General features: G+C 70.7%; 108 protein-coding genes, 1 pseudogene and 1 riboswitch (2 of these 110 cut by a window edge). Of the genes and pseudogenes, 55 read left to right on the top strand and 54 right to left on the bottom strand.

What is annotated here, in order from left to right:
- The 5 genes from ACH34T_RS07010 to ACH34T_RS06990 form a co-directional block, all read left to right on the top strand.
- On the top strand, window positions 1-640 hold the 3' portion of the coding sequence (locus ACH34T_RS07010) for an NAD(P)/FAD-dependent oxidoreductase (protein WP_395991149.1). The gene continues 338 nt to the left of window position 1, outside the view; the window shows 640 of its 978 coding nt (coding positions 339-978); the start codon falls outside the window, past its left edge; its stop codon occupies window positions 638-640.
- On the top strand, window positions 637-1,926 hold the full coding sequence (locus ACH34T_RS07005; RefSeq protein WP_395991148.1) for a Cmx/CmrA family chloramphenicol efflux MFS transporter: 1,290 nt from the start codon (window positions 637-639) through the stop codon (window positions 1,924-1,926). The genes ACH34T_RS07010 and ACH34T_RS07005 overlap by 4 nt, the downstream gene beginning before the upstream one ends.
- An 11-nt stretch (window positions 1,927-1,937) precedes the next feature.
- Entirely contained in the window at window positions 1,938-2,477 is a 540-nt protein-coding gene (locus ACH34T_RS07000) for a DinB family protein (protein ID WP_395991147.1), read from the top strand.
- Between the two features lie 347 nt (window positions 2,478-2,824).
- Entirely contained in the window at window positions 2,825-3,736 is a 912-nt protein-coding gene (locus tag ACH34T_RS06995; protein ID WP_395991146.1) for a helix-turn-helix domain-containing protein, read from the top strand.
- Window positions 3,737-3,926: 190 nt separating this feature from the next.
- Complete coding sequence (locus ACH34T_RS06990) at window positions 3,927-4,745, top strand: SAM-dependent methyltransferase (RefSeq protein ID WP_395991145.1); 819 nt, start codon at window positions 3,927-3,929, stop codon at window positions 4,743-4,745.
- A 55-nt stretch (window positions 4,746-4,800) separates the two neighbouring features.
- Here ACH34T_RS06990 and ACH34T_RS06985 read toward each other — a convergent pair whose 3' ends face one another.
- On the bottom strand, window positions 4,801-4,965 hold the full coding sequence (locus tag ACH34T_RS06985) for a hypothetical protein (RefSeq protein ID WP_395991144.1): 165 nt from the start codon (window positions 4,963-4,965) through the stop codon (window positions 4,801-4,803).
- 391 nt (window positions 4,966-5,356) lie between these two features.
- On the opposite strand from ACH34T_RS06985, the gene ACH34T_RS06980 reads away from it, so the two are divergent.
- The 5 genes from ACH34T_RS06980 (at window position 5,357) to ACH34T_RS06960 (ending at window position 9,098) form a co-directional block, all read left to right on the top strand.
- Entirely contained in the window at window positions 5,357-6,184 is an 828-nt protein-coding gene (locus tag ACH34T_RS06980) for an SAM-dependent methyltransferase (protein ID WP_395991143.1), read from the top strand.
- Window positions 6,181-6,399: a hypothetical protein gene (locus tag ACH34T_RS06975; protein WP_395991142.1), complete on the top strand. Its 219-nt coding sequence runs from the start codon at window positions 6,181-6,183 to the stop codon at window positions 6,397-6,399. Before ACH34T_RS06980 ends, ACH34T_RS06975 begins: the two co-directional genes overlap by 4 nt.
- 78 nt (window positions 6,400-6,477) lie before the next feature.
- Window positions 6,478-7,329 (top strand): helix-turn-helix domain-containing protein, encoded by an 852-nt coding sequence (locus tag ACH34T_RS06970; protein WP_395991141.1) that lies wholly within the window; start codon window positions 6,478-6,480, stop codon window positions 7,327-7,329.
- Window positions 7,330-7,405: 76 nt separating this feature from the next.
- Entirely contained in the window at window positions 7,406-7,603 is a 198-nt protein-coding gene (locus tag ACH34T_RS06965) for a DUF397 domain-containing protein (protein WP_131963459.1), read from the top strand.
- A gap of 475 nt (window positions 7,604-8,078) precedes the next feature.
- On the top strand, window positions 8,079-9,098 hold the full coding sequence (locus ACH34T_RS06960; RefSeq protein ID WP_395991140.1) for an ATP-binding protein: 1,020 nt from the start codon (window positions 8,079-8,081) through the stop codon (window positions 9,096-9,098).
- Window positions 9,099-9,184: 86 nt separating this feature from the next.
- Here the strand turns inward: ACH34T_RS06960 and metE are convergent, their stop codons facing one another.
- Together metE and ACH34T_RS06950 are read right to left on the bottom strand one after the other, a co-directional pair.
- Complete coding sequence (gene metE, locus ACH34T_RS06955; RefSeq protein WP_395991139.1) at window positions 9,185-11,431, bottom strand: 5-methyltetrahydropteroyltriglutamate--homocysteine S-methyltransferase; 2,247 nt, start codon at window positions 11,429-11,431, stop codon at window positions 9,185-9,187.
- A gap of 126 nt (window positions 11,432-11,557) precedes the next feature.
- A riboswitch (cobalamin riboswitch) is annotated at window positions 11,558-11,766 on the bottom strand.
- A gap of 85 nt (window positions 11,767-11,851) precedes the next feature.
- A complete protein-coding gene (locus ACH34T_RS06950; RefSeq protein WP_395991138.1) occupies window positions 11,852-12,280 on the bottom strand; it encodes a nuclear transport factor 2 family protein in 429 nt (142 codons plus the stop codon).
- A gap of 77 nt (window positions 12,281-12,357) precedes the next feature.
- Here ACH34T_RS06950 and ACH34T_RS06945 point away from each other — a divergent pair, with 77 nt between their 5' ends.
- Window positions 12,358-12,948 carry a TetR/AcrR family transcriptional regulator gene (locus ACH34T_RS06945; RefSeq protein WP_395991137.1) on the top strand — a complete coding sequence of 197 codons (591 nt, stop codon included), beginning with the start codon at window positions 12,358-12,360 and terminating at the stop codon, window positions 12,946-12,948.
- Here ACH34T_RS06945 and ACH34T_RS06940 read toward each other — a convergent pair.
- From ACH34T_RS06940 to ACH34T_RS06910, 7 genes are all read right to left on the bottom strand, one after another.
- Window positions 12,945-13,679, bottom strand: coding sequence for an ABC transporter ATP-binding protein (locus ACH34T_RS06940; RefSeq protein WP_395991136.1), 735 nt, complete (start codon window positions 13,677-13,679; stop codon window positions 12,945-12,947). The genes ACH34T_RS06945 and ACH34T_RS06940 overlap by 4 nt on opposite strands.
- Window positions 13,676-14,710 carry an efflux RND transporter periplasmic adaptor subunit gene (locus ACH34T_RS06935; protein ID WP_395991135.1) on the bottom strand — a complete coding sequence of 345 codons (1,035 nt, stop codon included), beginning with the start codon at window positions 14,708-14,710 and terminating at the stop codon, window positions 13,676-13,678. The genes ACH34T_RS06940 and ACH34T_RS06935 overlap by 4 nt, the downstream gene beginning before the upstream one ends.
- Window positions 14,711-14,719: 9 nt before the next feature.
- On the bottom strand, window positions 14,720-15,943 hold the full coding sequence (locus tag ACH34T_RS06930; RefSeq protein WP_395991134.1) for an ABC transporter permease: 1,224 nt from the start codon (window positions 15,941-15,943) through the stop codon (window positions 14,720-14,722).
- Window positions 15,944-16,236: 293 nt separating this feature from the next.
- Entirely contained in the window at window positions 16,237-16,422 is a 186-nt protein-coding gene (locus ACH34T_RS06925) for a DUF397 domain-containing protein (RefSeq protein ID WP_395991386.1), read from the bottom strand.
- 39 nt (window positions 16,423-16,461) lie between these two features.
- Complete coding sequence (locus ACH34T_RS06920) at window positions 16,462-16,656, bottom strand: DUF397 domain-containing protein (RefSeq protein WP_395991133.1); 195 nt, start codon at window positions 16,654-16,656, stop codon at window positions 16,462-16,464.
- 30 nt (window positions 16,657-16,686) lie between these two features.
- Window positions 16,687-16,872, bottom strand: coding sequence for a DUF397 domain-containing protein (locus tag ACH34T_RS06915; protein WP_395991132.1), 186 nt, complete (start codon window positions 16,870-16,872; stop codon window positions 16,687-16,689).
- Complete coding sequence (locus ACH34T_RS06910; protein ID WP_395991131.1) at window positions 16,863-17,738, bottom strand: helix-turn-helix domain-containing protein; 876 nt, start codon at window positions 17,736-17,738, stop codon at window positions 16,863-16,865. The genes ACH34T_RS06915 and ACH34T_RS06910 overlap by 10 nt, the downstream gene beginning before the upstream one ends.
- An 84-nt stretch (window positions 17,739-17,822) precedes the next feature.
- Here ACH34T_RS06910 and ACH34T_RS06905 point away from each other — a divergent pair, with 84 nt between their 5' ends.
- The 3 genes from ACH34T_RS06905 to ACH34T_RS06895 are packed head-to-tail and all read left to right on the top strand — an operon-like array spanning window position 17,823 to window position 18,943.
- Complete coding sequence (locus tag ACH34T_RS06905; RefSeq protein ID WP_395991130.1) at window positions 17,823-18,221, top strand: ATP-binding protein; 399 nt, start codon at window positions 17,823-17,825, stop codon at window positions 18,219-18,221.
- Window positions 18,200-18,577, top strand: coding sequence for a hypothetical protein (locus tag ACH34T_RS06900; RefSeq protein ID WP_395991129.1), 378 nt, complete (start codon window positions 18,200-18,202; stop codon window positions 18,575-18,577). Before ACH34T_RS06905 ends, ACH34T_RS06900 begins: the two co-directional genes overlap by 22 nt.
- A gap of 6 nt (window positions 18,578-18,583) precedes the next feature.
- Window positions 18,584-18,943 carry a hypothetical protein gene (locus tag ACH34T_RS06895; protein ID WP_395991128.1) on the top strand — a complete coding sequence of 120 codons (360 nt, stop codon included), beginning with the start codon at window positions 18,584-18,586 and terminating at the stop codon, window positions 18,941-18,943.
- 36 nt (window positions 18,944-18,979) lie between these two features.
- Here the strand turns inward: ACH34T_RS06895 and ACH34T_RS06890 are convergent, their stop codons facing one another.
- From ACH34T_RS06890 to ACH34T_RS06880, 3 genes are read right to left on the bottom strand one after another with little or no spacing between them, the layout of a single operon-like run.
- Entirely contained in the window at window positions 18,980-19,240 is a 261-nt protein-coding gene (locus ACH34T_RS06890; protein ID WP_395991127.1) for a hypothetical protein, read from the bottom strand.
- Window positions 19,230-20,105, bottom strand: coding sequence for a hypothetical protein (locus ACH34T_RS06885; protein ID WP_395991126.1), 876 nt, complete (start codon window positions 20,103-20,105; stop codon window positions 19,230-19,232). Before ACH34T_RS06885 ends, ACH34T_RS06890 begins: the two co-directional genes overlap by 11 nt.
- 13 nt (window positions 20,106-20,118) lie before the next feature.
- A complete protein-coding gene (locus ACH34T_RS06880) occupies window positions 20,119-21,048 on the bottom strand; it encodes an SRPBCC family protein (RefSeq protein WP_395991125.1) in 930 nt (309 codons plus the stop codon).
- A gap of 223 nt (window positions 21,049-21,271) precedes the next feature.
- Between ACH34T_RS06880 and ACH34T_RS06875 the strand changes: the two genes are divergently transcribed.
- Together ACH34T_RS06875 and ACH34T_RS06870 are read left to right on the top strand one after the other, a co-directional pair.
- Window positions 21,272-21,757, top strand: coding sequence for a hypothetical protein (locus ACH34T_RS06875; protein ID WP_395991124.1), 486 nt, complete (start codon window positions 21,272-21,274; stop codon window positions 21,755-21,757).
- A 12-nt stretch (window positions 21,758-21,769) separates the two neighbouring features.
- A pseudogene (locus ACH34T_RS06870) lies at window positions 21,770-21,904 on the top strand (hypothetical protein); the annotation flags it as partial.
- Between the two features lie 11 nt (window positions 21,905-21,915).
- Here the strand turns inward: ACH34T_RS06870 and ACH34T_RS06865 are convergent.
- Together ACH34T_RS06865 and ACH34T_RS06860 are read right to left on the bottom strand one after the other, a co-directional pair.
- A complete protein-coding gene (locus ACH34T_RS06865) occupies window positions 21,916-22,749 on the bottom strand; it encodes a phosphoribosylaminoimidazolesuccinocarboxamide synthase (protein ID WP_395991123.1) in 834 nt (277 codons plus the stop codon).
- A 67-nt stretch (window positions 22,750-22,816) separates the two neighbouring features.
- Window positions 22,817-24,280, bottom strand: coding sequence for an aminotransferase class I/II-fold pyridoxal phosphate-dependent enzyme (locus ACH34T_RS06860; protein ID WP_395991122.1), 1,464 nt, complete (start codon window positions 24,278-24,280; stop codon window positions 22,817-22,819).
- Window positions 24,281-24,411: 131 nt separating this feature from the next.
- Here ACH34T_RS06860 and ACH34T_RS06855 point away from each other — a divergent pair, with 131 nt between their 5' ends.
- Together ACH34T_RS06855 and ACH34T_RS06850 are read left to right on the top strand one after the other, a co-directional pair.
- The gene (locus ACH34T_RS06855; RefSeq protein WP_395991121.1) at window positions 24,412-24,768 is read left to right on the top strand and encodes a DUF3140 domain-containing protein; all 357 of its coding nucleotides are present in this window, start codon (window positions 24,412-24,414) and stop codon (window positions 24,766-24,768) included.
- 11 nt (window positions 24,769-24,779) lie between these two features.
- Entirely contained in the window at window positions 24,780-24,971 is a 192-nt protein-coding gene (locus ACH34T_RS06850; protein ID WP_395991120.1) for a hypothetical protein, read from the top strand.
- Between the two features lie 72 nt (window positions 24,972-25,043).
- On the opposite strand, the gene ACH34T_RS06845 is transcribed toward ACH34T_RS06850, so the two are convergent.
- Window positions 25,044-25,808, bottom strand: coding sequence for a hypothetical protein (locus tag ACH34T_RS06845; protein WP_395991119.1), 765 nt, complete (start codon window positions 25,806-25,808; stop codon window positions 25,044-25,046).
- Between ACH34T_RS06845 and ACH34T_RS06840 the strand changes: the two genes are divergently transcribed.
- Window positions 25,802-26,788, top strand: coding sequence for a LuxR C-terminal-related transcriptional regulator (locus ACH34T_RS06840; protein ID WP_395991118.1), 987 nt, complete (start codon window positions 25,802-25,804; stop codon window positions 26,786-26,788). The genes ACH34T_RS06845 and ACH34T_RS06840 overlap by 7 nt on opposite strands.
- Before the next feature lie 6 nt (window positions 26,789-26,794).
- Here the strand turns inward: ACH34T_RS06840 and ACH34T_RS06835 are convergent, their stop codons facing one another.
- From ACH34T_RS06835 to ACH34T_RS06810, 6 genes are all read right to left on the bottom strand, one after another.
- On the bottom strand, window positions 26,795-27,682 hold the full coding sequence (locus ACH34T_RS06835) for an arylamine N-acetyltransferase (RefSeq protein ID WP_395991117.1): 888 nt from the start codon (window positions 27,680-27,682) through the stop codon (window positions 26,795-26,797).
- A 120-nt stretch (window positions 27,683-27,802) separates the two neighbouring features.
- Window positions 27,803-29,203, bottom strand: coding sequence for a sensor histidine kinase (locus ACH34T_RS06830; RefSeq protein WP_395991116.1), 1,401 nt, complete (start codon window positions 29,201-29,203; stop codon window positions 27,803-27,805).
- 93 nt (window positions 29,204-29,296) lie between these two features.
- Window positions 29,297-30,169: an alpha/beta fold hydrolase gene (locus ACH34T_RS06825; RefSeq protein ID WP_395991115.1), complete on the bottom strand. Its 873-nt coding sequence runs from the start codon at window positions 30,167-30,169 to the stop codon at window positions 29,297-29,299.
- 142 nt (window positions 30,170-30,311) lie between these two features.
- Window positions 30,312-31,124, bottom strand: coding sequence for an ABC transporter permease (locus ACH34T_RS06820; RefSeq protein ID WP_395991114.1), 813 nt, complete (start codon window positions 31,122-31,124; stop codon window positions 30,312-30,314).
- Window positions 31,121-32,065, bottom strand: coding sequence for an ATP-binding cassette domain-containing protein (locus tag ACH34T_RS06815; RefSeq protein ID WP_395991113.1), 945 nt, complete (start codon window positions 32,063-32,065; stop codon window positions 31,121-31,123). The genes ACH34T_RS06820 and ACH34T_RS06815 overlap by 4 nt, the downstream gene beginning before the upstream one ends.
- A 26-nt stretch (window positions 32,066-32,091) precedes the next feature.
- Entirely contained in the window at window positions 32,092-32,754 is a 663-nt protein-coding gene (locus ACH34T_RS06810) for a DUF4097 family beta strand repeat-containing protein (protein ID WP_395991112.1), read from the bottom strand.
- Between the two features lie 221 nt (window positions 32,755-32,975).
- Here ACH34T_RS06810 and ACH34T_RS06805 point away from each other — a divergent pair, with 221 nt between their 5' ends.
- The gene (locus tag ACH34T_RS06805; protein WP_395991111.1) at window positions 32,976-33,752 is read left to right on the top strand and encodes a helix-turn-helix domain-containing protein; all 777 of its coding nucleotides are present in this window, start codon (window positions 32,976-32,978) and stop codon (window positions 33,750-33,752) included.
- 133 nt (window positions 33,753-33,885) lie between these two features.
- Here ACH34T_RS06805 and ACH34T_RS06800 read toward each other — a convergent pair whose 3' ends face one another.
- Complete coding sequence (locus ACH34T_RS06800; RefSeq protein ID WP_395991110.1) at window positions 33,886-34,368, bottom strand: pyridoxamine 5'-phosphate oxidase family protein; 483 nt, start codon at window positions 34,366-34,368, stop codon at window positions 33,886-33,888.
- 247 nt (window positions 34,369-34,615) lie between these two features.
- On the opposite strand from ACH34T_RS06800, the gene ACH34T_RS06795 reads away from it, so the two are divergent.
- On the top strand, window positions 34,616-35,080 hold the full coding sequence (locus ACH34T_RS06795; RefSeq protein ID WP_395991109.1) for an ATP-binding protein: 465 nt from the start codon (window positions 34,616-34,618) through the stop codon (window positions 35,078-35,080).
- Here ACH34T_RS06795 and ACH34T_RS06790 read toward each other — a convergent pair.
- Entirely contained in the window at window positions 35,064-35,216 is a 153-nt protein-coding gene (locus ACH34T_RS06790) for a hypothetical protein (protein ID WP_395991108.1), read from the bottom strand. The two genes, ACH34T_RS06795 and ACH34T_RS06790, sit on opposite strands and share 17 nt — an antisense overlap.
- A 350-nt stretch (window positions 35,217-35,566) precedes the next feature.
- On the opposite strand from ACH34T_RS06790, the gene ACH34T_RS06785 reads away from it, so the two are divergent.
- From ACH34T_RS06785 to ACH34T_RS06775, 3 genes are all read left to right on the top strand, one after another.
- Entirely contained in the window at window positions 35,567-36,532 is a 966-nt protein-coding gene (locus ACH34T_RS06785; protein ID WP_395991107.1) for a GlxA family transcriptional regulator, read from the top strand.
- On the top strand, window positions 36,529-37,131 hold the full coding sequence (locus tag ACH34T_RS06780) for a DJ-1/PfpI family protein (RefSeq protein ID WP_395991106.1): 603 nt from the start codon (window positions 36,529-36,531) through the stop codon (window positions 37,129-37,131). The genes ACH34T_RS06785 and ACH34T_RS06780 overlap by 4 nt, the downstream gene beginning before the upstream one ends.
- A gap of 91 nt (window positions 37,132-37,222) precedes the next feature.
- A complete protein-coding gene (locus tag ACH34T_RS06775) occupies window positions 37,223-38,473 on the top strand; it encodes a hypothetical protein (RefSeq protein WP_395991105.1) in 1,251 nt (416 codons plus the stop codon).
- Here the strand turns inward: ACH34T_RS06775 and ACH34T_RS06770 are convergent.
- A complete protein-coding gene (locus ACH34T_RS06770; RefSeq protein WP_395991104.1) occupies window positions 38,470-39,447 on the bottom strand; it encodes an arginase family protein in 978 nt (325 codons plus the stop codon). The two genes, ACH34T_RS06775 and ACH34T_RS06770, sit on opposite strands and share 4 nt — an antisense overlap.
- Window positions 39,448-39,496: 49 nt before the next feature.
- The gene (def, locus tag ACH34T_RS06765) at window positions 39,497-40,039 is read right to left on the bottom strand and encodes a peptide deformylase (RefSeq protein ID WP_395991103.1); all 543 of its coding nucleotides are present in this window, start codon (window positions 40,037-40,039) and stop codon (window positions 39,497-39,499) included.
- 598 nt (window positions 40,040-40,637) lie between these two features.
- Here def and ACH34T_RS06760 point away from each other — a divergent pair.
- Window positions 40,638-40,886 (top strand): hypothetical protein, encoded by a 249-nt coding sequence (locus ACH34T_RS06760; protein WP_395991102.1) that lies wholly within the window; start codon window positions 40,638-40,640, stop codon window positions 40,884-40,886.
- A gap of 9 nt (window positions 40,887-40,895) precedes the next feature.
- Window positions 40,896-41,699: a hypothetical protein gene (locus ACH34T_RS06755; protein ID WP_395991101.1), complete on the top strand. Its 804-nt coding sequence runs from the start codon at window positions 40,896-40,898 to the stop codon at window positions 41,697-41,699.
- A 100-nt stretch (window positions 41,700-41,799) separates the two neighbouring features.
- Here the strand turns inward: ACH34T_RS06755 and ACH34T_RS06750 are convergent, their stop codons facing one another.
- Complete coding sequence (locus ACH34T_RS06750; RefSeq protein WP_395991100.1) at window positions 41,800-42,000, bottom strand: hypothetical protein; 201 nt, start codon at window positions 41,998-42,000, stop codon at window positions 41,800-41,802.
- A gap of 104 nt (window positions 42,001-42,104) precedes the next feature.
- Between ACH34T_RS06750 and ACH34T_RS06745 the strand changes: the two genes are divergently transcribed.
- From ACH34T_RS06745 to gdhA, 5 genes are all read left to right on the top strand, one after another.
- Window positions 42,105-42,428 (top strand): hypothetical protein, encoded by a 324-nt coding sequence (locus tag ACH34T_RS06745; RefSeq protein WP_395991099.1) that lies wholly within the window; start codon window positions 42,105-42,107, stop codon window positions 42,426-42,428.
- A gap of 130 nt (window positions 42,429-42,558) precedes the next feature.
- The gene (locus ACH34T_RS06740) at window positions 42,559-42,915 is read left to right on the top strand and encodes a DUF488 domain-containing protein (RefSeq protein WP_395991098.1); all 357 of its coding nucleotides are present in this window, start codon (window positions 42,559-42,561) and stop codon (window positions 42,913-42,915) included.
- Window positions 42,916-43,215: 300 nt separating this feature from the next.
- Window positions 43,216-43,875: a DUF4360 domain-containing protein gene (locus ACH34T_RS06735; protein WP_395991097.1), complete on the top strand. Its 660-nt coding sequence runs from the start codon at window positions 43,216-43,218 to the stop codon at window positions 43,873-43,875.
- A 14-nt stretch (window positions 43,876-43,889) separates the two neighbouring features.
- A complete protein-coding gene (locus ACH34T_RS06730) occupies window positions 43,890-44,540 on the top strand; it encodes a DUF4360 domain-containing protein (protein WP_395991096.1) in 651 nt (216 codons plus the stop codon).
- A 204-nt stretch (window positions 44,541-44,744) separates the two neighbouring features.
- Window positions 44,745-46,121: an NADP-specific glutamate dehydrogenase gene (gdhA, locus tag ACH34T_RS06725; protein WP_395991095.1), complete on the top strand. Its 1,377-nt coding sequence runs from the start codon at window positions 44,745-44,747 to the stop codon at window positions 46,119-46,121.
- A gap of 76 nt (window positions 46,122-46,197) precedes the next feature.
- On the opposite strand, the gene ACH34T_RS06720 is transcribed toward gdhA, so the two are convergent.
- On the bottom strand, window positions 46,198-46,596 hold the full coding sequence (locus ACH34T_RS06720; RefSeq protein ID WP_395991094.1) for a RidA family protein: 399 nt from the start codon (window positions 46,594-46,596) through the stop codon (window positions 46,198-46,200).
- Window positions 46,597-46,677: 81 nt separating this feature from the next.
- Window positions 46,678-47,046, bottom strand: coding sequence for an RICIN domain-containing protein (locus ACH34T_RS06715; protein WP_395991385.1), 369 nt, complete (start codon window positions 47,044-47,046; stop codon window positions 46,678-46,680).
- A 21-nt stretch (window positions 47,047-47,067) separates the two neighbouring features.
- On the opposite strand from ACH34T_RS06715, the gene ACH34T_RS06710 reads away from it, so the two are divergent.
- Complete coding sequence (locus tag ACH34T_RS06710) at window positions 47,068-47,490, top strand: response regulator transcription factor (RefSeq protein WP_395991093.1); 423 nt, start codon at window positions 47,068-47,070, stop codon at window positions 47,488-47,490.
- Between the two features lie 145 nt (window positions 47,491-47,635).
- On the top strand, window positions 47,636-48,001 hold the full coding sequence (locus ACH34T_RS06705; RefSeq protein WP_395991092.1) for an MmcQ/YjbR family DNA-binding protein: 366 nt from the start codon (window positions 47,636-47,638) through the stop codon (window positions 47,999-48,001).
- Window positions 48,002-48,017: 16 nt separating this feature from the next.
- On the opposite strand, the gene ACH34T_RS06700 is transcribed toward ACH34T_RS06705, so the two are convergent.
- Window positions 48,018-50,924, bottom strand: coding sequence for a GH92 family glycosyl hydrolase (locus ACH34T_RS06700; protein ID WP_395991091.1), 2,907 nt, complete (start codon window positions 50,922-50,924; stop codon window positions 48,018-48,020).
- 149 nt (window positions 50,925-51,073) lie between these two features.
- A complete protein-coding gene (locus ACH34T_RS06695; RefSeq protein WP_395991090.1) occupies window positions 51,074-52,369 on the bottom strand; it encodes an APC family permease in 1,296 nt (431 codons plus the stop codon).
- A gap of 71 nt (window positions 52,370-52,440) precedes the next feature.
- Here ACH34T_RS06695 and ACH34T_RS06690 point away from each other — a divergent pair, with 71 nt between their 5' ends.
- On the top strand, window positions 52,441-53,436 hold the full coding sequence (locus tag ACH34T_RS06690; protein ID WP_395991089.1) for a GlxA family transcriptional regulator: 996 nt from the start codon (window positions 52,441-52,443) through the stop codon (window positions 53,434-53,436).
- Between the two features lie 145 nt (window positions 53,437-53,581).
- Here the strand turns inward: ACH34T_RS06690 and ACH34T_RS06685 are convergent, their stop codons facing one another.
- Complete coding sequence (locus tag ACH34T_RS06685; RefSeq protein WP_395991088.1) at window positions 53,582-54,556, bottom strand: LysR family transcriptional regulator; 975 nt, start codon at window positions 54,554-54,556, stop codon at window positions 53,582-53,584.
- A gap of 267 nt (window positions 54,557-54,823) precedes the next feature.
- Here ACH34T_RS06685 and ACH34T_RS06680 point away from each other — a divergent pair, with 267 nt between their 5' ends.
- Both ACH34T_RS06680 and ACH34T_RS06675 read left to right on the top strand, forming a co-directional pair.
- Window positions 54,824-58,519, top strand: coding sequence for a M28 family peptidase (locus ACH34T_RS06680; RefSeq protein ID WP_395991087.1), 3,696 nt, complete (start codon window positions 54,824-54,826; stop codon window positions 58,517-58,519).
- 191 nt (window positions 58,520-58,710) lie between these two features.
- Complete coding sequence (locus ACH34T_RS06675; protein WP_395991086.1) at window positions 58,711-60,015, top strand: trypsin-like serine peptidase; 1,305 nt, start codon at window positions 58,711-58,713, stop codon at window positions 60,013-60,015.
- Window positions 60,016-60,182: 167 nt separating this feature from the next.
- Here the strand turns inward: ACH34T_RS06675 and ACH34T_RS06670 are convergent, their stop codons facing one another.
- Window positions 60,183-62,897 (bottom strand): ATP-binding protein, encoded by a 2,715-nt coding sequence (locus ACH34T_RS06670; protein ID WP_395991085.1) that lies wholly within the window; start codon window positions 62,895-62,897, stop codon window positions 60,183-60,185.
- A gap of 183 nt (window positions 62,898-63,080) precedes the next feature.
- On the opposite strand from ACH34T_RS06670, the gene ACH34T_RS06665 reads away from it, so the two are divergent.
- A complete protein-coding gene (locus ACH34T_RS06665; protein ID WP_395991084.1) occupies window positions 63,081-64,715 on the top strand; it encodes a GMC family oxidoreductase in 1,635 nt (544 codons plus the stop codon).
- Window positions 64,716-64,733: 18 nt separating this feature from the next.
- Here ACH34T_RS06665 and ACH34T_RS06660 read toward each other — a convergent pair whose 3' ends face one another.
- From ACH34T_RS06660 to ACH34T_RS06640, 5 genes are all read right to left on the bottom strand, one after another.
- Window positions 64,734-65,849 (bottom strand): CapA family protein, encoded by a 1,116-nt coding sequence (locus tag ACH34T_RS06660; RefSeq protein WP_395991083.1) that lies wholly within the window; start codon window positions 65,847-65,849, stop codon window positions 64,734-64,736.
- A 236-nt stretch (window positions 65,850-66,085) separates the two neighbouring features.
- The gene (locus tag ACH34T_RS06655; protein WP_395991082.1) at window positions 66,086-66,529 is read right to left on the bottom strand and encodes a protein-tyrosine phosphatase family protein; all 444 of its coding nucleotides are present in this window, start codon (window positions 66,527-66,529) and stop codon (window positions 66,086-66,088) included.
- Window positions 66,529-67,104, bottom strand: coding sequence for a CGNR zinc finger domain-containing protein (locus tag ACH34T_RS06650; protein WP_395991081.1), 576 nt, complete (start codon window positions 67,102-67,104; stop codon window positions 66,529-66,531). Before ACH34T_RS06650 ends, ACH34T_RS06655 begins: the two co-directional genes overlap by 1 nt.
- A 40-nt stretch (window positions 67,105-67,144) precedes the next feature.
- Window positions 67,145-69,697 carry an ATP-dependent Clp protease ATP-binding subunit gene (locus tag ACH34T_RS06645; protein ID WP_395991080.1) on the bottom strand — a complete coding sequence of 851 codons (2,553 nt, stop codon included), beginning with the start codon at window positions 69,695-69,697 and terminating at the stop codon, window positions 67,145-67,147.
- Between the two features lie 45 nt (window positions 69,698-69,742).
- Window positions 69,743-70,666 (bottom strand): SDR family NAD(P)-dependent oxidoreductase, encoded by a 924-nt coding sequence (locus tag ACH34T_RS06640; protein WP_395991079.1) that lies wholly within the window; start codon window positions 70,664-70,666, stop codon window positions 69,743-69,745.
- Between the two features lie 87 nt (window positions 70,667-70,753).
- Here ACH34T_RS06640 and ACH34T_RS06635 point away from each other — a divergent pair, with 87 nt between their 5' ends.
- Together ACH34T_RS06635 and ACH34T_RS06630 are read left to right on the top strand one after the other, a co-directional pair.
- Window positions 70,754-71,344: a TetR/AcrR family transcriptional regulator gene (locus ACH34T_RS06635; protein ID WP_395991078.1), complete on the top strand. Its 591-nt coding sequence runs from the start codon at window positions 70,754-70,756 to the stop codon at window positions 71,342-71,344.
- A gap of 41 nt (window positions 71,345-71,385) precedes the next feature.
- Entirely contained in the window at window positions 71,386-71,934 is a 549-nt protein-coding gene (locus tag ACH34T_RS06630) for a dihydrofolate reductase family protein (RefSeq protein ID WP_395991077.1), read from the top strand.
- 18 nt (window positions 71,935-71,952) lie between these two features.
- Here ACH34T_RS06630 and ACH34T_RS06625 read toward each other — a convergent pair whose 3' ends face one another.
- The 4 genes from ACH34T_RS06625 to ACH34T_RS06610 form a co-directional block, all read right to left on the bottom strand.
- Window positions 71,953-72,345: a VOC family protein gene (locus ACH34T_RS06625; protein WP_395991076.1), complete on the bottom strand. Its 393-nt coding sequence runs from the start codon at window positions 72,343-72,345 to the stop codon at window positions 71,953-71,955.
- Between the two features lie 32 nt (window positions 72,346-72,377).
- Window positions 72,378-72,986 carry a YdcF family protein gene (locus ACH34T_RS06620; protein WP_395991075.1) on the bottom strand — a complete coding sequence of 203 codons (609 nt, stop codon included), beginning with the start codon at window positions 72,984-72,986 and terminating at the stop codon, window positions 72,378-72,380.
- Between the two features lie 9 nt (window positions 72,987-72,995).
- The gene (locus ACH34T_RS06615) at window positions 72,996-73,532 is read right to left on the bottom strand and encodes a potassium channel family protein (RefSeq protein ID WP_395991074.1); all 537 of its coding nucleotides are present in this window, start codon (window positions 73,530-73,532) and stop codon (window positions 72,996-72,998) included.
- Between the two features lie 256 nt (window positions 73,533-73,788).
- Window positions 73,789-74,958: an erythromycin esterase family protein gene (locus ACH34T_RS06610; RefSeq protein ID WP_395991073.1), complete on the bottom strand. Its 1,170-nt coding sequence runs from the start codon at window positions 74,956-74,958 to the stop codon at window positions 73,789-73,791.
- A gap of 90 nt (window positions 74,959-75,048) precedes the next feature.
- Here ACH34T_RS06610 and ACH34T_RS06605 point away from each other — a divergent pair, with 90 nt between their 5' ends.
- From ACH34T_RS06605 to ACH34T_RS06575, 7 genes are all read left to right on the top strand, one after another.
- The gene (locus ACH34T_RS06605) at window positions 75,049-75,729 is read left to right on the top strand and encodes a TioE family transcriptional regulator (RefSeq protein ID WP_395991072.1); all 681 of its coding nucleotides are present in this window, start codon (window positions 75,049-75,051) and stop codon (window positions 75,727-75,729) included.
- Window positions 75,730-75,922: 193 nt separating this feature from the next.
- A complete protein-coding gene (locus ACH34T_RS06600; RefSeq protein WP_395991071.1) occupies window positions 75,923-77,359 on the top strand; it encodes a bis-aminopropyl spermidine synthase family protein in 1,437 nt (478 codons plus the stop codon).
- An 83-nt stretch (window positions 77,360-77,442) separates the two neighbouring features.
- Complete coding sequence (locus ACH34T_RS06595) at window positions 77,443-78,666, top strand: sensor histidine kinase (RefSeq protein WP_395991070.1); 1,224 nt, start codon at window positions 77,443-77,445, stop codon at window positions 78,664-78,666.
- Window positions 78,663-79,412, top strand: coding sequence for a response regulator (locus tag ACH34T_RS06590; RefSeq protein WP_395991069.1), 750 nt, complete (start codon window positions 78,663-78,665; stop codon window positions 79,410-79,412). Before ACH34T_RS06595 ends, ACH34T_RS06590 begins: the two co-directional genes overlap by 4 nt.
- Window positions 79,413-79,492: 80 nt before the next feature.
- Window positions 79,493-80,761 carry a DUF418 domain-containing protein gene (locus ACH34T_RS06585; RefSeq protein WP_395991068.1) on the top strand — a complete coding sequence of 423 codons (1,269 nt, stop codon included), beginning with the start codon at window positions 79,493-79,495 and terminating at the stop codon, window positions 80,759-80,761.
- Window position 80,762: 1 nt separating this feature from the next.
- The gene (locus tag ACH34T_RS06580; RefSeq protein ID WP_395991067.1) at window positions 80,763-83,645 is read left to right on the top strand and encodes a hypothetical protein; all 2,883 of its coding nucleotides are present in this window, start codon (window positions 80,763-80,765) and stop codon (window positions 83,643-83,645) included.
- Window positions 83,642-86,743 (top strand): glycosyl hydrolase, encoded by a 3,102-nt coding sequence (locus tag ACH34T_RS06575; RefSeq protein WP_395991066.1) that lies wholly within the window; start codon window positions 83,642-83,644, stop codon window positions 86,741-86,743. Before ACH34T_RS06580 ends, ACH34T_RS06575 begins: the two co-directional genes overlap by 4 nt.
- Here the strand turns inward: ACH34T_RS06575 and ACH34T_RS06570 are convergent.
- The 11 genes from ACH34T_RS06570 to ACH34T_RS06520 all read right to left on the bottom strand — a co-directional run bounded on the left by ACH34T_RS06570 (window position 86,683) and on the right by ACH34T_RS06520 (window position 100,567).
- The gene (locus ACH34T_RS06570; protein WP_395991065.1) at window positions 86,683-87,408 is read right to left on the bottom strand and encodes a carboxymuconolactone decarboxylase family protein; all 726 of its coding nucleotides are present in this window, start codon (window positions 87,406-87,408) and stop codon (window positions 86,683-86,685) included. The two genes, ACH34T_RS06575 and ACH34T_RS06570, sit on opposite strands and share 61 nt — an antisense overlap.
- A gap of 2 nt (window positions 87,409-87,410) precedes the next feature.
- Window positions 87,411-88,874, bottom strand: a complete 1,464-nt coding sequence (locus ACH34T_RS06565; protein ID WP_395991064.1) for a flavin-containing monooxygenase — start codon at window positions 88,872-88,874, stop codon at window positions 87,411-87,413.
- The gene (locus tag ACH34T_RS06560) at window positions 88,871-90,142 is read right to left on the bottom strand and encodes a M20/M25/M40 family metallo-hydrolase (RefSeq protein ID WP_395991063.1); all 1,272 of its coding nucleotides are present in this window, start codon (window positions 90,140-90,142) and stop codon (window positions 88,871-88,873) included. The genes ACH34T_RS06565 and ACH34T_RS06560 overlap by 4 nt, the downstream gene beginning before the upstream one ends.
- Complete coding sequence (locus tag ACH34T_RS06555; RefSeq protein WP_395991062.1) at window positions 90,135-91,358, bottom strand: M20 family metallopeptidase; 1,224 nt, start codon at window positions 91,356-91,358, stop codon at window positions 90,135-90,137. The genes ACH34T_RS06560 and ACH34T_RS06555 overlap by 8 nt, the downstream gene beginning before the upstream one ends.
- A gap of 22 nt (window positions 91,359-91,380) precedes the next feature.
- Window positions 91,381-92,538 (bottom strand): GDSL-type esterase/lipase family protein, encoded by a 1,158-nt coding sequence (locus tag ACH34T_RS06550; RefSeq protein ID WP_395991061.1) that lies wholly within the window; start codon window positions 92,536-92,538, stop codon window positions 91,381-91,383.
- Between the two features lie 4 nt (window positions 92,539-92,542).
- Window positions 92,543-93,712, bottom strand: a complete 1,170-nt coding sequence (locus tag ACH34T_RS06545) for a CaiB/BaiF CoA transferase family protein (protein WP_395991060.1) — start codon at window positions 93,710-93,712, stop codon at window positions 92,543-92,545.
- The gene (locus ACH34T_RS06540) at window positions 93,709-95,343 is read right to left on the bottom strand and encodes a urocanate hydratase (RefSeq protein WP_395991059.1); all 1,635 of its coding nucleotides are present in this window, start codon (window positions 95,341-95,343) and stop codon (window positions 93,709-93,711) included. Before ACH34T_RS06540 ends, ACH34T_RS06545 begins: the two co-directional genes overlap by 4 nt.
- A 43-nt stretch (window positions 95,344-95,386) precedes the next feature.
- A complete protein-coding gene (locus ACH34T_RS06535) occupies window positions 95,387-95,974 on the bottom strand; it encodes a PadR family transcriptional regulator (protein WP_395991058.1) in 588 nt (195 codons plus the stop codon).
- Between the two features lie 74 nt (window positions 95,975-96,048).
- Complete coding sequence (locus tag ACH34T_RS06530) at window positions 96,049-97,692, bottom strand: thiamine pyrophosphate-binding protein (protein WP_395991057.1); 1,644 nt, start codon at window positions 97,690-97,692, stop codon at window positions 96,049-96,051.
- Complete coding sequence (locus ACH34T_RS06525) at window positions 97,689-99,140, bottom strand: aldehyde dehydrogenase family protein (protein ID WP_395991056.1); 1,452 nt, start codon at window positions 99,138-99,140, stop codon at window positions 97,689-97,691. The genes ACH34T_RS06530 and ACH34T_RS06525 overlap by 4 nt, the downstream gene beginning before the upstream one ends.
- Window positions 99,141-99,292: 152 nt before the next feature.
- On the bottom strand, window positions 99,293-100,567 hold the full coding sequence (locus tag ACH34T_RS06520) for a PucR family transcriptional regulator (protein ID WP_395991055.1): 1,275 nt from the start codon (window positions 100,565-100,567) through the stop codon (window positions 99,293-99,295).
- 244 nt (window positions 100,568-100,811) lie between these two features.
- Between ACH34T_RS06520 and ACH34T_RS06515 the strand changes: the two genes are divergently transcribed.
- The 9 genes from ACH34T_RS06515 to ACH34T_RS06475 all read left to right on the top strand — a co-directional run bounded on the left by ACH34T_RS06515 (window position 100,812) and on the right by ACH34T_RS06475 (window position 111,435).
- Window positions 100,812-101,711: an ABC transporter permease gene (locus ACH34T_RS06515; protein ID WP_395991054.1), complete on the top strand. Its 900-nt coding sequence runs from the start codon at window positions 100,812-100,814 to the stop codon at window positions 101,709-101,711.
- On the top strand, window positions 101,708-102,613 hold the full coding sequence (locus ACH34T_RS06510; protein WP_395991053.1) for an ABC transporter permease: 906 nt from the start codon (window positions 101,708-101,710) through the stop codon (window positions 102,611-102,613). Before ACH34T_RS06515 ends, ACH34T_RS06510 begins: the two co-directional genes overlap by 4 nt.
- Window positions 102,610-103,800, top strand: a complete 1,191-nt coding sequence (locus ACH34T_RS06505; RefSeq protein ID WP_395991052.1) for an ABC transporter ATP-binding protein — start codon at window positions 102,610-102,612, stop codon at window positions 103,798-103,800. The genes ACH34T_RS06510 and ACH34T_RS06505 overlap by 4 nt, the downstream gene beginning before the upstream one ends.
- An 89-nt stretch (window positions 103,801-103,889) precedes the next feature.
- Complete coding sequence (locus tag ACH34T_RS06500) at window positions 103,890-104,678, top strand: enoyl-CoA hydratase/isomerase family protein (RefSeq protein ID WP_395991051.1); 789 nt, start codon at window positions 103,890-103,892, stop codon at window positions 104,676-104,678.
- Window positions 104,678-106,813 carry an acetate--CoA ligase family protein gene (locus tag ACH34T_RS06495; protein WP_395991050.1) on the top strand — a complete coding sequence of 712 codons (2,136 nt, stop codon included), beginning with the start codon at window positions 104,678-104,680 and terminating at the stop codon, window positions 106,811-106,813. Before ACH34T_RS06500 ends, ACH34T_RS06495 begins: the two co-directional genes overlap by 1 nt.
- Window positions 106,813-107,973, top strand: coding sequence for an acyl-CoA dehydrogenase family protein (locus tag ACH34T_RS06490; RefSeq protein ID WP_395991049.1), 1,161 nt, complete (start codon window positions 106,813-106,815; stop codon window positions 107,971-107,973). Before ACH34T_RS06495 ends, ACH34T_RS06490 begins: the two co-directional genes overlap by 1 nt.
- Window positions 107,974-108,016: 43 nt before the next feature.
- Window positions 108,017-109,114, top strand: coding sequence for an ABC transporter substrate-binding protein (locus ACH34T_RS06485; protein WP_395991048.1), 1,098 nt, complete (start codon window positions 108,017-108,019; stop codon window positions 109,112-109,114).
- 40 nt (window positions 109,115-109,154) lie between these two features.
- Window positions 109,155-109,949: an SDR family oxidoreductase gene (locus ACH34T_RS06480; RefSeq protein WP_395991384.1), complete on the top strand. Its 795-nt coding sequence runs from the start codon at window positions 109,155-109,157 to the stop codon at window positions 109,947-109,949.
- A 316-nt stretch (window positions 109,950-110,265) separates the two neighbouring features.
- A complete protein-coding gene (locus tag ACH34T_RS06475; protein ID WP_395991047.1) occupies window positions 110,266-111,435 on the top strand; it encodes a methyltransferase domain-containing protein in 1,170 nt (389 codons plus the stop codon).
- Between the two features lie 63 nt (window positions 111,436-111,498).
- Here ACH34T_RS06475 and ACH34T_RS06470 read toward each other — a convergent pair whose 3' ends face one another.
- A protein-coding gene (locus ACH34T_RS06470; protein WP_395991046.1) for a MerR family transcriptional regulator crosses the window boundary here: on the bottom strand, window positions 111,499-112,081 show its 3' portion. The gene runs 62 nt beyond the window's last position; only the last 583 of its 645 coding nucleotides appear in the window; its start codon lies beyond the right edge, outside the window — the gene reads right to left on this strand; it ends in the stop codon at window positions 111,499-111,501.

The raw sequence follows: 112,081 nt of genomic DNA, 5'->3' as shown, positions 1-112,081 counted from the left end.
GGCCCGCCGCATCCTGGTCGCGACGGGGCTGCGCGACGAACTCCCCGACATCCCGGGCGTGCGCGAACGGTGGGGCAAGGACCTGCTGCACTGCCCGTACTGCCACGCCTACGAGGTCCGCGACCGGCCGCTCGCCGTCCTCGGGACCCATCCGGGCGCCGTCCACCAGGCCCTGCTCCTGCGCGACTGGAGCGACGACGTCGCCTTCTTCCCGCACACCCTCGACCTGACGGCGCAGGACCGCGAAAAGCTGGACGCCCGCGGCCTCCGCACCATCGAAGGCGAGATCAAACAGCTGGCCGTCGCCGACGACCGGCTGCGCGGCGTCGAGCTCGCCGACGGCCGCACGATCCCCCGCGACGCCGCCTTCCTCTTCCCCCGCATGGTCCCGCAGGACGAACTGCTGACCGGCCTCGGCTGCGCCAAGGACGACGACGGCTGGATCGCCACCGACCGCACCGGCCGGACGAGCGTCGACGGCGTCTGGGCCGCGGGCAACGTCATCGACCCTCGCGCGCAGGTCATCGCCGCCGCGGGCATGGGCTCGGCCGCCGCCTTCGCCCTGAACACGGACCTGCTGGACGAGGACGTCACCCAAGCCGTCGAACACCACCGCACCACCACCGCGGAGCGGGCGTGACGGACGATGAGCTGCATAAACGGCACGGCGACAAGCGTGGAAACGGCACAGCGATGAGCGTGGAAACAGCCCGTCGGCGCAAGCCGGATTCGCGCGGGCGGCGGCTCCCGCTCGGCGTCTACCTGCTGGCGTTCAGCCTCTTCGCGATGGGCAGCGCGGAGTTCCTGCTCGCCGGGGTGCTGCCCGCGGTCGCCGACGATCTCCAGATCAGCCTGTCCTCCGCCGGTGCGCTGATCTCCGCGTTCGCCATCGGCGTGGTCATCGGCGGGCCGCCGTTCGCCGTCCTGACGCTGCGCTGGCCGCGCCGCACCACGCTCGTGACCACGCAGGCCGTCTTCGCCGCCGCGGTGGCGGCAGGCCTGCTGACCGACGCGTACGCGGTGCTGCTGGCCAGCCGTTTCGTCTGCGGTCTCGCCTACGCGGGGTACTGGGCGGTCGCCGCGGTCACGGCGATCGGGCTCGTCCCGTCCGACCGGACAGCGCGCGCCTCGGGGGTCGTCGTCAGCGGTCTGAGCCTGGCGATGGTCGCGGGCGGCCCGGCGGGGGCGCTGCTCAGCCACTTCACCGGATGGCGGGGCGGGTTCTGGGGCGTGGTCGTCCTGACCGCGGCCGGCGCGATCCTGAGCCTGCTCGCGATGCCCGCGACGAGCGCGGGCGAGGAGCCCAGCGTGCGCCGCGAGCTTCGCACCATGCGGCGGCCGCAGCTCTGGGCCGTCTACGGCGTCGTCATCCTGAGCACCGCCGCCTACATGGTCTCGTTCAATTATCTGGCGCCATTCCTGACCGATGTCACCGGAGTTCCCGGCGTCTGGGTTCCCGCGATCCTCGCGCTGTTCGGTGTGGGCGCCTTCATCGGCCTGTCCATCGGCGGCAGGGTCGCCGACAGACGGCCCTTTCACGCCCTCCTCACTGGAGCAATCGGGATTCTGGCGACTTCCATCCTTCTTGCGCTGCTCGCCGGGCACACGCTGGCCGTGGTTCCTCTCGTCCTGCTTCTCGGGATCGCGGGATTCGTACTCAACCCGGCCATTTACGCGCGGGTCTTCACCATCGCGTCAATGGCGCCGACGCTCGCCGGTGCGACGACCGTGTCCGCGTTCCAGCTCGGTATCAGCCTTGTCCCGGTGCTGGCCGGGACGGCTTTCAGCGCCGGCGCCGGAATCACGTCCGTCACCTGGATCGGCGCCGTCCTGGCAGCGGCGATCGTGCCCGCCGCCCTCCTCGACCGGACGATCTCCCGCCGCCATTCGATCGGCACCGGCGACAGCCGACCGCCTTCGCACTAGGCTGACCGGCCATGGCGAACGTGGACGAGCAAGGACGGCCCGAACCCCCCTTCGCGGGAGACGAAGCCAGCACGCTCCTAGGTTTCCTGGATTACCAGCGCGCGACCTTAGAGTGGAAATGCTCCGGCCTGGAAGCCGACGGCCTGCGAGCGACCGTCGCCGTTTCGTCGATGACGCTGGGCGGGCTCCTCAAGCATCTGGCCTTCATCGAGGACTGGTGGTGCGCCCGGTGGCTGCACGGCCGCGACCTGCAAACGGTCTGGACGGCGGCCGACTGGGACGCCGACCCCGACTGGATCTGGCACACGGCCGGCGAAGAATCCCCGGAACGGCTCCGCGCACTTTGGAGCGAGAGCGTTTCCCGATCCCGTTCCCTCGTCGCCGAGGCGCTCGCCGACGGCGGCCTGGAAAGGCCGGCCGTCCGCAGCTGGCCCGACGGCAATACGCCCAGCCTCCGCTGGATCCTGGTCCATCTGATCGAGGAGTACGCGCGCCACAACGGCCACGCCGACCTGCTCCGCGAGTCGGTAGACGGCCAGACCGGCGAGTGAAACTCCACCGAACCGGAAAAGGAACCGGCCCGATCTTTGGCCACGGAGTGAAGTCATGTCGTTCCTGACAGTCACGACCGCAACCTTTCCAAGAAAGTATGGCCTGGCCATCTGGTCAGGACGCCCCGAGGAGCGGATGATGAGAAGCATCAGGCCGGGCCGTGGCCCCCGTGCGGCCCGGCCTCCGCATTCCCAGAAACCGGCCACCTCGGCCCCCTCGGCGACATGCCGAGCTTCGGGGCCGTCACCGAAGACGAAGACGCCCGTAACCGCGGCGCGGCAGTATTAGTCTGGGACATCACAGTCCGCGATTGACCTGTTCCGTTGGGTGGTGCGTGGAAGTGGAAGTGAACGCACTTCGACCGGAGGGCGTGCCGGAGCCGAGCCGGCGCGTGCACGATCACGGCGACAGCGGCCCCACCGTGCTGCGCATGCTGCTCGGCGGGCAGCTGCGGCGGCTGCGCGAGGCCATGGGCATCTCGCCCAAGGACGCCGGCGAGGCCATCCGCGCCTCCGCCTCCAAGATCAGCCGGCTGGAGCTCGGCCGGGTCGGGTTCAAGAAGCGCGACGTCGCCGACCTGCTCACCCTGTACGGCGTGATCGCGGAGGAGGAGCGCGAGACGCTGCTCGAACTGGCCGAGCGGGCGAACCGTCCAGGCTGGTGGCAGCGTTACAGCGACATCCTGCCGCCCTGGTTCGAGGTCTACATCGGGCTGGAGGAGGCGGCGTCGGGGCTGCGCGTCCACGAGACGCGGTTCGTCCCCGAACTGCTCCAGACCGAGGAGTACGCCCGCGCCGCCATCGGGCTCGGCCACCCGATGGCGTCCGCGACGGAGATCGACCGCAGGGTCAAGGTGCTGATGCGGCGCCAGCAGATCCTGCGCCGCGCCGCGCCGCCGCAGCTGTGGGCGCTGGTGGACGAGGCGGTCCTGCGCCGTCCCATCGCCGACCGGGACGTCATGCGCGCCCAGCTCCTCGCCCTGCTCGACGCGATCCGCTCGAAGGAGATCACGCTCCAGATCGTGCCGCCGGCGCGCAGCGCGATGGCGGCGATGGCCGGGCCGTTCTCGCTGCTGCGGTTCGCCGAGCCGAGCCTGCCGGACGTGGTCTACATGGAGCAGCTGACCAGCGCGCTCTACCTGGACAAGGACGCCGACCTGCTGGTCTACAAGCGGCACCTGGACCGTCTGTCGGTCAACGCGTCCCCGCCGGCCGCCACCCGCGACCTGCTGACCGACCTCCTGGACGGGCAGCACTGACCTCTGGACGGGCAGCACCGACCTCTGGACGGGCGCACCGAGCCGTCCAGAAACGGCCGATGTCATCCATTTTCATCACGGCCGATCTGATTGCAGATTTCCGACGCGACGGCCAGAATGAATGGGCCTGCATCGTCATGCCATGGAAACGTGGCCCCCGAACCGCCGAAGCCCTTTGGGAGGCGAAGTCGTGACCGGCGACGCGTATGCCCCCGGCCAGGAGCCGGAGATCGAGATAGACACCAGCGTGGCCCACCCGGCACGGGTGTGGGATTACTGGCTAGGCGGAAAGGACCATTATCCCGCCGACGTGGAAGTGGGCGACCAGTTGGAGGAGACGATCCCCGAGGTGGTCCTCTGGGCGCGCGCCGACCGCGAGTTCCTCGGCCGCGTCGTCCGCCACGTCATCGCCGAGGCGGGCGTGCGGCAGTTCCTCGACATCGGCACCGGCATCCCCACCAGGGACAACACCCACCAGGTCGCGCAGCGGCTGGCCCCCGAGAGCCGGGTCGTGTACGTCGACAACGACCCGGTCGTGCTGGCGCACGCGCGGGCGCTGCTGAACAGTTCGTCCGAGGGCGCCACCGACTTCATCGACGCCAACCTCCACGACCCCGAGGCGATTCTGGACGGCGCTGCCCGCACTCTGGACTTCTCCAAACCCGTACTGGTCACGCTGCTGGGCATTCTCGAATTCAGCGTCACCGACGAGGCGTACACGATCGTGAGCCAGGTACTGGAGCCTTTCCCGTCCGGTTCCTACCTGGCGATCGCCTGCCCCAGCAACGAGACCAACACCGAGGCGATGGACGAGGTCGCCCGCAAATGGAACGACAGCGGCGCCACCCCGATCGTGATGCGCAGCGCCGCGGGCCTGAAGCTGTTCTTCGAGCACCTTGAACTGCTTGAGCCGGGCCTGGTCCCGCTGCCCAAATGGCGCCCCGACCCCGGCACCCTCTACGCCGACCGCGACATGGACTTCTACTGCGCCGTAGGCCGCAAGCCCTGACCACCACCGCCCCGCCCCCGGGCCGTTCCAGGTAACTGGCCCGGGGGCTCCACGGTCAGCGGACGCGTTCACACCCCGGTGGCCACGAAAGGGCCCGCGGCACGTCCCGAGCGTGGACGTGCGTGACCTCGGCGACCCGCTTCCCCAGGGCCTCGGCCGTCCGGAGGTCGCTCTCGCCGGAGATCACGTCCGGCCCCTGATCGTCGTTGGCCTGCGCCATGGCGCCCAGCCAGCCCGCCGAGCCAGCCGCCGAGCCAGCCGCCGAGCCGGTTGAGGTCCTCGGAACTCCCGGCGGAGGTGTTCCAGCCGCCGCACTCGGCCAGGCCGACCCAGATCATCCCGTGCCGGGCCGCGAAGAGCGCGACGTTCACCAGCGTGTGAAGCATGTCCCCGGCCATGTTCCCGCTGATGGTGAACCCGATCTTGTTCCGCCAGCGCATGCCGTCGCCCCAGATTTCGCCCGTGGCCTCGGCGAACGCGCGGAAGACCGCGCTGCTGCCGCCCCTGTACGTGGGGCTGCCGCCGGGACGCGGGAGCCGTGACGATCGCCGGGCGTGGGGAACATGTTTCATAATTCGTGCATCACAAGTCGCGGCGACGGAGGCCAAACGGTGAGCGACATCGAGCAGGTTCCCCCCGGGGTGGACGCCAGCGTCCCGAGCCCGGCCCGGATGTACGACTACTTCCTCGGCGGCACGGAGAACTTCGAGGTCGACCGCCTGGCCGCGGAGAAGGTCCGCGAGAGCGTGCCCGAGGCGGAGGACGCCGCCTGGGCGAACCGCGGCTTCCTCCAGCGCGCCGTCAGCTGGCTGGCCGGAAAGGGCGTCCGGCAGTTCATCGACATCGGCGCGGGCCTGCCGTCGCGGAACAACACCCACGACGCGGCGCAGGCGGTCGCGCCCGACGCGCGCGTCCTGTACATCGACAACGATCCGATCGTGCGCGTGCACGCGGAGAAGCTGCTGGCCGGATCGTCCGGGACGGCGTTCATCACGGGCGACTTCCGCGACCCGGACGGGATCCTCGGGCACCCCGAGACGCTCGCGACGATCGACTTCGACGAGCCGGTCGCGCTGCTGCTGGTGGCGCTGACGCATTTCGTCGCGGACGACGACGACCCGTGGGGCCTCATCCGGCGGTACATGGACAGGCTCGTGCCGGACAGCTATCTGGCGCTGTCCGCCGCGACGCACGACCGGCACACCGAGCGTTCGGTCCAGGGGATCAAGGAGGTCTACTCCAGGTCCTCGGCCGGGGTCCACACTCGGACGCGCGCGGAGATCGAGCGCTACTTCGACGGCCTGGAGATCGTCCCGCCGTACGACGGCGCGCCGGCGACGCTGGCGTACGCCGGCGAGTGGGCCGCCGACGACGTGGACGCCGCCGACAGTGATGGCTCACGATGGAGTTACTGCGCAGTGGCTAGGAAGACACAATGACAAAGCCGACCGTCGAAGAGCTGGGCGTCGATCCGGACGCCCTGGACTGGAAGCGCTCGGGGAACGACGAGGGCGGTATCGAGGTGGCCTTCGTCGGCGAGTGGACGCTGCTCCGCACCGCCGGCGGCGGCCTGATCTCGGTGTTCGACGAGAACGAGTGGGCGTGCTTCCTGGACGGGGTGAAGAAGGGCGAGTTCGACGACGCCGCCTCCTGACCGGTCTCCTCACCCGGCCGTATCTGTGATTCACAAATTCGGAAGGCGTATGCTGATGGCGTTCGTCTGTCAAGGGAGGTGGTTCCGCTGAGCGAGGCTTACGGGGCCACCATCGCCAAGCGGGGGCTGGCACGCCGCCTGCGGGAGCTGCGCGTCGAGGCGGGATACACGGCCAACCAGGTGTGCGACAGGCTGAACTGGGGCCGCGGCAAGGTCGGCCGGTTCGAGGCCAACAGCTGGGTGCGGCCCGAGCTCAGCGACATCCGCGACCTGGCGCGGATCTACGACGGCAGCGACCTCGACGAGCTGGAGGACCTCGCGGCCCGGGCGCGGCAGCGGGCCTGGTGGCGCGAGTACTCGGACGTGTTCGACAACGAGTTCCCCGGGTACGAGGGCGACGCGTCCAGCATCCGGGTCATCATGCCGCTGGTGCTGCCCGGCCTGCTCCAGACGCTGCCGTACATGCAGGCCCTGCTCGCGTCGGGGACGAAGTCGCCGGAGTGGCGCGAGCGGGCGCTGCGGGCGCGGCTGCGGCGCCAGCAGGTCCTGGACCGTGACGATGGCAACGCGCCGCAGCTCATCGCCCTGATCACGGAGGCGTCCCTGATGTACGAGTGGGGTGAAGCGGGCGACCGCCGCGCCCAGCTCCGGCACCTGCTGACCGCGTCCGCCCGCCCGAACGTCGAGCTGCGGCTGCTGCGCCTGTCGGACGGCCTGCACCCCGGCATGTCGACGCTGGTCAACATCTTCCGGTTCCCCGACGGCGAGCCGCCCGTGGTCTTCCTGGAGAACGACGCCGACATTCAGGAGATCGACACCCCCGGAAAAGTGGAGGCCTATGACCAGATCTTCGAGCAGATCCGCGCCGCGGCGTTGAGCACCGCCGACACCGCGGCGCACCTGGAGAAACTGATCGCGATGCTGGAGTAAGCCCACCCGGAAAAAGCGCGACCTGCCGGGTGACGGGACTGACCTGGAAGTAAGACTCACCTGGAGTAGAAGCGAGATGAACCTCTCTCAGGCACGGTGGTTCAAGGCCACCGCGAGCGCGAGCAGCAACGGGGGCTGTGTAGAGGTCGCCGACCTCGAAACGGCCACCGGGCTCCGCGACAGCAAGACACCGGAAGCGGGGGCGCACGTCGTCCCCCGGTCGGTGTTCGCCTCGTTCCTCGACGATGTGCGGGCCGGCCGGTACGACCGCTGACCGGGCTGTGAAGGGGGGCTCCCGGCGGCGCGGCGCCGATGCGCGGTAAGGCCCGCTGACCGGGCGATTTCCTTCGCGGGGGAAGCGATCCCCGCACCCGGCGGAACCGCGACCCGGCCGCTGTGAAGGCCGGGCCGCACACAAGATCCCCCAGGGCTGCACCCCTGGGGGATCTTCATGTGTGCGGCCCTCTCTCAGGCGCCGCCAACGCTACAGCGCCTGTGTCGGCGCGTCCCGGCACCGCCGGTACACGTTTCGATCACCGCGGGGAGACGTGTACTGGGGCGTCTCCGGTCGTGTCGGTGAACGTCTCATTTGCAGAAGGAGAACCTTTCTCGTGTAAGGGGTTTCGGCCGCCGAGGTGTGCGAAGCTTGGATCTGTGATTCACACATAGCGAGTCGCGAACCGATGAGGTTCATGTCGCGAATGTCTGGATTGTGGATATGGCTCCGCGAAACTCGGAGAGTGGGCGTCATGACGAAGGCCGCAGCGGCGTGCGGGATCCCGTGGAGGCTGGAGACCGGCGGCTGCGCCGTCATTCCCCTGCCGCCGGACGAGTCCATCGCCGCCGTGGCGCGGTCTCAGGTCAGGGGCCTGCTGCCCGCGCTCGGGCTGTCCGTCGAGGACGTCCACGACCTCGCCGTCATGGTCAGCGAGCTGGCGACCAACGTGTTCCAGCACGCCATGTCCGGCGACGGGCTCGCGGGCGCCGAACTGTGGGTGTACCAGCGGAGCGGTGAGCAGGGCCACGACGAACTGGTCGTCAAGGCCTTCGACACACTCCGCGAATGGCGCCGCCCCGCCGCCCCGCCGCAGCCCGCCACGACCAACGGCACGACCGCCCACGCGGCCGACAGCGCGGGCACCGGCCCGACCGGCGGCACGGCCGGCGGTGCGGGCGACGGCGCGACCAGCAGTGCAGGCGACGGCGCGACCGTCCGCGCGAATGACGGCGCGGCCGGCGGTGCGACCGGCAGCACGGCCGGCGGTGCGAGTGACGGCGCGCCCGGCGACGCGACCGGCGGGACGGCCGGTGGCGCGACCGGCGGTTCGGGCGGCGGGGTCGTCGCGGACGCGCGGGAGCATGGGCGCGGGCTGGAGATCATTGAGATCCTGGCGAACGGGCGGTGGGGGCACCATCCGTCCAGGTCCCGGTTGAGGTCTCCGGCCGTCCGCGGCAAGGCCACGTGGTTCGCGCTGCCCGTCACGCGCACTGTGCGGCGCCACAGCCATTTCCGTCCGGCCGGCGAGCCGGACGCGATGAGGGACCTTGAGGCGATGCTCGTCCAGCGCGGCGTCGACCGCCTCCAGCGCAGTGAGGAACTCGGCGTCACGATGCTCTCCGCCCCCGGCGACCTGACGGTGTGGTGCGAGACGGCGATGTTCCGCTGGTGCGCGCGCTCCGGCGAGACCGGGAAGCTGCCGGTCTCCGACATCACGGAAGTGTGCGAGCAGGTCGTCCAGCTCCACGAGGCACTGGACGACCGTATTTAGGAGGGGGCGCCGAATGGCCTGACCGCGCCTGAGAGCGGCGGTCAGGCCATCTGGCGCACACGCGTCAGCCGGGGACCGGGGTCAGGTCAGGCCAGGTCGGCGCGGACGCGGTGGGCCGCGGTGACCAGGTTCCGCAGGGACGCCTCCGTCTCCGGGTAGGCGCGGGTCTTGAGGCCGCAGTCCGGGTTGACCCAGAGCCGTCCGGGCTCGACGGCGCGCAGCGCGCGACGCAGGTTCTCCTCGATCTCGTCGGCGCCGGGGACGCGCGGCGAATGGATGTCGTACACGCCGGGCCCGATGCCGTTCTCGTACCCGGCGGCGCGCAGGTCCGCGACGAGCTCCATGTGCGAGCGGGCAGCCTCGACGCTGGTGACGTCGGCGTCCAGCGCCCCGATCGCGCCGATGATCTCGCCGAACTCGGAGTAGCACATGTGCGTGTGGATCTGCGTGGTGTCGGCGACGCCCGAGGTCGCGAGGCGGAACGCGCCGACGGCCCAGTCCATGTAGGCCGGACGGTCGGCGGCCCGCAGCGGCAGGAGCTCGCGCAGCGCGGGCTCGTCCACCTGGATGACGCGGATCCCGGCGGCCTCCAGGTCGGCGATCTCGTCCCGCAGGGCGAGCGCGAGCTGCCGGGCGGTGTCGCCGAGCGGCTGGTCGTCCCGGACGAACGACCAGGCCAGCATGGTGACGGGCCCGGTCAGCATGCCCTTGACCGGCTTGCTCGTCAGCGACTGCGCGTACGTCGCCCACTCCACCGTCATCGGCCGGGGCCGCGCCACGTCGCTGTGCAGGATCGGCGGCCGGACGTACCGCGACCCGTACGACTGCACCCATCCGTGCTGGGTCGCGGCGTACCCGTCGAGCTGTTCGGCGAAGTACTGCACCATGTCGTTGCGTTCGGGTTCGCCGTGGACGAGGACGTCCAGCCCGAGGTCTTCCTGGAGCGCGATGACGCGGGCGATCTCGTTCCTCATCGCTTGCTTGTAGGCGTCGGCGGTGACGCGTCCGGCGCGGTGGTCGGCGCGGGCCCGGCGGATCTCGGGGGTCTGCGGGAACGAGCCGATCGTCGTCGTCGCCAGCGCGGGCAGGCCGAGCTCGTCGCGCTGCGCGGCGAACCTGGCGGCGCGGTGGCCACGCCCCGCGCTGTCACCGAGAGAGTCCAGCCGGGCACGGACGCCGTGGTCGACACCGGCGGGCGGTGCCGGGGCCTCGGCCGGAGCGGGCACGTCCTCGGTCAGCGCCCGACCGACCGCGACGACCTCCGCGACCTTCTGCCGGGCGAACGCGAGCCGCCCCCGGAGGTCCGGATCCATCGATGCCTCGGCGTCCAGATCGATGGGGACGTGCAACAAGGAGCAGGACGTGCTCACCACGACCTGGTCGACGAGCCCGAGCAGTGACGCGCAGGTGGTCTTGGCGTGGCGCTGGTCGGCGCGCCATACGTTCCGTCCGTCGACCACTCCCGCCACGAGCGTCTTGCGCGGCAGCCCACCCATCGACGCGAGGACGTCGAGGTTGTCGGGCCCCGCCACGAAGTCGAGGCCGATCGCCTCAACGCGGCTCCCGGCCAGGGCGCGGAGCGCGTCCGCGCCGATCGTGCCGAAGTACGTGGCGACCATCAGCCGCGGCCTGCTCGTCAGGCGGCCAAGCCGCGCGTACGCGCGGGCGAGCGCGGCGATCTCGTCCTCGTTGCGGTCGGCGACGAGGGCGGGCTCGTCGAGCTGCACCCACGCGGCCCCCGACCCGGCCAGCCGCTCCAGGACCTCGGCGTACACGTCGATGAGGCCGTCGAGGAGGTCGAGCGGCCGGAACCCGTCTGGCGCGTCCGGGGCGGGCTTGGCTAGCAGGAAGTAGGTGAGCGGGCCGACCAGCACCGGGCGCGTCTCGATCCCGAGCGCTTTTGCCTCCCGGTATTCGACCAGCGGCTTGGCCGCGGAGCCGTCCGCCAGCCGGAACCGCGTGTCCGGACCCAGCTCGGGGACGATGTAGTGGTAGTTCGTGTCGAACCACTTCGTCATCTCCAGCGGCGGGACGTCCTGCACGCCGCGCGCCATCGCGAAGTACCGGTCGAGCCCCGTGAGGTGGCGGTACCGGTCGGGGACGGCGTCGACCAGCACGCTCGTGTCGAGCACCTGGTCGTAGAAGGAGAACGTGTTGGACGGGATCGCGTCCAGACCTGCGTCGCGCAGGCTCGTCCAGACGTTCGCGCGCAGCTCGGCGCCCGTCCTGGCGAGCGCGCCGGCGTCGGCGCGTCCGGCCCAGTAGTCCTCGGTGGCGACCTTCAGTTCCCGGTTGGCCCCGATTCGGGGATATCCGAGGATCGTCGTGTTCATGGCGGCTTCCCTCGCTGTGCCACAGGCGGCCGCGCGGGGAGGGGCACGCGACGGATCGCGCGGAGAAGCGCACGAAGGGACGCGCGCCGCCCGGCCTTCCCGCGAGGCCGCGCACCACCGCGCGCCGGGCGGCGCGCGGGCGGAGGCAGGTCTTCGGACTCGTGGGCATCGCTTCCCGGAAGAAGCGTCCTACTAACCGTCGCTTCCCAGGCCGTCAGGCCCAGTGCTTTTGACGGCGGTCGTTCCCACTCACCGCTGCGGGGCAGTCCCGGATTCGCACCGGGTTCCCTCTTACGACACTCGAAGCCGAGTGAACCGTCCGCGACCCGGAGTCTACCGGCGGGCCGGTCGGCTGCCGCACGTGTCGGGTGCTGCACGTGTCGGGGCCGCACCTTGGTCGCGACCTTTGTCGGCGGCCGGTCACGCTCGGATGGCGTCGATGAATTCGTCGAGTGCGCCGCGGCGGCGGGCCGAGGAAATGTGGTCGATGTAGTCCCGGGAGGCGATGATCTTTCCGTCCCGGACGCGGAGCACGAAGATGCAGGGGACCCGGAACGGTTCACCGCTTTCGGTCGTCCCCCGGTATTCGAATTCGGCGACGATCACTTCCGGGTCGGCGGTCTCGTGCACGGTGATGTTGGCGGGCTCCTGGCGGATGGGCGGGAGGCTCTTTCCGGCCGAGAAGTGTTTGCGCAGGTCGTCGCGGGTGCGCATCGGCTCGCTCTCGGACGGTGAGAAGGGATGCTCGACGCGGGTCTGGTCCGCGTACAGCTCGGGCAGCTCGTCCCAACGCCCTTCGGAGACCCCCCACACGAGTTTCAGGAACACTTCGCGGGGAGTGAGCGCCATGATGCCTCCTGCTGACACGGTAGGCTTCCGAAACGGACCGAAGTGGAGACTCCGAATATACGAAGTGGAGACTTCGGATGTCAATGGAACCCATGCGCGCCGACGCCCGCGACAACCGGGCCCGGATCCTGGAGGTGGCGGAGGAGGTCTTCGGCAGGGGCGGTTCAGCGGCCTCCACGGAAGAGGTCGCGCGGCTCGCCGGGGTCGGCATCGCGACCGTCTTCCGCCATTTCCCGACCAAGCGGGCCCTGCTGGAGGCCGTCCTGGTCAAACATTTCGACGGCCTGTGCGGGCGAGCGCAAAGCCTTGCCGAATCAGCCGATGCGGGTCAGGCGTTCTTCGATTTCTTCTCCCGGCTCGTGGACGACGCAGCGGGCAAACTCGCCATCGTCGAGGCGTTCACCGACGCCGGTGGCGACGCCGCGGGCAGGGCGGCGCAGGGGCCGCGTGACCTGCGCAAGGCGGTCGGCGTCCTGCTCGGACGCGCGCAGGACGCCGGGGCGGTCCGCGCGGACGTCGGCCTCGACGAGGTCTACGCGCTCCTCGTCGGCGTCTCACGGGCGTCCGCGCACCTTCGCCTCGACGAGCCGGTCCGCGCCCGCGCGCTCGGAATCATCTTCGACGGCCTCGCCCCCGGCGGCGACGAACGCACATCGCGCCTTCCTTAGGCAGGGGTGAGGGTGCTGTTCTCCAGGACGTAGACCGTGTCGGCGCGGCGGGCGAGGGTGTGGTCGTGGGTGACCAGGATGAGGGCGCGGTCGTCGGCGCGGGCCTGGTCGAAGAGGAGGTCCATGACCTGGCCCGCCGTGACCGGGTCGAGGGAGCCGGTGGGCTCGTCGGCGAGGATCAGGCGGGGGTCGCGGATGATGGCGCGGGCTATCGCGACGCGCTGCTGTTCGCCGCCCGAGAGGCTGGCCTGGGTGGCGTGCAGGCGTTCGCCCAGGCCGACGCGGCGGAGCGTCTCGTCGGCCAGTTCGTAGCGGCGGCGCAGGCGCCGGCCGCCCGCGTAAAGGAGCGGGGCCGCCACCTGCTGGCGGGCGGTGCGCCGTTGCAGGAGGTTGAGCTGCTGGAACACGAAGCCGATCGTCTCGCCGCGGAGCTGGGCGCGTTCGCGTTCGCGCAGGGTGGTGGTCTCCCGGCCGTACATCCGGACGGTCCCGGCGTCCGGGCTCTCCAGCAGGCCGAGGATGTTGAGGAGCGTGGACTTGCCCGCGCCGGAGAGCCCGACGATCGCGGCCGTCGCGCCGGGACGGACGGTCAGCGACACGTCCTCCAGGACGGTCAGCGGTTCCTTGCGGCGGCGCAGCCTGAACCGCTTGGTGATGCCGCTGACCTCCAGGACGGGCTCCTGCGCCTCCGCCACGCGGACGTCGCCGGACTCCGGAGTGACCGCGCTCACGAGCCGCCCACCGGGGCCTCGGGGCCGCCGCCGCCCTCCTGGGGCGGGGCGGGCACGTCGAACGCGGCGTTGTCCGGGGCCCGGTCGAGGATCTTGTCGCCGGGCTCCAGGCCGTCCACGATCTCGACGCGTTTGCCGTCGTTGATGCCGAGGCCGACGTCACGTACCTCGCGCTCGCCGTTGCCGCCGACCACCGTCACCTTGCCCTTGGACGCCTCACCGAGGACGGCCGACAGCGGGATCACGACCGCGTCGGTCACCGAGTCGGTGGTGATGGCCATCTTGCCTCGGATGCCGGCGAAGACCTTCTGGCGGCGGGGGATCCGGCAGGTCACCTCGACGTTGTCACCGCCGCCTCCACCGGATCCGCCCTGCGTGCCTTCGCCGGAAGGGTCCTCGGGCTGTCCGCTCGGGGCCGTGTTCGAGACCCCGGCGCCGTAGGCCAGCAGGCGGCAGGTGAACGGCGCCGGGCCGTGGTCGATCGCCATCTTGATCGACTCCGGCCGGTTGTAGAGCTTGTAGATCTCCTTGCTGGAGATGGTGGCGACGGCCTGGTACCGGCCGCGGTCGAGCTGCGCGACCGGGTCGGACGGGGCGAGCTCCTGCCCGACCCTCGCGGTCAGGTTGGAGATCCGGCCGGACGCGGGCGCGGTCACGGCGATCGCGGTGGGCTTGTCCTTCTCGTCTTCGCCGGGCTCGTCCTCGCCGGGCACTTTGACCGTCAGCAGGCGCTCGCCCTTGTTCACCCGCTGCCCGTTCTTGCGGTGGACGGTCGTGACGGTGCCGGATTTCGTGACGCGCACCGGAACCGGCGGGTCGGCCCGGACGACCGCGTCCACCGTGATGCGGCTGACGATCGTGCCCTTCCCCACGGTGATGACCTTGGGCGACAGGTCGACGGACGGGAGCGGGTCGGACGGCGCCGGAGGCTCGGCCGCGCCGTTGCCCGCCAGCCAGCCTGTGCCGCCGACGACACCGAGCACCGCCACGATGATCCCGGCCTTGGCCAGGCGGTTCCCCACTCGGGACATGATCGTCTCCTAGCTCCGGATCGCCTGGATGACCGAGCGGCGCATGGCGCGCATCGCCGGGATCAGGCCGGTGAAGAGGCCGACGCAGACCGCGACGCCCATGCCGAGCAGCGCCGCCCGCCACGGGAAGTCCATGGCCAGGTCGGCGTCGGCGAAGGGGCCCCGGTCCTTGAGGAAGCCGAACAGCGGCCCGCTGATCGCGTACACGCCGGTGATGCCGAGCAGCCCGCCCGCGCAGGAGACCATCAGCGCCTCCAGCAGTACGCCGAGGAAGAGGTCGGAGCCGGTGGCGCCGAAGCACCGCTGGACGCCCAGCTCGCTGCGGCGCTGCCGTACCGCCATCAGTCCGAGCACCAGCACCGGCAGCGAGCCGAGGAGCAGCAGGAACACCGCCACCGCCACCAGGACCTTGCCGAAGGTGCCGCTGACGGCCCCGGTGTCGCCCTCCTCGCGGTAGATCATCGGCTGGCCCAGGCCCCAGGACGTCGCGGCGTCCGCCCGCAACCGCTCCATGACCTGGCCCGCGTCGGCCTTGGGAACGCGGACGATGTACTGGGTCTGGTCCGCGCCGATGCTCCAGCGGGCCATCGCCCGGTACGGCATGTAGATCTCGGTCGGCGACCAGGGCGTGCCGCTGCTGAGGACACCGACTACCCTCGCCCGGACCCAGACCCGCGGCGCGCTGATCTCCACGACCGCGCCGACCGGCCGCGGCCCGAGTTGCTCGGCGAACTTCGCGCTGACCACGAGCTGGGGTTCGAACCGGGCGCTGTCGTTGGGGACCAGCCACCGGCCGGACGCCACCTGGATGCGGCGAATCCGGTCGAGACCGGGATTGGCGCCGACCGTCCGGATCTCGCCGCCGGTCTCCTCGTCGCCCTTGATCGGACGGGTGCCGCCGGGCAGGACCTGCCGGTAGGAGACGTCCATCGCCTCGCGGAGCGGACTCCCCAGAATCCGGTACCGGCGCAGGTCGGCCTCGATTCGGGCGATCGCCTCGTCCGACATCGCGGACGGACCGTTCTCGGTGGGGGCGTCCACGGTGAGCGTGACGGGGCGGCCGACCTCCTGCTCGAAGGTCTGGACCAGGGCCTGCCGCGCCATCCCGCCCAGCGCGATCGCCAGCGTGACCACGGCGACGAGCGCGGACACGCACATCAGCGACAAGGCCACCCGCACCTTGCTGGTACGGATCTCCGCGAGCGCGGAAAGCAGCATCCCCCAGACCGGCATCGCTACGGCCCTCGACGCGACATAGCCGAACTCCCCTCGAACGCGATGATCACGAACGGTACCGGGATTCCACTACGATCGCCGCGAACCGCCACATTTTCGCGCGGGTCGCCGTCCGCGCGCCGACTCGGATATACGTGACCATTGCCGATTACGTTCGGTCACTCGCCGCCCGGCGTTTTGTCGCTGCCCCGTTCCAGGATCGCCGGGACGACAGGACCACCGCGGCCCGGCGTCCTGTTCTGCGGCAGGGAGCCGCTTGCTGTATGTCGCTCTGGAAGCCGTGGCTGGACTTAAAGACTCTTGAGGGTCTCCGCGAAACGACGGAAGTCGTCGTGACTCACGGTGAGCTTAGGCCCATGGGGGTCTTTGCTGTCACGGACCGCAATGGTCTCAGGAATCCTGGCGACCTCTACGCAGTTGCCGCCGTTGGAGGTGCTGCGGCTTGCTTTCCGCCATACAGCGTGGCTTAGTTCCATCACTTCTATGCCCGCCTTTGTACGTACGCGTAAGTGTGGTTAGAAGTTTTTGAGGGTCTTGGTGAGGTGGCGGAAGTCGTTGTAGCTCATGGTGAGCGTAGGTCCGTGCGGGTCTTTGCTGTCGCGGACCACAATGGTCTCAAGAATGCTGGCGACCTCTACGCAGTCGCCTCCGTTCTCGGTGGTACGAGTGGCTTTCCGCCATACGACGCGGCTTGTTTCCATGACTTCCATCCCCGCCTTTGTATGTAGGCGTGAGCGTGGTTAGAGGTTCTTGAGGGTTTGGGTGAGGTGGCGGAAGTCGTTGTGGCTCATGGTGAGCTTGGGGCCGTTGGGGTCCTTGCTGTCGCGGATGGCGATCGAACGGCTCAGAGGAGCGAGTTCCACGCAGTTCCCGCCGTTCTCGGTGCTCTTGCTTGCCTTGCGCCACACAGCGTTACTCAAGTCCATTTCTCCTCCATCACTTTCTTGATGAGTTCCCGAGACATGCTCGCGGGCAATGCGCTGCTTCTCAAGCTATCAAGTGTGCGTACTATCTCCACTAGGTCCGCAGCGTCATCTGAAGTGATGCCGCGAACGGTGGTTTCCAAGTAGGCTACCTCGCTCCGATCCTTCATCGTCGCCAGAACGAACGATCCACCGTTCCCGGCTGGAGCTCCGTCATCGTTCACGACTATCTGGATGGTCACGTTCGGTAGTTCACTCATGGCCAGCAGATGCTCAAGCTGCTGGCGCATGACCTTTCGTGACGCCACATAGTGATGGAGGACGTGCTCACTCAGCAGCGCGATCAGGGTAACCGGTGCCGGGTCTCGCCTGAGGATCTCCTGTCGTGCGAGGCGAGCGACGACAGCCTCGTCGGTGCCCAGGAACGTGCGGGCATAGCCCTCTATCTGGAGGAGGCCAGGGATGACACTGTGCTCCCAGGTGACTAGCACGTCGGCTTCACCTTCCACCTCGGGCCAGTCGAACCACGTCGGGAAGCCCAGCGCGCCGTCGCCGTTCAGGTCGTCGTAGAGGTTGAGTAGGACGCCGCCCGCCTTGAGCTCCGGGTCCATGATCTCGACGAATTCGCGTCTGCACCGTTTCTTCCCGCTTTCGATCTGCGAGACGAAAGACGCGGTCTTGCCGGTGCGCTGCCCGACGCGCGCCTGACTTAACCCGGCGCGGTCCCGGTAGCGCTTGAACTGCCGACCGAACGCCGCCAGGGCGGGGGACATCGCTGCAGGTCGTCGGGCGGTCGCCATGATCATCGCTCCTAACCCGTCGGAACCTCTTGTAACCGACGACTGAAGATCATCATCCAGATGTTGCATCTTTCGGGATGTTAGCAGTGACTCTGTGTTCATGGGTGGCTTACTGAGAGATACGAGGAATCGACACGTTCAGGAGTGGTGGTGATGGCAGCAGGAGCTCTTGCGCCGGAGAGGCCGGCGCTTGTTCTGGAGCCGACGGATCAGGCGCCCGGCATGGCGCGCCGTTATCTCGGCGAGCGGTTTCGTGAACTCGGGCACGACGACGACACTGCCGGACGGCTCGTGGTTACAGAACTGGTTACGAATGCGTACAAGCACGTCGGATTCGGGCACATCGTGGTTCGGGTTTTCCCGGACAAGCGTGACGATCTGACCGTCATCGAGGTGTGGGACGAGGGCGGGGAGCTGCCCGTCGTCCGGGAGGAGGACCACGACGCCATGTGCGGGCGGGGGCTGCTGATGGTGGTGCGGCTCGTCCACGACTGGGGTGTCCGGCCGCTCAACGAGGAGGGGAAGATCGTATGGGTACGTTGCGCCCGTTGAACGTCCGGGCGGAGCGGTGGGTGCTCAGGTGGCGCACCTGGTCGGGGCGGGGCACGGCGATTCTGTACCTCGATCTGCTCGCCGAGGCCGTCGTGTCCAAGGGCTACCGGTGCATCAAGGTCTACCAGGCCGACGAGTTCCCGACTCGTCCGCCGCTGCTGTGGGTCTTCGCGTTCAGCCCGGACAAACACGTCAAGATCGCGGTGAGCGCGCGGGCCACGTCCGGCGGTGCCTGGGGGTACTTCGAGGCCGGGCGTGGCAGGCGCGGCTACCTCTCGCTCTGCGGTGACGTCGAGCACGCCACCGAGCAGGTGGACGCGCTCCTCAGGCACCGCATGTTCCCCGCCACCTGGTAGCCGGTCATGTCGATCCAGGTGGATGTAGACGTCGAGCGGGCGCTTGACGAGTTGCGCCGTTCCTTCCCCGCGCAATGCTTTTGGTACGGCGAGTACAGCGGGTCGCTGTGGGCGCTGCTGCCGGACCGGCTCGTGGAGGCGAAGACCGCCGCCGAGCTGGCGCGGCGGGTGCATGACGCTCTCGGTCGTCCACGCGTTGAGGTGGTGCGTCCTCCTTGCCCGTCCGGCCGCCGGTTGGACGGGACCTGGGCCGCGCCGGTCGTTCGTCGCGAGGCCCGTCGGCCTGGGAGGAGGCTCGGCCGTCTCGTCGCCGGGTGCCTGCGGCTGACGGGCATGGCCGCGTGGTCGCGCAGGCCGGTGTGGTGACCGGGCTTCAGGTCGGCTACCTGGGCGGGGACGTTCTCAGGGGGCGGCGTCCGGGTCCAGTTTCGCCGCGATGGCGTAGTGGACCTCTATGTCGCGGTAGGTGGTGTTCTCCTGCACCTTGTCCGGGAGGTTGGTGCGGTCGCTGCCGGACGTGGAGTCGTCGTCGACGTCTTTCCTGAAGACCACTGAGCTTTCAGGGGCGATGTCGAAGCGGAGTTCGTCGGCCTTCACTTTGGCCGTGAAGAGGATGTCGGCCGTTTCGCGGAGGCTTGCGTCTGGGAGCCCGTCATGACTCATTGTCGTTCGGCTCCTTTTCGGACGAGCGGGGGTGTTGGGAGATCATCCGGAGCAGCGCCCGCCCGAGGTCGCGCACGGATTCCTCAGTACCGTGCAGAGCCGTCTGGACGGCCGTGATGTCCTGGTCGTCGTCCGCCTCTCCTGCCGCCGTGCCCGCCCCACGGGCCGCTTCACCAGCGCCTTCGCCGACATCTTCGGCTACGTTTTCGGCTGCGCGTCCGGTGCCCTTCCCGACGTCTTGGACGGCTCCGCCCGCGCCTTCGCCGACGTCTTCGACTGCGCTGCCCGCGCCTTTTCCGACGTCTTGGACTGCGCTGCCCGCGCCCTTTCCGACGTCCTGGACGGCTCCGCCTGTGCCTTCGCCGACGCTTTCGACGGCGACGCCTGCGCCGCGGCCCACGTCTTGGACGGCGCCCTTCGCGCCTCTGCCGACTTCACCTACAGCGGTGCCTGTTCCAGAGCCGATTTCGCGGGCCGCCGACTCTACGCCGCGTCCGATGTGCTGGAGGATTTCCGGGTTGCGGTCGAGCGTGGTCAGGACGCGGTCGACGATGACGGCCACGTTGTCGAGCCTGACTTCGAGGTGCGCCTGCGCTTCGACGCCCTTGATGTCCAGCTTGACCTTGCCGAGGAACACGTCCGCGCCGACGTTCAGCCTGAGCAGGTCGAGGACCTGGGCGACGAGCGAGACGTGCGCGTCCAGGTTCTCGACCTCAAGGGAGATCTCGTCCACCTTGAGCAGCGGAACGTCGAGATAGACGTCCGGGCCTTCGCTGGGCCGCGGCCTCTTTTCGGGAGTCACGGGCCTGCCGGTCGGGCTTTCCTGCCCGTCGTCGGATGCGTTTCGTTCGCGTTCTTGGGCCATACCCGCCCCTCTTTCAGGATTGGCGTTCGGGGGTCGGGGTCCTGTCGTGCTGGTGGTCGTCCTGGCCTTCGGGCTCCTTCTCCTCCTTGAGGGCCTCTTCGTGGGTCTTGACCACTTCGCCGTCGCGGATCTCACCGCGCCAGCCCTCGACTTCGTCCTGCCTCAGGAGCGTCTGCGTCATCATGTGGCGCTTGATGTTCTTGAAGTCGAGGCGGAGGCGGCGTCCCTGGGCGCGCCACAGGTTCGCGGTCTTCTCGAAGAATCCGTCCGGGTGGTATTCGGCCACCAGCAGGATCCGCGTCATGGTGGGCGCCAGCTCGTGGAAGGTGACGGCGCCGTCGACATATCCGTGGGGGCCCTTGGACGTCCAGACGATCCGCTCGTCGGGCACCTGCTCGGTGATCGTGGATTCCCAGCTGCGGTGGGACCAGAGGATCTTCGCCCGCCAGTTGACCTTCTCGTCGGACTCCTGCTCGACGCTCTCTACCTTCTTGGTGAAGCTCGGAAAGTCGGTGAACCGCGTCCACTGGTCGTAGGCGACGCGCCTCGGCAGGCCGACGTCGAACTGCTCGACGATATTGGTGGCCTTCGCCTTTCCGGCCCCGGCCCCGGCGTCGCCGCCGGACTTGCCGCCGCCTGCGCCCACGGCCTCCTTCGCCTTTTGCTTCGCTCCGGTCGCGCCCGCGCTGAGGCCCGCTTTCAGCGGGGACGCGCCTTTGGCGAGCTTCTCCGCACCGGCGGCCGCCGCCTTCCGGCCCGCTCCTTCGCCTTCCGCGGCGTCGTTCAACCGCCGGGTCATCCCCTCGATCCTGCCGCTGGCCTTCTCCAACGTCCGCACCATCAGCGTCTGGACGAACTCCCGGCCCGCATCCTTGAGCCCCTCGACGGGACGGCTCCGGCCGGTCCTGTCGTCGCCGCGTCCTCCGGTGCCTGTCTCCGGCATGGTCACCACTTCGCTTCGTCACTGCCTCTGTCTTGGACGGCATAGCCGAGAAAACCGCGACAAAACGAAGAAAACGCCGCTGAGCAGCGAAAACGAAAGATCTACCCTCCGGGTGGAGGGTCAGGACGCGGCTCCGCACGACCAGTCCCGCGATGGTGCGAGCGCAGCGCAGGCCGAGTTGGTGGCGTGCGTGGAACATCTGTGCCGTGGCTAGGCTTGGCTGATGAGCTTGCTGGCTCCGATCTTCGGGTTGCTGGGCGTCATCGTGGGTGGCTTCTTGAACGCTGCGGTAACGGCGTGGAGCGAACGCCGCAAGACCAGGTTCGTGGCCGTGGCTGCGGCCTGCCTTGTCCGAGATGAGCTCTTGGTGACCGATGATCGGGTCAACGCGGCACTTGAGCTCGGCCGGTGGGGACCAGTCCTGGATCCCGGACTCCCGTACGCCAGTGGGCTGTGGGCTGTGGAACATCGGCAAGGTCAGCGCAGTCCGAGTGTCTGGCTTGACGGCCGAAAGGACCTGGTTCCCCATCTCCGGCGCGATTGGCAGGTCGTGTCGAGGCCGTATCGGCTGATCGACGGGCTCTCGCTGCGCTTCTGGGTGGACGACCCGAACCGCGGCCTCGGCGAGGCCGAGCGGGAGGCGTTCAGCGAACTGAGGGCCGCGCTCGCGGAGGCCGTGGCGATCCTTGATCGGTTCCGCGAGAGCTGATCGACCGGCCTCCCGCCCGCGCTGATCATGACGGCGGAGTTCGACGTCCTGCGGGACGACGGCGCGGCGTACGGGCCTGGGGTCGGCGCGCGAATGGCAGGCGGGTGTCGCCTCGTTCCTTTCGCGAACCTACGCCGGGCGGGGTGAATAGCCGGGGGTCAGGGGGTCCAGGGGTGGCCGGTCAGGCGTTCGTAGACCTCTGTGTAGCGGGCGCGGGTGGCGTCGACGACGTCCTGCGGGATGGCGGGGCCGGGAGGGGTGCGGTCCCAGTCGAGGGCACTGCTCCAGTCGCGGACGTACTGCTTGTCGAGCGAGTGCTGCGGGCCGCCGGGACGCCACTCGTCGGCGGGCCAGAAGCGGGACGAGTCGGACGTCAGAACCTCGTCGCCCAAGGTGAGGGTGCCGTCGGCGGCGCGTCCGAACTCCAGCTTCGTGTCCGCGATGATGATGCCGCGCTCGGCGGCCAGGGACGCGCCGCGTTTGTAGATCTCCAGGGTGGCGTCCTTGAGGCGGGCGGCGGTGTCGTCGCCGATCTCGGTGACGACGTCGGCGTAGGTGATGAACTCGTCGTGCCCGACCGTGGCCTTGGTGGTGGGCGTGAAGATCGGCTCGGGGAGCTTCGAGCCCTCGACCAGGCCGTCCGGTAGCGGGACGCCGGAGACGGCGCCGCTCTTCTCGTACTCCTTGAGGCCCAGCCCGGCGAGGTAGCCGCGGGCGATCCACTCGACGGGGAGCATGGTCAGGCGGCGGCAGCGGACGGCGCGTCCCGCCCACTCGTCCGGCACGTCCGTCGCCGAGATGATGTGGTTGGGGATGATGTCGGCCAGCTGCTCGAACCACCAGAGGGAGAGCTGCGTAAGGATCTTCCCCTTGTCGGGGATCAGCGTCGGCAGGACGACGTCGTACACGCTCACCCGGTCGGACGCGACGAGGACCAGTTCGTCCCCGTCCGCGTAGACGTCCCTGACCTTGCCCGAGTGGACCAACTCCATGACGCTCCTCAACTCGTCGTCCGCCGAAAGGAGTCTGGCATAGGGGGTGTGGGGCGATGCGGGCCGGTCAGTGCTCGATGAGGACCCGGACGGTCTTGGCGGACGAGTCGGCCGCGTCCGGGATGACCATCCCCGCGTCGACGCCGCTGCGCAGGTAGTCCATGACCGGAGCGGTGATGCGCTCGCCGGGCAGGACGACGGGGATGCCCGGCGGGTAGGGAGTGAGCATCTCCGCGCAGACCCGTCCCACGGCCTCGTCGGCGGACACCTGCTCGGCCGGGCCGAAGAAGGCGTCGCGGGGCAGGACGGCGAGTTCGAGCCGCAACTCGTCCGGCGGCGGGACGTGGACCTCCGGCGCGGGTTCGATGTGTTCGCGCAGGTCACGGAGGGCGGTGAGCAGGGGCGCGACGGTGTCTTCGCTGTCCGCGAAGGTGAGTTGGGCGCTGATCCGGCGGTGGTCGGCGAGATGCAGGTTGATGCGGTGGTGCTCGCGGAGCCAGTCGGCGGCCCAGTAGCCGGTGGTGCCGAGTTCGGTGATGTCGACGACCACGGGCAGCGGGTCGAGGCTGTGAGCGCGGCCGCGGCTGCGGCCGGTGAACTCGGCCGGGCCTTGGACGGTGAAGCCGGGGATGTCGTCGATCCGTTCGCGGACGCGGGCGGCGAGGTCGAGCGCGTTCTGCAGCAGTTCGTGGCCGTGCTCGACCATCTGGCGGCGCCATCCGTCGAGGCCCGCGTAGAGCAGCACGGACGGGCTGGTGGTTCCCAGTAGATCCTCGCGGGCCTTGAGGACGGACGGGTCCACCAGATCTCCTTGCTGATGGAAGACCGAGCCCTGCTCCAGCCCGGCGCCCATCTTGTGGACGCTGGTCACGCAGACGTCGGCGCCCGCGTCCATCGCCCAGGTCGGCAGGTCCGGATGGAACGGCAGGTGCGCGCCCCACGCCTCGTCCACGATCAGCGGCCTGCCGCGCTCGTGGCAGGCGCGGGCGATCGCGGCGAGGTCGGCGCACGTCCCGTACGGGGTGGGGCTCGTGACCAGGGCGCCGCGCGCGTCTGGGTGCTCGTCGAGCGCCGCCGCGAACGCCTCCGGGGACGGCGGGTGCGCCAGCGCGCGGGACGCGTCCCACTGCGGCTCCACCCAGACCGGACGGACACCGGACAGGATCAGGCCCGACACGACCGACTTGTGCGCGTCCCGTCCCACCAGGAGCTTCTCGCCGGGCCCGGCGACGGACAGCATCGCGCTCTTCACCGACAGGCTGCTCCCACACGTGGAGAAGAACGTCTGCTCGGCGTGGACGGCGTCCGCCATCAACTCCTGGGCGCGCTCCAGGACCCCGTTGCTGGACGTGCGGTCGTCCAGGCCGGAGATCGCGAGGACGTCCGAGCGGAACACCGCGTCGCCGAGCACGTCCCGGACGCGCGGGTCCGCGCCCCGGCCCTGCTTGTGGCCTGGCGGGGTGAACGGGACCTGGCCTTCCCGGTGGTACGCGGCGAGGGCGTCGAGCACGGGGGCCTGCGAATGGTCCATGTCGGCCGCCTTCCCGAGCCGTCCGCGATCTAACAGAGCGCCGCGTTCCGGCGGGGGGCGTGGGAGGGCGGGTGAATGGGGCGGCGGGTGTCGGGTAGGGCGGGTTTGAACGTGCGACAGGGAGTTTGTCGATGAACGATCGCATACCGGCCGACGCCGAGCTGGCCTGGGAGGACTTCCACCGGGTCGTCAACATGACCTCCGATGAACTGCGTACATGGCTGCTCACGGACGCCTCCGGCGAGGAGGCGTTCCCGGCCGGTCCGAGTCCGGGGGTCTCCCAGCTCGGCGCCCGCGTCGTCGACGTGCTGCGCAAGCGGAAGGTGGACCTGACCGAGAGCGACGCCGCCGTGATGCAACAGGTCGTGGACTACGTGGAGGACCGGCTGGAGAACCGTCCGCCCAACGCGGAACGGGACGAGGAGTGGCGGCACGCGCTCATGACGGTGGGGCATGACCCGCTGCGTCCCGAACCGTCCAGCGCATAGGAGGGGTGAAGATGCCGAACCCGCAACAGCCCGAGATCCGGCGGTCGGAGCGGACCTCCGTGACGAACGAGCCCTCGCCGGAGGCCACCGACCCGAAGCGGACGAGGGCGAAGGGCCACGCGCACGGCACCGACAAGGGGAACAAGGGAGGCGGAGAAGGCGGCGGGACGCCACCCGACCAGCAACCGCCGCACCCTGATTAGGAGCAGTGGCATCGAGACCGTCCCGGGCGCGCATGGCCCGGGGCGGTCCCTTAGGTCGGGCAAGGGGTGCGGTTACGGGACTTCGGTTTGCGGGGTGTAGCCGTCGTCCTCGCCGCCCGGGGTCTCGGCCTCGGCGATCGGCGGGTCCGTGGGGCCGGGGGTGTGCTCGTCCCCGAAGTCGTGGTCGTCCTCCTGGGGCGCGTTCTCGTCGGCGCGACGGTCGGCGAGCGGCCTGTCCTCGTCATTCTTGCGTTCGCTCATCACCCCTCCAGGCCGTTGCCGTACCCGGACGGCGGGCTTCAACCGTCGGGTTTCGGTGAGCAGGGTGCTGAGTAGGGTTAAAGGATGCTTTGCCGCCTGGCCGTCGCGGCGCGGGACGCCGCCGACGCCGGGCTGCCGGAGCGGGCGATCGAGCTGGCGGGCCGCGCGGAGGCCGACCTGCCCGACCCGGTGGCGCGGGCGGAGCTGACGCTCATCCGCGCGTCGCTCGCCGACGAGCAGGACCGGGGACGGGACGCCTACCGCCTGTTCGCCGAGACGGCGGCGTCCGTCGCGGAACTCGACTCGCGGACGTCCGGCTACCTGTACTTCCAGGCCGCGTCCGCCGCCGCCAACGCCGGGGACTACGCCGCGCTGGACGACATCGCCGCCGAAGGCGCCCGGCTCGGCGTCCCGAACGCCGATCAACTGCGCGCCCTGGGACGCGTGTTCGCCGGGCAGAACCCGCTCGCGGAAGGCGGCGACCTCGCCGCGGGCGTCGCGGCGCTCCGCGAGCTGATGATCGGCATGAACGGCTGCTACGGGCCGCGCGACCGCGTCCGCGCCGGGATGTGGCACCTGCTGGTCGGGGATGTGGACGGCGCCGCCGAGGTCGCCGCTCCCGGACGGACCTGCTCCTCGGCCGCCACCGGGACGCCCTCACCGGCGCGACGGAGGGCCTGCGGATCGCCGCCGACACCGGCCAGCGGCGCATCCGCGTCTACCTGGAGACCGTCCTGGCGCAGCTCGCCGCGATCCAGGGCGACGAGGCGCGCTGCGCGGAACTCACCGAGGAGGCCCTGGTCCGCGGCGTCCTGCCCAGCAGGGTGCACGCGGTGGCCGCGCGCGGACTCCTCGACCTCGGGCTCGGCCGGTACGAGTCCGCCCTGGAACGTCTCGCGGACCTCGTCGCCGGACCCACCCGGCAGGGCGCGATCGCCGCGCTGCCCGATCTCGTGGAGGCGGCCGTCCGCTCGGACCGTCCCGAGCGCGCACGGGACGCCGCCGACTGGTACGCGGCGTGGGCCGCGCAGGTGCGGCAGCCGTGGGCGGAGGCGATCGCGCTCCGCTGCACCGCGCTCCTGGCCAGCGACGCTGACAGCGGTGGGGGCGTGTTCGAGCGGGCGTTGGAACTGCATCGCGAGGGCGGGACGCCGTTCGAGCGGGCGCGCACTGAACTGCTGTACGGGGAGTGGCTGCGCAGGTCACGGCGCCGGAACGGCCGGAACGACGCCCGGGCCCGGCTCCACTCGGCCCTGGAGGCGTTCGAGCGGCTCGGCGCGGAACCGTGGGCCGCCCGCGTCCGGACGGAGTTGCGCGCGGCGGGCGAGAGCGGCCGCGGCCGCGGGGCCGATGACCAGGCCCGCGACGACCTTGCGGCGCGGCTCACCCCGCAGGAGCTCCAGGTCGTCCGGCTCGCGGCGGTGGGCCTCAGCAACCGGGAGATCGGCGCGCAGCTGTTCCTCAGCCCCCGGACGGTCGGCTACCACCTCTACAAGGCGTATCCCAAGCTCGGCGTCGCCGCCCGCGGCGAACTCCCCCGCCTCGACCTTTCCTAGTTGCGACTAGTTTTGCGATGCGGCGCGGTCGCGTTCGAAGTCGATGAGGCGGGAGGCTTCCGCGTCTTCCAGGACGATTCCGAAGTCGTCCGCCAGCGTCTCGGGGAGCTGTTCCGGGGTGAGCGTCCGGGGCTCGGTGGATCCGTCCGGGCGGGTGACGGTCAGCTTCGTCCCGTCCAGGACGCGGAGCGCGTCGGGCGTGAACTTCTGCGTGAACGGACGAGTCGCGAACGGCGAGTGCGGATTCGCCCAGACGAAGTAGTTGCCCACCTCGTAGTCGACGCGGAACTGCTCGTTCATCGCGAACGTGTGGCGCTGGATCCAGCCGCCCTCTCCGCGCTGGTGGAGTTCCCAGCCGACCGTGCTGGGCGTCCAGGCGGTGACGGTCCGGCCCTTCTGGAGGCGGAAGCCCCAGCCGTCCTGGTCGGCCTCCTCGCCGTCGCGGATCCGCAGCGGTTCCAGCGGTCCGGCGCCGAAGCCGACGTCGCAGAGCCAGGCGGGCTCGTCCCGCGGCTGGCCGGGCGGGCGGACGTGCAGCAGCGCGTGCGTGGCGGGCAGCAACTTGCGGGCGCCGAGCGTCACCCGTCCGGTCAGCGCGACGATCTCGTAGCCGAGCCGTTCCAGCACCGCCGCGAACAGCCGGTTGTGCTCGTAGCAGTAGCCGCCGCGCGACCGTCCGACGAGCTTCGCCTGGACGGCGTCCAGCGACAGGTCGATCGGCCGCCCGAGCATGATCTCCAGGTTCTCGAACGGGATGGACGTGGTGTGCGCCCGGTGCAGGGCGCGCAGCGTGTCGCCGGTCGGGGCCAGGTCGCCGTCGTGGCCGATCCGCTTCAGGTAGGCGGGCAGGTCGAGGAGGTCGCCCTGCCATCCGTATCCGAGGTCCTCGCTCATGGTTTCCTCTCGCCGTGGACCGTGCCCGTCAGCGGGATAACACCGGACACGCCCCGGATCCTCCCGCCAGGCGCCCGCCACCTCGACGGCGGGTCCCGGAACGACGTTCACCGAGCGCGTTCAGGGTGGTGGGTCTGCGTCCTTGTGGAGGGGGAGGCGGAGGACGAATCTGGCCCCTTTCGGGCTGTCGGCGATGCGCAGCGTGCCGCCGTAGACCTCGGCGATCTCGCGGGCGATGGGCAGGCCGAGCCCGGTGCCCTGCGGATCCCGGGTCCGGGACTCGCGGAGCCGGGCGAACCGCTCGAAGACCCGGTCCCGGGCCTCCGCAGGGATGCCGGAACCGTCGTCAAGGACTTCGAGGACCGCGTCGTCCTCGTCCCGCGCCACCGTGACCTCGATGCCGTCGGCGGCGTGCCGTTCGGCGTTGCTGAGCAGGTTGCCGAGCACGCGCGCCAGCCGCACCTGGTTCGCCCGGACGGTCACGCCCGGCTCCAGGTCCGTCCTGATCGGGACGCGGGGCGGGCGGCGCTCCACCTCCCGGCGGGCGAGTCCCGCGAGGTCGATCGGCTCCACCGGGACCGGCGCGCGGGAGTCGAGCCGCGACAGTTCCAGCAGGTCGATGACGATGTCGTTCAGCCGCCGCGCGTCGTGCAGCGCCGACCGGACCATCGGCCGCCACTCGTAGTCGTCCGGCTCGTCCAGCGCGACCTCCAGCTGCGTCTGCAGCCCGGCGAGCGGGTTCCGCAGATCGTGCGACGCGTCCGAGATGAAGCGGCGCTCGCGCTCCGTCGCCTCCTGGAGCCGTTCGAGGGTCGCGTTGACGGTCTCGGCGAGCTTCTGGACCTCGCCGCCGGTCTGCGGGACGGGCACCCGGTGGCCGAGGCCGCGCACGTCGAAATCCGCCATCTCCGAGCGGATCTCGTCGACCGGGACGAACGCCCGCCCGATCGTGTGCCACGTCCACCACGCGATCAGCGAGAGCAGCGCCGCCATGATCAGCGCGATGGCGAGCGGCAGCAGCCACACGTTCAGCAGCGTCGGCAGCGGCGACGCCGCGACGACCATCACGCCAGGGCCCCAGGGGGAGGCGCGCAGCCGCGTCCCGAACAGCCAGACGCACTCGTCCAGGAATCCGGGGCAGGCGCTCCGGTCGATCAGCATCTTGCCGTTCACGACGTCCCCGCCCGCGAGCGCCGGACGCCCCCGCAGCGCCTCGCTGGCCGCGACGACCTGCCCGTCCGGGCTCACCACCTGGACCATCCGCGTCTCGTCCGGCCGGGTGGCGAGCGCGTCCTCGCCCCGTCCCCGGACGACGTCGGTCACGACCCGCTCGACGGTCCGCTCGGACTCCCGCCAGACCCTGTTCTCCACCCAGTCCCGCGCCAGCAGCATCAGCAGCACGAACACCAGGATCAAGATCAGCCCCGACACCGCCACGGTGACGAGCGTGGCGCGTCCGCGCACCGAGAAGAGCAGCCGCCGGCGCCACCGGCGGCCCGCCCTCCACCACTCCGTCGCCACGGCCGATCCCCCGAATCCCGAGCGGCGCGATACTCAGCGTGATGCTTCGTAGCTCAGGGTAGGCGATGGCCGGTCTTCGGTTCTGGCGGGCTCTCAGGCGATCAGCCGGAGCAGGTGGCGCAGCGTTTCCCCGGGCGCCTCCTCCGGCAGGAAGTGGCCGCCCTCGACCGGCCCGCCGCGCACGTCGACGGCCCAGGACCTCCATACGTCGAGCGGGTCGTACCACCGGCCGACCGGGCCGTCGGCGCTCCACAGCACCAGCGTCGGACACGCGATGCGCCGGACGCCGCGGTCGGCCCGGTCGTCGGCCACGTCCAGGGAAGCGGCCGCGCGGTACTCCTCGCAGATGGCGTGCACCGTGTCGGGATCGCTGAAGGCCGCGACGTAGGCGTCCCGCACCCGGTCGGGGAGCGCGCCGGGCGTCGCGGACCAGGTGTCGAGCATGTGGTTGACCAGCACCCGCGGCGCCGCCGCGATCATCGTCTCCGGTACGGGAGCCGGAGCCGCCAGGAACGACCAGACCCAGTAGCCGAGGCTGAAGTCCGCGTCGGCGCGGGCGTAGGCCTCGCCGGTGGGGACGATGTCCAGCACCGCCAGGTGACCGACGGCGGCCGGGTGATCGAGCGCCATCCGGTAGGCGCACCGTGCGCCGCGATCATGGCCGACCACCGCGAACCGGGTGAAACCCAGCGCCGCCATCACCTCGACCTGGTCGGCGGCGATCGCCCGCATCCGGTAGGGCGCGTGGTCGGGCGTGCTGGGCGGCTTGCCGCTCGCGCCGTAGCCGCGCAGGTCGGTCGCGACGACGGTGAACCGTTCGGCCAGGGCGGGCGCGACGCGATGCCACATCAGGTGCGTCTCGGGGATGCCGTGCAGCAGGAGCACCGGCGGCCCGGAGCCGCCCCGGACGCCGTGGATCGTCGTCTGGGACGTCGGAATGTCGAACTCGTCGAAGCCGTCGAACATCACGCAACGCTAACTCGCGGGTCCGACACTCAAAGCGGGCCGCCGGACCGCCGGGTTGGCGGGCCGCCGGGTTGGCGGGCCACCGTCAGACCAGAGGGCCGTCGACCCGATGGTCTGACGGCCCTGTCGTCGATCATGAAGGTCAGCGGCTCGGGTCGCGGCTGAACAGCTTCATCGACCAGAGGAAGCCGACCAGGGCGATGCCCACCGACCAGGCGATGACCTGGTAGCCGCTGTTGCCGATCGCGTCGCCCATCAGCAGCCCGCGCAGGGTCTCGATGGCGGGGGTGAACGGCTGGTACTCGGCGAACCAGCGCAGGCCGGTGGGCATGGAGTCGGTGGGCACGAAGCCGCTTCCGAAGAACGGCAGGAGCAGCAGCACCAGGGGCGCGTTGCTGGCGCCCTCGGGGTTCTTGGCCGCCAGGCCGAGCGCGACCGCCAGCCAGGTGAGCGCGAAGACGAACAGGGTCAGCAGACCCGCGGCGGCCAGCCACTCGACGGGGTTGGCGTCGGGCCGGAAGCCGATCGCCAGCGCGACGCCGACGACGACCACGATGCTGATCCCGATGGAGATCATGCTGCCGACGACATGCCCGGTGAGGATCGACGACCGGGAGATCGCCATGGTGCGGAACCGGGCGACGATGCCCTCGGCCATGTCCATCGCCACCGAGATGGCCGTGCTGGTGGCGGCGCCGACCGTGGTCATCATGATGATGCCGGGGGTCACGTAGTCGATGTACTCGCCGCGTCCTCCCCCGCCGGCGAGCCCGTTCCCGAGCGTGCCGCCGAAGACGTACACGAACAGCAGCAGGAAAATGACCGGCATGCCGATCAGCTGCACCGTCATCGCCGGGTAGCGCAGCATGTGCTTCAGCCTCCGGCGGATCATCGTCAGCGAGTCCGCCAGGGTGTGGGTGCGGACGCCGGGGGAGGCGATCGTCTGGGTGCTCATCGAACCTGGTCCTTGTCCTTGGGGTCGCCGGTGAGGGTGAGGAAGACGTCGTCGAGGTCGGGGGTGTGCACCGACATTTCCTGGACGTCGATGTCCTGGTCGTCCAGGCGGGCCAGCAGCTGCCGCAGCTCGCGGACGTTGCCGTCGCTGGGCACCCGCACGGTGCGCGGGTCGTCGGTGACGAAGCCGGTGCCGAGGGCGCGGAGCGCGGACTTGACGCCGTCCTCGTCGGTGAACCGGAGGCTGACGTGCCCGCCGGGGATGAGCCGCTTGAGCTCCTCGGGGGTGCCCTCGGCGATGAGGGCGCCGTGGTCGAGCATCGCGATGTGGCCGGCGAGCTGGTCGGCCTCCTCCAGGTACTGGGTGGTCAGGAAGATCGTGACGCCGGCGGCGACCAGGTCGCGGACGATCTGCCACATGGTGCGGCGGCTGCGCGGGTCCAGGCCGGTGGTGGGCTCGTCGAGGAAGATGATGCGCGGGTCCCCGACCAGGGTCATCGCCAGGTCCAGCCGGCGCCGCATGCCGCCGGAGTAGGTGGAGGTCGGCTTCTTGGCGGCCTCGACGAGGTCGAACTGCTCCAGCAGCCCCGCGGTGCGCGCATGGCCCTCGCGCCGCGGCAGGTGGTGCAGGTCGGCCATCAGGTTGAGGTTCTCCTCCCCGGTGAGGAGCTTGTCCACGGCCGAGTACTGGCCGGTGACGCCGATGGACGCGCGGACCGCCTGGGGCTCCCTGGCGAGGTCGTGCCCCGCCACGCGGATCTCGCCGGCGTCGGCGCCGATCAGGGTGGACAGGATCTGGACGGCGGTGGTCTTGCCCGCCCCGTTCGGGCCGAGCAGGGCGAAGACCGTTCCCTCGGCGACGTTCAGGTCGATGCCGTCGAGGACGACTTTGTCCCCGTACGACTTGCGGAGCCCGGTCGCTGTGACGGCCAGGGTGCTCATGATGGTGCTCCTCGGGGGTTCGCGGGTCAGAGGCTGCGGGCGTCGATGTCGCCGTGGGAGGTCGTGGCGTGGATGTCGAGCGCGGCGGTGCCGTCGTTCTTGAGGGCGTTGCCGATGCGGCCGAGGTCGGTGCGGGCGTCCAGGACGGCCGAGACGCCGGCGGCGGCGGCGACCGAGATGTCGCCGGAATGGGTGCGGAGCACGACCTTGCCGCCCGCGGCCTCCGCGATCCGGATGTCGCCGCGCGTGGTGCTGATCTCCGCGGGGCCGCCAAGCCGGCCGACCTCGACGTCGCCGTCGACCGCGGTGAGGCGGACGCTCGCCGCCTCGTCGATCTTGATCTGCTGGTACGCGCCCTGGAAGGCGACGTCGCCGAGCCGTCCGGCGGTGTGGAGCTCGGCGGCGGCCGCCTTGGCCTCGACCCGCGATCCGGCGGGCAGCTCGATCGTCACCTCGACGGCCCCGGTGGGGCCGAAGGCCTGGCTCTTCACCGCGGCCTCGATCCGCAGGACGCCGTCGCCGTACTCGACCTCGGTCTGTTCCGCGGCCTTCACGTCGCGTCCCTTCGCGGCGTTCACGGGCAGGACCTCGACCACGGTGTCGGCCCGGTCGGCGGCGATGAACCGGACGCGCCCCGCGGGGACGTCCAGGACGGCGGCGATCGGGGCGGGGGTGTCGTACTTTCGCATCGTGCGCTCCTCGGGCTCGTTGTTTCGAACACTGGAAACGCTACGTTGCCTTCACTGATTGCGCAACGATATCGTTGCATCTACTTGATATAAGCGCTGGTAGTAGCCATAAAATCGTTGCAACGACCTAAGGGCTTAATGCAACACGTGCTGTTTGATCGTTGCAATGAATCTGAGTGAACGCTAGGGTGGGCGCATCAGGCGACACGAAGGAGGCCGCGATGCCGGGAGGAAGGCTCACCCAGCAGGACCGCCAGCAGATCGCGCTCGGGCTGGCCGACGGCCTCGCCTACGCCGAGATCGCCCGCCGGCTCGAACGTCCCACCTCGACGGTCACGCGTGAGGTGATGCGGAACGGCGGCCCCCTCGGCTATCGCGCGGACGTGGCCCATCGCGCCACCGAACGCCGCAACCACCGGCGCAGGCCCGCCGCGTCCCGGGGAACGGAGTCGGCCCCCCAGCCGCACGGACGCGACGCCGAGGCCGTGCGCGAGTTCGAGGAGATGCTCACCGCGGTCCTCATGCAGTCGGGCCTGCCCAACAGGATGATGGCGCGGGTGATGGTCTGCCTCTACACCTCCGACTCCGGCAGCCTCACCGCCGCCGAACTCGTCGAGCGCCTCGGGGTCAGCCCGGCGTCCATCTCCAAGGCGATCACGTTCCTGGAGAGCCTGGACCTCCTCCGCCGGGAACGCGACGAACGCCGCCGCGACCGCTACGTCGTCGACGAGGACCTCTGGTACCGGTCGATGGTCCGCAGCATCCGGGACAACGTCCTGTTCGCCGAGACGGCACGGCAGGGCATCGCCGTCTTCGGTCCCGGCACCCCGGCCGCCGCCCGCCTTGAGAGCGCCGCCCACTTCCTCGAGGTCGTCGCCGACAGCCTCACCCGCGCCATGGAGGAGGCCCGCGAGGTCCTGCACAGGAAACCCGAAACGCCCCCGGCCGCCCCCGGCGACCCCGCCGGCACTGACGACCCGGTTCCAGATCGTGGATAGGCGGCCGCGCGCTCGATGAACCCGGCGACGTCGGTGGTCGTCCTCGCGACAATGGCCGCCGTGGAGCAGGTCGAGCACGGCTTCGACCCGTGGCCCGAGATCGCCGTGCTGAAATCCCGCCTGTGAGGCGGGGTCAAGGGCTGACTTGGCGGCGGATGTCTATGCCGGTCTCATTGGACGGATCGCGCCCCGGGACGTGCACTTCGTGTTTCGTGGCCCGGGCGAGATAAAGGCGCAGGCGCGCGTCGCCGCTCAGTTCGTCGGGGTGGAACGCCCTGGTCCCGGGGTCGATGCGGGCGAAGGCCTCGGCGCAGCGTCGCGGTAGTTCGTCGTCCGGGACGACCGAGGCCGTCGCGTCGATGTAGGCGCAGCGTCCGTGACCGATTTCCGCGGTCGAGTCGTAGATGGCGAGGGCGACGGACGGGCGGGCGCCGATGTTGCGGGAATGGCGCGCTGACGGTGAGGAGACCCAAAAGAACGTCAGGTAGCCGGAATGGGTGAAGTAGACCGGCGAAAGGCGCGGGCGATTGTCGGGCTCGGTCGTGCCCAGCGTCATATAGCGGTTCGCGTCGATGATGGCGCGTGCCAGTTCGTCGAGATCGGCGGGCAGGTCCATGGCGCGGCTCCCTGGCTCCCTCGGTTCGGCTGATCGCGATCATGTCACGTTGCTTGTGGGACGGGTGGTGCGATCAGGGAGAACGTTCGCGCGCGGCGTGAACGGGAGCCGGGTCACGGGCCGTACAGCGTGGGTGACGGACGACTTTCCGGAAGCGAAGGGAGTCGTCGTGGACGCGTTGCAAGCTGCCGGCCGAGGCGAAGCGGGCCCTGGGGCCGACCGTGCCCGGCGTCGGGGAGGCGGTGCTGTGGAAGACGCCCGCGTGGTGGTCGGCGAGATCACGGTGCCGGGGGTGCGGCGGTCGGTCGGGTTCGCGCGGAGCTTCGTCCGGGACACGGCGCTCGACTTCCCCGGACGGGACGACATGATCCTGGTGGTGAGCGAGACGGTCGCGAACGCGATCAGGCACACGGCGTCGGGGCGGGAGGGCGGCCGGGTGACGGTCGTCCTCGCGGCCGGGGACGGGGTGTACCGGCTGGAGGTCGCCGACGACGGGGGCGCGGGCGGCGCGCCGCACGTCAAGGCGGAGGTCGGCGCGGAGACCGGGCGCGGGATGCGGATCGTGGACGCGCTCGCGTCGCGCTGGGGCTTCCGGGTGGACGGCGACCGGACCGTGGTGTGGGCGGAGTTCCCGGCCCCGGTCGCCGCGGGCCGGGACGACCAGGGCGACCGGGGCGATCGGGGCCGGGAGCCGTTCAGCGGCCCCGGTTGAGCTGCCGGGTGGGCAGCTGCCGGGCGTTGCGCCGGTTGTTCGCGAAATTCGCCGACCTGACGTCGTGCTTCTTTCGCTTTCCCTTCTTCTTGGATTTGGCGAAGGGGTCCGATTCGGGGTTGTTGAGAGCACGCATGGAAAGGAGACCTCCGGGCCTGGTCGAATTCGGCCATAAAGGGGCCGACGAAAGGGTGTGCCTGCATGACGGCGCTGGTCACAGCGGGTGCGCTGACGGTTCACAGCGGATGCGGTGGCGGCTTACAGCGGTGCGGTGGCGGCGCCGAGGGGAACGGGAGCGGGCCCGCCACATCAGGCGGACGGCTCGACCGGAGGAAGAATCACAGCTCCATGCGTACGAGTTAGCCATGATCCTTCGTGGTGTGTCAACACATTAATTTCGTGACGGGCGCCTCATCTCGGCCGATGGCGTGATGTGTGGGGTGCCCGGCGTTGACGCCATGGCGGGCGCGGAGACAGCCTGGAGGCATGCGCGTCGCGTTCGTCGTCTATGACGGGTTCCAGGTGCTCGATCTGGCCGGGCCGCACGAGGTGTTCCGGCTCACCGGGCGGTACGAATGCCTGGTCGTCGGGCCCGCGGCCGGGCCGGTGACGGCGTCCGGCGGGCTGCCGGTGCACGCCGCGTCCGGCATAGGCGATCTTGATCCGGGCGGCATCGACACCCTCGTGGTGGCCGGCGGGTTCGGGGTCGACCGGGCGCGCAAGGACGCGGCGCTGGTCGGCTGGGTCGCTGAGGTGGCGGAAAGCGCGCGGCGGGTCGCGTCCGTGTGCAGCGGGGCGCTGCTGCTCGCCGAGGCCGGGCTGCTCGACGGACGCCGCGTCACGACGCACTGGGGGCGCGGGGAGCAGTTGCGGACGGAGTATCCGCGCCTCGACGTCGACTGCGATCCGATCTTCGTCCGGGACGGGCGGGTCTGGACGTCCGCCGGAGTCACCGCCGGGATGGACCTGGCGCTCGCGCTGGTCGAGGACGACCACGGACGGGACGTGGCGCACGCGGTGGCGCGGGAGCTGGTGATGTTCCTGCGGCGGCCTGGGAGCCAGTCGCAGTTCAGCGTCCCGCTGTGGTCGGCGCAGCCCGCGTCGGACCCGATCCGGGCTGCGGTGTCGTCCGTCCAGGCCGATCCGGGCGCCCGGCACACCATCGCGGACCTGGCCGGCCGGTCCGGGCTCAGCACGCGGCACCTGCAACGCAGATTCACGGCGGAGCTGGGCGTCTCGCCGGCCGCGTACGTCGAGCGGGTGCGCGTCGAGGCGGCGCGGCGGGCGCTGGCGGAGGGCGACGAGCCCGTCGAGACGCTGGCGCGGCGGCTCGGATTCGGGACGGGCGAGACGCTGCGCAGGGCGTTCCACCGGCATGTGGGCGTCGCGCCGTCCGACTACAGGGACCGGTTCCGCGGAACCGACTTTTTCAAGGGAAGGGTTCAGTCGTGACCACGTATGGGCTGTTGGTCTTCGAGGACGCAGAAGAACTGGACTTCGTCGGTCCGTGGGAGGTGTTCACCGCGTCGGCGATGGTGCGCGAGGAAGGCGACAAGGCGGTACTGATCGCTGAGCAGTCCGGGCCTGTCCGCTGCAACAAGGGCATGAGGGTCGTGCCAGACCACGTCCTGGACGACCATCCGAAGCTGGACGTTCTCCTGGTGCCCGGCGGGCGCGGTGCACGCGAAACCCAGCCGAACAACCCGGCCGTCACGGGATGGATAGCGAAGGTCGCCGAACAGGTCGACTGGGTGACGAGCGTGTGCACGGGCGCTGCGCTGCTGCACGCCGCTGGACCGGCCAAGGGGCGCAGGGTCGCGACCCACTGGTCCTTTGAAGACGCCCTAGAGGCCCACGGTGACGTGACCGTCGTACGCGACGCGCGCTACGTCGTGGACGGCAAGCTCGTCACGAGCCAAGGCGTTTCGGCGGGCATCGACATGGCCCTCTGGCTGATCGGACGCATCCACGGCCGCGACCACGCGCGGGCGGTGCGCCGCTACATCCAGTACGAGCCGGCCCCGCCGTACTTGGCCGACGAACCGTCCTAGACGCGCGGCGCGGGGAGCGGCGGCGGGCCTGATCGGGTCTAACATTCCGGCGCACAGGTGATGATCTTCGCTTATCGGCATAATCACCCGAATGGCGATATCGCTTCCGGTGCGGTTCCGCAGCGACGGCGTGCGGGTCGCCGTGGAGACCGATCCGCTGCACGCTCCGCTGCGCGACTTCCTCATCAACGACCTGGGCGAGGACGTCTCCGCGATCGTCCGCGCCCGCGGACGGCTCGACGGCGCCTCGGGCGACCCAGCTGACCCGAGCGGCCGGGGCGCCGCGGGCGATCCCGGTGCGACCGGTGCGCCCGGCGGCCGCCGCGATCCGCGCGAGCCGTGGCAGGAGCTGTATCGCTATCACCGGCTCGACTTCGACGGGACGATCGTCCACGTGCGGGACGTCGGCGGCTGGGCGTCCTGCGACCTCGACCCGGACGTCCTGCGCAAGTGCCTGGACGAATACCTGCACGAGGTCGGGGCGCTGCAAAGCCGCCGCAGCCTGGAGCGCGCGCTGATCGAAAAGCGGGGCGTCGAGCGGAGCTCGTCCATTGATTGGCGATGGGCGGGAGCTGGAGAGCGGTCTGCCGAGCCGATGGCGGCGTCGCTCGCGCTCGGGTCCGTGTCGCACCGGACGCAGGGGTGGGGGCTGGTCCAGACGCCGCGCGCCGTCCTGGAGGACGTCGCCGGGCTCACCCCGCACCCGGACGCCTGCCTTCCGCACGGCGTGCTGGAGACCGGCTCCGGTGCGTGCTGGGCCGACCTCGCCGTCCTGGACGAGACGGGCACGCGCCTACGCGGCGGCACCAAGACGTTCATGCCGCGTGGCATCGATCTGGAACGGCTCATGACGGAACTGGGAAACACCCTGACCCGGGCCCGTTTCATCAGTGCCGTCCCAGGAGCGTGGTCGGGTGTCGTCGCCGGTGTTCCGGTGCACGGCTACGTCGACCCGGAGGCGATTCTGCGTCTCCCTTGCGAGCCGATCGAGGTCGGTGGCGTCGTGCAACACGTGCGGGTGTTCTTCCCAGAGCTGGCTGACTCCGGTGTTGAGCTGGAGGCCGCGGCGTCGAGCGCGAGCGAGTTCGCCCGCTCGGTGGACGGGCCGCGTCACGTCCTGACGGCGTTTCTGCTTCATGACGTCCAGAGCCATCGGCACCATCTGGACGTCGTCCGCAACGCGCGTCCTGGCTGGGAGCACACGGGGAACGCGTGCCATGTGCGGCTGGATGTCCAGACCGTCCGGCTGGAGCATCTGTGGCTTCCCGGGCATGCCTGCGAGGTACCGACAGGCGAATTCGCCGGGGTCCTGTATGAATACGAGCGCCTTCTGGGCGGCTAGGCGACACCGGACGCGCGGAAGGCGGTGGCGATCGTGTCCGTCAGGGCCGCGCCTGCCATGCCGTCCGGGTCTCGCTCGGGGTCGTAGATGCCTACGTGGAAGCCAAGCGCGCGCGGGCTCGCCACCAACGTCGTCAGGACGGACGTGAGTTCCTCGAACGACAGACCATCCGGGTTGGGCGAATCGACCGCCGGCATGACGCTCTGATCGAGGATGTCGGCGTCCAGGTGAATCCAGAAGCCGTCGATGGGCGCGGCCTCCAGATGGGCTCGCGCCCCTTCGGCGGCGGCGTCTGCGCCGTGCTCGCGGACGTACTCGATCGGATACCGGCGGATGCGCGAGGTGTCGAACGCGGCGACGTCGGCGATCTCGTGGTCCCCGGGCTCCCGCTGGACGCCGATGTGCGCGACATGCTCCTCCGCCACATAGGGACGCAGCCCGCCGATGTCGGCGAGCGCGTCCGGGCCGTGGCCCGTGACCAGGCCGAGCGCCAGCCCGCCCGCCGTCAGCCGTCCCGCCCAGGCCGCCGGATCGAGCCGGGGCGAGTAGTCGTCGTGCCCGTCCAGGTACGCCAGCCCGAACGTGCCCGGACGGCGGCGCAGGGCGAGCATCGGCCCCAGCGCAATGCCGCAGTCGCCGCCGAGCACGACCGGAAACAGGTTCGTCGGTTGGAACTCGTCCGTTGGTTGGTGGTGGGTGGGGGCTGGAGGACGGTTCGTGTCCAGGAGTTCGCCGATGCGGGACGCGAGCCGTTCCGCGTAGTCGGCGAGGCCCGGGCCGTTCAGGTAGCCGGTCGCCTCGTCCGGGCCGAACACGTAGGGCGGCGGGTCGACGCGGCCCGCGTCCTCGGCGTTCAGGCGGCCGACGATGTCGTGCCCGCGCAGCGCGCGGGCCAATCGGCGCACCCCGGGCTCATGCCCCTCGCGCGGCGGCCGGAGCCCGAGATTGGACGGGGCGTCGAGCACTGCGATCACCCTTCCAATCTAGAACCAGACCGTTCGCCTGTCTCGTCGTCGGGGACGGCTAGCCGCTGAGGGCGTCGGGTTCGGTGCGCAGGGTCTCGTACTCCTTGAGGACCTTCTTGCGCGCGCGGGACGAGAGCCGGTCGATGTAGAGGCGGCCTTCGAGGTGGTCGGTCTCGTGCTGGAGGCAGCGGGCGAGCAGGCCCGTCCCTTCGACCGTGACCGCCGCGCCGGTGACGTCGAAGCCGTGGACGGTCGCACGGTCCGGACGGGCCAGACGCGCATGCGGGCCAGGCACGGAAAGGCAGCCTTCGTCGCCGTCGTCCAGCCGCCGGTTCTCCAGCGCGGGCAACTCCAGGACGGGATTGACGACCACTCCCTTGTGCCGCTCGCCGTCCTCGTCTGGGCAGTCGTAGACGAAGACGCGCAGCGCCACACCGATCTGGTTCGCGGCAAGGCCGACCCCATCGGCCTCGTACATGCTGGCGAACATGTCGTCGGCCAGTTCCTTCAACGCCGCGTCGAAGTCGTCGACGAGCCTGCACGGCTGGTGCAGGACGGGTGTCCCCACCAGCGTGATCGGTCGCACCTGTCCGGCAGCCATCGCCTGTGCTCCTCGCCGTCCCGTCCGGATGTTCTTCGCACGCCGCGCGAAATCGCGCTACCCAGGGTAACCGGCGTAAGCCGGACATCGCCCGTCGCGCTGCGCCATCGGACGGACGCGGAGCGTGTTCCGCTCGTCGCACACAGTCGCCCGTTCGTCGATGAGCGGGGGTGAAGCCTCGATGCCGCCGCCCCGGGCTCGCTACCTTCGACGCATCCGCTGAAAGGCCCGGGCGAGCCGCTTCGGGGGGAGCGGCCGGTCCTGTGTGTGCGTCCGGGCCGACACGGCGGAACGGGGGGAGAGGGGTCACTTCGGGGGAGTGGCCCCTCCGTCCGTTTTCCGCGTGAATTCGCGCCTGAGCCTTCAGGTGAGAACGCATCCGCCGCCCGCCCGGACCCGAAATTCTTCGTCAAGGAATTCCCGCGTTCGTTGAAATGATGACGGCCGCCGGGCAATAGAGAGAAGATCAGCGCGTTCGCGCGGACCTTTCCGGCGTACGGCGGGCCCACCGGAAATGAACGCCGCGCCAGGGCCACGTCGCGAAAACTTGACGCGGCGGACGTCGACTTCACCACGCGCCTGCGGAATGGTCGTCCCCATGCATTCACGAATTCCGAGCACCGTGGCGTCCGGCCCCACCGGATGGCTGCTGGTATTTCTCCGCGCGCGCGAGCAGGCGCTGCGCACCCACACCGGACTGGCGGCGGGCCCCACGGAATGGCTGCTGGTCTTCCTGGAGGTCGGACGCGCCGAACGCGCGGCGCGGCAGCGTCCCGCGGCGCTGCTGCCGCGGCGCGGCAGGTCCGAGGAGCCCCCGTTCGGCCGGCTGGCCGCCCGCAGCGCGTAGAGGAAGGTCATGACCGTCGAGATGTTCCTCGCCGCCCTGATCGGCGGCGCGATCGGCGTCGCCGAGCTGGCCGCGCGTTACCGTGACAAGCCGGTCGCCGCGCTCCTGTCGCCGGGCGGGCTGCTGTTCGTGTTCGTCAACGCCAGCGCGTCGATCGTCGCGCTGATCGCGGTGACCGCGTCCGGCTGGACGTTCGGGCTGCCCGCGACGACGCCCCAGGAGAGCCTGACGGCCGTCCGGGTGCTCGCCGCCGGGATCGGGTCCGCCGCCGTGCTGCGCATGTCGTTCGCCCCCGCCCAGAGCAGGGCCGTCGGCACCGGGCCCGTCGCGCTCCTCAACGGCATCCTCCGGATCGCCGACGGCGAACTGGAACGCAAACGGGCGCTCAGCAGGCTGTCGCACAACGACCTGTCCGGGCTGTCGTTCGAACGCGACCACGCGGCGCTCGCCGAGCTGTGCTGCCACCTCATGCGCGAGTTCGACCTGGCCGAGGCGCAGCGGCTCGGCGGGCTCGCGGCCGAGCTCAGCCACCGCGACGACCTCACCGACCTCGACAAGCTGGACTGCTGGGGCCTGGAGCTGACCCGCCTGGTCGGCGAGCGCGCCCTCCGGCAGGCGGCCAGGCGGCTGCGGGACCGTCCGCGCGACGAGCCGGGACCGGCCGCGCCCGACGAGCGGCCCGCCGCCCCGGCGGCCGAGCCCGAGCACGCCGCGGAGACCGTCCCGGCGCCGCGGCCGCCCATCGCGAAGGCCTCCCGCCTCGCCGGGGGCACGAACGGCAGGACGGAACGCAAATCCTTCAGCGATGCCTGAACGCCGGTGAAATACCGGTGCGTCCCCCTGCGGGCGCACCGGTATTTCACTATTCCGGCCGGACGGACTTCGTCCGCACCGGCGTGCGGACGGCACGGGCCTAGCGGGGATGAAAAGTGCTCACCGGCGGGGTGTTCTCGGCGCCGTCCCGTTCTTCCAGGACGGACGCGACGCGATGCAGCGCCTCCGCCAGCGACACCAGCGCCTGCACTTGGGCGGCCGCCATCAGATTTCCCGGCGAGGGATCGGCGGCCTGCGCCTCCGCGGCGGCGTCACAGGCCTGCTGGCTCCACCAATGCACGCGGCGATCCTATTCGAGTCGGCGAATGCGCCACCCGCCGCCGCGCCGCCGCGGCGCCGTCCACCGGGATGAAAGTGGTCACCGAAATGGAAAGGGTGTGACTCGTGAACACGGATCCGCGCGCGGCGCCGCCGTCCGGACGTCCGGACCCCGCGCTCCCACGCTGGGCCGCGAAGCCGGTCGGCCGGCTGACCGCCGGGGAGCTCGCCGAGGCCCTCGCCTACCTCGAACGGCACCGGCCCGACGACGACGTCCTGGGCCGCGCGCTCGCCGGCGAGTTCGCCCGCCGCACCGCCGCCGCCGAGTTCGCCCACCACACCGCCGCCAACCGTCCAACCCCGCCCAACCGCCCAACCCCGCCCGACCGCCCACCCCAGCCCAACCGCCCCACCCCGCCCAACCGCCCAACGCCGCCGGGCCGCCCTTGAACGTGTCGCCGGGCGCCGGTATTCGCCGGGCGCCGGCATTCTCGGGATCGGCATTCCCGGGGATCGGAATTCTCGGGGGTGCGGCGGGCATGGGAGGGCCAAGGGGAGTTCGGCGGGCATGGGAGGGGACATGGACGTACGACTGCGCAGGGTGTACGAACCGGTCTCGGACGGTGACGGAAAACGAATCCTGGTCGACCGCGTTTGGCCGAGAGGGCTGTCCAAGGAGAAGGCGCGGCTGGACGAGTGGGCGAAGGACGTCGCGCCGTCCACCGAGCTTCGCAAGTGGTACGGACACAGTGTTGATAAGTTCGACGAGTTCACCCGCCGATACGAGGCCGAACTCGGCGATCCCGAGCGCGCGGCGGCGTTCGCCCGCCTGCGGGAACTCGCGGAGCGGGGGCCGATCACCCTGCTCACCGCCACGCGGGACGTCGATCACAGCCAGGCGGCCGTTCTGGCGGAGCGGTTGAGGGACGGCGTCTAAACCGGAAAGCGTGGCCGGAATGCGCCACGGCATAGTGCCGCCACCGGCCGGGTTCCGCAGCACGTCACAGGGGTTCTCGGGACGTTTTCTATTCATTCTGTAAGGCAATTTGATTTCTGTTCATCTACTTGATGGAACGTTCCGTTCACAATGAATGACGTTGGACGCTCCATTCTTGCTGATCAACGCAGGTGTACCGAGGTCAACGCCGGGTTTTCGTATGTTGAAAGTTGGTGATTGACCGCTTTGATCAGCCAGCTTTACGCTCCCTTTGCGCAGGCTCCAGCAAGGAGGAATCGCATGCGTAAAGGGATCGTTTTTTCCGCGGTCGCCGCAATCGCCATGGCTGCCGCTTCGGCGGCGCCAGCGGCGGCCGCCTCGCCCGGCTCGTACTTCGTCCCCGGCCCTGACGGCGTCACGATCGAGATCGCGACCGTCAACGGCTCGGGCTGCCCGGCGGGAACGGCCGCCGTCGCGGTGTCGGACGACAAGGAGGCCTTCACGGTCACCTACAGCGACTACCTGGTCCAGGCGGGCGGTTCCTCGTCTCCGACCGACTTCCGCAAGAACTGCCAGATCAGCATGAAGGTGCATGTCCCGCAGGGATTCACCTACGCGATCTCGTCCACCGACTACCGGGGCTTCGCGGCCCTGGCGCCCGGTGCGACCGGCGTGCAGAAGGCCAGCTACTACTTCCAAGGCCAGCAGCAGACCGCTGCTAAGCAGCACACGCTCCGGGGGGAGTACGCCGACAACTGGCAGTTCACCGACACCAACGACGTTGGTCAGCTCGTGTGGAAGCCGTGCGGTGAGGAACGCAACTTCAACATCAACACCGAGCTCCGCGTGACCAAGGGCTCGGACCCGGCGGAGCTCAGCTTCATGGCGATGGACTCCACCGACGGCAGCATCAAGACCATTTACCACTTCGAGTGGATGAAGTGCCCCCCGCGACGGTAAGAGGAGAAGGAACGATGCGTAAAGGACTGACCGCAGCGGCGATGGCCATTCCGGCCATGGCGCTGGCGCTCTCCGCGGCTCCGACCGCGTCAGCCGACGTCAACGACCCCCCGCCGGACGACAAGATCCTCATCGACGTGCTCACCGTGAACGGCTCCGGCTGCAAGGCCGGGACCACCGCGGTGGCCACCGCCAGCGACAACACCGGCTTCACCGTCACCTACAGCGACTACCTCGCGCAGGCCGGCGGCGAGTCGAGCCCGATCGACTTCCGGAAGAACTGCCAGCTCGCCCTCCGCGTCCACGTGCCGCAGGGGTTCACGTACGCCGTCGCCGGTGCCGACTACCGCGGCTTCGCGTACCTGGAGGAAGGCGCGACCGGACTGCAGCGTGCCAGCTACTACCACCAGGGCATGACGCAGACGAGCCAGGTGTCGCACACGCTCAAGGGCTCGTACTCGGACAACTGGCAGTTCTCCGACCGCACCGATGTCGCGGAACTGGTCTGGAAGCCGTGCGGCGAGGACCGCAACTTCAACATCAACACCGAGCTGCGCGTGAACAAGGGCAGCTCGAAGGAGACCAGCTTCATGGCCTTCGACTCCACCGACGGTAGCGTCAAGACGACCTACCACTTCGCGTGGAAGAAGTGCCCGGGAGCCTGACGTCCCCTCCCGCCGGGCCGCGTCCTCACCCAGGGAGGACGCGGCCCGGTCCCCTTTTCGGCACCCCGCGCCGAACGTCCCCAGCTGGATCGTTCCCAGGTCAGCGGCCGATCCTGAACGGGAGGCGAACCTTCGGCGGGCCTGTCAAAGGCTGTGAAAGACAGGTTTTAGAGTGGAGGGGTCGTCGATGAAGGGATCTTCACCATGCCGTTGGCCTCCCGCCTGCCGGCCCCGCCCGAGATCTTGGCCGTCCTGGAGGAGTCGTACGAGCGGGTGCTGCGGCGTGACCCGGGCGAGGCGGAGTTCCACCAGGCCGTCCACGAGGTGCTGGAGTCCCTCGGCCCGGTCCTCGCGGCGCGGCCGCGGCTGGGCGCCGCGAAGCTCGTCGAGCGGCTGATCGAGCCCGAGCGGCAGATCATGTTCCGGGTGCCGTGGCAGGACGACGAAGGCCACGTCCACGTGAACCGCGGGTTCCGCGTCGAGTTCAACGGCGCGCTGGGCCCGTACAAGGGCGGGCTCCGCTTTCATCCCACCGTCAACCTCGGCATCGTGAAGTTCCTCGGCTTCGAGCAGATCTTCAAGAACGCGCTGACCGGGCTCGGCATCGGCGGCGGCAAGGGCGGCAGCGACTTCGACCCGCACGGACGCTCGGACGAGGAGGTCATGCGGTTCTGCCAGTCGTTCATGACGGAGCTGCACCGGCACGTCGGCGAGCACACCGACGTCCCGGCCGGCGACATCGGCGTCGGCGGCCGCGAGATCGGCTACCTGTTCGGCCAGTACCGGCGGGTCACGAACCGGTGGGAGGCGGGCGTCCTCACCGGCAAGGGCCTGCTGTGGGGCGGCTCCGCGGGACGGACGGAGGCCACCGGCTACGGCAACGTCCTGTTCACCGCCGAGATGCTCCGCCGCCGCGGCGAGGACCTGGACGGCCAGCAGATCGTCGTGTCCGGGGCCGGGAACGTCGCGATCTACACCATCGAGAAGGCGCAGCAGCTCGGCGCGAACGTGATCACCGTGTCCGACTCGGGCGGCTACGTGGTGGACGAGAAGGGCATCGACCTCGACCTCCTCAAGCACGTCAAGGAGGTCGACCGGGGCCGCGTGTCCGACTACGCCGACCTGCGCGGCGCGTCCGCCCGGTTCGTGCCGGGCGGCCGGGTGTGGGACGTGCCCGCCGACATCGCGCTGCCGTCCGCGACGCAGAACGAACTGGACGCGGACGCGGCGGCGCTGCTCGTCCGCAACGGCGTCAAGGCCGTCTCCGAGGGCGCGAACATGCCGGCGACGCCGGAGGCCGTCCACATCTTCCAGGAGGCGGACGTCGCGTTCGGCCCGGGCAAGGCCGCCAACGCGGGCGGCGTCGCGGTGAGCGCGCTGGAGATGCGCCAGAACGCGGGCCGCGAGGCCTTCACGTTCTCCCGTGTCGAGGAGGAGCTCGCCGGGATCATGCGCTCCATCCACGACACCTGCTACGAGACCGCCGAACGCTACGGCGCCCCCGGCGACTACGTCGTCGGCGCCAACATCGCCGGCTACGAACGCGTCGCCGACGCGATGCTCGCCCAGGGCCTGATCTGACCCCGTCCCGGCCCCGCACGGCCTGACCCGGCCCCGCGCACGGCCTGCCCCTGCCTCGCACGGCCGGACGGCCGCGTCAGCGGGCGGCGGTGACCATGATCTCGACGAGGAGGTCCGGGCGGAACAGATGCGCCTGGACGCAGGCTCGCGCCGGCGGGTTCGCCGCGTCCACCCATTCGTTCCACACGTCGTTGTGCTCGGCGAACATGCTCATGTCGGCGAGCCAGACCTGCGCGGTGAGGAGCCTGGACTTGCTGGTCCCGGCGGAGCCCAGGAGCTGGTCGATCTGCCGAAGGACCTCTCTGGTCTGGAACCGGACGTCGCCGGTCGGATTGATCGGATCGCTGACGACGCCGGACAGGTAGACGGTGTCGCCGTGAGCGACGACCTGGCTGATGATCGGTACGCCGGGGTAGGGCCTTCCGTCCTCGTTGACGATGATCCGCTGCCGGGAAATCGCCGCGGGCTCTGTCATGTGCGTCTCCGTCTTCTCGGCTCGTGGCTCAAGGGCCCGCCGCGGGTCAGCGGCGGGCCCTTAAGAAGTGTGCGTCGCGGTTCAGGTTCGCCAGGCCTGGCCGTCGCCGCCGTTGCAGTTCCAGTTCACCACGGCGCCCCCGTAACCGAAGTTGTTGTTCAGGACGCTGAGGCACTTGTTGGTGGCCACGCCGCTGACCAGCCTGTTTCCGGCGGGACTCCACTGCTGGGGCGTCCCGCCCCAGCAGTCGAACATGCCGATGGCGGCCCCGTCGCCGCCGTTTCCCCAGCGGACGTCCAGGCACCTGCGGGTGGGGAGATTGACCCCGGTGCTGCTGGCCGCGCTGCGCGGATATGTCGCCGCGGGCCCGCTGACACCGGCTGTGGCGGCACTGCCGCCGGGCGTGTCATCGTCGGCGACGACGACACCGTCCGCGCGGCCACCCTCCAGGCGCGCTCCTGGCTGGAACTGGTGCGGAGCCGGCAGCCCAACCCCGACTGGATCATGGAGCCGTTCATGGCCGGGCTGGCGATCAAGGCACGCGCCTACGAACGTGACCCGCGCGCGACTCGTCCACTGGTCGTGGGACCCGCCGCCGGCTACGGCCGGTGGATCAGCATTCAGGCGGCACCGCTGGACGACGGCGCCGGGGACGTGGCGGTCACCATCCGGGCCGCCGGGGGCGAGCAGATACTCCCGGCCTTTTGCGACTGGTACCAGGCCACCCCCCGCGAACGCCAGATCCTCACCCACCTGCGCGACGCGGTGGCGCCCAAGCAGATCGCCCGGCGCCTGGACCTGTCGGTGCACACCGTCAACGACCACCTCAAAGCCATCCACCGCAAGACCGGGGCGAGCCGCCGCGAGGAACTCCTCGCCGCCCTCACCAGCTGACCCGCACTCTCGTCGACCAGCGCGATGATCGAAGTGCGGAGCGGGTCCCCCACGGACGACGAGTCCGGTGAGTCGGGGTGTGGATTGCGTTGTGCCGGTGACGGCAGAATGGCGTCGACGGCCGGGGAATGGACGGGGGCATGTGATGGCGGACGACGCGCGGCGCGATCGGGTGATCGGGGAATGCCTGGCCAAGCCGGGATCGGTCGAGGACTATCCGTTCGGTGACGAGGTGGCCGTCTTCAAGGTGGCCGGACGGATGTTCGCGCTGGTGCCGCTGGGCGCCCAGCCGGGGAGCGTCAGCCTCAAGTGCGACCCGGACCTGGCCCTCGACCTGCGTGGACGCTATGCCGCGATCACCGCGGGCTATCACCTCAACAAGCGGCATTGGAACACCGTCGTCCTGGACGGCTCGGTGCCCGAAGAGGAACTGCTGGAGCTGATCGACCATTCCTACGAGCTCGTCGTGGCCAGCCTGACCAAGGCCCAACGCAACGAGCTGCTGCCCTGACGGTGTGCGGCGTTCGTCATTTCGAGGTCGCGACATCGAAGATGTGCATGATGCCCTGATCGCTGGCCTGCGGGAGCGTCACCGCACGGACGCGCTTGCCCGCGTTCAGCGTGACGGGACGCGTCGCGAAGACCCGGAAGGCGCCGCTGCCGGTCGAGCCGTTCGCATTGTTGCGACCGGTGATGTTGATGAGTTCGGTGTTTCCCGCTGTCGCCGCCTTGGCCCAGTCGGCGAATTCGACGGGGATCTGTTGTGTCGATCCGTCGGTGTATTCGACCGTCGCCGTTCCGGTCGCCGGCCCGTTGGTCGCCAGCCCGAGGAAGGAAACGGCGCCGCCGGGCGCGCCGTCGAGTGGGATCCGCTGGCCGTGCGGGATCCAGTTGTCGGGCCTGCCCGGTGCGGTGTCGGGCCAGGTGAACACGATTCCGGTGCCGTCCAGCGGGAGCTCGGCGCCCGGTTTCGCGCCGGCCGCGGCGAGGCTCTCCCGGGACAGGGACCAGTCGCTGAGGTCGAGAGAACCCAGGTTTCCGCGCCCGTCGGGGGTGGTGCCGACGTTGTTGCGCGCGTCGGCGCCGTCCGTGTACGAGGGCGGAATGTCCTGCGCACCGGTTCCCCACCTGCCCGGAGTCGCCGACATCCGGAAGTCGAGCGTGCCTCCATGGCGGGCGAGACGCGCGTCGACCCACGACCGGGTCTGCGGACGTCCATTGACGCGCATCCCCGCGACGTAGCGCTTTCCGCGCTGGACGCCGGCCGCGTCGATCCTGATGACCCGGCGGCTCCCGAAGGGGGCGATGACGATCCTGTCGAACATCGGCGCGCCGATGACGAGGTCGCCCGTGCCATAGATCGCTGGATACACACCGAGATTGGCGAACACGTACCACGCGCTCAACGAGCCCTGGTCGTCATTGCCCGGCAGGCCGGACGGCGAAGTGTCGTACATTTCCCTGACGGCGCGGTACAACACATCGGTGGTCTTCTCCGGCGCTTGCAGCCAGTTGTAGACCCATGGCGTGCTGAACGCGGGCTGGTTCGACAGGTAATTCCCCGTCTTCGTGTACGCGCCCGCGTCCAGGTCTTCCATGAGGACGTCGAGCGCCTTCATGGACGCCTCCGTGCCGCCGCGCCTGCCGATGAGCGTCGACAGATTGTGCGGGACGAGCCAGCCGTACTGATACCCGGTCGACTGGTTGAACTGGCCGCGTCCCTGACCGTCGTCGCGCACCCGCAGGTCGAAGTTCCGATCGAAACCGGTGCGTTCCCTCGGGCGGATGTGCCTGGTCACGGGATCGAAGACGTTCATCCAGTTCTGTGCCCGCTCCATGAAGGTCTGATAAGACACCTTGTCGCCGAGACGCCGCGCGAGCTGTGCGATCGCGAAGTCGTCGATGGCGTATTCAAGGACCCGCGAGGTCGCGAAATCGCCCTTGCGGTTCTCGATGAGCCCGGCTGCGAAGTACTGGTAGCCGTCCGTGCGGAACGTCGCCGTCGCCGGCAGTTTCTGCGTGGACGTCATCGACCTGAGCGCCGCCCCGCGGTCGTAGCGGGTCGCGCCCATGTCGTCCAATGTGGACAGGATCACCTGCAGGTTGTCGCCCTGCATCCGGGCCGCTCCCGGGGCCCAGGAGCCGGTCTGCTCGGTCAGCTTCACGATCGAGTCGTTGATGTCGTTCGCGACCTCGGGGAATGTCAACGCTATGAGTTGGGCCTGGCTCCGGTACATGTCCCAGCCGGAACCGGCGAAGTTCTTGTAGAAGTGCCGGCCGCGCTCGACCCGGTGCACCTTGCCGTCATATCCGAGATATTCGCGGTTGACGTCGTCCCGGACGTTCGGGTGCAGGAGCGAATGGTAGAGCGCCGTGTAGAACTTCGTGCTCTGCTCGTCCGTCCCGCCGGAGACCTCGACCGTGCCGAGGGCCTGCCGCCAGAGCCGTGCGGCCCGCGCGCGCACCGCACCGAAACTCGCCCTCCCCACCTCGACGTCGCGGTTCTCCGCCGCGTTGTCCACACTGACGAAACTGAGCCCGGTCTTCGCCGTCACCTTGGCGCCGTCCGCGAAGGTGATCCAGGCCCCCGTGTCATGCCGATAATCGGCCTTCACGTCATCAGTGCTCTTCTCGACGTGCGTGCCCCCGACGGACATCTGCCCGTCCTTCCACACCCCATAAGACGCGAAGTTCTGATCGTACGTGGTAGAGAAGTAGGCACGGTAGTAGTTGCCGTTGTCGCAGAGGTCGGCGCCGTGCAGCCACCCGCTCACGGTCCGGGTCTTCGGGTCGATCTGGACGTCGGTGCCGAAGGTGCGGTTGTTCGGGCCGGACGCGTCCAGAATCAGGGTCGAATTTTCGCCGTCCGGGAAGTCGAACTGGCTGACGGCCGTCCGCGGGCTCGCTGTCAGCCGGGCGGCGACCCCGTTATCCAGCCCGACCGAGTAGTACCCGGGCTCCGCGACCTCTTTCCCATGCTGAAACCGCAGATAGTAATTCTTGATGTCGGTAGAAGGATTCACCGGCAACGCGCCGTCCCGCAACTCCCCCGCGTACGGAATCGTCGGGAACTCGTACCCGCCGAAGCGGCCCGTGCAGCCCGACCCCGAATACCGCGTCATGCCGAACCCGCGGATGAGGCCGGCCGTGTACTCGTACCCGCCCTTCTCGCCGACGAGCGGGTTTCCCGGCTTGTACGTCGTCGGGCTCGACTGCACCATCCCGAACGGCGCCGCCGCACCCGGAAAGGTGTTGCCGTAGGCGTCGTTGCTCTTGTTCTGGGACGTGTCCATCTCGGTGCCGATGAACTGGTCGACGGCCTCGAACGGCGAGAGCCCCGCCCCCGCCACGGCCGGAACGGCGACGACAACGGACGACACCAGCGCGGCCGCCGAACCAGCCGCCACGATGCGCGCCGATCTCCAGGACGACATGCACGCCCCTTCTCACACACGACGGATCAGAGCCGCACCAGCATCGACCCCGGAGAAGATGACCGTTCGACCACCACCTGACACGAAGATCAACGACAGATGGCACGACAGGTCGCGGCACCCACGGTCAGGCCCACTGAAGGCATGTCTCAGGAGCGGGTGAGTTGCTTTCCGGTGTGCTTTGGCGGGGGTGGTGAGGGGCGGCGGGATTTCAGGTGTCGGTAGGTGAGGGCGGCGGCGGTTATCGCGGCGGGCCAGATCAGGTAGCGGCCCGTCATCAGGAGGAGGGCCGCCACTGCGGTCAGGGCCGCGAAGGCGGAGGCGCGGGCGAGGGTGCGGCGCGGGAGTAGGCGGATGGCGGACGCTACGCCGATCGCGTAGACGGTTACGAAAGAGCCGGTCGTCAGGAGTACCAGGGGTTCGGGGCCTAGGCCGGTCAGGGCGACTGTCGCAAGGGCCGCGAATGAGGTTGCGGAGGCGGTGGCCAGACTTCGGCGGGGGACCTGGCCCGCGACGCTGCCGCGCGCCAGCCAGGACGGCAGTGCGCCGTCGCGGCCCAGGGCGGCGCCCAGTTTGGCCACGCCCGCGTAGTAGGCGTTCATCGTGCCCAGGGTCAGGAGGACGGCGGCCGCGGCGGCGGGCCAGCGGGCGTTGCCGCCCAGGCCGCGGGCCATCAGTTCGCCGAGCGGGGCGTCCGCCGTGGAGGCCGCGGGGCCGAGGACGGTGATGATCGCGAAGGCGACCAGGAGGTACAGGACGCCGACGACGCAGACCGCGGCGGCGGTGGCGCGCGGGAGGTCGCGGTCGGGACGGCGGAACTCGGCGGCCAGATGGGTGATCGCCTCCCAGCCCGCGAAGCTCCACACCAGCAGGGCCGCGGCGGATCCGATGGCCGTCCAGCCGTGGGGGGCGAACGGGGTCAGGTTGTCCCATCGGGCGTCGGGGAGGGACAGGGCGACCGAGACGAGGAGGAGGGTGACGAGGAGGGCGGCCAGGATCAGCTGGAGCCGTCCTGAAACGCGGAGGCCCGCCATGTTGGTGGCCGTGACCACCGCTATCAGCGCGGCGGCCGTGGCGAAGGCGGTCGTGGCGCCGCCGCCGGTCGCGGCCGCGACGTAGGCGCCGCCGAAGAGGGCCGCCGCGGGGGCGCCCGGCGGGATCGCGAAGTAGAAGCACCAGCCGACCACCGCCGCGGCGCGGTCGCCGAAGGCCAGGCGTGCGTAGGTGGACACTCCGCCCGCGTCGGGATAGCGGGCGCCCAGGGCGGCGAACGTCGCCGCCAGGGGGGCCGACATGACGACCAGGGCCAGCCAGGCGAGCAGGGACGCCGGGCCCGCGGCCTCGGCCGCCAGGGCGGGGAGGGCGATCACGCCCGTGCCCAGGACCGCGCCGACGTACATCGCGGTGCCCTGTCCGAAGGTGAGGTGCCCGCTGGAGTTCGTCACGGCATTCAGCGTCGAGGGTGGCGGAGGCGATCACTAGCGGCAGAAAAGACGGTGTCCGTAGAATTCCTGCCATGAGCGGACATGTCGTCGGGCTGGCGGTGACGCCCGGCACCCCGGTGTTCGAGCTGGCCATCCCGTGCGAGGTCTTCGGCACGGACCGCAGCGACATCGTGGACCCCTGGTACGAGCTACGGCTGTGCGCGGCCGCGCCCGGTCCGCTGCCGTCCAGTGCAGGGGTGAGTCTGCACGCGTCGCATGGGTACGGCGATCTGCTCGACGCGGACACCGTGATCGTGGCCGGGCTGGCCCGTCACGTGCAGCTCGCTCCGCCGTCCGAGCTGATCGAGGTTCTGCGGGAGGCGGCGGGGCGCGGCAAGCGGATCGTGTCGCTGTGCACGGGCGCCTATGCGCTGGCGGCCGCGGGACTGCTGGACGGACGCCGCGCCACGACGCACTGGATGAACGCCGGTGACTTCGCCCATCGGTTCCCCGAGGTCGAGCTCGATCCGGCTCCGCTCTACATCGACGACGGCGACATCGTCACGACGGCGGGGTCGGGCGCGGCGATCGACGCCTGCCTGCATCTGGTGCGCGGCGACCACGGCGCGGCCGTGGCCAACGAGATCGCGCGCCGGATGGTCGTGCCGCCGCACCGGGAGGGCGGGCAGGCCCAGTACACCAAGCCCGTCGTCGTCGCCGAGAAGAACGACGATCTGGCGCCGGTGCTGGAATGGGCGCGCGAGCGGTTGCATCAGGCGATCTCGGTTCCGGAGCTGGCGAGGGTCGCGCATTTGAGTGAGCGGACGTTCGCCCGCCGTTTTCGCGACACGGTGGGCATCACTCCGCTGCAGTGGCTGCTCCAGCAGCGCGTCAGGCTGGCACAGGAATTGCTTGAGACCACCGACAGCCCGATCGAGGAGATCGCCCGTAACACCGGTTTCGGGAACGGCGTCAATCTGCGTTATCACTTCGGACGGGTCGCCGGTGTTTCGCCGCAGTCGTACCGGCACGTGTTCCGGTTCCGGGCGGCCCGACGGCCGGTGCCTAGCGGACGGGCGCTGCCCTGAGGTGGCGCGGCCCCGGGCGAGGGAGCGGTCGAAACGCCAGTCGTCCGCCCGCCCCCGGGACGCCTAGGCCCGGGCGCGGGACGTCCAGCCGCCGACGCCCCGCCACCCGGCTGACGCCCCGGGCCGCGCTATGCCGCGCGGGTGGTCAGGTGGTGGGGATGTCGAGGGTGCGGGGGCGCGCGTCGGGGTGGTCGGCGAGCCAGCCCAGCGTGGCCGTGTTGCGCTGGACGATCGGCTTGTACAGCTCGTGGAACGTCCGGTGCAGGATGTCGATCTCGCTGGTCGGCATGGTGGCGGTGCGCCAGCGCAGCACCCGGTAGGCGTCGGTGGCGCGGCCGGCGAGCGCGACGACGGTGATCCCGTCGCCCGGCACCCAGGTCGGCGACGCGAGCGTGATGGCGAACCCGGCGGCGACGAACCCGACCATGCTGTTGAAGTCGACGCCCGCGTACCGGAACCGGGGCGTGAACCCGGCGGCCTCGCAGGCGGCGCGGAGCATGGCGGTGCCGCCGTCGTCGCCGCCCTGCGGCGGTATCCACGTCTCGCCCGCGAGGTCGGTCAGGCTGACCCGGCCGCGGCTCGCGAGCGGATGCGCGGACGCGAGCGCGATCCCGCACGGCTCGATCGTGATGACGCGCTCGGTGGTCCCGGGCGGGCACGGCGGCGCGTGGTGGTCGGCGACCCGTCCCATGAACACGACGTCGACCTGGTCGTTGGCGAGGAGCTGGGTGAGGACGGCGCCGGAGTAGTCGAGGCTGGTGCTGACGGTGCGGTGCGGCAGCTCGGTCTCCAGCCTGCGCAGCCACTCGCCCAGCAGGATGTGGGGGTGCGTGCCGAGCCGGATGCCGGTGCGGGTGCCGCTGCCGGGTACGGTGGCGAGCAGGTCGTCCACGTCGGCCAGCACGCCGCGGGCGCGGGCCAGGACGTGGCGTCCCAGCGGGGTGGGCGTGATGCCCTGCGCGCCGCGCACGAACAGCGGCCCCCCGAACGCCTTCTCGATCCGGCGCAGCTGGTTGCTGAGCGTCGGCTGGGAGACGCCCAGGCTCGCCGCGGCACGCGTGATGCTGCCCGTCTCGGCGAGCTGGCAGAGCACCCGTAAGTGCCGCAGTTCCACCTGCATAGCCGTGAAGCTATGCCCAAGTGGAAGGGCCCGCAAGGGTTCCGCAGATGTCACCCTCATTTTCGCAAGGCACGACAAACCGTCCACCAGCTCCTAGCGCCCCGCCCCCCTGAATCTCCTGCCCCCTGCCCGATCGCCTTCTGCCCCAATCTGAGCGCCCGGCGCATGGTGCAGGCGTGCCCCCGCTGGCGGTGGACGGCACCGCCGTGCCTGCGGCCGCCCGTCCCCCCGCGGTGCGGTCTCACCCCTCAGTGGAGGCATGCGGAAGTGAAACGCAAACACCTCTTGGCGACCCTTGTGGCCGCCACTCTCGGGATCGGCGGCCTGGTGCCGCTGGCCCTGAGAGCGACCCCCAGCGCGGAAGGATCGACCCCCGATCCGAAGACCGCGGCCGTCGTCTCGGCGGAACGACTGATCGCCGGACGCGTCGCCGAACTGCACCCGAGCAAGGGCGACAAGTACGTCCGGACGCAGGTCGTCGGCACCCCGTGGAACCTGACCTACGTCGCCTACGAGCGCACCTACCGCGACCTTCCCGTCGTGGGCGGCGACTTCGTGGTCGCGACGGACGGCAAGGGCCACGTGCGCAACCTGTCGGTGGCGCAGAAGAACGCGATCGGTATCGGCGTCGCGCCGAAGGTCGGCGCGGACACGGCCGCGCGGAAGTCGCGCGGCGCGCTGACCAAGCCGGACGGCACCACGCTCAAGCCGCGCCTGGTCGTGCACGCTCTGGCGAAGCCGAGGCTCGCGTGGGAGACCACGGTGTCCGGCCGCGACGGCAAGCACCCGAGCCAGAAGAAGGTCTACGTCGACGCCCTGACCGGCAAGCGGTTCGACGAGAAGGAACTCGTCGTCGCGGGCACCGGCACGGGCATCTGGGGCGGGCCGAACCTCCAGTTCGGAACGACCCAGTCCGGCGGCCAGTACACGATGCGGGACCCGGAGCGTCCCGGCGTCACCTGCGCCGACTACAGCAGCAAGGCGATCTTCTCCGGTCCTGACGACGTGTGGGGCAGCACGTCCAAGACCAGCAAGGAAGCCGGCTGCGTCGACGTCATGTACGCCGCGAAGGGCCAGTGGGACCTGCTGAAGTCGTTCGGCCGCACCGGCCTGAACACCAACGGCCAGTGGGCTCCCGCGTACGTCGGCCTCGCCGCCGTCAACGCCTACTGGACGAACGGCCAGGCCCAGTTCGGCTACAACAACCAGAACCAGTGGATCACCGCGACGGACGTCGTGGCCCACGAGTTCGGCCACGGCCTGGACAACTACACGCCCGGCGGGATCTCCGGCGGCGGTACGCAGGAGTTCGTCGGCGACGTCTGGGGAGCGGCCACCGAGGCGTTCCTCAACAACCCCGAGGACGTCCCCGACTACACGGTCGGCGAGGAGATCAACCTCGTCGGCAACGGCCCGATCCGCAACATGTACGAGCCGTCCCGGGTCAACAACGACCCGAACTGCTACTCCAGCTCCGTTCCCGGCATGGAGGTGCACAAGGCGGCAGGGCCCGGCAACCACTGGTTCTACCTGCTCGCCGAGGGCAACAACCCGGGCGGCGGCAAGCCGACCAGCCCGACCTGCAACGGCAGCAGCATGACCGGCATCGGCATCATGAACGCGGCGAAGATCTTCTACAACGCGATGATGCTGAAGACGTCGTCGACCAGCTACCCCCGCTACCGGGTGCTGACGCTTCAGGCGGCGAAGAACCTCGACGCGTCCTGCGGCTGGTACAACAAGGTCAAGGCCGCGTGGGACGCCGTCACGATGCCCGCGCAGTCGGGTGAGCCGACCTGCCAGCCGACCGGCAACGACTTCTCGATGTCGGTCTCGCCCAACGCGGGCACGGTGAAGCAGGGCGCGTCGGTGCAGGCGACGGTCGCGACGACCGTCACCGGCGGCTCCTCGGAGGCGGTCGACCTGACCGCGTCCGTGTCGCCCGCCAACAGCGGCCTGAACGCGAGCTTCAACCCGGCTCGGGTCCAGTCCGGCAACACCGCGACGCTGACGGTCACGGCGAGCGACACGGCGCAGACCGGGCCGTTCACCGTCACCGTGACCGGCAAGAGCGCGTCGAAGACCCAGACCGCCACCTACTCCGTCAACGTGGAGCGAAGCGGCGGCCCGGGGACGACCGACCCGCCGGACATCAACGTCGAGAACGTCAAGGCGCACCTGCAGCAGTTCCAGAACTTCGCCACGCAGAACGGCGGCAACCGCTACGCGGCGGGCGGCGGCTACACCGCCTCCGTGTCCTACGTGGAGCAGAAGCTGCAGGCGGCCGGGTTCACCGTGACCCGGCAGGCGTGCACCTCCGGGTGCACGGCGGGCGCGGGACCCAACCTGATCGCCGAGTGGCCGGGCGGTGACGCGAACAGCGTCTACATGTTCGGCGCGCATCTCGACGGCGTCCGGGGCGGTCCCGGCATCAACGACAACGGCACCGGCTCCGCCGCGCTGCTGGAGACGGCGCTCACGCTGGCGCAGAAGAAGCCCACCATGCTCAACAAGGTCCGCTTCGGCTGGTGGACGGACGAGGAGCAGGGCCTCAACGGCTCCGAGTTCTACGTCGGCCGCCTCGCCCAGACCGAGCGCTCGAAGATCAAGGGCTACTTCAACTTCGACATGGTCGGCAGCCCGAACGCCGGCTACTTCATCGACAACCTCAACTCGCAGCTGTCCGCCAACCTGAAGGGATACTTCGACTCCATCAGCCTCGCCCCGGACGAGATGGGCGAGTGCTGCAGCGACGACGGCCCGTTCCGCAACGCGGGCATCGCGACGTCGTTCCTGTCCACCGGGGCGTCGGCGACGAAGTCGTCCGCGCAGGCGCAGAAGTGGGGCGGTCAGGCCGGCGTGGCCTTCGACCGCTGCTACCACGCGTCCTGCGACAGCTACCCGAGCAACATCAACAACACCGCGCTCGACCGGAGCACGGACGCCATCGCATGGGCGCTGTGGAAGACGTCCGTGGGTCCGACGACCCCGTCGGACGACTTCTCCATGGCGGCCAATCCCCTCTCCGCAAGCGTCCAACCAGGACAGTCGGCCACGGCCACCATCAACACCACGGTGACCGAGGGCGCCGCCCAGTCGATCGATCTGACGGCAACGGTGTCGCCAGGCGGGCCGAGGGTCACCTTCAGTCCCGCCACCGTCCAGGCCGGCGCGACGTCCACGATGACCGTCGCCACTTCGTCGGACACCCCGGCGGGCGACTACGTCGTGACGGTGACCGGCACCGGGAAGTCCGCCACGCACACCGCGAGCTTCACCCTGCGGGTGCAAGGCGACGGGACCGACGACTTCTCGGTGTCGGTCGACCCGTCCAACGGAACGGTCGAGGCCGGCAAGTCGGCGCAGGCCACCGTCCGCACCGCCCTCACCCAGGGGACGGCGCAGCAGGTGGCGCTCTCTGCGGCGGTGTCGCAGGCCGGCGTGACGGCCACCATCAACCCAGGTGAGGTGAAGGCGGGCGGAACCGCGACCCTGACGCTGGCCACCACCGCTAGCACGCCCGAGGGCAGCTACACGGTGACGGTCACCGGCAAGGGCTCGGTCACCCGGACGGCGACCTACACCCTGGCGGTGACCAAGACGCCTCCGGACGACCGCACGTTCACCAGCGAGACCGACTACCCGATCCGCGACTACACCTGGACGGTCAGCCCGATCCAGGTCGCGATCGAGGGTCAGGCGGCGACGACGGTGAACCTGTCGATCGACGCGCAGCACACCTGCGCGGAGGACCTCGGGATCTGGCTGCGCTCGCCCGGCGGCCAGGACTACGTGGTCAAGCGGCAGGGCACCGGTCAATACCAGTGCACGCCCTGGAACGGCGCGCGGACCTTCCAGGTCCCGGGCGTCAGCTCGCAGGCGGCCGGCAACTGGCAGGTGTACATCTACGATTACGGGCCCCAGGACATCGGGACCCTTAACGGCTGGAGCATCACGCTTTAGTCGTCAAAGGTGAATATTTTTCATCCGCCCTTGTCGCACAGCGTCACTTGTGCAGATTCCTGAGGATGAAAAGTATTCAGTAGTGTCCGGTCCGGTCTTCTCCTCGGGATGGGGGTGGAGGCCGGGCCGGACATCCACATATTTCCCCCCATCCCGCCAAGCGCAGCTCGACCCCCAGAGGAGGTGCGCACATGTCCAGAAGGTCACGCATCCTGGCAACGGTTCTCCCGCTTGCCGTGACCCTCGTCCTGCCGGCCGCCACGGCGCAGGCCGTTCCCGCGCGGAACGGTGACGTCGCCAAGGCGGCACCGGCCCAACCCCGCCAAGAAGCCCAACCCCGCCAAGCCCGTCCTACGACCGAGCCCGCTCCCAAGCCCGACGTGGCCGGAGAGAAGAAGGCCGCGAACACCCAACTGCGGTACGCGGTTGGAAGCCGATCCACCCAGGTGACCGTCCGCGAGGCCGGTTCCAGCTACGTCAAGGTGCATTTCGCGTCCGTGCGGCTGCTCCCCGGCGACCGGATCACGGTCGCCTCGCCGTCCGGCCGCGAGGTGCACACGTACTACGGCGACCCGTCCGTCCGGAAGCAGCGCGGCGACTCCCCCTTCACCGTCCACGGTGGGACGGGTTTCGCCGCTATGTCGATCGACGGGGACACCGCCGTCGTCACCCTGCACTCGTCCGCGAAGCACGGCGACGCCGCGGCGCTGACCCGGCAGGGGTTCGGCGCCCGGATCGACTCCTATTTCCGCGGCTTCACCAAGGCCGAGTACGCGGCGGCCAATCCTCGTCCGTTCAGCGTCTGCGGCGCTGAGGACCGCCGTGACACGACCTGCTACAAGACAAGCCATCCCACCGAATACGCCCGCTCCCGCGCGGTGGCCCGCCAGCTGCTGAACGGTCTCGGGCACTGCACGTCGTGGCGTGTCGGCGACACCAACACGATGCTCACCAACCAGCACTGCATGGAGAACGCGGCCGACCTGCGGGGCAGCGAGTTCCAGTTCGACTACGAATGCGCCACGTGCGGCGGCCGCGACCCGCGGGCGGGCACGAAGGTCAGCGGGGCCGAACTGCTCAAGCTGAGCCCGCTGAGCGCCCTGGACTACGCCCTGTTCTCGGTGAACAACTTCGAGAGCATCCAGCAGTTCGGGACGCTCTACCTGGAGACGCGTGAGCCGACCGCCGGTGAGCGCATCTACATTCCCGGCCACGGCGACGTGCTGCCGAAGCGGCTGTCGGTCGTCGAGGACGGCGGCGGCAACTGCGTGATCCGTACGGCGGCGTCCGGGGTGAACACCGGTTACATGTGCGACACGTCGGGCGGGAACTCCGGTTCGCCGGTCCTGGCCGGGTCGTCGCACAAGGTGATCGCGCTGCACCACCTCGGCGGCTGCCCCAACTGGGGAACCCGGATCAGCCTCGTCTACCGGGAGATCTCCGCTCTGATCGACAACGAGCCGGGAACACCGCGTTCCCAGGCCCTGCGCGGCTGATCGGCGCGGGGTGACGACCTCCCGCCCGGGGCACCCTCCTCCCGTGGGTCCCGGGCGGGAGTGCGGTCCGGCGGATCCCTTGGCGGGGAGGATCGCCGGACGCCCGCCGGTACCGCACCGGCCGTGACCTGGCCCACGCGCCGGTGCGGTACCGCGACGGGTCTCCGTCAGCGGGCCCGCAGCGCGGCCAGTTCCTTGCGGCCCTCGTCCGCGCGGCCCCGGATCAGGACCAGGGTGCAGGCCCGCTCGAAGCGCGCGTCGATGCGCTCCCACGCCTCGACGGCGGCGGACAGCTCGTCCTCGTCGCCGTGCAGGCGGCCCGCGGCGCGGGCCAGGCAGGCGGCGGCCCAGTCGTTCTCGTTCCCGGACGCGGTGGCGGCGGCGAGCCGTCCGGCCGCGTCGGGGAGACCGGCGGCGACGGCGAGTTCCGCTCCGGCGGCGCGGGCGTAGGCCCGGTACCAGTCCTGGGGTGGGAATTCGGCGAACGCGGCCTCGACCAGGCGCTCGTCGGCCCTTCCCGCGTGGACGGCGGTGCGGGCGTCCACGAACGCGGCGAACGAGGCCAGATACCGGGACCCGGCGCCGCCCGCGACCCGTTCCGCGCGGGCCCGCCACATCCGGAAGCGGTCGTCGTCGCCGCTGAGCCCGTACGCCAGCGCGACCGCCGCCACGGCCGGGGACACCCACGCGAGCGGGCTCCCGGCCTGCTCGCACACCTCCCACAGCGCGGGCGCGCGGCGGAGCGCGCCGCGGAGGTCGCCGGTCAGGACGAGCGCCGGGACCAGCGTGGACAGCGCGACCGGCGACCGGTCGCCGATCAGGTCGTCGGCCCCGGCGAGACGGGCCGTGGACAGCGCGGCGGGCAGGTCCCCGGCCGCGACGGCGCAGGACGCCCCCATGTGGAACACGTCGGTGATCTCCGGCGCCGGGTACGGGACGTCGCGCGGCATCGCGGCGAGCAGCCCGACCCGCTCGGCGGCGATCCGGTGCGCCTCCCCGAACCGTCCGGCGGCGAGCCCGGCCCCGGCGGACGCGTCCAGCGCCGCGGCGATCAGCACCGGATCGCCGGTCGCACGGGCGGCGGCGACCGCGTCGCCGATCAGCGAAGGCTCCGGGCTGACCTTCTCCTCGCGGGAGCCCCAGACCCGCGCGGCCGCGAGATGCGCGGCGACGAACGGGTCGGCGCTGTCGCCGGCCGCCGTCGCCGCCGCGTCGAGGAGCTCGCGGAGGCGGCCGTGCGGGATCTCCTTCTCGAACCCGGACGGGTGCCGTCCGGCGGTCGCGACGGCGAACGCCAGCGCGATCGCCTCCGCGTCGCCGTCCCCCGCCGCGCGGGCCCGCTCCGCCGAGGCGAGCAGCAGCTCGAAGGCCCGGCCCGTGTTGATCAGGGCGTGGGCGGCGTCGGACGCGTCCCGCAGATCGGCGGCGGCCTCGCCCGGGGTCGGCGCCCGGCGCGCCGCCTCCTCGTAGTGGCCGGGGACCTCGTGCAGGAACCTCCGGGCGTAGGTCAGATGGGCGAGCGACCGGGCCAGGCGGTGCGGCACGGCCGCGCGTCCGGGCGGTGCTCCGGCGAGCGCCGATCTCAGGTCGTCGGCGACGAGGTCGAAACCGTCGCGCCAGTCGTCGCGCTCGCCGTCGAGGCCGCGTTCCAGGTCGGCGGCGGTCGCGGCGGCCCAGCGCAGGTACCGGTCGCGGATCGCCGCCGCCTCCGGGCCGGTCTCCAGCTTCTCGGCGGCGAAGGCCCGGATCGTCTCCAGCAGCCGCCACCGGCCCTCCGCCGGACGCACGACCAGGCTCTTGTCGACGAGCCGTCCCAGCAGGTCGGCGCGGTGCGGGAGGTCGGGCGCGACGGCTCCGGCCGCGGCCAGGTCGAACCCGCCGACGAACACCGAGAGGCGGCGGAAGAGGGCCTGCTCGTCCTCGGTGAGCAGGTCGTGGCTCCAGCCGAGCACGGCCCGCAACGACCGGTGCCGCTCCACCGCCCCGCGCCCGCCGGTCAGTAGGAGCAGGACGTCGTCCAGCGCGGAGAGGAGGCCGGTGGCGCCCAGCGACGCGCCGCGCGCCGCCGCGAGTTCGATGGCGAGTGGCATCCCGTCCAGGCGGCGGCACAGCTCGCTGACGTCGGCCCGCGCGGCGGCGAAGCCGGGGTCGGACGCGGCGGCGCGGTCGAGGAAGAGGCCTTCGGCGTCGGAGCCGAGCGGCAGCGGCGGGATCGGCACGGTCCGTTCGCCGGGGATGCCGATCCGTTCGCGGCTGGTCGTCAGGACGGTCACGGTCCCGCACGCGGACAGCAGCCGTTCGAGGAAACCGGCGACGTCGTCCACGAGGTGCTCGCAGTTGTCCAGGACGAGCAGCGATCGGCCGCGTCCGAGGCGCTGCGCGACGGCGTCGTCCAGCGACTGCCCGGGCCGCTCCGTCACGCCGAGGGCGGACGCCACCGCCTGCGCGACGAACCCGTCCCGCACCGGGACGAGGTCGACGAACGCGCCGCCCAGCGGGAACGACGGCGCGGCCGCCTCGGCGACGACGGCCGCCAGGCGCGTCTTGCCGATCCCGCCCGCGCCCTGGAGGGTCACGAGCCGCGCGTCCCCGAGCAGGCCCACGGCCAGGTCCGTCTCGGCCTCGCGGCCGAAGAACGCCGTCCGGGCGGACGGCAGCCCACTCAGGTGGCCGGGCGGCGGGGTGCGGCGCTCCGCCTCGTCCGCGAGGGCCCACCGGTCGGCGACGCCGTACTTGCGCAGCAGCGACGAGATGTGGCTCTCGACCGTCCGGACGGAGATGTGCAGCCGCCCGGCGATCTGCGCGTTCGACAACCGCGCGCCGAGCGCCGCGAGGACTTCCGCCTCGCGCTTCGATACATCGACCGGCTGTCCGTGGGTCACGGCGACCAGTGTGACGGATTCCGCTCATCGGGACACGTGCTTGGCCGGGCGGACCGGCGGCCCCTACTATCGCCGCACCCATGTCAGGTCGCCCTCGCGGCGGCGCCGATCGGGCCAGGCGCGGGCCCCGCTGGCAGGTCGCCCGGCCATGCCCGGCCGCGCGCGTCCGCTGGGAGGAACTCCATGGACCGGACCGCCGACTACGTCGTCGTCGGGGCGGGCACCGCGGGCTGCGTGCTAGCGAGGCGCCTGGCCGAGTCGGGCGCGGACGTCGTCCTCGTCGAGGCGGGCGGCCCGGACCGGACGCCGCTCGTCCGCAAGCCCGGCCTGATCGCCGTCTTCCACAACGTCCCGCGGCTGAAGAAGCGGCTGGACTGGGGCTTCTACAGCACCCCGCAGAAGAGCGTCCTCGGCCGGACGATCCCGCAGACCAGGGGACGCGTGCTCGGCGGCTCCGGCTCGATCAACGGGATGCTGTTCGTGCGCGGCAACCGGAGGAACTACGACGGCTGGGCCGCGGACGGCTGCCCCGGCTGGGGCTTCGACGACGTCCTGGACAGCTTCAAGCGGATGGAGAGCTGGGAGGACGGCGCCACCGCCCTGCGCGGCGCGGGCGGCCCGATCCGGGTGACGCGGCAGCGGGACCTCACCCCGGCGTCGGAGGCGTTCATCGAGGCGCTGATCGAGACGGCGGGCGTGAAGCGGAACGACGACTACAACGGCGAGTCCCAGGAAGGCGCCGGGATCTTCCAGCAGAGCGTGGACGAGGGCCTGCGCTACAGCTCATCGGTCGGGTATCTCGACGATCACGGCCTGCCGAACCTGACGATCCTGACGGGCGCGACGGTGGAGCGCGTCGTCGTCCAGGACGGTCGGGCCACCGGGGTCGAGGTCGTCGCGGAGAAAGGCCGCGGCACGGCTCGGCGCGCCGTGGTAGGGCGCGGGACGATCCGCGCGTCCCGCGAGGTGATCCTCGCGGCGGGCACGTTCGGCTCGCCGCACCTGCTGCTGCTCTCGGGCGTGGGCCCGGCCGCCCACCTGCGCGAACACGGCATCGGCTTGCACGCCGATCTGCCCGTCGGGGACAACCTGCACGACCACATGTTCGTCCCGATGACCTACGTCATGGACACGGCCCGCCACCGGGGCACCGCGCCCTACTTCGCGTCCGGCGTCGTCAGGGAGTGGACGAGGGGCGGGACGTGGGTGGCGCGCAGCGTGTTCGAGGCGGTCGGGTTCGTCCGCACCGGGCGGGCTGACGGCGACGTCCCCGACCTGCAACTGCACGCCCTCCCATGGTCGTATCCGTTCCCGAACCAGGACGCGCCCGTACGGCACAAGGTCGACAAGCGCGCCGCCCTCACGATCATGCCGACCCTGATCTACCCGAAGAGCCGCGGGACGCTGCGGCTGGCGTCCGCCGACCCGTCCGACGCGCCCGTGATCGACCCCGGATACCTCACCGACCCGGACGACGCGCGGCTCCTGCTGGACGGCATCGACCTCGTCCGCGCGGTCATGGCCGACAAGATCATCGCCCGCGACGTCAAGGCGGAACTCTCCCCGGGCCCCGCCTTCCCTGACCGCGCCGCGCTGGCCGGGGAGCTGCCGAACCGCGCGACGACCGTCTACCACCCCGTCGGCACCTGCCGGATGGGCGCGGACGAGCGGGCCGTGGTCGACCCGGAGCTGCGGGTCCGCGGCGTCGAGGGCCTGCGGGTCGCGGACGCCTCGATCATGCCGTCCATCACGGGCGGGAACACCAACGCGCCGAGCATGATGATCGGCGAGCACGCCGCGAAACTGATCCTCGGCTAGTTCTGGGTGAGGCGAGGGCTAGTTCTGGGGTGAGGCGAGCGGGACGTTGTATCCGAGGCTTCGCACCACCTGGGTCGTGCGGGCCACGGTGGCCTGGTTCCCTGAATCGCTGCTCAGCGTACGGAGTCTGATGGTGCCGGGCGTGACGAGCGTGGGGACGAAGGAAGGCTGCGTCTTCCACTGGCCTTTGGAGTTCCGGGTGAAGGTGACCCGCGCGACGATTCCTTCGTGCGTGGCCTGAGTGTTGGCGGTCGGGTTGGCGACCACATTCCCCATGCCGTACACGACCCATTTTCCGTTGATCTGCTCGTAGGGCTGGACGACGTGCGCGTGGCAGCCGAGGATCAGGTCGACATTGGGCGAGCGCATCAGCGTCCTCGCAAGGCTGCGCTGCTCGGGTGTCGGCGGGTGCCGGTATTCCTCGCCCCAGTGCATGCTGAGGATCACGATTTCGGCGCCCGCCTGTTTGGCGCGGGCCGCGTCGGCGAGAATCCTGTCGGGGTTGAGAGTGTCGTTCACGATCCAGGGTTTTCCGGCGGGCTTCGGAATGCCGTTGGTGCCGTACGTGTAGGAGAGCTGGGCGACCTTGACGCCTTTCACGTTCAGGATGTTGATCCGCTCCGCCTCTTCCGCGGTGCGGGCCGTGCCCGTGTGCCGGATGCCGGCCTCGTCCAGGTCGTCAATGGTGCGGCGCACACCCGGTTCTCCCTGGTCGATGGAGTGGTTGGACGCGGTCGAGCAGGTGTCGTAGCCGAGCCCGCGGATCGTGTTCACGATCTGCGGCGGTGAGCTGAACGTCGGGTAGCCCTCGAAAGGCCCCGAAGGCGGGGCCAATGGCGTCTCGACATGGCAGATTCCCAGATCCGTCTTACTGATGACGGGCTTGAGCCGGGCGAGCATCGGACCGAAGTCGAACTCGTTCTGCCCGTTGGCGCGCGCGTCCGAGGCCGCCTGCTTGGTCACGACGTCGTGCATGAGGAAGTCCCCGGTCCCCGCCACGGTGAATCGGGTCGCTGGGCGTCCGCCCGGTTCGGTCGCCCCGCGCTGACCCGCGGGACGGTCGTCGTCGCCACTGCACCCCGGCAGCGCGGCGAGCCCGAGCGCGCCGAGCGCGCCGAGGAGCAGAACGCTCATAGCGCATCGGCGTCGAGCGTTCGCGGCCTTTGGAACGGACGCTGAAGTTCCCATGCATACGGGTCTTCAACATCTCAATTCCCTCAAACGGCAACTTACCAGAATCTGGATGATCGCTAGGAATGCCTTTGTCAAGATCCGCTGGATTCTGGGAGCGCCTTTACAAAGCGAACAAGCATCGCGTAACAGAAATATTATCGACCGCCATCACGCGGGGCGTGGGCGTCCGGTTCGGCTCAGGCCCCGGCCGGGAAGGCGGTCACCCAGCGGCGCTGCCACGGCGTCTCGACGGCCCGCGGATGGTGGTGTTCACGCGCCCAGGCGACCGCCTCGGACGGCTCCACCCCGGACAGGACAGCCAGGCACGCGATGACCGTCCCGGTGCGTCCGACGCCTCCGCCGCAGGCGACCTCGACGGCCGCGCCGGAACGGGCCCGCTCGTGCAGGTCGCGGATCTCGCGGACGGCCGCGTCCCGGTCGCGGGGCAGCAGGAAGTCGGGCCAGTCGATCCAGGTGGCGAGCCAGGTCAGCGACGGTTCGTGGCGGCGGCGGAGCCGACCGGAGCCCAGATAGAGGCCGAAGTCGGGGGCGGGCCCGTCCGGCATCGGCTTACGCAGCCCGCGCCCCCGCACCCAGGCACCATCAGGAAGTTGGAGTGCTCCGGCGAGCGGGGCGGACATCAGATCATCTCCCGTCGGCGGGCGCGGTGGTTGGCGACGTTGTGGCGGTTCCCGCACAGCTCCGGCATGCAGTAGCGGCGGCGTCCGGCCCGGCTGACGTCGGCGAACACGCCCCGGCATCCCGGTGCCGCGCAGGGCCGGAAGCGCTCGTGGCCCAACGCCCGGACGACGCCCAGCAGCCCGACGCCGACGAACGCGGCCAGCTCGTCGGCGAGCGGCGCGTCCTTCACGGTCGGGACGAACCACCGCCATCCGCCGGCTTCGCCGGGTTCGCGGCGGAGGACGGGGGCCAGCCCGGCCCGTCCGAGCAGCACGCCCGCGCCCGCGACGGCCTGTTCCGCGGTCTCGGTCTCCATGATCCCGCGCACCTCCCGGCGGAGGAGCTGCACCTGGAAGACGTCCTCCTGGACCGGAGCCCGGAGGCCGTGCCCCGCGACCGGGTCGTGCCCCGCGAGCAGCCCGGACAGCGCGGCGAGGTCGGGCAGCGCCTCCTCGCCCCGCACGGTCGGCGACGTGCTGACCAAGTCGTTCGCCAGCTCGATGCTCGCCGCGTACCCGGCGATCGGGATGTGCACTGCCAGTCCTCCTGTAAGAGCTACAGCAGGACTATACCCCTTACGCCTCCGTCCGGTCCGTCGTCGTGACGTCGAATTCGAGACCGCCGTTCATGGCGGAGACCTCCACATGGCTGCCGTGCCGCAGGTCACCGGCGAGGAGGAGGTCGGAGAGCCGGTCGTCCACCTGCCGCTGGATCGTGCGGCGCAGCGGCCGGGCGCCGAACTCGGGCTGGTAGCCGCGCCGCGCCAGCCAGTCCACGGCCTCGGTGGTGAAGGAGACGCCGACGTCCTGCGCGCGGAGGCGGCGGCGCGTCTCGTCCAGCAGCAGGTCCGTGATCTGCCGGAGCTGCCCCTCCTCCAGCCGCTGGAACACGATGATCTCGTCGATCCGGTTGAGGAACTCGGGCCGGAACGACTCGCGCAGCCGCCGCATGATCCGGTCGCTGAGCGCCGCGTTCAGGCCGCCGCCCTCGCCCTGGCCGTCGCCGTCGCCCGGCGTGCCGAACCCGACCTCGCCCCGGCCGGTGATCAGCTCGGAGCCGAGGTTGCTGGTCATGATGACCACGGTGTTGCGGAAGCCGACCGTGCGGCCCTGCGCGTCGGTGAGCCGCCCGTCGTCCAGGATCTGGAGGAGGACGTTGAACACGTCCTGGTGCGCCTTCTCGATCTCGTCCAGCAGGATCACCGCGTACGGCGTCCGCCGGACGGCGTCGGTCAGCTGCCCCGCCTCCTCGTATCCGACGTATCCGGGCGGCGCGCCCATCAGGCGGCTGACCGTGTGCCGCTCCTGGAACTCGCTCATGTCGAACCGGATCAGCCGGTCGCGGCTGCCGAACAGCGCCTCGGCCAGCGCCTTCGCCAGCTCCGTCTTCCCGACGCCGGTCGGGCCGAGGAACATGAACCCGCCGATCGGACGGTCCGGATCGCCCATCCCCGCCCGGGACCGCCGGACGGCCCGCGCCACCGCCGCGACCGCGTCCTCCTGCCCGATCACCCGCTCGTGCAGGTGCTCTTCGAGCCGGGTCAGCCGTTCGCGCTCCGCCTGCGTGAGCTGCGTGACGGGCACGCCGGAGATCCTCGACACGACCTCGGCGATGTCCTCGGTGGTGACGCACGGGACGGCGACCGGCCCGTCCTCCTCGCGCGTCGCCGCGAGGTCCTTCTCCAGGCGGCCGATCTCGTCGCGCAGGTCGGACGCCTTCTCGTAGTCCTCGTCCGCGACGGCCTGGTCCTTCTCCCGGCGGCGCTGGTCGAGGCGCCGCTCCAGCTCGCGGCGGCCGCCGTCGCGCGTCCCTGACCGCAGCCGCACCCGCGCGCCCGCCTGGTCGATCAGGTCGATCGCCTTGTCCGGCAGGAACCGGTCGGTCAGGTAGCGGCTCGACAGGTCGACGGCCGCGAGCAGCGCCTCGTCGGTGAACCGCACCTGGTGGTGCGCCTCGTACCGGTCGCGCAGGCCGCGCAGGATCTCGACGCTGTCGTCCGGGCTCGGCTCCGGCACCAGGATCGGCTGGAAGCGGCGCTCCAGCGCGGCGTCCTTCTCGATGTTGCGGCGGTACTCGTCGACGGTCGTCGCGCCGACGACGTGCAGCTCGCCGCGCGACAGCGGCGGTTTCAGCATGTTGCCCGCCGACACGGCGCCCTCCGCGCCGCCCGCGCCCACGATCGTGTGGATCTCGTCGATGAACACCACCAGGTCGTCGGTGTGCTCGCGTATCTCGTCGACGACCTTCTTCAGCCGCTCCTCGAAGTCGCCCCGGTAGCGCGTCCCCGCGATGATCCCGCCGAGGTCCAGCTGGACGATCCGCTTGCCGCGCAGCGTCTCGGGGACGTCGTCGTCCACGATCCGCTGCGCGAGCCCTTCGGCGATCGCGGTCTTCCCGACGCCCGGGTCGCCGATCAGCACAGGGTTGTTCTTGGTGCGCCGCGACAGGACCTCGATCGTCTCCTCGATCACGTCCTCGCGCCCGATGACCGGGTCGATCCGGCCCTCCCTCGCCAGCGTGGTGAGGTCGCGTCCGAACTCGTCCAGCGTCGGCGTCCCGGACGCCTGCCCGCCGCCCGGCCCGCCGGGGCCGCCGGGGGGCTGCTGCCCGCCGCCGGACGCCGCCTGCTGGAGCGAATCCGGCGTCACATGCTCATGATCGAGAATCCGGCCCGCACTGGACCCGCGGTCCAGCGCCAGCGCGAAAAGCAGGTGCTCAGGCCCGATATAGGACGACCCGAGCGCCCGCGACACCTGGTGCGAGTCCAGCAGCGCCCGCTTCGCCGACGGCGTCAGCTCCGGCGGGACGTCCCGCGGATCGCCGCGACGGGCATGGTCCTCGATCTCGTCCTTGATCTTGTCCGGGTCGGCTCCGGCCCGTGCCATCCACTGCCGCGTGCCCTGCTGCCGCGTCGCCGCCCACAGCAGATGGTCGGTGTCCAGATCGACGCTGCCCCACTCCGCCGCCTGCGCGGCCGCGTCCCGCACCAGCTCCCGCGCGGGCTCGCTCATCAGCCGCGCGAGGCTGATCCGCTCCACCGGACGCCGCTGCGCCCGCGCGCCGAAGAACCGGGCGAGCATCTCCTCGAACGGGTCCATGCCGCCGGATTCGTTCCACCCCGAGGTCATCTCCGAACCTCCTGCCCCCGTTGAAGACACCGCACATGGCAACGGTCAGGGACGTGCCCGAGGGACGCCCCCGAAAACCCCACCCCGCCCTGCCGCCCGCGCCTCCGCCTCCGCCCGGCTCACCAGCCGGGCGCTCTCGTTCCAGAGCCGTTCGCACCGGCCGGCATCGGTCGTGTGCGACGCGGTCGGGACGACCTGCCGCCTGACGAAGAACCGGCCGCTCACACCGTCGACCTCGGGCGAGACGGCCAGCCAGACCGGTGTGTCGGCGCCCGCGTCCGGCCGACCGGACGCGAACCGCCCGGCGACGGCGCCGAAGACCTTGAGCGCGCCACGGGAATCGCGGCCGAGCCCCGTCCCCTTGATGACGCCCGGATGGACGCCGTTCACCGTGATGCGCGTACCGCCGAGCCGCCGCGCGAGGGCGTGGACGAACATCGCGTTCATGTTCTTGGTGCGTCCGTAGGCGGCGAATGGACGGAAACTGGGAATCGGCCCCAGCCCGCGTCCATTCTGGAGGTTCAGATCGTCCAGGTCGACCGGCGTCCGGGCGAGCGCTCTCGGTGAGGCGCCCACGACCACGAAACGCGCCGGACGGTCGCCAATGGGCTCGACCAGCGACCGCAGCAGCAGATAGGGCGCGAGGTGATTGGTGGCGAGGGCCCGGTGAATTCCCTCGGACGTGAAGTCGTCCAGTTCGGCGATGACGGCCGCGTTGCTGATGACGACGTCGGGAAGCGGCGGCTTCGCAAGCCATGCCGCCAGTTCGCGTACCTCACCGACCAGTGAAAGGTCGGCCCGCTCTAACACGAGTTCGGCGTCCGGGACGGCCGCGAGTATTCGCGTCCGTGCGGCGTCCAGCCGCTGACCGTCCCGCCCGACCATGACCACGGTCGCGCCCATGCCCGCGAGCGACCGCGCGATCGCCTCCCCGATGCCGGAACTCGCCCCGGTGACCACGGCTCGCATAAGGCTCTCACTCCCCATCTCATCCAGGTTGACAACGTCAACCTAATCGGCCAGGTTGACGACGTCAACCGCCGCTAGGATGGCCCGATGCCGCCGGGGACCCGCGACCAGCTGATCGAGATGGCCACGCGCCTGCTGGACGAGGGCGGCCCGGAAGCGGTGACGCTGCGCGAAGTCGGACGCCTGGCGGGCGTCTCCCACAACGCGCCCTACAAGCACTTCACCAACAAAGAGGCCCTTCTCTCCGCCATTGCCGCACGCGAACTGACGCGAAGCCACACGGCGCTGAAATCGGCGATCGCCCAGGGCCGCCCCCCGGCGGACGTGCTGCGCACGACCCTCCACCACTACATCGCGAGGGCGCTGGAGTACCCGGCCCGGTTCAAGCTGACCTTCGGCACCTGGACGACCGCTTCCGAAGAACTCCACGTGGCCGCCCACCAGGCGCAAACCCTTCTGGTGGACGTCGTCGCCGCGTCCCAGCGGGCCGGTGCCCTGCCCTCGGGCGACCCGGTACGCCTGGCGTCGCTGCTGCGCGCACTCGCCCACGGAGCCGCCGACCTCGCCTCCGCCGGACACCTCGCCGCCGACGGCAAGGGCCACGCCGACCCCGGCGACCTGGTCGACGACCTCCTCCACTACCTGCGGAAGGCCGCCCCGAACCGTCCCGGGGGCTGACCTCCGGGCTTTGTGTCACCCGGGCTGGGTACCCTTGCGCGATGCGACCTCTTCGATATTCCATCAACGTCACATTGGACGGATGCTGCTCTCACCTCGGTATCGACCCGGACGAGGAATTGCACCGCCACGCGACCGAGAGCATCGCCCAGGCCGATGCCCTGATCTTCGGCCGGGTGCTCTACCAGATGATGGAGGAGGCGTGGCGTCCACCGGCGCAGCCCGGAGCAAGACCGGAATGGATGGAGCCATTCGGCCGGACGATCGACGCGAAGAAGAAGTACGTCGTGTCGAGCACCCTGGACCGGGTCGACTGGAACGCCGAACTCGTGCGCGGAGACCTGGCGGAGACCGTCCGGCGGCTCAAGCAGGAGCCGGGCAAAGGACTGTTCGTAGGAGGCGTGCAGCTCCCCATGGCGCTGGCAGAGCTGGGATTGATCGACGAGTACGAGTTCGTTGTGCATCCCCGGCTGGCAGGCCATGGCCCGACGCTGTTCGCGGGCCTGTCGAAACCCATCGACCTGAAACTCGTAAGCCGACTGAAGTACGCCTCAGGCGCGGTGGCCATGCGATACGAACCAAGAAAGTAGCCAAAAGCCAACCCGCCGTTACGCAATGGATCTCAGTGACAGGCAGAACTCGTTGCCTTCGGGATCGGCCAGGACGACGTTGTCCGGGTGGCGGGCCTGAACGGTCGCACCGAGAGCGGTCAAGCGCTGGATCTCCGCCTCCGGGTCCACGGCGACCAGATCCACGTGCACACGATTCTTCACCCCCTTGCCCTCCGGCACGAGCTGGAAGAACAGCCGAGGTCCACCCTCCGCCGTCTCGACGAGCACGGTCGGATCGTCCTCGACGCTGGTGATCCCCATGGAGCGCAGCCGCGCCAGTTCAGCATCGTCGTACGGCGCGACGGCGTATCCGTCCAGGGCCGCGGCCCAGAACCGGGCCACGGCCGCCGGATGAGCGCAGTCGAAGACGATGTCACGAAGTCGCGCCATCAGCCCATGATCGACGCACCCGCCGGACGATGTCACGCAATTTTGCCCGCGACGCCCCGTTCGTCGGGCTGGAGACCGCGGAGCGTCCAGAGTCCGTACAGGGCCAGCAGGGGTTTGACGAGCAGCCATTCGCCAGGACGGTAGTCGTCCGCGCGCACCAGCTTCTCCGCGAGGTCGGGCCGCTGCCGCCGCAGGTACGCGCGGGCCTTGAGCGCGTGGGCCGGTTGAGAAACGATCTTGATGCGGTCGACGTCCTCCAGCAGCGGGATCACGTTCGTGATGTTCTGCCACGTCGTGACGCTCTGGTCTTCGAGGAGCACCGCGCCGTCGAACTCAAGCACCGACTTGGCGTAGTCGGCCATCAATCGGGCCTCCGCGGCGCCGTCGCCGGTCGCGCCGCCGCTGAATATCACGCGAGTGCCACGCGCATTGTCAGCGGCGATGGAGCGAATTCCCGCGCGAACTCTCCACCGATTGATGAAATTCGCCGTCTCTTGGGGATTCCGGAAACCCAGCACGACCACGGCCTCGGCGGCGCCCTCACCGTCCCCCACGAGAGTTCGGGACCAGCGCCAGTTCACCCACTCGGCGCAAGAAAGAACCACGACACCGGCAATCGCCGCCCACGTCCTCCGCCGCATGCCCCGACCCTAGTCGGCGTCCGCGCCGCGCTTCCGGCGCTTCACCCCGAGCCGCATCGCCTCCAGGAAAACGTTCGCGACGAGACCGACGATGACGAGATCTCCGACCATCTGCACCGTGGTCAGGGCCCGGGCCGTCTGGGAGCGGGGCACGATGTCGCCGAAGCCGACCGACGCGAACACGGTCATGGTGAAGTACAGGGCGTCGACGTGCGTCAGCGGCTCGGAGAAATCGCGTCCGTCCCCATGGCTCATCAGGCAGTAGCAGACGGAGAACACCAGCAGGAACAGCGGAATGGACGTCGCGAGCGCCTCGATGGTGCGGAGCCGCGGCGACGGCGACCGCACGATCGAGCGGGCCTGCCAGGCGACGAGCACGCCCAGGGCCGCCAGCGCCGCGATCAGCGCCACGGCGGTCACCGTCGTGAACGACCTGTTCAACGGCGCTAGGAAGTACGCGGCCAGCAGGCACGCCGTGGTCAGTGCCGTGCGCAGGAGCAACGTGAGCGTCAGCCGGTGGCGGGTCCGGCGCGAGCGGGTGTCCACACCCCCTCCATGCCCCGATCATCCCGCGAAGCACGCACCCGCTGCCGGACGACGGCCGCCGGTTCGACTGCCCGGGCCCTCGTGATTTCCCCGAGACCGGTCCCGGAATTGTGCGGGCACAATGCGCGGCAGGCTTGTTCTCAGGCGAATTGCGCGAGGCACCGTGGGCATCGCGACCGCACCCGGGTGGTCGAATGAGTGATTCCAAGCTGGCCCATCTCGGAAGGGGAAGCGCTGAGCCCGCCCGGCGGCGCGGTCAGCCCAGTGGGGCCATCCTGACCGCCTGCTTGAGGAAGACGATGCCGTCGATCAGGTCGAGCTGGGACGGGTCAAGCGGGAAATAGGCGAAATCGTGGGACACGCGCGGGGTGGGTTCCGTGACGGCCTCGGCCAGGCGGCGGGCGTCAACGATCGAGCGGTCCCACGGGAGCGTGCACAGGACGCCTTCGACGGTGTCCGGGGACGGGATGTCGTCCCCGGCCGTCCCGAAGGCCGAGGCCAGGAAGGCGTACCGGTCGCCCAGGTGCGTCGCGGTGATCGCTCCGGCGCTCCACCACTCCAACCGCTGGTCGCCGAACGACATGACGCTCTTGTTCCGCTGCAAATGCAGGTTGCTCGCGAAGACGAGGGCCGGGCCGCTGTGCTCGGCGATGGCGCGCAGGTTGGCGGCCATCATCGCGTCCCGCAGGGCCGACAGCCTGGTCCATCGCGCCGGGGACGCGTCCGCCATCCAGTGGTGATAGCGGAGCAGCCCGACGGCAGTGCGTCCGTACAGCCCCGCCAGCTCCCTTTCCTGCGCGCTGAGCCGTGGCGCCTGCGTGTCGAGCAGCGCCACCAGATCGTCGGCGATCACGCGGAGCCGCTGGGCGTCCGCGGACCGGCCGATCGACAGGGACGGATCCATGGCCGTGGCCTCGTTCGACCAGCGGTCGTCCGGGCCCAGCAGTGCGTCGAGCGTCTCTCGGGTGCAGGGGAGCGGGCCGTCGAGAAGGGCGTGGAGGCCGGTAAGCGCCTGGCGGGGGCTCGCCGCCCAATACTCCAGCGGGCCGTCGAACCCGAAGAACCGGAGCTTCTCGCCGTGCTCCTCGTTGTACGCGCGCATCCAGCGCACGAGCTCGCGGTTGGCCGGTACCGCACCGAAGCCGTGGCTGAAGCCGCGTTCCATGACGTCGTCCAGCGCGCCCGCGCCCGTCGCTATGTAGTCGTCGACGACGAGGCCCATGAGGCAGTCGCTCTCGACGGCGAACGACCGGTAGCCCTCATGCTCGACCAGCCGCCGGAACATCTCGTTGCGGAGCTCGCCGAGCTCGTCCACGAAATGCCTGGCCTCGCCCAGGCCGAGCAGCAGGGGCCTGGCGGCAAGCGACCGGAGGAACGTCGAGAGGCCCGCGGCGTCGAGCGGCAGGGCCGTGTCCTTGATGTCCATTCCCTCAACGGTATCGTTGAACTTTAGATGTAAACTTTGCCGCGAAACGCCCTGCACCCACCACGAGGACCTTCAATCGGTGATGCACCCATGAGACCGGTGGACCTGGCGCGCGAGCACGGCCTGTCCACCCAGGCGATCAGGAACTACGAGGACGCGGGCGTCCTGCCCGCCGCGGAACGCACCGTCCACGGATACCGCGTCTACACGCCGCTGCACGCGCAGGCCCTGCGCGCCTTCCTCGCCCTCATGCCCGGGCACGGCCACAGCACCGCCACGTCGATCATGGCGGCGGTCAACCGGGGCGCCATCGAGGACGCGCTGCGGCTCATCGACGAGAGCCACGGCCAGCTCCTCGACGACCGCCGCACCCTCCAGGCCGTCGAGGCCGCGCTCCGCGACCTGGCGCCCGTCCCGCAGGAGCGCGGCGACACCTTCATCGGCCCCCTGGCCAGACGCCTCGGCCTCCGCCCCGCCACCCTGCGCAAATGGGAGAACGCCGGGCTCGTCCAGCCGCGCCGCGACCCGCACACGGGCTACCGCGTCTACAGCGCGGCCGACGTCCGGGACGCCCGGCTCGCCCACCAGCTCAGACGCGGCGGCTACCTGCTGGACCAGATCGCCCCGCTGATCGCCCAGGTCCGCTCCGCCGGAGGCATCGCCCCACTGGAGTCCACCCTCGCCGACTGGCAGTCCCGCCTCACCACCCGAGGCCGAGCCATGCTCACCGGCGCCGCCGCCCTCAACACCTACCTCAACACCACTCGCTGACACGTCCGGTGTGCGCGCGGCGGTTGTCCGGTGGGTGGGCGGTAGGGTCTGGCGGGTGTATGGGGTGGTGGGGCTTCCGGAAGTTGAGGGCATGGATGCCCGGCGGGTTTATGCCGTGTTGAGGCTGTTGGCGGACGGGCGGTGGTGGACGTTGGCCGAGCTCGTCCGGGAGAGTGCGGCGCCGCGGAGGTCGGTGGAGGCGTTGCTGGGCGGGTTGTCGCTGGAATCCGATGGGGGGCGGTTCCGGCTGGGCGGTGAGCAGAGGCGGCTTGTTGGTGAGGTGTTGGAGAGCGGGTTTCGGCCGCTCGAACCGGCGGATCCTGTCGGGCATTTGCTGCCGGAGTATGGGGCGGTCGTCGAGCGGCTGGGGGAGTTCGTCGCGGGGGCCCCGCGTGGACGGCATGTTCTCGATCATGTGGCCGCCACGCCGGAGACGGTGGTGCGGCGGGCGCTGTTGCTGGGCGCGCGGTTCTGGCTGGCGGGAGCGCGGCTGCTGTGCGTTGGCGATCACGATCTGACGTCCCTGGCGGTCGGGATGATCTATCCGCAGGTCGAGACGATGGTGGTCGACGTCGATGAGCGGATCCTCGCTTATGTCGATCAGCGGGCCGCTGAACTTGGGCTGGACGTGCGGACGCGGTGGGCGGATCTGCGGCTGGGGCTGCCGGGGTCTGCCGTTGAATTCGCGGATTTGGTCGTCACCGACCCGCCCTATACGCCTGACGGGGTCGGGTTGTTCGTGGCGCGGGGCGTTCAAGGGTTGCGGGAGCAGGGGCGCGGGCGGGTGCTGCTCGCCTATGGGGCCAGTGACCGGACGCCGGCGCTGGCGTTGAAAGTGCAGAATGCGCTGCGGGATTTGAATCTGGTGTCCGAGGCCATTTATCCGGACTTCAATCGGTACTACGGGGCCGAGGCGATCGGGTCGGCTGCTGATTTGTACGTGCTGCGTCCTACGTCCACGAGCCTTCCGGCGGCCACGGCGCGGGCGGATCGGTTCAGTGCCGCCATCTACACGCAGGGTCCGCAGGCCGTCGAGGCGCGGGAGCGATCGCAGGTCTCGGCCTCGGATTTGGGGGAGATGCGGCCGGACGTCCTGGTGGGGCAATGGCCTAAGGATGTGCTGCCCGAAGTGGCGCGTGCGCGGCTGAGTACGTGGCTGGCCAAGCCGTATGCGGCCAAGGTGCGGCAGGCGGGTGTGGCGTTGCCCGCCGGGATGGACGCGGCGCTCGTGCGGGTGCTTCTGGCGACGCGGGCGGAGCGGGTGCGCGTCGTGCTGGACGAGCCGGTTGAATTGGCCGACATCGCCGGGATTCTGGAACCCGTTTATGAGCTGAGCGCGGACGGGCGTGTGGTCGACGCCGTTCGCAGGCCGTCCGATCGTCGTGATGATCCGGTGTGGCGAATTCTGCGGGCGGTGATGGATCGGGCGCATGGAAAGGTCGCCAATACGTGGCGGGACGCGCTGCTCGGCGTCGACGGCGACCTGACCAAGCGGCAGGCGCGCGCATTGGTCGCCGAGGCCGCGCCTTGGGCTCGGGACGTCTCGCTGCTGGAACTGCCCATGCATCGGCTGCGTGAATTGCCGGACGCCATTCGAGAATGCCTGGCTCGAGGCGGCGCGCCGGTCTGATCACCGGGTCCCGGTGTTCGCGGTGCCGCCGCGCCGCCCACCCCCTCTGGCTAGGTTCTGTCGAGCCCCAATAGCTTGTGCGGATGGGGAAGTTTCGGTTCCCGCGTGGCCGCAGGGCCGATGCGATCGTCGTCGCCGTGGCGTTCGCCCTGGATCTGGCCGATCTCCTGATTCGCGCGTCCGGCGAAGTCTCCGCGTACCGGATCCTGCTGGCCGCGGCTGGGCTGGCCGCGGCGGCCGCGACGCTGATGGTGCGGCGGGGCCGGCCGATGGTCACGCTCGTGATCGTCGTCGCCGCCGACCTGCTGCTGGGCGTGCTCGCCGGGCCGTGGAGCGACTCGATCAGCACGGTGTCTCTGGTCGCTCTCTACAGCGCCGGCCGGTACCTGCCGGTCGTCCGGGGCTGGGCGGCCGGTGGCGGAGCCGTCGTGCTGCTGGCGGTGCCGGTCGCCGTGCGGGCGGGCTTCGAGGCGATGGCGGACGACGTTCTCACGAACTTCCTGGTGGTCGTCGTCGGCCAGCTGCTCGCTGCGCGGGCGGAGTACGCGCGCCGCCATCGCGCGCAGGCGGTCGAGATGGCGGTGTACGACGAACGGCGCCGCATCGCCCGTGAGCTGCACGACGTCGTGGCGCATCACATCAGTGTCATGAACGCGCTGGTCGGCGCCGCCCGGACGACGATGACGCGCGCTCCGGACCGGTCCCGGGAGGCCCTGGAGGCGGCGGAGCGGACCGCCAGGGAGGCGATGTTCGAGATGCGGGAGATGCTGGCGGTGCTCAGGTCCGAGGACGGCGCCGACATCGACGCCGACGTCGGCGAGCCCGCGACGGCCGACGGTGTGACGGCGCTGGTGCGGCGGGCCGGAGAGACCGGGGTCCGGGCCACCTTGGAGGTGTCCGGCGTCTCGCGCCCGTTGCCGTCGTCGGTCGATCGAGCCATATTCCGCGTGACGCAGGAGGCCCTGACCAACATCCGCAAGCACGCGGGCGGAGCACGGACGACGGTCCACCTGCGATACGCGCCGGACGCGGTGAGCGTGGAGATCGTCGACGACGGTCCGCAGAGCGGGCCGCCAGCTGAGCAGGGCCGCTCGCCCGCTGTGCAGGGGCGTCCGTCCGCTGTGCAGGGTCCGTCCGAGGAGGGGCACGGCCTGGTGGGCATGGCCGAACGGGTGGCTCTGTGCGGCGGGACGATACAGGCGGCGCCTCGTCCGGAGGGCGGGTTCCGCGTCGTGGCGCACATCCCGCTGCTGGTGGCGTCGGCGGACCATGACATCGGCGCCGATCCGCCGGGCCACCCGCGGTGATCCGGGTCCTGATCGCGGACGACCAGGCCCTGATCCGGGTGGCGTTCCGGATGATCGTGGACGAGCAGCCGGACATGGAGGTCGTCGGCGAGGCCGCCGACGGAGTGGGCGCGGTCGCGCTGGCGCGACGGCTCCGGCCCGACGTGGTGCTCATGGACGTCCGGATGCCGCTGCTGGACGGCATCCAGGCGACCCGGCGGATCGTCGGCGTCCTGCCGCACGTACGCGTGCTCGCCCTGAGCACGTTCGATCTGGACGAGCACGTCGTGGCGGCCCTCCGGGCGGGCGCGTCGGGCTTCCTGCCGCTGGACGTGTCACCGGAAGAGCTCACCGAGGCGATCCGGATCGTCCACCGGGGGGACTCGGCCGTGGCGCCCCGCCTGCTGACCTATCTGATCGGCACGTTCATCCGGACGTCGCGGCCCCGCCACACCGTCATGGCGCCCACGCTCGCGGGCCTGAGCGCGCGCGAGCTGGACATCCTCCTCCTCATCGCCCGGGGATTGTCCAATGCCGACATCGCCGAGGCGCTGGCCATCTCCGAGTCCACGGTCAAGAACCACGTCACCAGCGTGTTCGGCAAGCTGAGGATCAGGGATCGCGCGCAGGCGGTCATCGCCGCCTATGAGGCGGGACTGGTCACGCCGGGCACCGGCGCCCCTGACGGCGGCACCGGGCCGCCGTCGGCCCCGGGCGAGGACGGCGCCGGGCCGCCGCCTGCCTCGCCCGCTCGACCAAAGGACTAGGAACCTGGTCCTATTCCGGTGTCCGAAGGTCGTCGGGCAGGCCGAAGCGATGCCGAGATCACGCCATTACGTTTCAATTCGTGGACCTTTTACCGACCGCGCCCGACCCGTCCGCCACCGCCGCCCCGCACCGCATCGCCGCACTGGACGCGCTTCGCGGCTTCGCCCTTTTCGGCATTCTGATCGCCAACGTCATCGTCGTCTCGACGCTGCTGACGCTGGGCGCCCGCGGCGATGACCAGCTGCTTTTCGGCGGCACGGTCGACCTGACCGTTCTTGAGCTGACGGACGTGCTGTTCTTGGGCAAGTTCTTTCTGCTTTTCTCGTTTCTGTTCGGTTATTCGTTCACGCTTCAAATCGAGGCGGCCGCCCGGGCCGGTGCCGCGCCGGTGCCGCGGCTGCTGCGCAGGTGCGGCGTCCTGTTCGCGATCGGCCTCGTCCATGTCCTGTTCCTGTGGTTCGGCGACATCCTCACCCTGTACGCGGCGCTCTGCCTGATCTTGATCCTGTTGCGGAACGTTCGGCCCCGCACCGCGGCGGTCCTGGGCTGCGGCGTCCTTGTCGCGGCCTCGGCGCTGACCCTGGTGTCGAGCGAGGGCGGCGGAATCGGCCTGGGGTTCTTCGACTTCGCCCGGGTCCACGAGGCGTACACCGGCGGGCCGCTGGACACCCTGGACGCCCAGCTCGACGTGGCTCCCCGGTTCATGGCCGTGATCTGGACGGGGCAGGGACCGCCGGCGCTCGGCATGTTCCTCCTCGGCATGGCCGCCGGAAAGGCGCGACTTTTGGACGCTCTGCCTCGCGGCGGCGGCCCCCGTGACAGCGGGCATCGCGGCGGCGGGCAAGGGCTGTCGGTGTGGATCGTCCGCGTGCAGTGGATCGGCCTGGCGGCGGGTGGACCGATGGCGGTGTGGTCGGTCAGTGACAGCGACGACGAGCTGCCCGCCTACGGCGACGTGCTCCTGAGCCTCACCAACCCGCTGGTCACCTTCGCCTACGTGGCCACGATCCTGCGGCTCGTCATTCGCGGCGAACGGTCCCGGCTGGCGGCCGCGCTGGCTCCCGCCGGACGGATGGCGGCGACGAACTACATCGTCCAGTCACTGGTGTTCGTCGTCGTCTACACCGGCTACGGGCTCGCCCTGGTCGACCGCGTGCCGCCGCTCGGCATCGTCGCCATCGCAGTGGCGACCTATCTGCTCCAGCTCGTCGCGAGCGCGTGGTGGTTGAAGCGGCACCGCTACGGACCCGTCGAGTGGGTCATGCGCGCCGTCACGAACGCGAAGAAGCCGCCCTGGCGCTCGCATCCCGTGCCGGGGCGAGCGGGCTCGCCGGGACGAGCGGGCTGAAATGTCGATCAAGAAGGACGAGGTGAGCATGACGATGTCGGCCAAGGACGTCCACCGCGGGCGGCGGACGATATGGCGTGCGACCGCCGGGGCGGGCGCGGTGCTGTCCGTCGCGGCGGTCGGTGTGGTGGGAGCCCTGCCCGCAAGTGGACGGGCAGGAGCGGCGATCACCGTGCAGGGAGAGTCGCCGGTCGAGACGAACATTCCGGTGGCGAAGGACGGCCGGGCATCGGGCGGTGCCTATCTCAAGCTGGAAACCACCCGCAAACCGCCGTCCGGTGGGTGGTATGCCACCTACCGGGTGGACGCCCCGGCGTCCGGGGCGTACCGGATGGAGGTGGCGGCCTCCTCCCCCGTCGAGCAGTTGACGCCGCATAAGTGGGGGTCGTACTTCGACCTGTCGGTCAACGGGGCGCCGTTCGCGGAGTCCGCCTGGTCGCAGCCGAGGTGGGTCGGCTCACCGCACGCGTGGGGTGATCTGTACCGGCTGCGGCTGGACGATGTGGAACTGCGGCGGGGGACCAACACGATTACGTTCAAGGTGGACGAGGCCCTGGCGGCGGGGTCCGTCCGGTACCGGCTGCTGCTGGACGCGTTCACGCTGGCGCCGACGGACCTCGCGTTGCGCGGCGTGGGGCTGGCCGCCCCCGGCAACGTGGGCGTCTACCGGGACGGCGAACGCGCGGACCTGCGGCTGAGCCTCAACGCCCGCACGGCGTCCGCACGGCCGATCCGGTATGAGATCAGTGACTACTTCGGACGCAAGGTGGGCTCGGGTACCGCGACGATCCCGGCCGGCGCCGCGTCGGTGACCGTCCCCCTCCCGAGCCTGCCGCCCGGGAACTTCCGGGTGAGCGCGTCGCAGGCCGGTCCGCCCGGCAACACGGTCGTGGGTCATGTCGCGCGTCTGCCCGAGCGCCGTCCGGTCACCGGGGCGGCCAACCGCTTCGGCGTGAACGTGTGGGCGGCGGGCACGCTGCCGCCGTCGCGAGTCGGTCCGGTGCTGACGGCGATGCGGGAGATGGGTGCCGGATATGCGCGCGACGGCGACGACTGGGCGACCGCCGAACCGGCCCGGGGCCGGTTCGTGCCGACCCCGTACGACCCGCTGACCCGGGCGTTCCACGCCCACGGCCTGAAGGCGATGGAGACGATCACCGAACCGCCCGGGTGGGCGGTGACGTCGGCGTCCGAGCCGTTGCCCGCCGATCTGCGCGACGCGTACGCGTTCGCCCGGCAGCGTGCGCGCAAGACGGGCGCGGCCCGTTCGGACGCGATCCATCTGTCCAACGAGCCGGAGTCGGACGACACCGCCAGCACCGGCGACCAGCAGGCGGCGTACGTCAAGGCCGCCGCGCTCGGTGTCGCGGACCATCGCGGGCCGGGGCAGGTCACCGTGCTGCCCACCTACGACCTTTCCGGCTACTTCCAGGACCTGGTACTGCAGAGCCAGGTCGCCGGCTACGCCGACTACTGGGCGATGCAGGCATACCCGGACGAGTATCCGGACCCTGTCAACCCGCGGTTCCCGGCGGAGGATCTCCAGAAGCACCAGGCGTTGAAGCGGCTCTACGGGGCCAGGACACCGCTGTGGACGGCGGAGGGCGGCGCGTTCATCCCGTCCTCCCCGGACGGGCTGAGCCGGGAGAGTCAGGTCACCCAGGCGCGGTATCTGGTCCGATCGGCCGTGGAGGGCTTCGCGGGCGGCATGGCGAAGTACATCTGGTTCAACGGATCGCCGGTCGGCTTCCTCCCCTCCGAGGGCGACGGGACCCGCGGCGACGACGATGAGCCCGTCTACTTTGGAATGTTGAGCCCGACGTTCCAGCCTTGGCCCGCCTACAGCGCGCATGCGGCGATGGCCTCGATCCTGGGAGAGGCGAATCACATCGCCCCCGCACGGGGACTGCCGGGCAACGTCACCGGTCACGTGTTCGCCGCACACGGCAAGACCGTCACCGTGGTCTGGGCGGACAAGCCCACCCGGGTCGACGTGCCGACCCCCGGCCGCCGCGTCGAGATCCTGGACGTCATGGGCGCGCACCGGAGCACCGCCACGCCCACGCGGGACGGGACCGTCCGCCTGACGGCCTCCTCCGACCCCGTCTACCTGGCATCGGACGCCGCGGCCCCGAATGCGGCGTCAAAGACGGCGCCCGCCGCCGCGCCGGTTCGCCGCGCGAAGCCGTCGGCGGCCGAGCACATCGTGCTCAACCAGCGGTTCGCCCCGCGGAACGCCGCCCCGAACAAGAACGGCAACGGAACGGAACAGCCGCCCCACGGCTACCGGCTGGACCCCACCACGTCCATGAACCTGGACGTGTACAACTTCAACGACACCGCCCAGACCGTGACGTTCACCGCCCGCGCGTTCGGCGGCTGGACGGTACGTCCGGCCACCGGCTCGGCGACAACGGTACGGGTGCCCGCCCACGGCCGGGTCAGCGTGCCGCACACCGTCACGGCGCCCGGCACGGTCCGGCGGGCGGTGGACTATCCGCTGGTCTTCGGCGCCACCTCGGCCGGTCGGCCGGTTCCGCCGTCCGTCTCCCGCATCCAGCGCCCGGCGGGCACCCCGGGCACACCGATATCGCTGGCGCCGTCGATCACCGCTCTCTCGCCCCGGAACGGGACGACCGTCACCGGCCCCCGGGTGGACCTGAGCGCCGACATCCGCGACGCCCTGTCAGGCGTCCATCCGGGGCGGCTCACGCTCCAGGTGGACGGCCGCGACGTGCCCGCGCGCTTCGATCCCGCCACCGGACGCCTCACCGCGTCCACGGAACTCGCGCCGGGACGGCATGAGGTCTGGGTCCGCGCATACAACAAGGCACACGCGCCCGCGCAGGCGTCGGCCACCTTCACGGTGGGAGCGGGGAGATGACAACAGACCAGACCGCCTCTCGCCTGGACCGGCGCACGTTCCTCGGCGGCGCCGGAGCCTTCGGCGCGGGCCTGACGCTGCTCGGCGGCGACGCGTTCGCCGACACCGCCGCAGGCGTGACCGCGTCCCGGGAGCAGGGTCGCCTGGCGGAGCTGTTCCGCGACCCCGGCCCGCGCCTACGGCCTCGGTTCACCTGGTGGTGGCCCGGTCCGGCGGTGCGGGACGACGAGCTTCGCGCCGAGGTCAGGGAGATGTCGGAGGCCGGTTTCGGCGGGGCGCAGTTCTTCGAGGCCCCCGGCCTCGGCCACCCGCCGGGCGACCGGCGGCCGCCCGAACGGTTCCTGTGGGGCACGCGGCACTGGGCCCGCCGGGTGGAGGCGGCGCTGCGGGCGGCGCGGGACCACGACTTCCGCATCGACTTCCAGGTGAGCTCGGGCTGGCCGTGGAACAGCCCCGCCGTGTCCGGCGCGAACGCCGCCCTCGCGCAGCAGCAGCTCGTGTTCGGTCACCGGGAGGTGGCCGGGCCGTCCAGGTTCAGCGGCCCCCCGCCGAGCCCCCCTGACCTGGACCGTCGCACCGCGCGACTGGTCGCCCCCGTCGCCGCCCGCCTCCACGATGCGACCCCGCGCCACGATGCGACCCCGCGCCACGATGCGACCCCGCGCCAGGACGCGGCGGTTCTTGATCCGGAGCAGGTCACCGACCTCACGCCGACCCTGGACGCGCAGGGCAGAGTGCACTGGACGGTGCCCGCCGGGCGGTGGGTCGTGTTCGGGTTCTGGCAGGCGCCCACCGGCCAGCGGTCGAACGACAGCACGAGTCCGGACGACCCGCTGGTCCTGGACCAGCTCAACGCCGACGCGACCAAGGCGGCGACCGCGGATCTCGACCGGCGCCTCCTCGACCACCTGGGATCACTCGCCGCCGAGGTGGCCGACCGCTTCCACGAGGACTCGCTGGAGTTCTCGTTCACCGGCCTGCTGTGGACCGGCCGGTTCCTGGCGGAGTTCCGCGCCCGCCGTGGCTATGACCTGATCCCCTACCTCCCGGCGCTGGCCGTGGTCGGCTGGCACTCCGACGACACCGAGGCCGCCGAGCAGATCTACGACTTCTCCGGAACCGCCGGACGGCGCGTCCGGCACGACTACAACGAGACGCTGACCGAACTGTGGGTGGACGAGCACGTCCGTCCGGCGCGCGCGTGGGCCCGCGGCCACGGCCTCGACTTCCAGGGCCGCGCGCACATGCTGAGCATGGACGTCGTCGCGGCCAACAAGGCGTATGCGGCCCCGGACGCCGACCCCTTCGACGGCCCGGTCGGCTTCACCCGGACGATCACCTCGGGCGGCCGCCTCGCCGGGAACGAGGTCGCCTCGCTGGAGGTCGGGGACATCACCCATGGCGACTACATGGTCACCCTCGAAGCGCTGAAGTACATGGCCGACAAGGGCTTCGTCGGCGGGGCGAACGAGCAGGTCCTCCACGGGTATCCCTACAAGTTCGCGAACGGCGCGAGCTGGCCGTCGTGGTGGCCGTGGTCGTCGGAGCACGATATCGGCGGGCGCGATTTCGGGTTCGGTGAAGGTTTCACACCGGCGATCCCGCTGTGGCGGCACCTCCGGCCGCTCGCCGACTACTTCGCCAGGGCGCAGACGGTGCTCAGGGCGGGCCGTCCGGTCACCGACGTCGCCGTCTACCGCGACGTCCACGGCTTCGGCAGGGTCGACGACCTGCACATAGACGACCACGGTGAACCGCTGCTGGACGCCGCCCTGGCCGCCTGGGGATACAGCGTCGACATCGTGGATCCGGGCACGCTCGTCCAGGAGCGGACGGCGGTTCGGGATCGTCGGCTGGTGGTGCAGCCGCCTGGCTATGGCGCGCTGGTCGTCGAGCTGGACGCGTCCAAACACCAGGGCGTGGTCGACAGTAGCGACGCCATGTCCGCGTCCGTGGCGCGGCGGCTGGTGTCGTTCGCGCGCGACGGCCTGCCGATCGTGTTCGTGGGCCGCTTTCCCGACCGGGGCGTGAGCTACCGCGACCCCGAACGGGAGGACGCGGACGTCCGCGAGGCGGTGGCGAGCCTGCGGCGTCCGCCGCGCGTCCGGCTGGTGCGCGACGAGGCCGCAGTCCCCGCCGCGCTTGAGCAGCTCGGTGTCCGGCCCGACCTGTCGTTCGACCGTCCGCAGCAGGTGTACAGCGTGCACCGGCGGACTCCCACGGGCGACTACTGGTTCCTGTTCAACAAGTCGGCCGCCCTTGACGAGAGCGTCCGGCTCGTCGGCGGCGCGACCGCGCGCTTTACGGCCTCGTTCGCGGTCGGGGACCGGGCGCCCGACCGCTGGGACCTGTGGACCGGCGAAATCCACCGGCTGGGCTGTTTCCAGGCCGCCGCCGGACGGGTCGCGGTGCCGATCGAGCTGGCCCCTGGCGAGACCGCGGTGATCGGCTTCGAGCGCCGCCGGATCGGGTCGTACGTCGAGTCCACCACCGCCGAGGCGGTCGTCGTCGACGGGGACGAGCTGTGCCTGCGCTCGACCCGTCCCGGCCCTGTGTCCGCCCGGCTGTCCGATGGACGGACGATCACGGCCGACCTAGGCAGGCTCCCGCGCCCCCTGGAGCCGGAGCACTGGACGCTGCACGTCGAAGGCGCGGTCCCGAGCGGAAAGGAACACCACGCGCTCCCGCTCGAACGCCCGGCGGACTGGCGGACCATCCCCCGGCTGCGGAACACGTCCGGGACCGGTACCTACCGGACGACGGTCACGCTCGACGAGAGCTGGACCGGGGAGGGCCGCGGAGCCTACCTTGAGCTCGGCCGCGTCGAGGGCGGCGTCCAGGTCCGGGTCAACGGCCGGCGGGTCCACCCGGCCAGCGTGCCCCCGCCCCGGATCGACGTCGGGCCCTTCCTGCGCCCCGGCCGCAACGTCATCGAGGTCGAGGTCAGCACCACGCTGAAGAACCGGCTGACCGCCCTCGCCGAGCAGGGGGTGCCGGGCTACGCCCGCTTTCTGAAGCGTCCGGTCAGGACCCAGCCCTACGGGCTGATCGGGCCGGTGCGTCTCGTCCCCTTCGCCGAGCGCCGCCTGCGGGCGTGAGTCACGAGTTCCTGCTGGAGGATGGGCACGCCCACCTCCAGCGTCTGGATGCCGATCGCGCTGGCGATCTGAAGGACGGTGACGATCTCGTCCGGTGTCGCGCCGTGGCCGATGGCGTTGTCGATGTGGACTTTCAGGCCGTCCGCGAACATGTGCGTCGCGGACGCATCGATCGCGATGTAGATGAGTTCTTTCGTCTTCGGTTCCAGGACGCCCCGGCTCCACGGGATCGCGGAGAAGTTCAGGTAGGCGGCGAAGAAGGCGGGGGCGCGCTGGAGGACGTCGTCCCAGGCCGCGTCCCAGTAGCCGCGCCGCCGGACGAATTCGGCCTTGACGGCCTCGCGATCGATGTCGTCGGCCGGGGCGGACGGAGGCAGGTCGCGGAGGAGGGGGAAGCCGGTGCTGGCCGCGTGGATGCCCAGGACGGCCACGAGCTGGAACGTCTCCATGATCTCGTCGCCGGTCGCGCCCTCGTCCAGGGCCGCGCGGACGTGCCGCCGGACGCCGGGCTCGTGCAGGTGCGTGACGGCCGCGTTGACCGCCAGGGCGACCAGTTCCCGCGTTTTGGCGTCCAGCGCGCCGTGCCGCCGGGGGACGTCCGCCAGCTCGACGCAGGCCGCGTAGAACTCCGGGTCGGCGGCGTGGAGCGCCTCAAGGCCGTGCATCGTCAGCGCACTTCGATGAAGCCGACGTAGGGCAGCGTCCTGGTCAGCAGGTAGTACTCGCCGTGCGGCTTCGGCCATTGCGTGACGTTCCGTCCCGACTCGGCGTGGTAGTAGTTCGTGCAGTTCGCCCCCATCGCGGACGCGTGCTTGGCGAGCTGCCGGTCCACCCACCGCACCCACCGCTCCGTCGCGGACGGACGCGTGTCCACGGCACGCAGCCCCTTGCGCCGCATCCGGGCGATCGTCCGCACCGCGACCTCGGCCTGCCGTTCGAGCTGCGCGAGGACGGAGAAGCCGCCGTTCGTGTTGGGCCCGTACAGCATGAAGAAGTTCGGATATCCGGGGACGGTGATGCCGAGAAAGGCCCGCGGGTCGTTCTTCCACGTGTCGTGGATGGAGACGCCTCCGGTGCCGCGCACGTCCAGCGACGCCAGGAACTTCGTCGCGTGGAAACCGGTCGCCATGACCAGGACGTCGATTTCGCGTTCGGTTCCGGTGGCGTCCACGATGCCCTTGGGCGTCACCCGGGTGACCGCGTTCGGGACGAGTTCGACGTTCGGCCGGTTCAGCGCCGGATAGAACCCGCTCGCCAATACCGGACGCTTGCAGCCCCACGGGTAGTCGGGCGTGAGGCGGGCGCGCAGGTCGGGGTCGTCCACCGTCGCCTGAATGTATTCGCGGCAGTGCCGGAGGTTCTGCTGCTGCCGTTTCCCGTTCAGGTCGTATCCCTTGAACATGACCCGGAACTGGTAGAACAGGCGCAGCCGCCGCAGTTTCTGGACGACCGGCAGCCGCCGGAATATCGCCCTTTCCCGCGCCGTGTAGTCGCGTTCGCCCTTCGGCAGGATCCAGCCGGGCTGCCGCTGGAAGACGTACAACTGCTCGACCTGCTCGGCGATGGCGGGGACGATCTGCGTGGCGGTCGAGCCGGTCCCGACGACGGCGACGCGCTTGCCGGTCAGGTCGTGCTCGGGCTCCCAGCGCGCGGTGTGGAACTTGGGGCCCGCGAAGTTGTCCAGGCCGGGCCAGTCGGGGTAGCGGGGCTGGCTGAGCAGGCCGAGCGCGCTGATCACCACGTCGAACCGCTCGGTCTCGCCGGACGCGAGCCGCAGGTCGTAGCGGGTCGCGTCGGCGTCCCAGGTGGCCGACTCGACGCGGACGCCGAAGCGGCAGTGCCGCCGGACGTCGAACCGGTCGACGACGTGCTCGGCGTATTGCTGGAGCTCCGCCTGCCCGGCGTGGGTGCGCGTCCAGTCGTAGGTCAGGAAGGAGAAGGAATAGGCGTGGGACGCGATGTCGACCTCGCAGCCGGGATACCGGTTGTCCCACCAGGTGCCGCCAGGACCGTCCGACTGCTCGAAGACGGTGAAGTTCGTGAGGCCCTTCTTCTTCAGCTTCACCGCGGCGGCGATGCCGCCGAATCCGCAGCCGATGATCGCGACTCTGGGCCCTCGTGCTCGACTCATAGGGATATCAGTCTTTCCATCACTCGCACGCCGAATCTGAGGGAGTCCACGGGGACGCGTTCGTCGACGCCGTGGAACATCGCGGGATAGTCGTAGTCCGGGGGGAACAGCATGGGCGTGAATCCGTACGTCTCCATGCCGAGCGTCCGGAACCATTTGTTGTCGGTGCCGCCGCTGAACACGAACGGCGCGACCTCGCAGCCGGGGCTCACGTCCCGCAGCGCCTCGGTCAGCAGCCCGAACCATTCGCTCTCGTGGTCGGAAAGGACCGACGGGCTGCGCCGCAGCAGCGACACCTCGGTGCCGTCCCCGGCGCCGGACGTGAGGTGCTCGTCCACGCCGTCCTCGTGGCCCGGGACGAAACGGCAGTCGAACCGCGCCCACGCCTCGCCCGGGATGACGTTCTCCTTGTATCCGGCGCCGACCCGCGTGACGTTGACGGTGGTGCGGATCCCGGCGGCGAACATCCGGCCGAACGGGCCGGTCCGCGTGGCCAGCACGTCCGCGACGTCGTCGGGGTCGGTGACGGGCCGTCCGGCGACCCGGGACGCCAGCACCCGCATCGGCTCGGTGATCGTGTACGGCTGCGGCGACGACACCAGCCGCAGCGTCGTCTCCGCGAGCCGCGGGATCGGGTTGTCGTCCGGGAGCATGCTGCCGTGCCCGGCGACGCCCCGCTCCACCACCTCGTACCAGCGCAGACCCTTGTCGGCGACCGACACCGCGAACAACGGCGCGGCAGCGGATACGGGCACGTTGAAGCCGCCGACCTCGCCGATCGCCGCCCCGCACCCCTCGAACAGGTCCGCGTGCTCGGCGACCAGATGCCCGGCGCCGAGCTTCCCGCCGGTCTCCTCGTCGGCGAGGAACGCCAGCACGAGATCGCGGCGCGGGCGGCGGCCCTCGGCGAGCGCGCCGCCGACCGCGGCGAGCGTCATCGCGACCGCGTTCTTCATGTCGACGGCGCCGCGGCCCCAGACGCAGCCGTCCGCGACGTCGCCGCTGAGCGGGTGCCGCGACCAGGCGGCGGCGTCGGCCGGGACGGTGTCGAGATGGCCCTGGATCAGCAGCGCGGACACATCCGGATCGGTGCCCGCGACTCGCGCCACGACGTTCGTCCGTCCCGGCTCCGCCTCGACGACCCGCGGTTCCAGGCCCATCCCCGACAGCAGCGCGGCGACGTACTCGGCCGCCTTCCGCTCCGTCCCGCCGGGGTTGGTCGTGTCGAACCTGATGAGGTCCGAGCAGATCTCGACGACGTCAGGCATCGCCGCCGCCCAGGGTGAGGGCCGCGACGGCGTACGTCCGGACGGCGGCGAGGTAGTCCTCGACGGCGACCCACTCGTCGTCCCAGTAGCAGTCCATCGAGCCGGGGCCGTAGGTGACCGCCTTGATGCCCGACTCCCAGAAGATCGGCGTGTCCGGCCACGCGGGATGCACGTCGTGCGCGGCGGCCTGGCCGGTGCTGTGCCGGTGCGCGGCGGCGACGTTGGCGAGGAGCCGCTCCCCGGACGGCACCCGCAGCGAGCTGCGCGGGTTCTTCAGGCAGGTCGCCTCAAGCTCGACGTCCACCGGGAACTCGGAGAGCCGGTCGACGGCGCGTTCCACGGCCGCGCGGACGTCCCGCAGCACGTCGTCCTGCGTCTGCGTCGCCGGGAACCGGAAGTCGAACGTGATCTCGCAGCGCTCCGGGACGAGGTTGTGCGCCACCCCGCCGGAGATCTGCGCCACGTTGCAGATCTTGACGTCGTCGAGCACCTCCCCGGACTCGCGGGTGATCGGCATCGCCAGCACCTCGCGGACGATCTCCGCCGCCCGCGCGACGGCGTTCACGCCGATGTCGAGCGCCGTGGTGTGGGCGGCCCTGCCGCGCACGGTCACGGTCACGTAGGCGATGCCGCGCTGGCCGGTCAGGACGCGCAGCCCGCTCGGCTCGCAGTTGATCGCGTACGCGCCGCGCAGCCCGTCGCGCAGCGCCTGCCGGGTGCCCTCCCCGCCCTCGAAATGGTTCGGGACCGCGAGGACGACGACGTCGCGCGGCAGCGGCACACCCGACCTGGCCAGCATCGCCGCCGCCATCGTCATCGCGGCCGTCCCGGCCTTCATGTCCGCGACGCCGACGCCGTAGATGCGGCCGCCGTCGATCTCGCCGCCGAACGGGTCCCGCCGCCACGACTGCGACGGCGGATACACCTCCATGTGGCCGTTGAAGATCAGCGCCTCGTCCGGGGCCCGCGAACCGGACGCGCGGGCGAGCACGTTCGGCATCCCGTCCGTGCCCGAGCCGGGCAGCGCCACGTCCAACCCGGCGTCGGCGAGCGGCATCGCGAGATGCTCGGCCGCGGCCGTCAGCGCCTCGCCGTCGCCCCACACGCTGGGGATGCGGAGGAGGTCGCGGAGGAAGGCGACGAGTTCCGGCTCGTGCTGGTCGATGAGGCCGAGCACGCGGGCCGTGTGGTCTTCGGTCGTCGAAATGGTCGTCATCGTGGTCGCCCTTCGGTCGTCATCACGGCTTCCCTCCGTTGGAGGCGCCGTTGGAGGCGCCGCCCAGCTCAGGCCACAGGCCGGACGGGCCGAACACCTGCGCGTGGAAGCGTTCGCCGATGCGGCGGTAGCCGCCGGCGTTCGGGTGGAGGCCGTCGTAGAGGTCGTCCGCGTCGTCGGGGCCGAACAGCGCCCGGCCGTCGAGGTACCGCAGGTGCGGGTCGTGCTCCTCGCGCGCGGCGACGACGTCCTCGATCAGAGCGCGGATCCGGCGGAGGGTCAGGCCGGACGCGTCGCCCGTCGCGTGGTAGCGGCCGGAGTCGTCCTGGACGGTCGGCCCGGCGCGGTCCTCCGCGGTGGGGCAGATGATCGGCGACACGACGAGCAGCGGCGTCCGCGGGTGGCCGTCGCGGACCGTGTCGAGGAACCCGTGCAGCGCCGGGACGAACGTGCGCTCCTTCAGCGAGTCGAGGTTCTGCACGTTGATGCCGACCTTGAGCGTGACGACGTCGGCGGGCACGTCCCGGATCGTGCGGGCGGCGAACGGGTCGAGATGGCAGTTCCCGGCGAACGCCAGCGACGTCAGGTCGAGCCCGGCCTGCCGCGCCACCCACGTCGGCCAGGCGTCGGTCGGCGTCCCCGCCTCCGCGCAGTGGCTGATCGAGCTGCCGTAGTGCACCCAGCGGCGGCCGGGGAGCTTGCCGGGCGCGACGATGCCGTCCGCGCGGAGTTCCCGCAGTTCCACGATCGCGGCCTGTGGCAGCCAGATCTCGACGTCCTTCCAGGACGTGCCGAGCCCCTCGAACCGGATCGTCTCCGGCTTGCCCCGCTCGGTCTCCACGACCTGACCTGCGCGGACGACGGACACGTCGCCGCCGCGCACCTCCTCGGAGATCACCCGGGACCAGCTCGCCACCGCGTCGAACGCGACGGGGAACAGCGGGAAGTAGGCGTTGCGGAAGCGCGTGACGAAGACGTCGAGCTCGACGATGTCGGCCTCGGTGCGGAACACGAGCCGGACGCCCGCGGGCCTCGGCACCATCAGCCGCAGGTACGGGTCGGTGAGCTGCGGACGGGTCCAGGCGGGCAGCCGCCGGGGGATCAGCCCGTTCGGCGTGCGCTCCACGTCGAGGGCGCCCGCGATGGTGACGGGCCCGTTCACGAGGTCGACCTTCAGCACCGTGCTACTCCCTCCGGGCGGGTCCGGACGGGCGGCGCGGCTCCTCGGCGAGCCAGGCCGCCACCAGATGGTCGTGCTCGCCCGGCCTCGGCGCCGGGCGGAACTCCTCGACGGTGCCCGTCGTGCGGACACCGCCCGCGAGCGTGCGGAAGCCGTCCGGCTCATCGCGCACAAGGCCGCGGGCCAGGGCGTGCGGATGCGCCAGCGCCTCCCGGACGCCGAGCACCGGCCCGCACGGCACCCTGGCGGCGGCCAGCCGTTCCAGGACGTTCGCGCGGGTCAGACCGGCGAGCGCCTCCTCGACCTCCGCTTGCAGTTCCGTGCGGTGGCGGCCGCGGTCGGCGTCGGTCGTGTAGCGGTCGTCGGTGAGCCAGCCGGGACGGTCGAGGACGCCCGCGAGCCGGGCGAACAGCGCGTCGCTCGCCACCGCGATCGCGACCGGGCCGTCCTTCGCCTCGAACGTTCCATAGGGCGCGCTGATCGCGTGGTGGCCGCCGGTCGGGTGGACGTCCTCGTCCGTGTGCATCGCCCGCATCGCCACCGACTCCAGGACGGACACCAGGCCGTCGAACATGGAGACGTCGATGTGCTGTCCGCGTCCCGTCCGGTCTCGCTGGTACAGCGCGGACAGCACTGCCACCACGCCGTACAGCGCGGGGACGATGTCGCCGATGCTGACGCCGACGCGCACGCCGGGGCCGCCGTCCGGGCCCGTCACCGACATCAGCCCGGACATCGCCTGCACGATCAGGTCGTAGGCCGGACGGTCGGCGAGCGGCCCCGACTGGCCGAAGCCGCTGATGCTGACCGCGACCAGGGCCGGGTTGAGGCGGAGAAGCTCGTCGGGCGGGAAGCCCAGGCGGCCGAGGACGCCGGGCCGGAAGTTCTCCACCAGGACGTCCGACCGGGCGACCAGCCCGGCGAACCGGTCTTGGTCGTCCGGGTTCTTCAGGTCGAGGGTGATGCCGAGCTTGTTGCGGTTCAGATGGCGGTGGAAGGAGCTGTCGCCGTCCACGAACGGGCCGAAGCGGCGGCCGTCGTCGCCCGCCGGCGACTCGACCTTGATGACCTCCGCGCCCAGGTCGGCGAGCATGCGCGCACACAGCGGCCCGGACAGGACGCGGCTCAGATCCAGGACGCGAACGCCCTCCAACGCGGGCTTCTCCGCGGTCATCCGAACCATCGCAGGCCGCTCGCGCGGACGGCGTCGGCCGCCTCCTCGTATCCGGCGTCCGCGTAGCGCATGATGCCGATGCCGGTGTCGGCGGTGAGCGCCGCCGTGATCCGGTCGTCCGCCGCCGCCGTGCCGTCGGCGATGAGCGTGACCCCGGCGCTCTGCATGTAGCCCGCGTAGCCGCCGCCCCCGGCGTGGATCGCCACGAGGTCGGCGCCCGAACCGGCCGTGAGCAGGGCGTTCAGCAGCGGCCAGTCGGACACGGCGTCCGAGCCGTCCGGCATGTTCTCCGTCTCGCGCAGCGGCTGCGAGACGCCGCCCGCGTCGAGGTGGTCGCGGGTGAACGCGACCGGGCCGCTCAGCTCGCCGCTCCGCACGGCCTCGTTGACCAGCAGCGCGAGCTTCGCCCGCTCCCCGTGCGCGAGCCACGAGATCCGCGACGGCAGCCCGGCCTGCCGCACCCACCGCTGCGCCGTCGGGATCCACCGCTGGACGAGCTGGTTGTCGGGGAACTCCCGCACGACCATCGTGTCGATGAGGTCGAGATCGGCCTGCTCCCCGGACGTCGCCACCCACCGGAACGGGCCGATGCCCCGGCAGAACAGCGGCCGGATGTACTTCTCGATGAAGATCGGGATGCGGAACGCGTCGACGCCGTTCTCCGCCGCCTGCGCCCGCAGGTTGTTGCCGTACTCGAACACGATCGCGCCCGCGTCCTGCCAGGCGAGCATGCACTCCACGTGCGTGGCGATGGAGTCGCGGGCGCGGCGGGTCAGCTCGTCCGGGTCGCTCTCGCGGAGGGCGGCGGCCTCGGCGGGCGTCATGCCGGACGGCACGTACCCGTACATCAGGTCGTGCGCCGCCGTCTGGTCGGTGACGACGTCCGGGACGAGGCCGCGTTCGCGCAGCTCAGGCAGTACGTCGGCGGCGTTGCCGAGCAGCCCGACGGACGCGGCCGTCCGGGACGCGACCGCCTCCCGCACCCACGCGATCGCCTCGTCGATCGACGAGGTGCCGCGTTCCAGATACCCGCTGTCGATGCGCTTCTTGATCCGGTCGGGGTCGACCTCGACGCAGAGCGCGACGCCGTCCGCCATGACGGTGGCGAGGGGCTGCGCGCCGCCCATGCCGCCGAGCCCGGCGGTCACGACGAGCCGTCCGGCCAGGTCGCCGCCGAAATGCGCGTCGGCGACGGCCGTGAGCGTCTGGTACGTCCCCTGGACGATGCCCTGCGACCCGATGTACTGCCAGTCGCCCGCCGTGTACCCGCCCCACGCGATCAGGCCGCGGCGCTCCAGCTCGTAGAAGTGCTCGCTGGTCGCCCACCGTCCGACGAGGTTGCTGTTGGCCATCACGACCAGCGGCGCCCGCGTCCCGGTCGGGAACACCCCGATCGGCTTGCCGGACTGGACGACGAGCGTCTCGTGGTCCTCCAGCGTCAGCAGCGCCTCGGTGACGAGCTTCAGGGCGTTGTGGTCGCGGGCGGCCTTCGCCAGGCCCGCGTACACGATGAGGTCGTCCGGCCGCTCCGCGTGCGTGAGGGTGTTCTCCAGCATCCGCAGGAGCGTCTCCTGGCGCGGGCCCCGGCAGCGCAGCCCGCGTCCTCGGCCGGCGACGTCGGCGATCACCATGTGGGTCCCCTTCTTCTCGCCCGCCTCGGGCGCCGTGGAGTGGTCAATCCCGGTGGCGCCCCTCCTGGCCACCGGGAAGCTGCGTGCGGCCCAGCGCGCCGCGCACGCCCGACTCGCGGACGTCCTGCCAGAACGACAGGCACGCCTCTTCGATCCGTACGCCGAGGACGAGCGGCGCCACCCGCTTCTCCAGGTCGGGGACGGCGACCAGCCGCTCCAGCATCTTCTGGAACTCGTCCAGCCGGCCCTGGTGGTAGCGGACCTGCGCCGCCGCGAGGCGCTCGACCGTCCCGTCGTCGCCGAGCTCGCTGAAGAACAGCTTCAGCTCGGCCTCGTTGCGGACCTGGAAGACCTCGGTCTCCGGCTCGCCGAGCCATTCGCGCAGCACCTCGCGGCCGCGCGGGGTCAGCGAGTACGTCCGGCGGCGGCGCCCACCGGTCTCGGCGGACTCCTCCAGCAGCCCGGCCTCCGCCAGCCGCCGCGGCTCCACGTAGAGCTGGCTGTGCGGGAACGGCCAGAAGTAGCCGATGGAGCGCTCGACGGCCCGCTTGAGCTGGTACGACGAGCTCGGTCCGCGCAGGCCGATCAGCCCCAGCACAAGGTAGGAGCTGGACGAGAGGTTGAGCGCCATGTTGCGAACTGTACCATCCATTATGGACGGTCATCAGGGCACGCTCCTCTCACCATCGGACGTGGCGGACTTGATCAGCCCAGCAGCTGCTGGCGTCCCGCGCGGCGCTTCATCGGGGCCAGCGCCGTCAGGTCGATCTCGATCAGATACGGCCCGGTCTCCTCGACCGAGCGGGCGAACGCGCGGTCGAAGGCGGCGACGTCCGCCACCTTCTCGCCGGGCACGCCCATCGCGGCGGCCAGCGCCGTGAAGTCGGGCGTGTGCAGGTCGACGTCGTTGCGGGCGCCGTCGAACGTCGCGCGCTGGACGTCGCGCAGCACCCCGTACCCGCCGTCGTTGAACACGCAGACCGTGACCGGCGCGCCCGCCTGCGCGAGCGTCGACAGCTCGCCGATCGACAGCATGATGCCGCCGTCGCCGTGGATCACCACCGTGCGCTGCCCGCTGCCGATCGCGGCGCCGATCCCGAGCGGCAGCCCGGGGCCGATCGCGGCGGACGCCGGATGCAGCGACGTCCGCGGCTCCAAGATCGGCAGCAGCCGGTCGCCCCACGCGTACGCGGGGACGGTCGAGTCGCGGACGACCACGCCCGCCCTCGGCAGCGACCGGCGGATCGCCGCGACGATCGCGCGATGGTCCGAACCGAGGGATTCGAGGGAGTTCTCGCGCGCCTCGGCCGCGGCCTTGCGGGCGGACACGGCCCACTCCCCGGTGGCGGCGGTCGTGGACACATGCTCGTCCAGGGCGCGCAACGCCTCGGCCGCATCGCTGTGCAGCGCGACGGCGGGCGGATACGTGCGGCCGAACACGCTCGTGTCGGCGTCGGCGTGGATCAACCGGTCGGTGAGCCGCAGCCGCCACGCGTCGGTCGCGAACTGCTGGAAGCGCGCACCCACGGCGAGGACGACGTCGGCGTCCTCCACGACCTCGCGCAGCGGCGGCGTCGTGGCGAGCGCGCCGAGGCACAGCGGATGGTCTTCGGGCAGCGCGCCGCGTCCCTGCACCGAGGTGACGACGGGGATCTCCAGGCGCTCGACCAGGCGGCGCAGCTCGGGCCAGGCGCCCGCGCTGAGCACGCCGCCGCCCGCCCAGATCAGCGGACGGCGGGCGTCCGCGAGGAGGTCGGCGGCCGCGCGCACCCGGTCGTCGGGCGGGACCGCCTTCGGCAGCGGAGCGGGCTCCGGTACCCGCAGCGACGCGGGGACCAGCGCGTACTGGAGGTCGATCGGGATCTCCACGGCCGTCGGACGCGGCCATCCGCGGCCCGTCTCGCGACCGGCTGCCACGACGATCTCGGCGATGTCCTCGGCGCGGCGCACCGACCACGACTCGCGGGTCAGCGTCCGCAGCATGGTGAGCTGCTGCTCCGCCTCGTGCAGGTAGCCCTTGGACCGGCCCAGGAAACGGCTCTCCACCTGGCCCGTGATGACCAGCACGCGGGAGCCCGCGAACTGCGCCTCGAACAGGCCGCCCATCGTGTTGGCCGTGCCGGGCCCGGTCGACGCGAGGGCCACGCCGAGCCGTCCGGTGGCGCGGGCGTAGCCGTCCGCCGCGTGGACGGCCGCCTGCTCGTGCCGCACGTTCACGACCCTGATGCCGCCGTCGCGGCGGGCCGCGTCCAGGATCGGCAGGTTGTGCACGCTCGCCACGCCGAACAGCGTCTCCACGCCGAGCGCCCGCAACGCCTCGACGACCAGGTCACCGCCCGTACGGCTCATCGGGAACTCGCGGTGTGGCGCTGGATGGCCTTCAGCTCCGTGAACTGGGTGATCCCGAACGCGCCCAGCTCCCGGCCGTACCCGGACTGCTTGAAGCCGCCGAACGGGGCGAGCCCATTGAACGGCGCGCCGTTGATCTCGATGCTGCCCGCCTCCATCCGCTCCGCGAACCGCAGCGCGTGCTCCTCGTCCGCCGACCAGACCGCGCCCGCCAGCCCGTACGGGGTGCCGTTGGCGATCGACACGGCCTCGTCCTCGTCCACGTACGGGATCACCGCGAGCACCGGGCCGAAGACCTCCTGCTGGGCGAGCGCGATGCGCGGGTCGTTCACCGTGAACGCGGTGGGGGAGAAGAAGTAGCCGTCCCGGGGCAGCTCGGCGTCCGGGTAGGACCAGATCGTGCGGGCGCCGTCGACGAGGGCGCGCTCGGTGTGCTCGGTCACCCGGTGCTTCTGGTTCCAGCTGGCGAGGGGGCCGACGTCGGCGTCCGGGTCGCCGGACGGGCCGATCCTGTACGTCGCCATCGCCGCCGCCACCAGCTGCTCCACCTCCGGCAGCGACTGGAACGGGACGAGCAGCCGGGTCAGCGCGGTGCACGTCTGCCCGGTGTTGATCATGACGGTCCGCACAACGCGCTCGACGGCCGCTTCGAGGTCGCCGTCCGGGAGCACGACCGCGGCGGACTTGCCGCCGAGCTCCAGCGTCACCCGCTTGATCGACGCGGCGGCGACCTCGGCGACGCGGCGGCCCGCGCGGGTCGAGCCGGTCAGCGACACCATCGCGGTGCCGGGGTGGCGGGCCAGGTACTCGCCGACGTGCAGCCCGTTGCCGAACAGCACGTTGAACGAGCCGGGCGGCGCGCCCGCCGCGTCGAACGCCTCCGCCAGGATGAACGCGTCCAGCGGCGCGACCTCGCTCGGCTTCAGCACGACCGGGCATCCGGCGGCGAGCGCCGGGCCGATCTTCGCGGCGGTCTGGAGCACCGGGAAGTTCCACGGCGTCATCGCGGCGACCACGCCGATCGGTTCGCGCAGGACGGTCGAGCGGCCGCCGGGCGCCGAGCCGGAGAGCGGCGCGGAGAAGTCCACGTCGGCGACGGCCCGCGCCGTGTTCCGGAACGTTCCGATCGCGGTGCGCACCTGGTAGTTGCCGCAGTGCTTGCGCGGCATGCCCATCTCGCTGGAGATCAGCTCCGCGAGCTCGTCGAGCCGGGTCTCCAGCTGGTCCGCGACGCGTTCCAGGAGCGCGGCGCGCTCCTCGGGCGGCATGGCGCGCATGACGGGACGGGCGCGGGCCGCGGCCTCGACGGCCCGGTCCATGTCCTCGGTCGCCGACTCGCGGACCGTGGCGACGCACTGCCCGGTCGAGGGGTCGATGACGGCGATGACGTCCTCGCCGTGGTTCTCGACCCACTTCCCGTCGATGTAGGTGTCCGCACGATGGTCCATGTCGCTCCGCTCAAAACCAGTCTTAGGGCGATTGGATCGAAGCTTAGAATCATCCGTCCGGAATGGGTTGAGGCTGAGTCACCAAAGAAATCGGGCGGTCATTATGTGCCCGGCACATGGCGGCCATGGCGGGCCATCAAGCGCGCCGCGAGTCAGGCGAACAACCGCGCGCGAAGATCGGTCCTGGCCTCTTCGCGGTCGCGGCGCATCTGGATCGCGTCGTAGGCCATCAGCGCGACATTGAGATCGCCGATGTCGGTGATGCGGCGCATATCCCGTCCGGTCAGCGTGGCGATCTGCCGCAAACGGTAGGCGACCGTGTTCGGATGGACGAGGAGTTCCTCCGCCGTCCGCTGCAGCGCCATATCGCACGTGATGTAGACGCGGAGCGTGTCCAGCAGATGCGGTTTCTCGACGAGCTGCCCGATGCGGGTCTCGATCAGCCGGTTCGACACCCACCGGTTGTGCGCGAGGAGCACTTCGAGGATCACGTCCGTGCACTGGGTGACCTGGCCGCGCTGATCGCGGTAGATGCTGATCTCCAGCGCGGACAGCGCCTGCCTGCAGCTGTGCCCGGCCGCCGACAGCGACTTGCCCGGCTCGCCCGCCGACACGAACAGCGACCGGCCCGGCTCGCCGTCCAGCATCTCGGTCAGCAGCGGGACGAGGCCGGGGCCCGGACGGTCCAGCGGCACCAGCGCGAGCAGCACGCCGCGCCGCTCCCGCAGGAGGATCTCGCGGCGCGGGTCGTGCCGCCACAGCACCTCCATGACCCGGCGGCGGACCCGCGCCCACTGCTGCGCCGTCGGCGCCGGCTCGTGGTAGGCCGCGACCGCGCGGAACGGCTGGTGCGGGTTGATGTTCAGCATCCTGGCCTGGTCGTTCACCGTGCTCGCGTCGACCGCGGGCCCGGCGATCAGGCAGCTCAGCAGGTCGGTGCTGACCCGGGCCTGCCAGCCCGCCAGCTCGTTGTAGGTGGTGGTGAACGACTCCAGCTCGCGGGTGCAGAGCACGTCGAACAGCTCGGAGAGGCGTCCGAGGATCGTGCGGACGTCGTCCATCGAGATCCCGTCGGGGCCCGTGCCCGCGTGCGCCAGGACGTGGTCGGTGACGACCCGTTCCAGCAGCCGCAGCCACTCGACCGCCTCCACCACGGACCGGCCCTGGAGCGCGACGCGCGAGCCGCGCGCGGACGGCAGCTCGCCGATCGGCCCGTCCCCGGAGAGGCCGGACGCGCACACGCCGATGACGTTCACCGCCATGTCGAACGCCTCGACGGGCGCCTGCCGGTCGACGGATCCGGATTCGGCGGCCGAGACGTACTGCCGGACGAATTCGTTCGCGAGTGCCGTGGACGCGGATTCGAGTTTTCGGGCCACGGTCGCCGGCGACCCGGCGACGGCGGCGGACGTGTCGGATGGTGCCATGATCACCCCCAGCCCGGTGGCCAGGAGCGATCTTCCGGACGCGCCTGACCCAAGTTGTGGAGATGTATCACGCTATTTCATCCCACGTCAACGGCATGGTCGCCGAGGTGGGCCATCCGGAAGGCGGCGGACTGTGTCGCCCACACAGGCGCCCTCAGCGAGTTTTGTGACCCGGCCCTCATGACATATGGCGGGCCGTAACCGTTGACTGTGTCGACATGCGGCAACGGAGGGATGGTGGATCGTGACGGCGAGTACCTCCGCGACGAGGCTGCCACCGGCCGGTGACGTCCCCGTCGCGCCCCCGCCTGGACGGCGGCGGCCACGGCGGCTCGACTTCGTCACCATGGCGCTCGGCCTGCCGGTCGCCTTCATGGCGATCGTGTACGCCTATCCGGTCGGCGCGATGCTGCTCAAGAGCTTCACCGAGCCGAAGCCGGGCTTCGGGAACTTCCGCAAGGCGTTCACCGACGACGCCATCTGGGACGTCCTGGTGATAACCGTCCGGCTGTCCGCCGAAGTGGCCGTGCTGACCGTCGTACTCGGCTTTCCGGTGGCCTATTTCCTGGCCCGGACGTCGAAACGCAAAGCGCGTTTCCTCGTGCTACTCGTCGTCGTCCCGTTCTGGACGAGCATTCTCGTGCGCTCCTTCTCCTGGATCGTCCTGCTCGGCGACAACGGGCTGGTGACCAAGATCCTGGAACCGATCACCGGCGACTCGCAGGGAATGCTCTACAGTGAGAGCGCCGTGATCATCGCGATGACGCATATTCTGCTGCCGTTCCCCATTCTCATCATCAAGGGGACGCTCGACCAGATCGACTCCTCGCTGCCGCCCGCCGCGCGCTCGCTCGGCGCCGGGCCGGTCCGCGCCTTCGCGCACGTGTACCTGCCGCTGGCGGTGCCGGCCATCGTCAGCAGCGGGATGCTCGTGTTCGTCATCGCGCTCGGCTTCTACGTCACGCCGGCGCTGGTCGGCGGGCCGAAGCAGAGCACGATCGCCGTGGTCATCGCGGAGGCCGTCCAGGTCAACTTCGACTGGGGGATGGCCGCGACGCTCGCGACGATCCTGCTGGTGGTCGCCACCGCGCTGACGATGATCGTGCGGCGGCTGACCAAGGTGAAGGGCCTGGTGGCGCTGTGAGCACCGTGGACATGACCGCGCCGCGGAACGGCGGCGGCGAGGCGGCCACCAGGCCGGCGCCCCCGCCCGGCTCCCGCCGGCGCGGCAGGCGATCGCCCGCGACGCCCGTCGAACGGGCGCTGGGCTGGGGCCTGCGGATCATGGTCGCGCTGGTCCTCGGCTTCCTCGTGACGCCGATCGTGATCGTCGTCCTGGAGTCGTTCAACAGCGTCGACTACCTGTCCTTCCCGCTCGAAGGCTGGTCGCTGACCCACTACCGGAAGTTCTTCGCCGACTCCGCGTGGGTGGACGCTTCCCTGCTCAGCGCGAAGATCGCGCTGCTGGCCGCGCTGATCGCGACGGTCGTCGGCACGGTCGCCGCGTGGGGTCTCGCCCGCAGCAACGCCCGCGGGAAGGGCTTCGTCTTCGCGCTGCTCTACTCGCCGCTGCTGATCCCGATCATCGTGCTGGCGATGAGCTACTACTTCACCTTCGCCGACCTGAAGGTGATCGGGCACTGGCAGCTGATCTCCGTCGCGTACTCCGTGATGGGCATCCCGTACGTCCTCGTCGCGGTGTCGAACGCGCTGCAGCAGTTCGACCCCGAGCTGGAGAACGCCGCCCGGACGCTCGGCGCCGGCATGACCCGGACCCTGCTGCGGATCACGCTGCCGTCGCTGACCTCGGCGATCTCGGCGGGCGCGCTGTTCGCGTTCGTGATCGCCTTCGACGAAGCGGTGATCATCCTCTTCGTGTCCGGCAGCGGCTCCGTGACGCTCCCGCGCAAGCTGTGGGACAGCGTCCGCTACGACCTCACGCCCACGCTCGCGGTCGCGGGCACGATCCTCATCGCCGTGTGCGTCGGGCTGTTCCTCCTGTCCGAGCTGATCAAGACCCTTCGTGAACGGCGGGAGCGCCGATGACCGAGCAAGCGCCGATGACCGATCAGGGCCGCGCCGCCCCCGCGGCCGACGAACGTCCCGCCAAGGGGCCCGCCGGACGGGACGACGCCGATCCCGCGAAGGCCGGGCAGGTCGTCTTCGACGGCATCCACAAGTGGTACGGCGACGCGCCCGCCGTCCACGACTTCAACCTCGCGGTCGCGAAGGGCGAGTTCGTCACGCTGCTCGGCCCGAGCGGCTCCGGGAAGACGACCAGCCTGCGCATCCTCGCGGGCCTCGAAGCGGCCACCGCCGGTGAGGTCTACCTGGCCGGACGCGCCGTCACCGACGACGTTCCGGAAAAGCGGAACATCGGCCTGGTGTTCCAGAACTACGCGCTGTTCCCGCACATGACCGTGGCGCAGAACATCGCGTTCCCGCTGCGGATGCGCCGGATGAAGAAGCCGGACGCGCAGCGCGAGATCGACCGGGTGCTGGCGATGACGCAGCTCGCCGAGTACCGCGACCGCTACCCGCGGCAGCTGTCCGGCGGGCAGCAGCAGCGCGTCGCGCTCGCCCGCGCGTTCGTCTTCGACCCCAGCGTGCTGCTGATGGACGAGCCGCTCGGCGCCCTCGACCGCAACCTGCGCGACCACATGCGTCTGGAGCTGAAGAACCTCCAGCGGCGGATCGGCGCGACCGTCCTGTACGTCACCCACGACCAGGACGAGGCCCTGGCCCTCTCCGACCGGATCGGGGTCATGCACCGGGGCGTCCTGCAGCAGACCGCGCCGCCGGACGAGCTGTACGAGGAACCCGTCAACTCGTTCGTCGCGAAGTTCCTCGGCCAGTCGATCTGCCTGCCCGCCAGGCGGGTGGACGGCGACGCCCGGCACACCGTCGTGGAGGTCGAGGGGCTCGCCGGACGGATCATGGTCGACAAGGCCAACGACGTCGCGGCGGATCCCGCGGGCGAGTTCATGATCCGTCCCGAGCGGGTCCGGATCGGCGCGGACAAGCCGGACGCCGCCGAACGCAACGCCGTGGCGTGCACCGTCGCCGCGCACGTCTACCTCGGCCCGCAGATCGAGGTGCACCTGCGCACCGCCGAGGGCGCCGAGCTGCAGGTGGTGGTGCCGTCCGAGGCGCGGGCCGACTACACCGAGGGCTCGTCGCACTGGCTGAGCTGGGGCGCGGCCGACTGCCGCTTCCTGGCCCACGTGGCCTGACCCGCACAACTGGACCTGGACACAGCCTCCCGCCACGACCTCGGTTCGTCATGCCTCCGATCCGCACGGATCCGCACGGAAGGGAAGCGATGGAACTCCCGGCACTCAAGTGCTGCACCTGGCACATGGACGGCGACGTCGGTGTGCTCACCCTGAACCGGCCCGAACGGCTCAACGCGATCTCCAACACCGACATCGACGAGCTGGACCGCGTCATCATGCGGGCGGGCAAGGAGCCGGACGTCCGCGCCATGGTGATCACCGGTGCGGGGCGCGGCTTCTGCTCCGGCGCGGACGTCAAGGAGTGGGCCGCGCGCGCCGACGCGGACGAGGAGTCGTGGCCGGCGAAGATGCACCGCACGATCGCGCGGCTCTACTGGCTGCCGATCCCGGTGATCGCGGCGGTGAACGGCGTCGCGGCCGGGTCCGGGTTCGACATCGCGCTCACCGCCGACATGCGGTTCGGGTCGACGGCCGCCCGGTTCGGCCAGGTGTACGCGCAGCGCGGCATCTGCCCCGACGCGGGCGGCTCCTTCCTGCTGCCCCGCGTCGTCGGGGAGGCCCGCGCGTCCGAGCTGATCTACACCGGCCGGATCATCGACGCGGACGAGGCGCTCCGCATCGGCGTGGTCTCCGAGGTCGTCCCGCCGGGGACGCTCATGGAACGCGCGCTGGAGCAGGCGCGGATCTTCGCCGCCGGGCCGACCATCGCGATCGGCGAGGCGAAGCGGAACATCCGCGCGGGCCACACGCTGTCCATCGAGGAGGCGCTGCGGAACGAGCAGCGCGGCGCCCGGATCTGCGTCCCCACCGAGGACAAGGCCGAGGGCCTCGCCGCCGCGATCGAGAAGCGCAGCCCCGTCTTCGTGGGGCGATGATGACCACCACCCAGGCCGCCTCCGCCCGGACGCCGGAAGGGCACCGGCTCGACCGGCTGTTCCGTCCGGCGAGCGTCGCGGTCGTCGGCGCGTCCCCGAAGGGCGGGTACGGGCTGCGGACGCTGCGGAACATGCGCGGCGTCGGTTTCACCGGACGGCTGTACGCCGTCCACCCGACCCACACCGAGGTCGGCGGGGTGCGCGCGTACCCGTCGCTGAGCGACCTGCCCGAGGTGCCGGACGCGGTCGCCGCCGCGATCCCGGCGCCCGGCGTCCCGGCGCTGGCGGCGGAGGCGGCCGGGCTCGGCGCGGGCGGCATGGTCGTGTTCGGCGCCGGGTTCGCCGAGCGGGACGCCGAGGGCCGCCGCCGCCAGGACGAGCTCGTCGCCGCCGCGGGCGACAGGCTCCCGCTGATCGGGCCGAACTGCCTGGGTTTCGCCAGCTACCGGGGCCACGCCGCGCTCTGGGGCATCGAGATGCCGTACGTCCACGCGGACGCCGACGGGGTCGTCGCCCTGGCCGCGCAGAGCGGCAACATGGCCCTGACGACGATGCTGTCCGGCCGCCTGCCCGCCGTCGCCTACGGGGTGTCGGCCGGGAACCAGGCCGTCTGCGATCTGGCCGACTGCCTGGCGTACTTCCTCACCGACCCCGGCGTGAAGGTCGTCTGCCTGGTCATGGAGGGCCTGGCCGACCCGCCGAGGTTCCGCGCGCTGGCGGAGCGGGCCGCGGCGCTCGACGTGTCCGTGGTCGTGCTGAAGATGGGCCGGTCGGCGGTCGGCGAGGCCGCGACGGTCGCGCACACCGGCACGCTCGCCGGACGGGACGCGTCCTACGACGCGCTGTTCCGGCAGACCGGCGTGCACCGCGTCCACGACCTGGACGAGCTGATCGCGCTCGCCACGCTGCTGGCCGCCCCGCGCAGGCCGCGCGGCGGCTCCGTCGGGTTCTTCGCCAGCTCGGGCGGCGAATGCGGCCTGATCGCCGACCTCGCCGACGACGCCGGCGTGCCGCTCGCCGAGCTGGACGCCGCCGCAGAGTCCGCGCTGGCCGCCGTCCTGCCCCCGTACATGTCGGTGCACAACCCGCTCGACCTGGGCGCGAACGCCTGGGGCGACCAGGACGTGTACCGCGCCGCCGCCCGCGCGATCGGCGAATGCCCGGCCGTCGACGTCGTCGCGTTCGCCGGCGACGCCCCCGCGCACGCCGACCCGCTGGACGAGATCGGCTGGACGGAGATGATCGGCGGCGCCGGTGAGGCCGCCGCCGACCTGGACGTCCCCGTCGTCATGGTGACGACCACCACCGACCTCGTCCCCGGCCTGACCGACCTGGCCAGGCGGAACGGCGTCGTCCTCCTCGCCGGGACACGCCCTGCCCTCCGCGCCATCGCGCTCGCCGGCGAGCCGCGTCCGCCGGCGAGCGCGATGCCCATTCAGGGAGCGCCCACGGACCCGGACGTCCGCCGGCGGGCCGCCGAGATCCTGACCGGTGGGGACGGCATGCTGTCCGAGGCCGAGGCGAAGAAGCTGCTGTCGGTCTACGGCGTGGCGTCGCCCCCCGGCGAGGTCGCCGCGGACGCCGACGCCGCCGCCGAGGCGGCCGCCCGGATCGGCTACCCGGTGGTCTGCAAGGCCCACGCCGCGGGCCTCGCTCACAAATCCGACATAGGCGGCGTCGAGGTGGGCCTGGCCGACGAGCAGGCGGTCCGCGACGCCGTCCACCGCATCCTGAAGCGCACCGCGGCGACCGAGGTATTCGTCGAGAGAATGGCGGACCCGGGCGTAGAGCTGATCGTCGGTGGCCGCAACGACGCGGCCGGTTCGCTGGTCGTCATCGGCGCGGGCGGCGTCCTGACCGAACTGCTCGACGACGCGGCGGGTCTGCTCTGGCCGTTCGGCCGCGACGACGTCCGCGCCGTGCTGCGCAGCTTGAAGATCGGCGCCCTGCTCGGCGGACTCCGCGGCGCCCCGCCCGCCGACCTCGACGCGCTCGCCGACACGGCGATCAAGATCGGGCGGCTGCTGGCCGACTTCCCGGAGATCGCCGAGCTCGACGTCAACCCGCTGCTGTGCCGCCCCGGCGGCTGCGTCGCACTGGACGCGCTGGTCGTCCCCGGCAGGAAAGGAAACTGATGGACTTCGCGATTCCCGACCACCTCGTGGAATTCCGCGAGACGGTCCGCCGGTTCGCCGAGACCGAACTGATCCCGCACGAGGACTATGTCGAGGAGCACGACGGCCTCCCCGAGGACGTCGAGCGGCGCATCCGCGAAAGGGCCGTCGTCATCGGCCTGAATTCGATGGGCATGCCCGAGGACATCGGCGGCGGCGGAATGGACGTCCTCAGCCAGGTCCTCGTCACCGAGGAACTGTTCCGCGCGGCCGGAGGCGTCGCCGAGGTCGTCCCGACCACGCCCAGCGTCCTCCGCGCCTGCAACGAAGAACAGCGCGAGCGCTTCCTCATCCCCTGCGTCCGCGGCGACATCCAATGGTGTTTCGCGCTCACCGAACCCGACACCGGATCGGACGCGGCCGGAATCCGCACCCGCGCGGAACTCCGCGACGGCTCCTGGGTCATCAACGGCCGCAAACGGTTCATCAGCCACGGCGACACCGCCGACTTCGCCATCGTCTTCGCGCTCACCCACCCCGACCGCGACGAGGACCGCATCACCGCATTCCTCGTCGAGAAGGGCACGCCCGGGTTCAGCGTGGGTCAACTCCACAAAACAATGGGACATCGCGGCTACCGCCAGGCGGAACTGGTATTCGACGACTGCGCCGTCCCGGAGACGAACGTGCTCGGCGAGCCCGGCCGCGGCTTCAGCCTCGGCCACGGGGCCCTCAGCGCCGGACGAATCATGACCGCCGCGCGCTGCCTGGGCCCGATGGCCCGGCTCATCGACGACGGGACCGAATGGGCGAAACAGCGCGTCCAGTTCGGCCGCCCTATCGCCGACTACCAGGCCATCCAGTTCATGCTGGCCGACTGCGCCACCGATCTGCACGCGTCCCGCCTGATGACGTACGAGGCGGCATGGTCGGCCGACAACGGCGCTGCGCCAAAGATCGTGCACGCCAAGTCGGCCGCTGCGAAACTGTTCGCCACCGAGGCGCTCGGCCGCGTCGCCGACCGGGTGCTGCAGATCTTCGGCGGCACCGGCTACATGAACGAGACGTACGTCGAACGCGCCTACCGCAACGCCCGGATCGAACGCATCTGGGAAGGCACGTCCGAGATCCAGCGCATCATCATCGCCCGCAACCTGCTCAAGCGAGGAATGTTCCGCTGAGGCACCCGACCCCCGCCGCCCACCCCGAAAAAGGACACAACCCATGAAGATCGGAAGATCACAGAGTTACCCGGCGTCCCGCCGCGACGTGCTGCGCGGCGGCGTCCTGCTCGCGGGCGGCCTCGCCGCCGCCCCGCTGCTCAGCGCCTGCGGCGGCTCCGGCGGGGGCGGCGACAGCAAGAAGGTCGTCGTCGCCGACTGGGGCGGCGCGCTCGTCGAGGCGGAGAAGAAGTACATCTTCGAGCCGTTCAGCAAGGAGACCGGAATCGAGGTCGTGGTGGCCGGACCGCCGACCCCCGCCAAGATCAAGGCGATGGTCGAGACCGGCAACATCGAATGGGACCTGATCGCCGGCGGCCCCAGCACGGTCCTGCCCATCGGACGCAAATACTTCGAGACGCTGCCGGACAAGCTGCTCAACATTCCCGGCATTGACCCGTCCTACGTGGACAAGAACTGGCTCACCTACTACCTGTTCTCGATCGTCATGGCCTGGAACACCGCGGCGATCGGGTCCGGCAAGAAGATGACGAGCTGGGGCGACTTCTGGGACACCGGCAAATTCCCCGGCCGCCGTTCCCTCCGCGGCGCCGACAACGGCGTCCCGCCTGACATGGAGTTCGCGGTCCTCGGCGACGGCGTCGACATGAGGGCGGTGTACCCGATCGACGTCGACCGTGCGTTCCGCAGCTTCGACAAGCTCAAGTCGAACGTGCCGCAATGGTGGACGTCCGGCGCCCAGCCCGGCCAGATGCTCGTCAGCAAGCAGGTCGCCGCGACCAGCATCTTCTCCGGTCGCATCGGCGAACTGAAGAAGAAGGGCGCCCCGCTCGACTTCACCTGGAACGGCGGAATGTTCCAGCTCGCCGCCTGGTCGGTCGTCAAGGACGCGCCGAACAAGGAGAACGCCTTCAAGCTGATGGAGTTCTCCGTCCGGCCCGACATCCAGGCGAGCGTCTGGAGCAAGTACCCGAACGGCCCGTCGAACGCCAAGGCCCTCGACCTGATGGACAAGGAGTTCGCGAAGACGCTGCCCTCCCACCCGCAGAACGTGGAGGTGCAGTTCCTGCAGGACGCCGAATGGTGGGGCAAGAACCGCGACGCCGTCCTGAAGCGCTTCCAGGAATTCGCGAAGTCCTGAGACCGTCCCCGACGCACCCGAGGAGAACGCAGTGGAATCAATGGCAGGCCGCGCCTACCTGGTCACCGGAGGCGGCACCGGCATAGGCGCGGCCACCGCCCTCCATCTCACCGCCCTCGGCGCGTCGGTGACCGTGATCGGACGCCGCGCGGAACCATTGGAGAAAGTCGCGGCCGAGGTGAAGCGCCAGGGCGGCAACGCCCTGGCGCACACCACGGACGTCCGCGATCCCGCCGCCGTAGAAGCAGCCGTAGACGCCACCATGAACCACTTCGGCCGAATAGACGGCCTGGTCAACAACGCCGCCGGAAACTTCGTGACCCCCGCAGAAAAACTGTCACCAAACGGCTGGCGCGCAGTGGTGGACATCGTCCTCAACGGCACCTGGAACTGCACATCCGCCGTGGCCCGCCGCCTCATCGACGCCAACCACCCCGGCTCCATCGTCAGCGTCATCGCCACCTACGCCTGGACGGGCCACCCCGGCACCGTCCACAGCGCCGCCGCCAAAGCGGGCGTAGTAGCCATGACCCGCACCCTGGCCGTCGAATGGGCCCGCCACAACATCCGCCTGAACTGCATAGCCCCCGGCCCAACCGAAACAGAAGGCGCCGGCAACGCCCTCTGGGCGACCCCAGAAGACCGAGCCCGCGTCCTCGCCTCGGTCCCCCTGAACCGCTTCGCCACCGCCCCCGAGGTAGGCGACCTGATCGCCCTCCTCCTAAGCGACCGAGCAGCCTACATAACCGGCACAACCCTCACCGCAGACGGCGCCCAATCCCTAGGCCCCCAAATCTACGGCCCACCCGTAAACGCCACAAACACCGCCGGCTAACTCCTTAACGGCCGCCCCACCCATTCGGCCGTCACCACCGATTCAGCGTGGGATGCGCGAGCGGTATCCAGACGACGCGAGAGTTCACCGAGCAACTCCGCGAGCTCCAACGTCCTCCAACAGGCTGACCTCCAGGGTGGGCCCTGCGATGCACCGGCGCCCGTCCTCCGACGGCGGCGACGGGCTTCGGCCCGCCTGCGGAAACGGAGGTCGGAGGTGGTCGTCCGGGTTGGAGCCTACGCTGAGGCTCATGGCGAGTTCTGACGCCCGGATGAGCGATCGTTGGCGGCTGCTGCTGCGGGAGGTGCCGCGTCACTTGTTCGTCCCTGACGTCGCCGTCATCGGTCCGGTCATGGACGATCCCAGATCGTGGATCGACCGGGCGGCCGACCCGGACCGCTGGTGGGAGGTCGTGCACAGCGACACCGCGATCGGCGTCCAGCTCGATGACGGCGCGATCGATCTTGGGGTGCAGACCGGCGCCGATCCCTGCGCGGTCGCCACCAGCTCGACGTCCGCCCCGCACCTGGTCGCCGCGATGCTGGACCTCCTCGAGGCTGGCCCCGGGAACCGGGTGCTGGAGGTGGGGACGGGGACCGGGTGGACGGCGGCTCTGCTGGCACGCCGGGCCGGTGCGGCCTCCGTCGTGAGCGTGGAGGTCGATGCCGCCGTCGCCGAGCAGGCGGCGGCGAACCTGAGGTCCGCCGGGATCGGTGTCCGCGTGATCACCGCCGACGGGACACGGGGCTGGCCGGCGGCGGCGCCCTATGACCGGGTGCACGTCACAGTCGGGGCGGCCGACATTCCGTACGCGTGGGTGGAGCAGACACGCCCTGGCGGTGTGATCGTGCTGCCGTGGATGCCCGGCTGGAGATCGGGCCACCTGGTCAAGCTCACCGTTGCCGATGACGGGACGGCAACCGGCCCGATCGGTGAGCCATGCGGGTTCATGCTGCTGCGCGATCAGCGCAGGCCACCCGGGCCGGTCGAGGGGGACAAGCGGCGGTCGCGTGCCGTGGTGACGCCACGCGAGGTCGCCGAGGCCGGGGAAGGGTTCGAGATCGCCATGGCCGGATTCATGCCCGGAGTGGAGGGCGGCGGATTCGACAATGACGACGGCTCCTATCGGCTCACCGCGCGCAGCGGCGATTCTCGCGCCCTGGTCGTCCACCGCCCCGGGGAAGCGGCGGCGCAGGTCGAGCAGATCGGCCCGCGGGATCTGTGGGATGAGATCGTTGCCTCTTATCGGCGTTGGACCACGTGGGGACGGCCAGGCAGCGAACGTTTTGGCCTGTCGGTGACGCACGACGGTACACAGTTATGGCTTGATCGCCCCAATTCGCGGGTGCAAGCTCCCGTCATGGGCAAGCACGGAAAAGGCGAAGATTGCTCGATGTGCAATGGGTCGGGAAAACAGACCTACAACGTGGACAACAAGACCGAGACGCGGAATTGCCCTGGGTGCAGAGGGAGCGGCAAAGTCTGAACCGTCCTACCCGGTGGTGGGGATCGGGTTCTGTGAGCATCATGCCGCTGACCGACGAGCGGCTCACTGACCGCCTCGGTGCAATTGGGCTCGGTGGTGGCGTTGTTGGCAGGCGCGGGAGCAGTAGCGGCGGCGTCGGCCCGTTGCCGGTTGGGTCAGTGGGTTTGCGCAGACGGCGCAGCGGCTCGTCGGGGTCGCGGTTTCGTCACGTGGTGGGCTTGTTTCGTCACGCCGTGCGCGGGGCGAGGGGCGGTGTGGCAGCGACTGGGTTGCGGTCACGAGGGGCTGTGTCGCGACGGAACCGCGCGGGGTGTGGTTCTTCAACTCGTCGTCGAGGTGGGTGCATTCGGCGACGATGTCGTCGTCTGGGCATTCCAGGAGGATCAGCAGGTATTCGTGGGCCCGCTGTAGTTCTTTGATCTTCTCCTCGATCTGTTCGGTGTGTTGCTTCACGGTGCTTCTCCAGCGCTGGTTCGAGCTGGTGCCGGACGTCACCACGGATGTCTGTTCGAGGGACATCGCTCCGGTCACGCAGCACAGGTAGGCGAGGCCGATGCGGCGCAGTTCGGTTTCGGTGTAGACGCGGCGGCCGTTGACGCGCGGCGGCTCGGGGAGCACCCGTTGCGACTCCCACCATCGCAACGTC

It is taken from the genome of Actinomadura sp. 9N215 (assembly GCF_044326345.1).
Classification (GTDB): Bacteria; Actinomycetota; Actinomycetes; order Streptosporangiales; family Streptosporangiaceae; genus Spirillospora.
The sequence above is the reverse complement of the archived record's forward strand: the minus strand, read 5'-3'. Positions and strand labels throughout refer to the sequence as shown.

Coding starts and splice junctions, on each gene's coding strand:
- ACH34T_RS07000 (WP_395991147.1), top strand. CDS start 1,938: ATGGCGAACGTGGACGAGCAAGGACGGCCCGAACCCCCCTTCGCGGGA.
- ACH34T_RS06985 (WP_395991144.1), bottom strand. CDS start 4,965: ATGGCGCAGGCCAACGACGATCAGGGGCCGGACGTGATCTCCGGCGAG.
- ACH34T_RS06975 (WP_395991142.1), top strand. CDS start 6,181: ATGACAAAGCCGACCGTCGAAGAGCTGGGCGTCGATCCGGACGCCCTG.
- ACH34T_RS06965 (WP_131963459.1), top strand. CDS start 7,406: ATGAACCTCTCTCAGGCACGGTGGTTCAAGGCCACCGCGAGCGCGAGC.
- ACH34T_RS06960 (WP_395991140.1), top strand. CDS start 8,079: ATGACGAAGGCCGCAGCGGCGTGCGGGATCCCGTGGAGGCTGGAGACC.
- metE (WP_395991139.1), bottom strand. CDS start 11,431: ATGAACACGACGATCCTCGGATATCCCCGAATCGGGGCCAACCGGGAA.
- ACH34T_RS06950 (WP_395991138.1), bottom strand. CDS start 12,280: ATGGCGCTCACTCCCCGCGAAGTGTTCCTGAAACTCGTGTGGGGGGTC.
- ACH34T_RS06945 (WP_395991137.1), top strand. CDS start 12,358: ATGTCAATGGAACCCATGCGCGCCGACGCCCGCGACAACCGGGCCCGG.
- ACH34T_RS06935 (WP_395991135.1), bottom strand. CDS start 14,710: ATGTCCCGAGTGGGGAACCGCCTGGCCAAGGCCGGGATCATCGTGGCG.
- ACH34T_RS06930 (WP_395991134.1), bottom strand. CDS start 15,943: ATGCCGGTCTGGGGGATGCTGCTTTCCGCGCTCGCGGAGATCCGTACC.
- ACH34T_RS06925 (WP_395991386.1), bottom strand. CDS start 16,422: ATGGAACTAAGCCACGCTGTATGGCGGAAAGCAAGCCGCAGCACCTCC.
- ACH34T_RS06920 (WP_395991133.1), bottom strand. CDS start 16,656: ATGGAAGTCATGGAAACAAGCCGCGTCGTATGGCGGAAAGCCACTCGT.
- ACH34T_RS06915 (WP_395991132.1), bottom strand. CDS start 16,872: ATGGACTTGAGTAACGCTGTGTGGCGCAAGGCAAGCAAGAGCACCGAG.
- ACH34T_RS06910 (WP_395991131.1), bottom strand. CDS start 17,738: ATGCAACATCTGGATGATGATCTTCAGTCGTCGGTTACAAGAGGTTCC.
- ACH34T_RS06905 (WP_395991130.1), top strand. CDS start 17,823: ATGGCAGCAGGAGCTCTTGCGCCGGAGAGGCCGGCGCTTGTTCTGGAG.
- ACH34T_RS06900 (WP_395991129.1), top strand. CDS start 18,200: ATGGGTACGTTGCGCCCGTTGAACGTCCGGGCGGAGCGGTGGGTGCTC.
- ACH34T_RS06895 (WP_395991128.1), top strand. CDS start 18,584: ATGTCGATCCAGGTGGATGTAGACGTCGAGCGGGCGCTTGACGAGTTG.
- ACH34T_RS06890 (WP_395991127.1), bottom strand. CDS start 19,240: ATGAGTCATGACGGGCTCCCAGACGCAAGCCTCCGCGAAACGGCCGAC.
- ACH34T_RS06885 (WP_395991126.1), bottom strand. CDS start 20,105: ATGGCCCAAGAACGCGAACGAAACGCATCCGACGACGGGCAGGAAAGC.
- ACH34T_RS06880 (WP_395991125.1), bottom strand. CDS start 21,048: ATGCCGGAGACAGGCACCGGAGGACGCGGCGACGACAGGACCGGCCGG.
- ACH34T_RS06875 (WP_395991124.1), top strand. CDS start 21,272: ATGAGCTTGCTGGCTCCGATCTTCGGGTTGCTGGGCGTCATCGTGGGT.
- ACH34T_RS06865 (WP_395991123.1), bottom strand. CDS start 22,749: ATGGAGTTGGTCCACTCGGGCAAGGTCAGGGACGTCTACGCGGACGGG.
- ACH34T_RS06860 (WP_395991122.1), bottom strand. CDS start 24,280: ATGGACCATTCGCAGGCCCCCGTGCTCGACGCCCTCGCCGCGTACCAC.
- ACH34T_RS06855 (WP_395991121.1), top strand. CDS start 24,412: ATGAACGATCGCATACCGGCCGACGCCGAGCTGGCCTGGGAGGACTTC.
- ACH34T_RS06850 (WP_395991120.1), top strand. CDS start 24,780: ATGCCGAACCCGCAACAGCCCGAGATCCGGCGGTCGGAGCGGACCTCC.
- ACH34T_RS06835 (WP_395991117.1), bottom strand. CDS start 27,682: ATGAGCGAGGACCTCGGATACGGATGGCAGGGCGACCTCCTCGACCTG.
- ACH34T_RS06825 (WP_395991115.1), bottom strand. CDS start 30,169: ATGTTCGACGGCTTCGACGAGTTCGACATTCCGACGTCCCAGACGACG.
- ACH34T_RS06820 (WP_395991114.1), bottom strand. CDS start 31,124: ATGAGCACCCAGACGATCGCCTCCCCCGGCGTCCGCACCCACACCCTG.
- ACH34T_RS06815 (WP_395991113.1), bottom strand. CDS start 32,065: ATGAGCACCCTGGCCGTCACAGCGACCGGGCTCCGCAAGTCGTACGGG.
- ACH34T_RS06810 (WP_395991112.1), bottom strand. CDS start 32,754: ATGCGAAAGTACGACACCCCCGCCCCGATCGCCGCCGTCCTGGACGTC.
- ACH34T_RS06805 (WP_395991111.1), top strand. CDS start 32,976: ATGCCGGGAGGAAGGCTCACCCAGCAGGACCGCCAGCAGATCGCGCTC.
- ACH34T_RS06800 (WP_395991110.1), bottom strand. CDS start 34,368: ATGGACCTGCCCGCCGATCTCGACGAACTGGCACGCGCCATCATCGAC.
- ACH34T_RS06790 (WP_395991108.1), bottom strand. CDS start 35,216: ATGCGTGCTCTCAACAACCCCGAATCGGACCCCTTCGCCAAATCCAAG.
- ACH34T_RS06785 (WP_395991107.1), top strand. CDS start 35,567: ATGCGCGTCGCGTTCGTCGTCTATGACGGGTTCCAGGTGCTCGATCTG.
- ACH34T_RS06775 (WP_395991105.1), top strand. CDS start 37,223: ATGGCGATATCGCTTCCGGTGCGGTTCCGCAGCGACGGCGTGCGGGTC.
- def (WP_395991103.1), bottom strand. CDS start 40,039: ATGGCTGCCGGACAGGTGCGACCGATCACGCTGGTGGGGACACCCGTC.
- ACH34T_RS06760 (WP_395991102.1), top strand. CDS start 40,638: ATGCATTCACGAATTCCGAGCACCGTGGCGTCCGGCCCCACCGGATGG.
- ACH34T_RS06755 (WP_395991101.1), top strand. CDS start 40,896: ATGACCGTCGAGATGTTCCTCGCCGCCCTGATCGGCGGCGCGATCGGC.
- ACH34T_RS06740 (WP_395991098.1), top strand. CDS start 42,559: ATGGACGTACGACTGCGCAGGGTGTACGAACCGGTCTCGGACGGTGAC.
- ACH34T_RS06735 (WP_395991097.1), top strand. CDS start 43,216: ATGCGTAAAGGGATCGTTTTTTCCGCGGTCGCCGCAATCGCCATGGCT.
- ACH34T_RS06730 (WP_395991096.1), top strand. CDS start 43,890: ATGCGTAAAGGACTGACCGCAGCGGCGATGGCCATTCCGGCCATGGCG.
- gdhA (WP_395991095.1), top strand. CDS start 44,745: ATGCCGTTGGCCTCCCGCCTGCCGGCCCCGCCCGAGATCTTGGCCGTC.
- ACH34T_RS06720 (WP_395991094.1), bottom strand. CDS start 46,596: ATGACAGAGCCCGCGGCGATTTCCCGGCAGCGGATCATCGTCAACGAG.
- ACH34T_RS06705 (WP_395991092.1), top strand. CDS start 47,636: ATGGCGGACGACGCGCGGCGCGATCGGGTGATCGGGGAATGCCTGGCC.
- ACH34T_RS06700 (WP_395991091.1), bottom strand. CDS start 50,924: ATGTCGTCCTGGAGATCGGCGCGCATCGTGGCGGCTGGTTCGGCGGCC.
- ACH34T_RS06690 (WP_395991089.1), top strand. CDS start 52,441: ATGAGCGGACATGTCGTCGGGCTGGCGGTGACGCCCGGCACCCCGGTG.
- ACH34T_RS06685 (WP_395991088.1), bottom strand. CDS start 54,556: ATGCAGGTGGAACTGCGGCACTTACGGGTGCTCTGCCAGCTCGCCGAG.
- ACH34T_RS06675 (WP_395991086.1), top strand. CDS start 58,711: ATGTCCAGAAGGTCACGCATCCTGGCAACGGTTCTCCCGCTTGCCGTG.
- ACH34T_RS06665 (WP_395991084.1), top strand. CDS start 63,081: ATGGACCGGACCGCCGACTACGTCGTCGTCGGGGCGGGCACCGCGGGC.
- ACH34T_RS06660 (WP_395991083.1), bottom strand. CDS start 65,849: ATGAGCGTTCTGCTCCTCGGCGCGCTCGGCGCGCTCGGGCTCGCCGCG.
- ACH34T_RS06655 (WP_395991082.1), bottom strand. CDS start 66,529: ATGTCCGCCCCGCTCGCCGGAGCACTCCAACTTCCTGATGGTGCCTGG.
- ACH34T_RS06645 (WP_395991080.1), bottom strand. CDS start 69,697: ATGACCTCGGGGTGGAACGAATCCGGCGGCATGGACCCGTTCGAGGAG.
- ACH34T_RS06640 (WP_395991079.1), bottom strand. CDS start 70,666: ATGCGAGCCGTGGTCACCGGGGCGAGTTCCGGCATCGGGGAGGCGATC.
- ACH34T_RS06635 (WP_395991078.1), top strand. CDS start 70,754: ATGCCGCCGGGGACCCGCGACCAGCTGATCGAGATGGCCACGCGCCTG.
- ACH34T_RS06630 (WP_395991077.1), top strand. CDS start 71,386: ATGCGACCTCTTCGATATTCCATCAACGTCACATTGGACGGATGCTGC.
- ACH34T_RS06625 (WP_395991076.1), bottom strand. CDS start 72,345: ATGGCGCGACTTCGTGACATCGTCTTCGACTGCGCTCATCCGGCGGCC.
- ACH34T_RS06620 (WP_395991075.1), bottom strand. CDS start 72,986: ATGCGGCGGAGGACGTGGGCGGCGATTGCCGGTGTCGTGGTTCTTTCT.
- ACH34T_RS06610 (WP_395991073.1), bottom strand. CDS start 74,958: ATGGACATCAAGGACACGGCCCTGCCGCTCGACGCCGCGGGCCTCTCG.
- ACH34T_RS06605 (WP_395991072.1), top strand. CDS start 75,049: ATGAGACCGGTGGACCTGGCGCGCGAGCACGGCCTGTCCACCCAGGCG.
- ACH34T_RS06595 (WP_395991070.1), top strand. CDS start 77,443: ATGGGGAAGTTTCGGTTCCCGCGTGGCCGCAGGGCCGATGCGATCGTC.
- ACH34T_RS06580 (WP_395991067.1), top strand. CDS start 80,763: ATGTCGATCAAGAAGGACGAGGTGAGCATGACGATGTCGGCCAAGGAC.
- ACH34T_RS06575 (WP_395991066.1), top strand. CDS start 83,642: ATGACAACAGACCAGACCGCCTCTCGCCTGGACCGGCGCACGTTCCTC.
- ACH34T_RS06570 (WP_395991065.1), bottom strand. CDS start 87,408: ATGCACGGCCTTGAGGCGCTCCACGCCGCCGACCCGGAGTTCTACGCG.
- ACH34T_RS06565 (WP_395991064.1), bottom strand. CDS start 88,874: ATGAGTCGAGCACGAGGGCCCAGAGTCGCGATCATCGGCTGCGGATTC.
- ACH34T_RS06560 (WP_395991063.1), bottom strand. CDS start 90,142: ATGCCTGACGTCGTCGAGATCTGCTCGGACCTCATCAGGTTCGACACG.
- ACH34T_RS06555 (WP_395991062.1), bottom strand. CDS start 91,358: ATGACGACCATTTCGACGACCGAAGACCACACGGCCCGCGTGCTCGGC.
- ACH34T_RS06545 (WP_395991060.1), bottom strand. CDS start 93,712: ATGACCGCGGAGAAGCCCGCGTTGGAGGGCGTTCGCGTCCTGGATCTG.
- ACH34T_RS06540 (WP_395991059.1), bottom strand. CDS start 95,343: ATGGTGATCGCCGACGTCGCCGGCCGAGGACGCGGGCTGCGCTGCCGG.
- ACH34T_RS06535 (WP_395991058.1), bottom strand. CDS start 95,974: ATGGCGCTCAACCTCTCGTCCAGCTCCTACCTTGTGCTGGGGCTGATC.
- ACH34T_RS06530 (WP_395991057.1), bottom strand. CDS start 97,692: ATGAGCCGTACGGGCGGTGACCTGGTCGTCGAGGCGTTGCGGGCGCTC.
- ACH34T_RS06525 (WP_395991056.1), bottom strand. CDS start 99,140: ATGGACCATCGTGCGGACACCTACATCGACGGGAAGTGGGTCGAGAAC.
- ACH34T_RS06520 (WP_395991055.1), bottom strand. CDS start 100,567: ATGGCACCATCCGACACGTCCGCCGCCGTCGCCGGGTCGCCGGCGACC.
- ACH34T_RS06505 (WP_395991052.1), top strand. CDS start 102,610: ATGACCGAGCAAGCGCCGATGACCGATCAGGGCCGCGCCGCCCCCGCG.
- ACH34T_RS06500 (WP_395991051.1), top strand. CDS start 103,890: ATGGAACTCCCGGCACTCAAGTGCTGCACCTGGCACATGGACGGCGAC.
- ACH34T_RS06495 (WP_395991050.1), top strand. CDS start 104,678: ATGACCACCACCCAGGCCGCCTCCGCCCGGACGCCGGAAGGGCACCGG.
- ACH34T_RS06490 (WP_395991049.1), top strand. CDS start 106,813: ATGGACTTCGCGATTCCCGACCACCTCGTGGAATTCCGCGAGACGGTC.
- ACH34T_RS06485 (WP_395991048.1), top strand. CDS start 108,017: ATGAAGATCGGAAGATCACAGAGTTACCCGGCGTCCCGCCGCGACGTG.
- ACH34T_RS06480 (WP_395991384.1), top strand. CDS start 109,155: ATGGCAGGCCGCGCCTACCTGGTCACCGGAGGCGGCACCGGCATAGGC.